The organism is Stutzerimonas marianensis (genome assembly GCF_022810315.1).
In the GTDB taxonomy this organism is placed as follows: Bacteria; Pseudomonadota; Gammaproteobacteria; order Pseudomonadales; family Pseudomonadaceae; genus Stutzerimonas; species Stutzerimonas marianensis.
In genome coordinates this window covers 286,791-401,772 of record NZ_JALGRD010000001.1, presented here as the reverse complement: position 1 = coordinate 401,772, position 114,982 = coordinate 286,791, and the positions used below count along the sequence as shown (strand labels likewise).

Below are 114,982 nucleotides of genomic sequence, written 5' to 3'. Positions count from 1 at the left end.
GCAAGGACGGCGCCCACGAGCACGGCACCTTCATGGATGGCGTCGTCGATCTGCGCGAAGGCCTGATTGCCGGTGCGCGCAACATGATCGGCATCGGCATCGCCACTGCGGCGGCGGGCATCATCGTCGGCGCGGTGTCGCAGACCGGCGTCGGGCTGGTGCTGGCTGATCTGGTCGAGCTGCTGTCGATGGGCAACCTGCTGCTGATGCTGCTGCTCACCGCCTTCCTCAGCCTGATCCTGGGCATGGGCCTGCCGACCACCGCCAACTACATCGTGGTGTCCAGCCTGCTGGCGCCGGTGATCGTGGCGCTGGGTCAGCAGAACGGCCTGATCGTGCCCCTGATCGCGGTGCACCTGTTCGTCTTCTACTTCGGCATCATGGCCGACGTGACGCCGCCGGTGGGTCTGGCCTCGTTCGCCGCCGCCGCGGTGTCCAAGGGCGACCCGATCAAGACTGGTGTCACGGCCTTCTACTACAGCCTGCGTACCGCGGCGCTGCCGTTCCTGTTCATCTTCAACACCGATCTTCTGCTGATCGACGTGGACTTCTGGCACGGCCTGGTGATCTTCGTGGTGGCGACCATCGCCATGCTGATCTTCGCCGCCGGCACCCAGGGTTACTTCCTGGTGCGCAGCCGGTGGTACGAGAACGTGCTGTTGCTGCTGGTGGCCTTCACGCTGTTCCGTCCCGGCTTCTTGATGGACATGATCCACGATCCCTACCGCGACATCGAGCCGACCCAACTGGTCCAGGCGCTGGGCGACGTGGAGGAGGACAGCCAGCTGCGCCTGCGTGTGCTGGGTGAGGACGACGTGGGCGACCCGCGCGAGTTCGTCGTGCTGCTGGCCATCCCCGATGGCGAAAGCGGCGAGGAGAAGCTCGAGAAGATCGGCCTGATAACTTACGAAGAGGGTGGCAAGGTGCTGATCGACAGTGTCACCTTCGGCAGCCCGGCCGCCGAAGCGGGCCTGGAGTTCGACCAGGAGATCCTCCGCGTACGCGCGCCGACCGATCGCTGGCCGAAGGAATTCATGTGGATTCCGGGCTTCCTGCTGTTCGGCCTGATCGTCTGGATGCAGCGGCGGCGTGTGAAGCGCTGACGCATCGGGCGTAAAGAGCCCCGGTCATGCATGGCATGGCCGGGGCTTTTTGTTTGGGGCCGTTCAGTTCAGGTTCTGGCGGGTTTGCCTGGCAGCGGCGCAGGGGCCACCTGCGGCTTTTGCGGCGGGTCGACCGGTTGGCGGCCTCGCTGGGCCTGTTGTCCTTCCAGGGCGGCATAGGCCGCGCTGCAGAACAGCGAATTCAGTCGCTTCATGTCGGCGATCAGCTCCAGGTGGGCGGCGCTGGTTTCGATGCTCTCGACCACCTGCTGATGCAGGCGGTGGACGTGTGCGTGCGCCAGTTCGCGCTCCTTCTTGCGGAACTGTCGCTTCTGCTGAAGGAGCTGGCGTGCGCTGGCCGAGTCGCCGGAGAGAAACACCGACAAGCCCAGACTCAGGTTGGCGCAGAGCAGGGCATGCAGCTGGCTGAGCTCGGCGACGCCGCGGTCGGAAAACGAGCGACGCTTGGATGTCTTGAGGTTCTGCACCTTGCCGAGCATGTGTTCGATGATGTCGCCGGCCTGTTCCAGATTGATTGCCAGCTCGATGATCTCGGCCCAGCGTAGGCTCTCCTGCTCGGCCAGGTCATCGCGCGGCATGCGGGCGAGGTAGAGCTTGACGCCGCTGTAGAGCGCATCGACATCGTCATCCAGGCGGCGGATGTCGTCGCCGGGTTCGGGGCGGTCTTCGCGTAGCGCCTCAAGCAACCGTGCCAGCATGATTTCCACCAGATCGCCGATGCGCAGGGTTTCCCGCGTGGCATTGGCCAGCGCGAGGGTCGGTGTATCCAGTGCTGCGGGGTCCAGGTGGCGGGGTTGTGCGACGCCGTTATCCTGCGCCCGCTCTGGAAGCAGGCGTTCGCACAGGTCAGCCATGGGCCTGACCGTGGGCAGCAAGAGCAGGCATCGCAGCGAGTTGTAGACCAGGTGAAAGGCGATCACCTGGGTCTGCGGGCTGTAGCCCAGGCCGCTCATCCATTCGACGAGCATCGGCAGGAACGGCAACACCAGCAATCCGGCGAGCTTGTACAGGAGGTTGCCGAGCGCTACCCGCCGGGCGGGAACCGGTTGCGGTGTGGCGTTGAGCCACGCCAGCACACCGCTACCGACATTGGCGCCGATCACGACGCCCAGCGCCACCGGCAGGCCGATCAGCCCGGCGCTCGCCAGTGTCGCGATCAGTAGCACGGCGGCCAGGCTGGAATAGGAAATCACCGCGAACAGCGCGCCCACGACCACCGCCAGCAGGGTATCGCCGGCCAGCGAGGAGAACAGCACCTGCATACCGCGCGCTTCGGTGATCGGCTCGGCAGCGGCGACGATCAGCTGCAATGCCAGGATGATCAGGCCCAGGCCGATCAGTACGCGACCGAGCTGACCGGCGCGCGTCTGCTTACGCGACAGGAACAGGCAAACGCCGACCAGGGTGAACAGGGGCGACAGCCAGGACAGGTCCAGCGTCAGCACCCGCGCCATCAATGCCGTGCCGACGTCGGCGCCGAGCATGACCGCCAGTGCCGTGGGCAGGGTCATCAGGCTCTGCGCGACGAAGGAGATCGCGAGCAGCGCGGTGGCGTTGCTGCTCTGCACCAGGGCGGTTACGCCAATGCCTGCAGTGAAGGCCATCGGTGCGTTGGCCATGCTGTGCCCGAGCAGCCGCCGCAGATGCGAGCCATACACCCGCATGATCCCGGTACGCACTATATGCGTACCCCAGACCAGTAACGCGATGGAGGACAGCAGGTGCAACAGCGTCAGCATCAGGCGCGACCCCCTGGAGATTCGACGATCCACGACCACAGCCGCTGCGCCTGGGCAGGCCAATCGCTGTGGGGTATGGAAAGTTGACCCTCGTCCGGAGTCGGCCGTTCATGTCTTTGTCATGAATGGCAGCGCGGTCTCGGTTCGCCGAGCAGTAGCCGATGCCCAGCAAGACGTCGTCGATCCGGCGAATCTTTTCCACAGCGTTGGTCGCCGGGTTGCGCCCATGTACTCGACGGTGCCGGTGTTCTTGGGTAGCGCGATCATCTGCTTGAACGGGTGCGTTGCGGGGCTTGCTACTGGACATGCAGCAGCGGTGTGGCGCACAGGGTGGCGGAAAGGACGAGCAGCGTCTTGCGGTTCATGAACGACTCCCGAGCCCATGCTAGGCCGCCGCGGCGCGATTGATATTGGTCGAGAGAAGCAAAAGGGCAGGGCGAAAGGAGGAGAAATACCGCGACACGACCTGTCGCATCCAGAATGCAGACTCAAGCGCACGGCTCGCTCCCCTGCGGAGCGGCCTGTAACCTAGCGACTTCTGTTCACGCGGTGCGCCCATGCTCAGCCTCTATCACGCCCCTGATCTCGAAACCCTCGGCGAACTGGCCACCACGCTGCTCGCCCAGCCGCTGGCCGACCCCTTCGCGCCGGCGCGAGTGGTGGTGCCGAGCCAGGGCATGGGCCGCTGGCTGACCCTGGAGCTGGCGCGCCGGCAGGGCATCGCCATGCAGCTGGAGTTGCAGCTGCCGGCGGCGTTCGTCTGGGACCTGAGCCGCACGGTACTGGGCAGCCTGCCCGAGCAGTCGGCGTTCTCCCCGACCACGCTGACCTGGCGCCTCTACGGCTGGCTGTGCGAGCCGGCCAATCTCGAGCTGGCGCCGCGTCTGGCGCAGTACCTCGATGGCGGCGATGAGCGCCGGCGGCTGTCATTGGCGGCCAAGATCGCCGACGTCTTCGACCAGTACCTGCTCTATCGCGACGACTGGCTGGCGGCCTGGGAGCGTGGCGAAACCCTCGACCTCGGTCCCGACGAAGCCTGGCAGGCGCTGCTCTGGCGCGAACTGACCAAGGACGGCCACCCGCACCGCGCGCGCCTGCTCGGCGACCTGCTGCAGCGCCTGTACCGCGACGAGCCGTTGCCGGACCTCCCCGAGCGCCTGCTGGTGTTTGGCATCAGCAGCCTGCCGCCGCACCACCTGCGCGTCCTCGACGGCCTGGCGCGGCATATCGACGTGGTAGTCTGCGCGCTCAACCCGAGCCGCGAGGCCTGGGGCGAGATTCGCGATATCCGCGAGCTGGCACGGCAGCTTCCTTCTTCCGGGCGGCTGGGGAGCGTCGCGAGCGAAGAGCAGGCGAGGCAGAACCCGGCGAGGGAGCGGAGTGTACAGGCCGTACATGAGCATCCGACCGGGCTGGCGCTCCAGTTGGGTTCTAACGAAGCCTCCTCGAGCGCAGTAGCTCCCCAGCCGTCCGGCGCCGATGACTGGTATCTGGACGTGGGCCATCCGCTGCTGGCGAGTCTCGGCAAGCAGGGCCGCGACTTTTTCGACTCGCTGTTCAGCCTGACCGCCAGCGAAGGCAGTCAGGAATTCGGCCTGTATTCCGAAGACGAGGACCTGCACGACGACAGCCTGCTGCATGCCTTGCAGAACGACATCCTACGCCTGCGCACCCGCCTGCCCGATGAGCGGATCACTCTGGCCGAGAACGACCGTTCGCTGGAGGTGCATATCGCTCACTCGCCGCTGCGCGAGGTGGAAATCCTTCACGACCAGCTGCTGGCGCGCTTCGCCGCCGACCCGGCGCTGACGCCGGATCAGGTGGTGGTGCTGACCCCCGACATCGAACGTTATGCGCCCTTCATCGAGGCGGTGTTCGCCTTGCGCGAGGGCAGCCCGCGGATTCCCTACAGCCTCGCTGACCGTAGCCTGCGCGCCGAGGTGCCGTTGATCGAGGCCTTCCTCGAACTGCTGTTGCTGGCGCAGAGCCGTTTCGCCGCCGAGGAAATCCTCGCCTGGCTTGAACAGCCGGCCATCGCCCGCCGCGCCGGCATCGAAAGCGAAGACCTGCCGCTGCTGCGTGACTGGCTGCGCGAGGCCGGCGTGCGCTGGGGCCGCGATGGCGAGCAGCGCGCCCGGCTGGGCCTGCCGGCCGAACCGGCCTTTACTTGGCGCCAGGGGCTGGACCGCCTGCTGCTGGGCTTCGCTGCACCGCCGCAGCTGGCCGGCGACCGCGCGCCCTTGCTTGGCGAGCACTGGCCGCTGGATGCGCTGGAAGGCGCGCGCGGGCAGTTGCTCGGACGGTTGGTGGACTTCGTCGAGCGGCTCGGCAGCCTGGCCGATCAATTGGCTCGGCCGCGCCCGCTGGCCGAGTGGGCGGATGACCTGCAAGTGCTGATCGATGCGCTGTTCGACGAGCGCGAGGCCGGCGAGACGCTGCTGCTGCTCTCCCAGGCCTGCGCCGCCCTGCGCGATCAGGCCCAGACCGCCGACCTCACCCGGCCCATCGAGCTGGAACTGGTGCACCAGCAGCTCAGCGCCGCGTTGCAGCAGGGCGGCGGCGCCTCGGGCTTTCTCACCGGTGCGGTGACCTTCTGCACCATGGTGCCGATGCGCAGCCTGCCGTTCCGCGTGGTCTGTCTGCTCGGCCTGGACGATGGCGCCTTCCCGCGGCGCACGCCGCCGTCGGGCTTCGATTTGATCGGCCGGCATCCGCGCCGTGGCGACCGGGCGCGGCGCCTCGACGACCGCTACCTGCTGCTGGAGACGCTGCTCTCGGCGCGCCAGGCGCTGTACCTTTCCTATGTCGGCCGCGACCCGCGCGACAACGCGGTGCTGCCGCCCTCGGTGTTGCTCAGCGAGGTACTGGAGGCGGTGGACATGACCGCCGTGCTGGCCGACGGGGCGCGGCCGGTCAGCCAAAAGATCCTCATCGCGCATCCGCTGCAGCCGTTCTCACCGCGTAATTTCGGCGAAGCACCCTGTGCCGGCTATTCGCTGCCCTGGTTCCGCGCCGCCCAGCGCCTGGCCGAGCCAGCACAGGCGCAGGCGCAACCCTTCGCCAGCCTGCTCGCCGAACCTGATGAGGCCTGGCTGACCATCGAGCCGTCGCAGCTGCTGCAGTGCTTCCGCCACCCGGCGCGCTTCCTGCTCGAACAGCGCCTCGGTCTGCGCCTGGCCGATGATCAGGAATCGCTTGCCAGCGACGAACCGTTCGACCTGGAAATGCCGGCCTGGAACGGCCTGCGCCGCCTGTCGCTGCAAGCGATGGAGCAGGGCTGGAGCGACGAGGAGGAGCGGCGCATGGCCTGCGCGGCGGGCTGGCTGCCCACCGGCGAGCTGGGCCAGGCGCTGTGGGGCAAACTGCGCGGACCGGTGCGTGCCTTTGCGCCGCGGCTGTTCGAACTGCGCCCGGACGCCGTGCCCGAGCCGCTGCCGGTGGATATCACCCTGGCCGGCGTGCGCGTGCATGGCTGGCTCGATGGCGTGACGCCGGGCGGGCTGTTCGGCTGGAAGCTCGGCCGCCTCGGCGAATGGGACCTGCCGCCGTTCTGGCTGCGCCACCTGCTGCTCAACCTGTGCGCCACGCCCGGCATCGAGCGCCACAGCCTGATGCTTTCGCCGGCCGGTGACTGGCAGCTGGGGCCGCTGGTCAATGCCGCCGCGCTGCTGGAGCCCTGGCTAGTGGCCTACCGCAGCGCGATCCGCGAGCCGCTGCCGCTGTTGCCGCGCAGCAGCCAGGCGTTCGCCCGCGGCTACCGCAAGCCGAGCCGCGGCAGCGAGCCGCTGGACTGCGCCCGCAAGCGCGCCCGCGAAGCCTGGCTCGGCGCCGAGTTCAGCCCCATTGCCGCCGAAGCCGAAGACCCCTGGAACGCCTTGGCCTTCCGCGACCGCGATCCGCTGGACGAGCGTTTCGAAACCCTGGCCGAACAGCTGATCGGCCCAGCCCTGGATGCCCTGGCCGATGAGGAGCAGGAAGAATGAAGCTCGACCTCCTCGACTCGCCCTTCGACGGCCGCTCGCTGATCGAAGCCAGCGCCGGTACCGGCAAGACCTGGACGCTCACCGCGCTCTATGCGCGTCTGCTGCTGGAGCGCCAGCTTTCGGTGGGGCAGATTCTGGTGGTTACCTACACCACCGCCGCCACCGCCGAGCTGCGCGAGCGCATCCGCGCGCGGCTGGCCGATCTGCTGGCGGTTTATGAGGGCACGCCGAGCAGCGATGACTTTCTCAATCGCCTGCACGCCCGCTACCCGGACGACGCCTCGCGGCGGCGCCTGTTGCTGGCGGTGCACGGCTTCGACGAGGCGGCGATCTTCACCATCCACGGCTTCTGCCAGCGCGCCCTGCAGGATGCCGCCTTCGAGGCCGGCGGCGATTTCGACAGCGAGCTGACTGCCGACGACCGCGAGATCATCGACGCGCTGCTCGCCGACGCCTGGCGTAGCGAGCTGGCCGATGCCGACCCGGCCTGGGCACGCTTCCTGGCCAAGAGCCGGATCACTCCGCAGTGGTTGCGCCAGCGTCTGCGCAGTCATCTGGGCAAGCCCTATCTGCGGGTCGAGCCGCAGGGCGTGCCGGTCGCGGCCGATCTGCGCCCGGTCGAGGCGGCCTGGCAGCGGGCTGCCGAGTTGTGGAAGCAGGCGGGCAGCGCCTGGGTCGCCGAATTGCTGGCGCATGGCGGGCTCAGCCAGAGCACGCACAAGAACGTCAAGTTTGCGCCATGGCAGGCGGAACTGGACGCCTATTTCGCTGATCCGGCGGTGATGTTCGACCTGCCCGAGGGCGCGGCGAAGTTCGGCGTGCGGGCGCTGAGCAAGGCCTGCAAGAAGGGCTTCGACGCGCCGGTGTGCGAGCTGGCCCAGGCCCTGGACGAGCTGGCCGATCAGGTGGCCGACGCATTGCCGGCCGGCAAGCAGCGGCTGATCGCCCTGCAGGTGGCGCTGCTCGAGCGGCTCAACCGCGAGTTGCCTGAACGCAAGGCGGCGCAGCGGCTGCTGGCCTTCGACGACCTGCTGAATCGTCTGGATCAGGCACTGCAAGGCCCGGTCGGCGAGGACCTGGCGGCCTCGCTGCGTGCGACCTATCCGCTGGCGCTGATCGACGAGTTCCAGGACACCGACCCGATCCAGTACGCCATCTTCGACCGCATCTATGCCAAGGGCCGTGATGCCTCGCTGTGCTTCGTCGGCGACCCCAAGCAGGCGATCTACGCCTTCCGCGGCGCGGACCTGGCCACTTACATGAAGGCCAAGCAACAGGCCGATCGCGAGCCCTTCAACCTGCCGACCAACTACCGCTCGACGCCCGAGCTGATCGCCGCGCTCAACCAGCTGTTCGACCATCCGCAGCCGTTCGCCCAACCCGACCTGCGTTATCCAGCGGTGGGTGCCGCCGACAAGCCGCGTGCGAGCCTGCGTCTGGCAGAGGAGGGCGAGGCGGCGCCGCTGTCGCTGGTCTGGCTCGGCGACGATCCGCTGGGCAAGGGTGACGCCGCGCAGCTGGCGGCCAGTGACACCGCGCGACGGATCGCCGTGCAGCTGGCCGCCGCCGCCGAGGGACGCGCAGGTTTCGCGCAGGGCGACCGGTTCACCCCACTCAAGGGCGGCGATATCGCCGTGCTGGTGGCCAATCACCGCCAGGCCGGGATGATCGCCGACGAGCTGGCCGCGCGTGGCGTGCCCAGCGTGCGCCGCGGGCGCGACAGCGTCTGGCGCAGCGAGGAGGCCGCCGAACTGGCCGCGGTGCTTGCCGCCTATGCCGAGCCAGGACGCGAGGGTCTGCTGCGGCATGCCCTGGCCACGCGCCTGCTGGGCCGCAGCGCCGCCGATCTCGCCCGCTGCCAGGATGACCAGCATGAATGGGACGCCGAGCGCGAAGCCGCCGAGCGCTACCACCAGCTCTGGCAGCAGCAGGGCTTCATGCGGGTGTTCCGCGCCTGGCTCGACGAGCAGGCGGTGGCCGAACGGCTGTTGACTCGGGTCGACGGCGAGCGCCGGCTGACCAACCTCTTGCACCTCGGTGAATTGCTGCAGGCCGAGAGCCTGCTGCGGCCCGGGCTCGAGCCGCTGCTCGCCTGGTTCAACGCCCAGCGCGGCAGCGAAGGCGCCGGTGAGGAAGCGCTGCTGCGCCTGGAAAGCGATGCAGAACGGGTGCAGATCGTCACCATCCACACCAGCAAGGGGCTGGAATACCCGCTGGTGTTCTGCCCGTTTCTCTGGGACGGCAAGCTGCTCGGCAAGAACCAGGACAGTGCCCGTTGTCACGATGCCGATGGCCAGCCGCTGCTGGACCTGGGCAGCGGCGAACTGGAGGACAACCTCGAACGCGCCCGTCAGGAGGTGTTCGCCGAACAGCTGCGGCTGGCCTACGTCGCCCTGACCCGCGCGCGTGACCGGCTCTGGCTGCACTGGGGGCCAGTGAGCCTGCCCAAGGCGAAGAAGGATGGCAGTCTGCCCGACGAAGGCTTGCACAGCAGCGCCCTGGCCTGGCTGCTGCACGGCCGCGAACTGCCGGGCGAGCAGCCACTGACGGAGCTGGGCAATCACCTGGCTGGCCTCAACGGCGGTAGCCTGCGTCTGGCCATCGAGCGGCTGGTCGCCGCGAGCGACAGGCGCATGGCCTGCCTGCCGCTCGAGTCGCGTGAGGCCAGCACCCAGGGCAGCAGCCGCGCAGCGCCGCCCGAGCAGCTGGCCCAGCTCAACCGCAGCCTCTACAGCGCCTGGCGCATCGGCAGCTTCTCCGGGCTGGCCGCCGGCATGCACATGGAAGCGCCGGACCGCGACGCCCTGGCGATGCCCGATGCCGGCGAGCCGGGCAGCGGCTTCTTCGCCTTCCCACGCGGCGCTCGGGCCGGTACCTGTCTGCATGCCATCCTCGAGGACTGGGCGCGGGGCAAGGGCGAACTAGAGGCGCTGGTCGAGCCGGCGCTGCAGGCCTATGGCTTGCCGCTGGAGTGGAAGGAGATCGCCACGGCGCATCTGCAAAAGGTGCTCGACACCGATATGGATGGCGCCGGCCTGACCCTCGCCGCGCTGCAATCGGCCAGACGCCTGCCGGAACTCGGTTTTACCTTCCCGGTGCGCGAGCTGGACGTGGTGCGGCTGCGCGGCCTGTTGGTCGATCCGGTCAACGGCCTCGCCGAACCCTTGCGCGAGGCCGCAGCGCGGCTTGAATTCGACAGCCTCAAGGGCTTTCTCAAAGGCTTCATCGACCTGACCTTCGAGCACGGCGGCCGCTGGTACATCGCCGACTACAAGTCCAACTGGCTCGGCCCGGACGCCAGCTACTACGGAGGCGAGCGGCTGCTGCAGGCGCTGGCGGGCGAGCACTACTACCTGCAGTACCTGATCTATCTGGTGGCGCTGCGCCGCTTCCTGCGCCAGCGTCTGGCAGATTTTCGCGACGAGCAGCTGGGCGGCGCCTTCTACCTGTTCCTGCGCGGCATGCCCGAGGCCGGCGTCTACTTCGCGCGGCCGGACGATGCGCTGCTCGATGCGCTGGATCGACTGTTCGAGGAGGGCAAATGATGCGCCTCATATCCGCAGAAGCCCTATCTCGCGAAGGGCGATTGCCCGCTGTTGTAGGAGCCAGCTTGCTGGCGATCCACAGCGCCGGACTAAGTACTGCCAGCAAGCGGGTTTCTGCTGAATCGAGGTCGCCACGATGACGAATCCATTCGAGCTTCCGTTGGGCCCACTGGAGCGCGCCTTCATCGCAAGCCTGCAGCGCCTTGAGCCCGATACCCCTGAAACGGTGCTGCTCGCCGCCGCACTCTGCTGTGAAGCCCTGGCGTCCGGAGACGTCTGCCTGCCGCTCCAACGCTTCGCCGGCAAGCGCCCCTGGCCTGAGGTCGACCTCAGCCTGCCGGCGCTCGCAACCTGGCGCGCGCAACTTGAAGTCTCGCCTCTGATCGGCACATCTGATGAGTACGCGCCGCTGACCCTGGTCGGCGACCGGCTCTACCTGGCCCGCTACCAGGCCTACGAACAGCAGCTGGCCGAACAGCTGCTGGCGCGCACCGGCGATGCGCCCGAGGTGGACGAAGCACGGCTCGCCGACAGCCTCTCGCGGTTGTTCGCCTTCAACCAGCAGCGCCCTGACTGGCAGCGCCTGGCCGCAGCTCAGGCAGTTCGGCGTCGGCTGGCCGTCATCTCCGGCGGTCCCGGCACCGGCAAGACCACCACCGTGGTGCGGCTGCTCGCGGCCCTGCTCGAACAGCCCGGCGGAGAGCGCCTGGCCATAGGCCTCGCGGCGCCCACCGGCAAGGCGGCGGCGCGTATGGCCGAGGCGATCCGCAACGCCAAGGCCGATCTGCCTGTCAGCGATGCGGTGAAGGAGGCCCTGCCGGACGAGGCGCGCACCCTGCATCGCCTGCTCGGCAGTCGCGGCGACAGCCCCCGTGTGCGCCACGATGCGGCCAATCCGCTGGCACTGGACGTGCTGGTGGTGGACGAGGCGTCGATGGTCGACCTGGCGCTGATGGCCAAACTGGTCGTCGCGCTGCCACCGAAGGCGCGCTTGATCCTGCTCGGCGACAAGGATCAGCTGGCCGCCGTGGAGGCCGGCGCGGTGTTCGCCGAACTCTGCGAAGGCCGCGGCTTCGATGCCCGGGCGGCAAGCGAGCTGGAGCGCATCACCGGCCAGCCCGTGCCGGTCGAGACGCCGCGCTCGCGCCTCGGCGATGCGGTGGTGCTGCTCACCCACAGCCACCGCTTCGCCGGCGACAGCGGCATCGGCGAGCTGGCGCGGCGTATCAACGCCGGCGATGCCAAAGGCACCGTTGCGCTGCTGCAGGATGGTCGACCGGATCTCGCCTGGAACGCGACGCCCAGCCCGGCCGCCTTGATCGAGCGGCTGGAGCAGGGCTATGCGCCCTATCTGCAGGCCGCACGGCAGGGCGATCCAGGCGCGGCGTTCGAGGCCTTTAACGGTTTCCGGGCGCTGACTGCGCAACGCGAGGGCCCGTTCGGCGTGACCGGTATCAACGAGGCGCTGGAAACACGCTTCAGGCGTCGCCTCGGCGTGCCGGCCCGCGAACGCTGGTATCCCGGCCGTGCGGTGATGGTCCGGCAGAACGACTACGCGCTGGGGCTGTTCAACGGCGATATCGGCCTGTGCCTGAAAACTGAGCAGGGCCTGCGGGTGTTCTTCGAGGGTGACGACGGTTACCGCGGCTTCGTGCCGGCACGGCTGCCGAGCCACGACAGCGCCTTCGCCATGACCGTGCACAAGAGCCAGGGCTCGGAATTCACCGAGGTGCTGCTGGCATTGCCGGATCAGCCGAGCCCGCTGCTGACCCGTGCGCTGTTCTACACCGGCATTACCCGCGCCAAGCGCCGGGTCGATATCTGGGCGCTGCCGGCACGTCTGGCTGAAGCCGTCAGCACCCGCGCCGAGCGCGCCGCCGGACTGGCCGAGCGGCTGACCGCGGCACCACGACGGGTCGAAACCGCACCATCCACTGGCGATTCGTCGTTACCACCACCGCTGGCAGAGCCGCGCGGCGATCAACTCAGTTTGTTTTAATGTGATCAAGTGCCACGAACGGCGCCTGTTCGGCGCCAATGGCCACGCGTTTCGTGATGCAGGTTTGCGTATGGGGGAAGGTTTTCTGGTCCGATGGCCGCTTGCGTCCCATTCGATCGCCAGGATACGCAATGAAAACCTTCATCTATCTGCTCTGGGGGCTGCTCAGTGTTTCGCTCGCCGCGGCCGCCCTGGGTTTGTTTGTGCTCGAGCCGTCCCTGGTTAGGGGGTTCGTGCTGCTGTTGCTCGCATACTACGTGTTTTGCTTCTTCCAGCTGATTCGTACCGCGTTCCTGCCCTGGGGCCTACTGGGGCCACGGCGGCGTTGCGGCTACTGGATCTGTCTGCTGCTGCTTCCGCTTGCGCTCTGGCCCATGACGCTGGCCTACGATATCTGGAAGGCCGGTGGCTATCGGGTCGACACGAACGGTGAGGGCGTTCGTACCAGCGTACTGATGTTCCGCCAGGTGCTCGTCTGGCTGCAGGAGCTGGTCGGCTATGTCGGTCCCATGCTGGTGCTGGTCGCCATGGGTCTGGGCATGGCGCTGCTGCTGTTGCGCCTGTCGCGCAGCCAGGTGGTGCGCTGACCTGCCGCGGCGGCCGCCATGCTGACCTGTCACGATGAATCGCGTAGATTTCGCCCCGGCCGTTCTACGCACGTCGGGGCTTGAGCGATGAAAGGGCGCGCGCGCAGCGGATGGTTCTTGCTGAGTCTGGCAATCAGCCTTGGGGCTCACGCCGGCAACGTGCGGCTGGTGACCGGGGACGACTATGCGCCCCTCACCGGTCGATCGCTCGAGGGCGACGGCATGTTGTCGGCAGTGGTTCAGGCGGCTTTCTCCCGCAGCGGGCTGGAGACCTCTCTGGCCTGGCAACCCTGGAAGCGCGGTTATCTGATGACCCTGCGGGGCGAATACGACGCCACCTTCCCTTACATTCGGGCGGCCCAGCGCGAGCGTGATTTCCTCTATTCGGCGCCACTGTATGTGTCCGAGCAGCATTTGTTCAGTCGCGCGGCAGACTCGGTCGAGTATGACGATCTGGATGGCGTGACAGGTAGACGCCTTTGTCATCCGCTGGGATGGCAGTTGCCCGAGCCCATCCAGCGGCTGGTCGATCAGGGTGTGCTGGTGCGGCATTCGCCGACCGGGCTGAACGCTTGCGCGCAACTGCTGCTGCTCGGTCGTGACGACGTTTTCCTCGCCGACCTGCAGCTGGGCACTTTCGCGCTGCGATCGACCGAGGCGCCCCGTTTGCGTTTTCATGTCTCGAATTCGATCGTCGGCCGCCAGACGATGCATCTCATCGTGCCCCGCAACCGTGCCGGAGCCGAAGAGCTGATCGAGCGGTTCGACCGGGGCCTGCAGGCCATACGCGCCAGTGGCGAATACCAGCGCCTGCTGGATCGCCCACCGGCGCGCCTGCACGACGGGGCTCGTTGAGGCAAGAGCGGTTGGATTCGCCGTGCCAGTGCCGCGTACCTGCGCGATACGAGAAGCGGCGGGTTCCAGGGGGAACGCCGGTCAGAGCGACGCGATGCAACGGCACGCCGCCGTCGGGGAACGGCGTCAGCCGTTGAGCAGGGTGAGCAACAGCGGCAGGCTGGCTGCGGCCAGGAGCGTCTGCAGGGTGATGATGCCGGCCATCAGATGGCTGTCGCCGCCAAGCTGGCGGGTCAGCACGTAGGCGGTCGGCGCGGTGGGCAGGGCGAAGAACAGCACGAGGATGGTCGTCTCCATCGCCGGCAAGCCGAGCACGACCGCGACGCCGTAGGCCAGCAAGGGCACGGCCAGTAGCCGCACCGCGCAGTTCCAGCCCAGCGCCGGGATCTCCCCGCCCAGTTCCTGTGGTTTGAGCGCCGCGCCAACACAGAGCAGGCCCAGCGGCAGGCTCGCGGCGGCGAGCAGGGAGAGCAGGCGATCGATCCCACCACCCAGGCCCAGGCCGGCGAGGTTGAACAGCGCGCCGGCCAGGCAGGCGAGGATCAGCGGGTTCTTCATGATGGGCAGCAGCAGGCCGCGCAGGCTGACGCCGCGCTCGGCCGTCAGGGCCCAGACCGACATCACGTTCACGGTTGGCACCATCAGGGCGAGCATCAGCGCAGCCAGCGCCAGGCCTTCCTTTCCGAACAGGCTGCCGACGGCCGCCAGGCCCAGGTAGGTGTTGAAGCGCAGCACCCCTTGGGTGATGGCGCCGAAGCGCGCAGCGGACCAGCCACGCACCCGCTTGGTGATCAGCAGTGCGATCCAGGCCACGCCCAGGCCGAGCATGACTGCACCGGCCAGCTGCGGCAGGGCGGGGTTGTCCAACGGCGCTGTGGCCAGGCTGCTGAACAGCAGGGCGGGGAAAAGGATGAAGTAGTTGATGCGCTCGGCGCCGGGCCAGAATGCTTCGCTGGGAAAGGCGCGCAGCCTGAGGGCATAACCGGCAACGATCAGGGCGAACAGAGGCCAGAGGGCGAGGAGGAGGGTGGTCACGCGTATACATCCAACAGTGCAGGTTCCCCGATAGTGGAGCGCCGCGCTTGTTACCGCAACCCGCTCGGCGCGGTGCGTATGCCGAGGGACGCGCGTTCATCGGGAAAGCAAGCGATATGATGTCCAAGTGATATCATCGTCACGCCTGTACTCGAGCGACGCTGCATGCTGACCCTGGAACACCAGTCCGCCGAAGATTTTCGGGACACCCCCTATGGCCGGCAGCTGTTGAGTGGCTTCCGCTGCCTGCTGTTTGCACCTGGCCTGGAGCGGGAGTTCCGCCGTTACCTTGACCGCCAGGCGCGCCTGGCACAGTGCCTGGGTGCCTGCCTGTTGCTTGCGGTGGTCGGCGGCTACCTCTATGTGGAGCGCACCCTCTTCGCCTACTCGGACCCGCGATGGCTGTTGGAACTGACGGTGTTGCGCCTGCTGCAGATGGTCCCCGGCGTCGCGGTGCTGGTCATCACCGTGCTGCACAGCCGTGTGCGGGTGATTGCCAATCAGCTATTCCCGTTGCTGCTCGTCATGGTCGGCGCCATCGCCGCGCGGATCGACATCCAGTATGAGGTGGTGCAGCCAGAGATGGCCTTTCGCTACGGTGCCGGGCTGCTGATCGTCTGTTCCTTCTTCTTTCTGGGCATCACCTTCTGGCGCGCCCTGGCCAGCGCGGCGGCCATCATTCTGCTCGACCTGATCATCGCCTCGATGATCCTGTCCTCGGCCGACATGCGTGTGCACTGGATATCGGTCAGCTACTACGTGCTCTTGCTCGTCATCGGGGCGGTCAGCCGCTACGTGCATGAATACTCGCAGCGCGAGCAATTTCTCGTGCGCAAGCTGTTGGGGTGGGTTGCCGAGCACGATGCCATGAGCGGTCTGGCCAACCGGCGCAGCTTCGACACGGCACTGAAGCAGACGCTGCTGCAGGCGCGGCGCGACCGCCAGCCTGTGGCGCTGCTGTTGCTCGACCTGGACAACTTCAAGGCCTACAACGACAACCTGGGGCATCCCGCCGGCGATGCGCTGATCCGGCAGTTCAGCGAGGTGCTGGCGAGTTTCTCCCGGCGGCCGATGGACCTGGCGGCGCGGGTCGGCGGCGAGGAGTTCGCGCTGCTGTTGCTCAACTGCGATGCCCAGGCAGCTCAGGTGATCGCCGGGCAGGTGCTGGCGGCGCTTGCCGAGCGCGCCATCGCGCACCCGGCCTCGGCCCAGGGGCCGCACGTCACTGCCAGCATCGGCGTGGCGGCCTGGCGGCACGGCCAGAGCGCCGAGCAGCTCTATCAGGCGGCCGATGCCGCGCTCTATCACGCCAAGCAGGCCGGCAAGAACTGTTACGCCGCGGCCTGAACCGCGGCTGAGTCAGATGCGAAGGGCGCGCCAGGGTCAGCGGCGCGGAGCAACCGGGCGCGTGCGGCCGCTGCCGTCGATGGCCACGAAGACGAACACGGCCTCGGTGACCTTGCGCCATTCGCTCGACAATGGATCATCGCTCCACACCTCCACCAGCATGCGAATCGAGCTGCGCCCGACTTCCAGCGTCTGGGTATAGAACGACAGCTGCGCGCCAACCGGCACTGGCACCATGAAGGCCATGCGGTCGATGGACACCGTTGCCACGCGGCCGGCCGCGACGCGACTGGCCATCGCGGTGCCGGCCAGATCCATCTGCGACACCAGCCAGCCGCCGTAGATGTCACCGAAACCGTTGGTTTCACGCGGCAGTGCGGTCAGCTGGAGAGCCAGGTCGCCCTGAGGGATCGGATCTTCCTGTTCGTATTCGTTCATCGGTCGGACTCGCGGCGCGTTTGTTGTTCTGGCGCGAAACGCCCGCGGTAGTGCGGGCCGGGGCGAGTATAGCGGCTGCGTGCGTCCCCAGCGACCAGCTTGGGACAAGTCTGCAGTCGTAACCAGATTGTCATATTCCATTCATAGAGTGGTCACACGGCCTGCAGACAATGGCCCCCGTTCCAACACACTCGAGCACACCCCTGCTAGGAGCAAGGTATGAAACTGAATCGTTTGATGGCGGCCCTGACGTTTGTAGCTGCTGGTGTAGGCGCTGCAAGTGCGGTCGCTGCGGTTGACCCGTCGCTGCCGGCCTATGAGAAGACCTCCGGTGTTTCCGGCAACCTCTCCAGCGTCGGTTCCGACTCGCTGGCCAACCTGATGACGCTGTGGGCCGAAGACTTCAAGCGCTTCTACCCGAACGTCAACATCCAGATCCAGGCTGCCGGTTCCTCCACCGCACCGCCGGCTCTGACCGAAGGCACCTCCAACATCGGCCCCATGAGCCGTCCGATGAAGGACAACGAAATCCAGGCCTTCGAAGAAAAGTACGGCTACAAGCCGACCGAAGTACCGGTCGCCATCGACGCCCTGGCTGTCTTCGTACACAAGGACAACCCGATCAAGAGCCTGGACATCGAGCAGGTTGACGCCATCTTCTCCAGCACCCGTCTGTGTGGTGGTGAACAAGACATCAAGACCTGGGGAGACGTTGGTCTGACGGGCGAATGGGCCAGCAAGCCGATTCAGCTGTTCGGCCGTAACTCGGTATCCGGCACCTACGGTTACTTCAAGGAAGAAGCCCTGTGCAAGGGTGACTTCAAGTCCAACGTGAACGAGCAGCCGGGCTCCGCGTCGGTCGTGCAGTCGATCTCCAGCACCCTGAACGCCATCGGTTACTCGGGCATCGGCTACAAGACCTCCAGCGTCCGTGCCGTTCCGCTGTCCAAGGGCGGTGAAGCCTTCGAAGCCAACGAAGAGAACGCCCTGGCTGGCAAGTTCCCGCTGGCACGCTTCTTCTACGTCTACGTCAACAAGGCGCCGAACAAGCCGCTGAGCCCGCTGGACGCCGAGTTCCTGAAGCTCGTTCTGTCCAAGCAGGGTCAGGAAGTCGTAGTCAAGGATGGCTACATCCCGCTGCCGAAGAAAGTTGTCGACAAGACGCTGAGCGACCTGGGCCTCAACTAAGGCCTGCTGCACGGCTCGCGGCCTCGGCCGCAGGCTGAGCAAACGCCCGCCACGCCAAGCGCGTTGGCGGGCGTTGTCGTGTCATTGGTCTGTAATTTTTCTGTCACACGACTGCATTAAATTAGGCGCCCGACCGGCCCCAAGCCCGGAAACTGGCTTGCGCCAACGCGGCGCGGCGGACAAAACGGCCCGAGGGGCCAGGACCTTCGCATGAACGATATCGAGACCATGAGCGCGAATTCCGATCTGCAACGGCTGGACTTCAACACCCCGGCCCTGCAACGCAAGCGCCGCATACGTGCGCTGAAAGACAACCTGGCGCGCTGGTACGTCTCCATTGGCGGCCTCGCCGTGCTTGGCGCCATCTGCCTGATCTTCTTCTACCTCGCGCAGGTCGTGACGCCCATGTTCCAGGGCGCCGAGATGGAAGCGCGTGATGCCCAGCAGCCGGCCTGGCTGGCCGAGGCTGGCGAACCGCTGCTGCTGGCGATGGAAGAGCAGAATCAGGTGGCCCTGCGCCTGGGCGATGATGGTGTGGTTCGTTTCTTCAGCGTGCCTCGGGGTGAGCTGATTCGTACCGTCGACCTGCCGCTGCCGACCGGTACTCGGGTCGTCTCGGTCGGGCAGGATACGCCTGGCAACCGCCGCATGGTGCTGGGCCTGGACAACGGCCAGGTGCTGGTGGCCGAGCACAACTACAAGCTGACCTATCCCGAGGGCAAGAAGACGATCACCCCCCAGGTGGACTTCCCCTTTGGTGAAGCACCGCTGAACCTGGACCCCGAGGGGCGTCCGATCGAACACGCGGCGATCAGCCTGAACGGCAAGACGCTGATGGTGGCGGGGGCGACCGATGGCGTTCTGCATGCCCTGCGCATCGCCGCGACCGAGAACATGCTGACTGGCGAAACCACGCTGGAAGAAGAACGGCTGCAGCTGCCGCAGCTGTCCGAGCCGATCAAGGCGCTGCGAATCGACCCGCGTCAGACTTGGCTGTTCGCCGTCAGCGGCCGGGCCAGCGTCGATGTGTTCGACCTGCGGCGCAAACAGCTCAACGGTCGTTACAAGCTGCTCGAAGGCAAGGGTGAGATCACGACGGTCGCCCCGCTGCTCGGTGGCATCTCGTTGATGGTCGGCAACTCCACCGGCGGCATCGGGCAGTGGTTCATGGTGCGCGGCGCCGAAGGGCAGTCCGAGCTCAAGCGCGTCCGCAGCTTCCAGCTGGGTGAACAGCCTATCGTCCAGATCATCCCCGAAGAGCGCCGCAAGGGCTTTCTTGCCCTCGACAGCGCCGGCGAGCTCGGCATCTTTCACAGCACTGCACACCGCACCCTGCTGACCGAACAGGTCGCGAAGGGCGCCGCCATGGCCGCGCTGTCGCCGCGGGCGACGCGTCTGCTGGTCGAATCCGATGGCCAACTGCAGCGCTTCGTGATCGACAATCCGCACCCGGAGATTTCCTGGAGCGCCCTGTGGGGCAAGGTCTGGTACGAAAGCTATCCCGAGCCTGATTACATCTGGCAGTCGACGTCCGCCACCGGTGACTTCGAGCCCAAGCTGAGCCTCTCCCCGCTGGCGTTCGGCACCCTCAAGGCCGCCTTCTACGCGATGTTGCTGGCTGCGCCCCTGGCGATCTGCGCCGCCTTCTACACCGCCTATTTCATGGCGCCGTCGCTGCGCCGCAAGGTCAAGCCGGTCATCGAACTGATGGAAGCGCTGCCGACGGTCATCCTCGGTTTCTTCGCCGGTCTGTTTCTCGCGCCGTTCCTGGAAAATCATCTGCCGGGCATTTTCAGCCTGCTGATGCTGACGCCCATCGGCATCCTGCTCGCCGCCTGGGCCTGGAGCCGCCTGCCCGAGCGCGTACGCCTGAGCGTGCCGGATGGCTGGGAAGCGGTGCTGCTCATTCCGGTGATCCTGGCCGTGGGCTGGGGTTCGATCGCCGCCAGCGGCTACCTGGAGAACTGGCTGTTCAACGGTGACATGCGCCACTGGCTGTCCCACGAGATGGGCATTCCGTTCGATCAGCGCAACGCGTTGGTCATCGGCCTGGCCATGGGTTTCGCGGTGATCCCGACCATCTATTCGATCGCCGAGGATGCCGTGTTCAGCGTACCGAAGAGCCTGACCCTGGGATCGCTGGCGCTGGGCGCGACGCCTTGGCAGACGCTCACCCGCGTGGTCCTGCTGACGGCGAGCCCGGGCATCTTCTCCGCCTTGATGATCGGCATGGGTCGCGCCGTCGGCGAGACCATGATCGTGCTGATGGCGACCGGCAACACACCGATCATGGAGATGAACATCTTCGAGGGCATGCGCACCCTGGCGGCGAACGTCGCGGTGGAAATGCCCGAGTCGGAGGTCGGGAGTACGCACTATCGCGTGCTGTTCCTCGCCGCGATGGTGCTGCTGATGTTCACCTTCGTGATGAACACCCTGGCCGAGCTGATCCGTCAGCGCCTGCGTCGCAAGTACGCCAGCCTGTAACAACCAACCGTGCCTGCGGGCGCAACAGCAGCCAGCCATGGCTGCGACGAGATTTCGACAAAGGTATCGATCCGTGAAAAAGGATTCGCTGAAAACCTGGATCAAGAGCGGCACCCCCTGGGTCTGGATGAATGCCGGCGCCGTGTCCATCGCCGTGATCATGACACTGGGCCTGCTGGCGGTAATCGCCGTGCGTGGTCTGGAACATTTCTGGCCCGCGGACGTGATCGTCGCCGACTACCAGATACCCGGCGGCGAGCCGAAGATCATGGCCGGCGAGGTGGTGCAGGCCGAGCAGGTGCCGCGTGCGCGCCTGGCCGCCAGCGGTTTGCCGGTCAACGTCGAAGGCGGCGAGTTCATGACCCGCGAGCTGCTCAAGGTTGGTAACCGTGAGGTCTACGGCGCGGATTTCTCCTGGGTCGTGGGCGAGTGGCTGAGCGACCAGCGCAAGCCTACCGATCTCGTCGTCCTGGAGCGCCGCGAGTGGGGCAACTTCTATGGTGAGCTGCTGGCGGTCAAGGAAGAGGGCACCCTGGTCGCCGAAGGCGAGGCAGCCTGGGGTGAACTGCAGCAGCGCATCGAGCGCATCGACGAGCTGCATCAGCAGATCGCTCGCCTGGAGGCGGTCGACATCGGGCGAATCAACTACGGGCTGGAGCGCCTGCGCCTGAAGACCCGCAAGCTCGAACTCGATGGGCAGCTCGACGCCGCGGCCCAGGCCGAGCTGGACGCCGAGCGCGCCCAGTGGGATGCCGAATACAAGGCGCTGGAGAACGAGCTGGTCGCGCTGCACAGGGCGTTCAACCGCGACAGCATCACCATGCGAACCATGGATGGCCAGGAAAAGGAACTCAGCCTGGGCAAGGTGGTGCGCGCCTACCGGCCCAACGCCATGTCGCTGCCGGACAAGCTGGGTTTCTACTTCGCCAAGATATGGGAGTTCGTCAGCGACGAGCCGCGCGAGGCGAACACCGAGGGCGGTATCTTCCCGGCCATCTTCGGCACCGTGCTGATGACCATCATCATGGCGGTCATCGTCACCCCGTTCGGCGTGATCGCGGCGGTCTACCTGCGCGAATACGCCAAGCAGGGCGTGCTGACCCGGATCATCCGCATTGCCGTCAACAACCTTGCCGGCGTGCCCTCGATCGTCTACGGCGTGTTCGGTCTGGGCTTCTTCGTCTATGTGCTGGGCGGCTCGCTCGACCGCATCTTCTACCCGGAAGCGGCACCGGCGCCGGTGTTCGGCACGCCCGGCCTGATGTGGGCCTCGCTGACCCTGGCGATCCTGACGCTGCCGGTGGTGATCGTCGCCACCGAGGAAGGCCTGGCGCGGATTCCGCGGATCCTCCGTGAAGGTTCGCTGGCACTGGGTGCGACCAAGTCCGAGACGCTCTGGAAGGTGGTACTGCCGATGGCCAGCCCGGCGATGATGACCGGCCTGATCCTCGCCGTGGCGCGCGCCGCTGGCGAAGTGGCGCCGCTGATGCTGGTGGGCGTGGTCAAGCTGGCCCCGAGCCTGCCGCTCAACGGCAACTACCCCTACCTGCACCTGGACCAGAAGATCATGCACCTGGGCTTCCACATCTACGATGTCGGCTTCCAGAGCCCCAACGTGGAGGCGGCTCGGCCCCTGGTCTATGCGACTGCGCTGCTGCTGGTACTGGTCATCGCCATCCTCAACCTGACTGCGGTCGTGATTCGTAACCATCTGCGCGAAAAATACAAAGCGCTCGACCATTAACCGCCGATAAAAGCGCTGGAGGCCAGACGCTGGACGAACACACGGCACCGACCGCGTCCAGCCTCGAGCCTCTGGCCTCCAGCGACTACGGAGACATTCATGTCACAAGCAAAGACGCATTCCATCGACATTTCGGCGCTGGGTCGTGACAAGCGCGCCCTGAACCTGGCCAGCGAGCAGGTGGCCCTCGAAGTGCCGGATCTGAGCCTTTACTACGGCGAAAAGCAGGCGCTTTACAACATCAGCATGAACATCCCGCGCCAGCGCGTGACCGCCTTCATCGGCCCGTCCGGTTGCGGCAAATCGACCCTGCTGCGTTGCTTCAACCGCATGAACGACCTGGTCGACGGCTGCCGCATCGAGGGCGAGATTCGTCTGGACGGCACCAACATTTACCGCAAGGGCGAGGATGTCGCCGATCTGCGGCGTCGTGTCGGCATGGTGTTCCAGAAGCCCAACCCGTTCCCCAAGAGCATTTACGAGAACGTGATCTACGGCCTGCGCATCCAGGGCATCAAGCAGAAGCGCGTGCTGGACGAGACGGTCGAATGGGCGCTCAAGGGCGCCGCGCTCTGGGATGAAGTGAAGGACCGCCTGCACGAATCGGCGCTCGGCCTCTCTGGCGGCCAGCAGCAGCGCCTGGTCATCGCCCGTACCATCGCCGTGCAGCCCGAAGTGCTGCTGCTCGACGAGCCGAGCTCGGCGCTCGATCCGATCTCCTCGCTGAAGGTCGAGGAGCTCATCTACGAGCTGAAGGCCAAGTACACCATCGTCATCGTCACCCACAACATGCAACAGGCCGCGCGCGTCTCCGACTACACGGCATTCATGTACATGGGCAAGCTGATCGAGTACGGCGACACCGATACGCTGTTCACCAACCCGGAAAAGAAGCAGACAGAGGATTACATCACTGGCCGCTACGGTTGAGGCCATGTGAAACCGCCCTGGCGTCGTCGGGCGCGCTTGCCGTACTCGTAGGTACTGTCTGCGCCCGAGCCAAGACCCGCCCACGATTTGCCAAAGGCCGGCCCGTCCGGCGAAAGAACAACAGTTTCGCAAGGGTTCGCACATGATCAGCAAAGACAGTCACACCCAACATATTTCCCAGCAGTTCAACGCCGAGCTCGAAGAGGTGCGCAGCCATCTCCTGGCCATGGGCGGACTGGTGGAGAAGCAGGTCAACGATGCCGTCACCGCACTGATCGAGGCCGATTCAGGGCTGGCGCAGCAGGTGCGTGACGTCGACGACCAGATCAACCACATGGAGCGCGACATCGACGAGGAATGCATTCGCATCCTCGCCCGTCGTCAGCCGGCGGCCTCCGACCTGCGCCTGATCATCAGCATCTCCAAGTCGGTGATCGATCTCGAACGCATCGGTGACGAAGCGACCAAGATCGCTCGTCGCGCCATCGAACTCTGCGAGGACGGCGAGTCGCCTCGCGGCTACGTCGAGGTCCGCCATATCGGCGACCAGGTGCGCCGGATGGTGCAGGAAGCGCTCGATGCCTTCGCCCGCTTCGATGCCGACCTCGCGCTGTCGGTGGCGCAGTACGACAAGACGGTCGATCGCGAGTACAAGACCGCCCTGCGCGAGCTGGTCACCTACATGATGGAAGACCCGCGCTCGATCTCCCGCGTGCTCAGCGTCATCTGGGTACTGCGCTCGCTGGAGCGGATCGGCGACCACGCACGCAACATCGCCGAGATGGTGATTTACCTGGTCCGCGGCACCGACGTCCGTCACCTCGGCCTGACCCGCATGGCCGAAGAGGTCGCCAAGCGCGATTGATCGGCCGAGCGGGGCAGCTCAGCCCTGAGCCAAGGCCTCGCTCAGATAGTCGATGAGTACCCGCTGTTTCGGTGGCAGATGCAAGTTCTGCCGCCACAGCAGCCAGGCAGCGCCCTGGTACGAGCCGGTGTAGCGCCAGGGCGCCAGGACTTCGACCAGACGCCCCTCGGCCAGCGCCCGCTCGGCCGTGAAATGCGGTAGTACCGTGATGCCGAGGTCGGCCAGTGCCGCCTCCAGCCGCGCCTCGCTGTGGTTGCTGATGTAGCGGCCCCTTACCGTCACCGCCTCCTGTTGCGCCCCGTTGCTGAAATGCCAGCGGTCGTCGCCGGGCCGCTCGCCCAGGAACAGGCAGCTGTGTCTGAGCAGTGCCTGGGGATGCTGCGGCGTGCCGTGCTCGCGCAGGTAGGTCGGGCTGGCGCAGAGCAACTGGCGCACGGCGGCCAGGGGCTTGCCGGCGAGTCCTCCGGGCGGCTGGTCGGTTACCTTGATCAAGAGGTCGAAGCCATCTTCGACCAGGCTCGGGCTCTGGTCGCTGATCTGCAGCTGCACATCCACTTCCGGATAACGGTGCAGGAAACCGGGCATCAACGGGCTGATGACGAACTTGCCGTAGGCCTTGGGGACGCTCATGCGCACCAGGCCGCGCGGACGCCGCATCAGGCGGTCGCCGACTGCCAGCGCCTCGTCGGCCGCGTCCAGCATTGACCGGCAATGGGCGTAGAACTCGTGGCCGGCCTCGTTGAGCCGTAACTGGCGCGTGGTGCGCTCCAGCAACCGCAGGGACAGCGCCTGTTCCAGGCGTGCCACCTGACGGCTCACGGCCGACGCGGTGGTGCCCAGCTGCCGCGCCGCGGCGGAAAAACTCCCGGCTTCGACCACGCGGGCAAAGACGGCCATGCCCGGTAAAAGCGCAGTCCTGTCATTTGTGCTCATGGTGAACAAGTCCTGTTCCGTTTCGATGGATTATCAAGCGGTCGGTAGCAATGAACAATTCATGCTTCCGGTCGAGAGGAGAGGACATATGCAGGGGCACGCTACGACGCATCGCACTATCGGGCTGGCAGACGCCATGCTTCTGCTCGTAGCCATCATCTGGGGCAGCAGTTACGCAGTGGCCAAGCAGGCCCTGTGGTTCTACCCGGTGCTCGGTTTCCTGGCGATACGCTTCGGGCTGACCTTCGTTCTGCTCCTGCCGCAGCTACGCGGCGACGGGCGGCGGGCGGTTCGCCCCGGAGTGCCGCTGGGCCTGGTGATGCTGGGCATCTTTCTCTGCGAAACCTGGGGCGTGATGCTGACCACCGCCAGCAACGCGGCATTCCTCATCAGCCTCTGCGTGGTATTCACGCCTTTCGTGGAGTGGATGATGCTGCGCCAGCGCCCAAGCGGTTTGCTGTTTGCGGCCAGCGTCCTGTCCGTGGTTGGTGTCTGGCTGCTGACGGGGGGAGTGGGGATGACGCTCAATCTGGGTGACGGCCTGATGCTCGCGGCCGCGCTGCTGCGCGCCGTGCTCGTCTGCCTGACCAGGCGCCTGACGGCCAGTGAGCAGGTGCCGCCGCTCGCCCTGACGGCGGTGCAGAGCGGCGTGGTGGCCTCGGGCTGCCTGCTGCTGGGGGTGTCGCTGCCCGGTGGTTTGCCGGCCTTGCCGACGAGCCCCGTTTTCTGGAGCGCGGCCCTGTACCTGGTGGGGTTCGCCACCCTGTTTGCGCTCTATGTGCAGAACCGCGCGCTGGGGCGGACCAGCGCGACGCGGGTGTCGCTGCTGATGGGTTCCGAGCCGCTGTTCGGCGCCCTGATTGCCGGGCTCTGGCTGGGCGAGCGGCTAGGCTTGCAAGGCTGGCTCGGCGGGCTGCTGATCCTCGCCGCCACCTTCTGTGCCCTGCGCTCAGCGGCGCGCCCGACATCGTCGCAGCCCGGGCACGCGGCGTCGGCGCCTGCCTAGCTGTCCTGCAGGCTGTTTTGCAGCGCGGCCAGCTGTTGCTGGCGTTCGGCTTGCTCCAGGCGCGCGCCGGGGTTCAGCGACGACCAGTCCGGATGCGCACGGCAACGGTGCAGCGCCTCGGGCAGTCTGCCTTCACGCCAGGCCTTGTCATCCGGCTGATCCAGGCGGATCGCCTCCATCGCGGCATGCCCTCGCGCGGTCAGGGCGCTCAGCAACTGACGCTGGCGCAGGGCGAGCAGGCGCAGCACGGCATCGTCGACGGTCAGCTCGCGCTCGCCCTTGAGCTTGCCAAGCAGCCGGTTGCCGTAATGCCGCGCGGTCTGCGCGCCACCGCCGGCAATCGCACCGAGCAAGGCTGCCGCGCCCAGGGTGATTCCGCCGACCATCAGATCGACCCCGGCGCCGGCTGCCGCGCCCGCGGCCATGCCGCCGCCGATCTTCACGCCGAGTTGTTTGAGGGTTTCCGGATTGAACAGATCGTCGCCCCAGCGGCCGTCGAGCAGGGGCAGATCCGCGGCGGCAGCATCCTGCGGGCGGAACGCGTAGAGGCGCAGCAGCGCGTCGACGCAGCGTTGTTCTCGCGCGCGCACCGCGTCGTGCAATTCGCGTATGGCGCCGCGCTCGAGTTCAGGCTGGGCCGCCACACGGCGCCGGCAGGCGGCGACGTCGATCAGCAGTTCGGCAATCAGCCGATTGCCCTCGCTCAGCCGGGCGATGGCCTGGGCTTCGTGATCGTCGATCAACCGCTGCAACTTGGGACGCGACTGCTCCAGCAGCAGCGCCAGGCTTTCGTAGAGACGCCGCTCGCCGTCGAGCGGTGGTGCGACGCTGTCGAACCGCACCAGCGCATGCAGGCCCAGCCGTGCCAGGGCTTCGCGCCATTGCTCCTCGCGATGCCCGGGCTGGGCGACGAAGTTGAGGACCGGCAGCAAAGGCTTGCCGCAGCCGGCCAGCACCGCCAGCTCGTCCTTGTACTTGGCCAGCACCGGCTCGCGTGCATCGATGACGTAGAGCCCCGCGTCGCTGGCCAAAAGCTGGCGCAGCACCTTGGCCTCCTGTTCGAAGCGCTGGCGCGCCTCGCTGCCTTCGAGAAAACGCGCGGTGCGCGCCGGGCCGTCGAGGCGTTCGCCGGGGCGCTCGATCCGTTCCAGATGGTCGAGCAAGGCGATGGCATCTTCCAGGCCGGGCGTGTCGTACAGCTCCAGCAGCGGTTCGCCATCCACCGATAACCGTGCGCCTTCGACGTGGCGGGTTGTACTGGGCCGATGCGAGACCTCGCCAAAGCCGACGTCCCGGGTCAGGGTGCGCAGCAGTGAGGTCTTGCCGACGTTGGTATGGCCGACCAGGGCAAGGCGCAGAGGTGCGGTCATGATGAAGGCTCCGCTTCATGGGGCTGGCGTGGGAGCGCACGGGCGACCACCCGGCCCCCTCCGAGCGTGTCAGTCATGTCCATGCTCCAGCCAGGTCAATGGTGCGCTGCTGGAATGCGGCAAGGTCAGGCCGTCCAGCGCCCGCTTCCAATCCTGCAGGCGATCACAGTCGAGTGCCTCGCCTGCGGGTGGCTGCATGAGCCAGACGCGGCTTTGGGCGGCGCAACGGCTCAGTTCGCCGATCAGCGCCAGGGTACCCCGGTCCGGCGAACGGCGAGGGTCACAGGCGATGGCCAGGCGCTGCGGGGGGAAGCGGGTCAGTTGGTCGAGCAGTCGGCGGCGCTGCTCGCGATCGTCAAGCACGCCGGCGTCGGCGACGGTGCCGGGCAGCTTGGGCGGCCAGGGCTGGCTCTGATCCAGCTCGATCGCGACCAGCACGGCACCCTCGCTGCCGTCCAGACGGGCACCGGCGGTAGAAATGGGTAAGCGGTCGGGTGCGGCATCGCTGATGCCCAGGCGCTCGCTGGGTGGCTGCAAGCGTTCGCGCAGCAGGCGGTAGGCGGGCAACTGGAGGTCCAGACCCAGCGCGGCGCGCCCGCGCCGCCAATGCCAGTGGCAGAACAGCGCGAGCAGCAAGCGTGGCAACAATCCATAGATCAGCACCACACCGATCAGCCAACCGGCCCAGCTCTGACGAGCGCCCTCGGCGCCGCTCTGCAGCGCGCCGCTTGCCCGGATCTGTTCGATGTCCGGCACGCTGAAGCCGAGCAGCGCGGGCAACGTGCCGAGCGACTGGGTCAGGTTGATGAAAGTGCTTTCGCCAAGGATGGTGGTTTCCCAGACGAAGCCATAGCGCCGCGTGGCGAGCAGCGCGAGCAGGGTCAGGACGGCGCTGGCCATTGCCGTCAACCACAGGCCGTGCACGCCGAGCCCCAGCAACCACCGGCCCAGACGCCGCTGCTCAAGCACCACCAGCAAGGCCGGCGCCAGTTGCGCGGCGCGTGCATCGCGGGCGAGTTTTTCGCTGAGCCAGAGCCACAGGCGGCCCAGTGCACCGCCGGCGTCGCCCGCCAGCAGAAAACCCAGCAGCCAGCCCAGCAGCGTCAAGAGATTCAGCCCGAGCAGGCTACCCAGTGCCCAGAACACGTTGACCGGCCGCACGCCGTCGCCCAGCGCCGCCAGGGCGAGCCCCGCGCCGGTGATCAGCGCCAGCAGAACGAGCACGATGCCGGCCAGCTTCGCCCCTTGGCGCCAATGACGCAGCGCCTCGATCAGGCCGTCACGGCGCGCCAGCCACAGCGCGCGGTATTGGATCAATTCCGACAACGCGCCGCCCTGCGCACGGGCCAGACGATTGGCCTCGGCATCATCGAGCGGCCCGGCATGCTCTTCGCGCAGGCGGATGGCTTCGGTCAGCCAGAGGCGGTCGAGTGGAGGGATTGGCTCAGCAGCGGGTGATGAGGGAGCGGGCACGCGGCTTCTCGTGGAGGGGCTTGGTTCTGAGAATAACGTTGCTCGCCGGAAGAGTGAAATCGGTCAAGTCGCCAGGGCGGAGGGTGCTGCACCGCCATCCGCCAGTGATTGGCCGGGGCGGCTTCCCTGCCGCCATTCTTTCTTTGTTCTCCTGACCGTCATTCGGCCTGAGCGCGAACCTTCACTGCGATGTCCGGCTGGTCGATGAACAGGCCGTCGATGCCGGCGTCGAGGTACGCCCGGATGTCGGCTTCGATGTCGCCGCGTTCGGACGGTTCGTCGCCGTTGCGAAGGTTGGTCGGCAGGAAGGTGTTTTCCGCGCGGAAGGTGTAGGGGTGCACTTTCAGGCCAGCGGCGTGGGCATTCGGCACGAAGTCGGTGGGCTCGCCGAGGTTGCCATTGGCGTCGCGCGGGATGATGTAGCTTTTCTCCGGGCCGACGCCCGCGGCATATCGGGCGATCGCCTTGAGGCCGTCGGCTGTCGCCATCTTCGCGTAGGTCAGGTCGCTGCCGCGCACCTGCTGGTCATACGGCTGACCGCCGCCGAACAGTTGCACCAGGCGTAGCTGGGTCAGGCGGCTCAGCGTTTTGAGGTTATCGACTTCGAACGACTGGATATAGACCGGCGCGTTGCGCCCAGCGTAGCCGTTGCGGTGCAGGGTGCGTACAAGCGGCCGCTCCATGGCCAGACCGAGCTGCTGGAAGTGCGTCGAGTGCTTGGTCTCGATATACAGGCCGATGCGGCGGCGCTCGCTGAGCTGCATGGTTTTCACCAAATCGATGATTTCCTGCAGGGTCGGGATCTCCAGGCTGCCATCCATGCGGGCGTTTCCGGGCCGGATGTCAGGGATGCGTTCGATGGCGCGCAGGGTTTTAAGCTCGGCCAGGGTGAAGTCTTCGCTGAACCAGCCGGTCAGGCTGACACCGTCGACCTCCTGGGTACGCTTGCGATCAGCGAATTCGGGATGATCGGCGACATCCGTGGTCAGGCCCAGCTCGTTGTCGTGACGAGCGACCAGCTGGCCATCACGGGTCATTACCAGGTCCGGTTCGATGTAGTCGGCGCCTTGCAGAATGGCCAGTGCATAGGAGGCCAGGGTGTGCTCCGGTACGTAGCCGCTGGCGCCACGGTGGGCGATGACCAGCGGGGTGGGCTCGTCTCGGGCGTTCGATTTGGCGGCATTCGACGAATCGGGCGAGGCGGCGAACGCGGCGGCGGGCAGCAGGAGGCTGCAGGCAGCGAGCAGGTGGCGCAGGGTGATGCGGCTGTGGCGGACCATGCGGGACGTCTCCGTCGGAAGGGGGAGCGGTCAGCCTGCAGGCTATCAGTGACGAGCGTTTGACGCTCAGGTGGCCGCCGAGTGACCGTTTCGTGATGCTGACGTGTCGCTGGCGCCGCTGACGGTCGCAAGGGCCTCTGCTATCCTCGCCGCCATGACCCAGACCCCATTCCCCCTCGCGATGATCGCGGCGCTCGCGGACAACCGCGTCATCGGCCGCGATAACCGGATGCCCTGGCATCTGTCCGCCGATCTCAAGCATTTCAAGGCGATGACCCTTGGCAAGCCCATCGTCATGGGCCGCAAGACCTGGGATTCGCTCGGCCGCCCGCTGCCGGGCCGGCTCAACCTGGTCGTCAGCCGCCAGCCGGGCCTGCAGCTCGAGGGTGCCGAGACCTTCACCTCGCTCGATGCCGCGCTGGTCCGCGCCGAGCAATGGGCGCGCGGGCAGGGCGTGGACGAGGTGATGCTGATCGGTGGCGCGCAGCTCTATGCGCAGGCACTGCAGCGGGCACAGCGCCTGTACCTGACGCGCATCCACGCAACCCCAGAAGGTGACGCCTTCTTCCCGGCCTTCGACGAGACGCAGTGGCAGCGGGTCGACAGCCAGGCCCATCCGGCTGAAGGCGATGCGCCCGCCTACCGCTTCGAGACCTGGCAGCGCAGCTGATCGATCCGTTCTGATTGATCGACGCCAATTCCGATGTTGGCGTCAGGCGATAGGCTTGCCCGACAGCCGCCGACGAGAATTCACATGCCACATCACCCGCCCGATACCGCCCCGGCCGAGGCCGTCGCGCCGCTCTTCGTCCGTCACCCGCTCTGGGAAGACGCGCTGGCCATTGTGCTCGGCACGGCAATGGTCGCGCTGGGCATCGCCTTCTATGCCCATGCCGGCTTGCTCACCGGTGGCACCGTCGGGCTCGCATTCCTGGCGACATACCTGGCTGGCTGGCCCTTCGGCCTGGTGTTCTTCCTGCTCAACGTGCCGTTTTACCTGTTGGCGATCTGGCGCATGGGTTGGCGTTTCACCGTGCGTACCATGGGGGCGGTTGGGCTGGTGGCGTTGCTGGCGGAGCTGACGCCCGGCTGGATTCGCTTTGCCGAGCTGAATGTCTACTACGCCGCCCTGTTCGGTGGCTTCGCCATGGGCGTCGGCCTGCTGATGCTGTTCCGTCACCGCGCCAGCCTCGGCGGGGTGAACATCCTTGCGCTCTATCTGCAGGAGCGGTTCGGGCTGCGTGCCGGGGCGTTCCAGATGGGCGTCGACGCAGCCATCGTGCTGACCGCGGTGTTCGTCGTGCCGTTGGACAAGGTCGCGCTCTCGGTATTGGGCGCAGTGGCGCTGAACCTGGTGCTGGCGATCAACCATCGCGCCGATCGCTACATGGGCGTCAGCTGAGGCGTGCAAGGGCCTTCGCCTCGTTGAGCGGTGGATACCGTTGATGCGCCCCGTGGGAGCGGAGGTCGTTCGCCCCGCGGTGCAACTCAACCCAGGGTCACCAGTTGCGCCCGGGGCTGGCCGTCTTCGATGTCCAGCAAGGCCAGGCTGATCGGCAGTTTGAAGCGTCGGCGACCGGCGCTGCCGGGATTCAGGTAGAGCACGCCGCCGATTTCCTCGATCTTCGGTTGATGGGAATGCCCGCTGATTACCACGTCGAAGCCTTCGATGGCCGGATCGAGGGTCATCGCCTTCAGGTCGTGCGTGACATGGATGCGCACGCCGCCCACCTGAAGGTCGAGGTGTTCGGGAAGGCCTTCGGCCCAGCTATCGCTGTCGACGTTTCCGCGGATCGCATCCAGCGGGGCGAGGGCTCGAAGAGCGGACAGGACGTCCGGTTTGCCGATGTCTCCCGCGTGGATGAGGCGGTCGCAATCCTGCAGCAGTGCCGTGGCCTCAGGCCGCAGCAGGCCGTGGGTGTCGGAAATGACGCCAATACGCATGATGGTCGCGTTCTCCTGTGTGCCTGAGGATTGGGCAATTGAAGCTTGGCCGCGGTTCGATCTTGCGGCAGTCTGGCGCTCGCCTGGCACAAGGGGAAGAAAATGGAGCGGGTCGATTGCGTGGTCATCGGGGCGGGCGTGGTAGGGCTTGCCGTGGCGCGGGCGCTGGCGCAGGCCGGTCGCGAGGTGCTGATACTGGAGGCGGAGGGTGCCATCGGCACCGGCACGAGTTCACGCAACAGTGAAGTCATTCATGCCGGTATCTACTATCCGCAGGGTTCGTTGAAGGCGCGTTTGTGCGTGGCCGGGCGGGATGCGTTGTATGCGTTCTGTGACAGCCATGGCGTGCCCTATCGGCGCTGCGGCAAGCTCATCGTTGCGACTGACACCACGCAGCTGGCCGGCCTCGACCAACTGCAGGCACACGCGGCGGCCAACGGCGTGGCCGATCTGCAGCGGCTCGGCGCGGCGGAAATCCTGGGGCTGGAGCCGCAGCTGGCCGCCGTCGCCGGGCTGCTTTCACCCAGCACCGGCATCGTCGATAGCCACGCCCTGATGTTGGCGCTGCAGGGCGATGCCGAGGCGGCTGGTGCGCTGCTCGCGCTGCACGCTCCGGTTGCCCGCCTGGAGGTATTGGCGACGGGTTTGCGCGTCGAGGTCGGCGGCGAAACGCCAATGAGCCTGCACGCGGCCAGCGTGGTCAACTGCGCCGGCCATGGCGCGCCGCTCATCGCCGCACAGACCGTCGGCCTGGCACCCGAGTCGGTGCCGCCGCGCTATTTCGCCAAGGGCAGTTATTTCAGCCTGGCAACCGCGACGCCTTTCCGTCACCTCGTCTATCCGCTGCCCGAACCGGGCGGGCTCGGCGTCCACCTGACCCTGGATATGGGCGGTCAGGCCCGTTTCGGCCCGGATGTGGAATGGATCGACGGCCTCGATTATCAGCTTGACGAGCATCGGGCCGAGGGCTTCTACGCCGCCATCCGGCGCTACTGGCCCGGTCTGCCGGATGGCGCACTGCAACCGGCCTATACCGGTATCCGACCAAAGATCAGCGGGCCCGGCGAGCCGGCAGCGGATTTTCGCATCGATGGCCCGACACGGCATGGCGTGCCCGGTCTGGTGAATCTGTTCGGCATCGAGTCGCCCGGCCTGACTTCGGCATTGGCGATTGGCGACCACGTGCGCGATCTGCTGACGAGCTGATCACGCCCCGCGCGCGTCGCGTTGCGGCGCGACCTTGTCCGGCGGCACACTGCGGCGCCGCCTCGCATCGGGCGGCCGGTCAGGGAGGTGTGCATGCAAGCGTCGACTGAAAATCGCCCATTGGGGATCTACCTGCTGATCGGGCTCGTGCAGGGCCTGGCGCTCTGGATCGCAAGCGAGGGCTGGCCACAGGGCGTCGCCTGGCGCGCGCTCTGCTCGGCGCTGCTGGTATTCACGGTGATCGGCGGCTGGCAGCTGCAGTTGATGTGGGGCGCGCTGCGCGAAGCCGGTCGCGGCCCGCGGATACTGCTCGCGGCACTGTTGCCGGCCTTGCTGGCCGCCGCCCTGGCGGTGCAGTTCGACCAGCCACGCTGGTACTACCTGGACGAGACCAGTGGCACCCTGCTGTTGTGGAGCAACTTGCTGCTGGCCTTCCTGCTGACGCCCTTCATCCAGGCCCTCGAGCCGGAGCGGCGGGGGCGCGCTGAGTACGCCACGCTCTACCGCCATGCGGTGAACAATGGGCTGCTGCTGTTCATCGCGCAGCTGTTGCTGCTGGTGTTCTGGCTGCTGATCCTGCTTTGGGCCGGGCTGTTCAAGCTGGTCGGCATCGAGGCCTTCGAGACCTTCTTCGAATCGGCCGGCTTTGTCTGGATCGCCAGCGCCACCGTCTTCGCCCTCGGCCTGTGGATCGGCCTGGAGCGCGGTCAGATGGTCGATGCACTGCGCAACGGTGTGCAGGCCATGTGCCGGTTTCTGCTGCCGCTGACGACCCTGATCCTGCTGCTGTTCCTCCTGTTTCTGCCATTCACTGGCGTCGGCCCGCTCTGGGCGACGCGGCATGCGACGCCGATCCTGCTGACCCTGGCCTTCGCGCACCTCGTGTTGCTCAACGGTGTGGTGCAGGACGGCCGGCAGCCCAGCCCCTATCCACGCCCGCTGCGCCTGCTGATCGAGGCCAGCGCGCATGGCCTGCCGATCCTGACGGGCCTGGCAGCCTATGCGCTCTGGCTGCGTATCGACCAGTACGGGCTGACCCCCGAGCGGGTGTTCGCCGCCGTCGCCACGCTGATGGCCGTGCTTCATGCGCTGGCGTTGGCCACGGCCGTATGGCGGCGCGGCGGCGGCTGGCTTTGCGGGCTGCGCACGAGCAACCCGGCCTTGGCGTTGTTCGCCGCACTGCTGCTGGTCGGGTTGCACGTTCCGCCGCTGAGCCCGTTGCAGCTCAGTGCGGCCAGTCAGTACGGGCGCCTGCTCGATGCCGGCGTGCCGCTCGAACGCACCGATCTGGGCGCCTTGAGGTTTCAGCTCGGCGAACCGGGGCGCACACAGCTGGCGCGGCTTCGTCAACGGCTTGCCGGTCCCGACTTGGAACCGGCGCGGGTGGAAGCGCTGCAGATCGAGCTGCAACGCCTCGACGAGGCGGACAGCTACTGGGGCTGGCGCCGTGAGCAGACGGTCGCCCTGGCGCCGCCGGTCAGCTGGATCGGCGAGGCGCTGGCCGACGAGGGTGGCTCGCTCGCGCGCGCCGTGGCGCCGCAGGACTGCGCGGATGACTGCCGATTGTTCGCGATCGATCTCGACGGCGACGGCCAGTCCGAAGCGCTGCTGTTGCGGGGCGAGCGCCTGCGCATCGTTCCGGTGCTGCAGCGCAATGCGGCCGGCGATTGGCGCTGGATCGGCCAGTTGCGCGTCGCCGGAGGCCAGGCCCTGGATGGCGACACGCTGGCCGAGCAGTTGCGCGCCGGCGAGGTGGAGCGGGTCGTGCCGCGCTACCAGGCGCTGCGGATCGGCGACCTGCGTCTGGAACCATCGATCTCCGAGTAGAACGAAAAAGCCCGACACGAGGTCGGGCTTTTTTGATCCGCGAACCCGCCGATCAGTCGTCCAGCATCGCCTTGTTGCGCACCGCGCCCTTGTCGGCACTGGTCGCCAGCAGGGCGTAGGCCTTGAGTGCGGTGGTCACCTTCCGCGTGCGCGGCTTGGCCGGCTTCCAGCCGAGCTTGTCCTGCTCGATGCGGCGGTGGGCGAGCTCTTCGTCCGACACCAGCAGGTTGATGCTGCGATTGGGGATGTCGATCAGCACCTTGTCACCGTCGCGCACCAGGCCGATGGCGCCACCCGACGCGGCTTCCGGCGAGGCATGGCCGATCGACAGGCCCGAGGTGCCGCCGGAGAAGCGGCCGTCGGTGAGCAGGGCGCATTCCTTGCCGAGTCCCTTGGACTTCAGATAGGAGGTCGGGTAGAGCATTTCCTGCATCCCCGGGCCACCCTTCGGACCTTCGTAGCGGATGATGACGATGTCACCGGCCTTCACCTCGTCGCCGAGGATGCCCTTGACCGCGGCGTCCTGGCTTTCGAAGACCTTGGCCGTGCCTTCGAACACGTGGATGGATTCGTCCACGCCGGCGGTCTTCACCACGCAGCCATCCAGCGCGATGTTGCCGTAGAGCACCGCCAGGCCGCCTTCCTGCGAATAGGCATGTTCGACGCTGCGAATGCAGCCATTGGCGCGGTCATCGTCGAGGCTGTCCCAGCGCGTTGACTGGCTGAAGGCGGTCTGCGTCGGGATACCGGCCGGACCCGCGCGGAAGAAGGTATGCACGGCTTCGTCCTGCGTCTGGGTGATGTCCCAGCGGGCAATCGCTTCTTCCATGCTCGGGCTGTGCACGGTAGGCACGTCGGTATGCAGCAGGCCGCCGCGGGCGAGTTCGCCGAGGATGGAGAAGATGCCGCCGGCGCGGTGCACGTCTTCCATGTGGTACTTCTGGATGTTCGGCGCCACCTTGCACAATTGCGGCACCTTGCGCGACAACGCGTCGATGGCGCGCAGGTCGAAGTCGACCTCGGCCTCCTGGGCGGCGGCCAGCAGGTGCAGGATGGTATTGGTCGAGCCACCCATGGCGATGTCCAGGGTCATGGCGTTCTCGAAGGCGCGGATATTGGCGATGTTGCGCGGCAGTACCGATTCGTCGCCTTCACCGTAGTAACGCTGGCACAGCTCGACGGCCAGGCGTCCGGCGCGCAGGAACAGCTGTTCACGGTCGGAGTGGGTGGCGAGCGTCGAGCCGTTGCCCGGCAGGGCCAGGCCCAGGGCTTCGGTCAGACAGTTCATCGAGTTGGCCGTGAACATGCCCGAGCAGCTGCCGCAGGTCGGGCAGGCGCTGCGCTCGTATTCAGCGACCTTCTCGTCGGACGCCGAGCTGTCGGCGGCGATGACCATGGCGTCGACCAAGTCCAGGCCGTGGCTGGCGAGCTTGGTCTTGCCGGCTTCCATCGGGCCACCGGAGACGAACACCACCGGGATGTTCAGGCGCAGGGCGGCCATCAGCATGCCGGGGGTGATCTTGTCGCAGTTGGAGATGCAGACGATGGCGTCGGCGCAGTGCGCGTTGACCATGTATTCGACCGAGTCGGCGATGATCTCGCGCGAAGGCAGCGAATAAAGCATGCCGTCGTGTCCCATGGCGATGCCGTCGTCGACCGCGATGGTGTTGAACTCCTTGGCCACGCCACCGGCCTTTTCGATCTCGCGGGCGACCAGCTGGCCCAGATCCTTCAGGTGGACGTGACCGGGCACGAACTGGGTGAAGGAGTTGGCGATGGCGATGATCGGCTTCTTGAAGTCTTCATCCTTCATGCCGGTGGCGCGCCACAGGGCACGGGCGCCGGCCATGTTGCGGCCGTGGGTGGAGGTTTTCGAACGATAGTCAGGCATGACGGTTCCTGCGGCTAATCAACGGGTCGAATGGTGCTTATGGTGAGCTGCGTGCAACGGAAGGTGACCGTGCGTGCGGATGGGCCGGGACGAGGCGGGTAGGGCTCGTGCGGCCGGGGCTCACTGGCCCGCCGGCGGATGGTGGCGAGGAATGCACCTGATTCTACGCGCGTTCCCGCGAGCGGGCCAGGCGACGTGATCACCGGCGCCCCGTCATCAACACTGCAATTGATGACGCGTCATTCAGGCGCCCTGATTGTGCCCGTTCGTCCTGCCATCCAGCCCATTCGGTGGCCTCCCCGCTCCGGCTGGCTAGGGTTGTCTCGGCCGCCTGGGCCTGCGCAGTACCCGACGGCGAAGGGCAGGCGCGACATGCCGGCTCGGGTGCCGATCCCGCGTGAGCGTCCGCATGACAATCAGAACAACAAAGAGGAAATGCACCATGCTGAACTTCAGCCTCAGCAGGCCAGCCGTAGCGCTGGGCGCGGCGCTTTGCGGGACTGCCATCGCCGCGCCATTGCCGGATACGCCCGGTACGCCGTTCCCCGGGGTATCTAGCTTCGAGCGCGCCGGGCCCTATGCCACCACCAGCCGCAGCGAAGGCCCCAACTGTCGAATCTACCGCCCGGCCACGCTCGGCCAGAACGGCGTGCGGCATCCCGTGCTGCTCTGGGGAAACGGCACCGGGACGGGGCCGACCGCCTATTCCGGGCTGTTGTCGCACTGGGCGAGCCACGGGTTCGTGGTCGCCGCGGCGGAGACCTCAAACGCCGGAACGGGTCAGCAGATGCTGGCCTGCCTCGATTACCTGGTGCAGGAGAGCAACCGGACCTTCGGCACCTACGTCGGCGTGCTCAATACCGGGCGGGTGGGCACCTCAGGCCATTCCCAGGGTGGCGGTGGATCGATCATGGCGGGGCAGGACGATCGCGTCAGCGTGACCGCACCCATCCAGCCATACACCATAGGCCTGGGGCACGATTCATCATCGCAACGCAATCAGAACGGCCCGATGTTTCTCATGTCCGGCGGTGGCGACACTATTGCCTTCCCCTATCTGAATGCGCAGCCGGTCTACAGCCGGGCGAACGTTCCGGTGTTCTGGGGTGAACGGCGTTATGTGAGTCATTTCGAACCGGTCGGCGACGGTGGCGCCTACCGCGAACCGTCCACGGCCTGGTTCCGTTATCACCTGATGGAGGATGAAACGGCTCGGGATACCTTCTACGGCCGGTTCTGCAGCCTGTGTACGAGCCTGCTGTGGACGGAGCAGCGCAAGGGCATCGAGTAGTCGCCGTGCGGCCCTCGCGTACCGCTCCGGGGGCGAGGGCCGCCGCTGCAGCGATCAGCTGTTGGGGAGGATGCGGCAGGTCAGGCTCTTGATGTAGCGCGTCTCCGGAATGGCCGGATGGACAGGGTGGTCCGGGCCCTGGGCGCCGCGTTCGAGCAGCAGGATGTTGCGGTCCAGGTGCCGTGCGCTGCCGAGCAGGATGTTCTGCAGGTCGTCTTCGGGCAGGTGCATCGAGCAGCTGGCGCTGACCAGGATGCCGTCCTTGTTCAGCAGGCGCATGGCCTGCTCGTTGAGCCGGCGATAGGCCGCCTCGCCGTTCTTCAGGTCCTTTTTGCGCTTGATAAAGGCGGGCGGGTCGGTGATCACCACGTCGAACCGTTCCTCGGCGTTTTTCAGTTCTTTCATCGCTTCGAACGCATCGCCCTCAACGCAGGTCATCTTCTCGGCGACACCATTGAGCGCGGCGTTGCGCTCCACGCCATCCAGGGCGAAGGCCGAAGCATCGACGCAGAAGACTTCGCTGGCACCGAAGGCCGCCGCCTGCACGCCCCATCCGCCGATGTAACTGAACAGATCGAGCACGCGCTTGCCTTTGACGTAGGGCGCCAGGCGCGCACGGTTCATGCGGTGGTCGTAGAACCAGCCGGTCTTTTGGCCTTGCAGCACCGGCGCTTCGAACTTCACGCCGTTCTCTTCCAGCGCCACCCATTCCGGTATCACGCCGAACGCAGTATCGACGTAGCGCTCAAGGCCTTCGGCCTCGCGGGCGCTGGAGTCGTTCTTCCACAGCACGCCGCGCGGCTTCAGCACTTGCACCAGAGCTTCGAGCACGGCGTCGCGGTTACGCTCCATGGTCGCCGAGGCCAACTGCACCACCAGGTGGTCGTGGAAACGGTCCACCACCAGGCCTGGCAGCAGGTCGGAATCACCGTAGATCAGGCGGTAGCAGGGCTGATCGAACAGCCGATCTCGCAGCGACAGCGCGACCTGGATGCGATGCACCAGCAGCGACTTGTCCAGGCTGTGCTTGAGGTCACGTGACAGCAGCCGCGCGCAGATCAGGTTGTTGGGGGAGACGCCGACGATGCCCAATGGCTTGCCGCCGGCCGCCTCGAGAATGGCCTGGTCACCCGGCTGAAAACTGTTCAATGGCGTTGCAGTGGTGTCCACCTCGTTGCTGTACACCCACAGGTGGCCCGCGCGCAGGCGGCGATCGGCATTGGCTTTGAGGCGCAGGCTGGGCAGGGTCATCGGGGCGGCTCCGGGAAAAGGGCGCGATTATAGGGGTAAAAGCCGATTAACGCGCCGGGGAAGAAGGGCGCCGAACGATGCTCGGCGCTGGGCGGAAGGGGCGGTCGAAGCATCCCGCCCCGAAAATACCGAAGCAGCGCTAGGTGAACGTTTCGGCGGACGCGGTGACGCCCGATGCCCCGCGTTCAACCGCAGGCCGCATTCGGCTTCCGGCTTCGTTCCGTCAGGCGGCGAGCGCCTTGATCAAGGCGTCGCTGAAGGCGGGGATGTCGTCCGGTTTGCGGCTGCTGATCAGGTGGCCGTCGACGACCACCTGCTGATCGACCCACTCGGCACCGGCGTTCTTCAGGTCATCGGTCAGCGACGGCCAGCTGGTCATCTTCTTGCCCTTGACCAGGTCGGCCGAGGCCAGCAGCCAGGCGCCATGGCAGATCACCGCGATGGTCTTGTTCGCCCGCGCGGCGTCGCGGACCAGCTCTAGCGCCATCTCGTCGGTGCGGATGGTGTCGGAGTTGACCACGCCGCCCGGTAGCAGCACGGCGTCGTAGTCTTCCATGTGGATGGTGTCGAAGGTCTTGTCGACGTGGAACTTGCTGGCTGGCGTGGTGTGGTTCCAGCCAGTGACTTCGCCATTGGACGCCGAGATGATCTCGGCGACCGCGCCGGCATTTTCCAGCGCTTCCTTCGGGCCGGTCAGCTCGACCTGCTCGAAACCGTCGGTGACCAGGATCGCCACGCGTTTGCCTTTCAGGGTATCGGCCATTTCGTTTCCTCCTCGTCGGATTGCAAATCGGTCTACTTGAAATCCGACCATGAACTCGGCCAAAGTTCGCACTCCTTCCCTAGTGGCCTTGTGCTAGTTGCCGGGCCGAGTCAAACCATGTCCATCGAACTCACCGACGAGCAGATCCGCAGCGTGCTGCAGGGCATCAGCGTTCCCCCGCAGCCGCAGATCATGGTCGACCTGCAGATGGAGCAGGTCATGCCCGACCCGGATCTGCGGGCCATTGCTCGGCTGATCAGTCAGGACCCGGGTCTCTCCGGCGCCCTGCTCAAGACCGTCAACTCGCCGTTCTTCGGCCTTGCCAACCGCATCGCCTCGATCCAGCAGGCGGTCAACCTGCTCGGCTGCCACTCGGTGATCAACCTGATCAACGCCCAGTCGATCCGCGGCGAGCTGACCGATGCGGCCATCGTCACCCTCAACCGCTTCTGGGATTCGGCGCAGGATGTCGCCAGCACCTGTCTGACCCTGGCCAAGCGCATCGGCCATCCTTCGCCCGATGAGGCCTACACCCTCGGGTTGTTCCACAACTGCGGCATTCCGCTGATGCTCGAACGCTTCCCCGGCTACATGGGCATCCTCGAGGAGGCCTACGCCAGCGTGGGGCCGGAGACGCGCATCACCGACGTCGAGAATCGCGTCCTGAACACCAACCATGCGGTGGTCGGCTATTTCGTTGCACGGTCCTGGAAATTGCCGCAGCACCTGTGCGAAGCCATTGCCAACCACCACAACGCGCTGGCGCTGTTCAGCGACGAATGGGGCGATCCGCAGGTAAGGACGCTGCTCGCCATCCTGAAGATGGCCGAGCACATCTGCGCCAGCCATCGCGTGCTCGGCGAGCAGGCGCAAGACCATGAGTGGGAGGCGGTGGCGCAGCGGGTGCTCGAGTACGTCGGGCTGTCGGAGTATGATTTCGAATGCCAGCGCGACAGCATCCGCGAACTGGGGCTGAGCTGACCCGGCCTGGCATGAACTGCTAAGGTCGCCTTCCGTCTGCTTTTGATCCGTCTATGCCTGAATTACCCGAAGTCGAAACCACCCGCCGCGGGATCGCACCGCACCTGGTCGGCCAACGTGTCAGCCGTGTCGTCGTTCGTGATCGGCGGCTGCGCTGGCCGATCCCTGATGACCTCGATGTGCGGCTGTCCGGCCAGCGCATCGAAGCGGTGGAACGCCGCGCCAAATACCTGCTGATCCAGGCGGAAGTCGGCACCCTGATCGCGCACCTGGGCATGTCCGGCAGCTTGCGTCTGGTGCCGGCCGAGCTGCCGCCTGCCAAGCACGAACATGTCGACATCGTTCTCGAGTCGGGCATGGCCCTGCGCTACACGGACCCGCGGCGCTTCGGCGCGCTGTTGTGGAGCGAGGCTCCGCTGAGCCACGTGCTGCTCGCCAGCCTCGGCCCCGAGCCGCTGGACGAAGCCTTCGACGGCGAGCGGCTCTACCAGCTCTCACGCGGGCGTAGCATGGCGGTCAAGCCGTTCATCATGGACAACGCCGTGGTCGTGGGTGTCGGCAACATTTACGCCAGCGAAGCGCTGTTCGCGGCGGGCATCGATCCCCGTCGGGCCGCCGGTGCCATTTCCCGGGCGCGCTATCTGAAACTGGCCGAGGAGATCAAGCGCATCCTGGCCTATGCCATCGAGCGTGGCGGCACGACGCTGCGCGACTTCGTCGGTGGGGATGGCAAGCCGGGCTACTTTCAACAGGAGCTGTTCGTCTATGGACGTGGTGGCGAGTTCTGCAAGAGTTGCGGCTCGACCCTTCGCGAAGTTCGGCTGGGGCAGCGGGCCAGCGTCTATTGCGGCCGTTGCCAGCGATGAGTCCGTACGACTGCCCAGGCATTGACGGCGTTCACGATCAAGCACCCGTGGGCGCTGCTATAGTTGACTGCCACTACAAACACCTGCCTCGTTTCGCCCAGCTGAAGGACCACACCATGAAACTGTTTCGCTCCACTGCTGTTGTCTTGGCCCTGACCACCGGCCTGCTGGCGATGCCGGCCCAGGCGCAATCGACGCATCAGAATGCCAGTGGCGATCCCCTGTACACCGTCGAGGCGCCCAAGGCCTTTTCCATCGTGGGTGATCTGCTGGTCGCGCGCCCGTTGCTGATCGCGGCCACTGCCATCGGGGCGGGTTTGTTTGTCGTCAGTCTGCCGTTCAGCGCCTTGGGTGGCGGCATCAAGGAAACCGGTCAGGCCTTGGTGGTCGAGCCCGGCGCCGCCGCTTTCGCACGCTGCCTGGGTTGCACCCGCGTCGGCTACAACCGCCAGGACTGATCACAAGTCCAGCCTCGGGTCGGCGCCCTGGTCTATCGGCTCCGCCGCTTCAGCGCGTGCGGAGCCGATTCGTTTTGACTGAATGACCGTCGTGCTGCGGCACGCCAGCCGGCAAGAGAAAGCGGTGACATGCGCCCTGGCCGGGCAAACGGAGCGAAAGGGGCGGTCCGGCAGACCGCCGTCTGGCCGTGATCAGGCCTTGCCGGTAATGATGAGATATTTCTGCATCAGTTCGTCCTTGCTCTCGACATTGTTCTCGTCGAGCGGGATGCAATCCACCGGACAGACCTGCTGGCACTGCGGCTCGTCGTAATGGCCGACGCACTCGGTGCAGAGGTTGGGATCGATGACATAGATTTCCTCGCCCTGGGAAATCGCGCTGTTCGGGCACTCGGGCTCGCACACGTCGCAGTTGATGCAGTCATCGGTGATTATCAGGGACATCCAGCAAACTCCAGCTGCGGCACGGGCCGTAGCGCAGGTAATGACGAGCTGCCAATTTTGCCGCATTGGCTCGCCCGGTGCACGCGGCCGATCGCCCTGCTGTCGCCTGCGCCTGTTGCCTCAGCGCGACGCGTAGCGTTCCGACAGGGCTTTCATCACCGAGGGGTGGACGAACTTGCTGACGTCACCACCCAGGCGTGCGATCTCACGCACCAGCGTGGATGAAATGTAGGAGAACTTCTCCGATGGCGTCAGGAACAGGCTCTCCACGTCCGGCACCAGCTGGCGGTTCATATTGGCGAGCTGGAATTCGTACTCGAAGTCGGACACCGCACGCAGGCCGCGCAGCAAAACGTTGGCCTGCTGCTCGATGACGAAGTGGGCCAGCAGCTTGGAAAATCCCAGGACCTTGACGTTCGGCAGGTGCGCTGTCACTTCCTGCGCCAGCGCGACGCGCTGCTCGAGGGGGAACAGCGGGTTCTTGTTCGGGCTGGCCGCAACCGCAATGATCACTTCGTCGAACAGACGCGAGGCGCGTTCGACCAGATCGGTATGGCCCATGGTGATCGGGTCGAAGGTACCCGGATACAACACTCGATTCATCGCGGCGTCCTGACGCATGCGTGGGGGGTGGATGGTAGCGGCTGGGCGTCGGCAGCGTAAAGTATCAATGCCAATGCCGTCCCGATGCCCGCACAATGCCGCTTCATACCTTTTTCTGACTTTTGCACGGTCGACCGGGTTGCACGGGCACACCCAGGGCGGTCGCGGCGATCATCGAACGAATAGTCGCGTGATCAGGCGCTGCAGAGGGCGGCCGTAAGGCGGGTAGATCAGACGGGTTGCGTTGAAGCGCTGCCTGGCGAGCACGCCCTTGGCCTTGCTGAACGTCTGGAAGCCCTCGCGACCATGATACTGGCCCATGCCCGACGGGCCGATACCGCCGAATGGCAGGTCGTGTTGGGCGACGTGCAGCAGGGTATCGTTGAGGCAGACGCCGCCAGCGTGGGTTTCGTACAGCACGCGTCGCTGTTCGGCCTTGTCGTAGCCGAAGTAATACAGCGCCAGCGGGCGGGGGCGCCCATTGACGTAGGCGAGCGCGTCATCGAGTGTGTCGTAGGGCACCACCGGCAGTAGCGGGCCGAAGATCTCGTCCTGCATGAGCGTCATCTGCTCGTTCACGTCCAGCACCAGACAGTGCGGCATGCGCCGTCCCTGCGCGTCGTCATGCAGCGGCAGCACGCGGGCGCCTTTGGCCCGCGCATCGTCCAGATAGCCTTGCAGCCGGGCGAAATGGTGCGGGTTGATGATGCTGGTGTAGTCGGGGTTGCCGGTCAGCGTCGGGTAGAAGCGGCGGACCGCCTGTCGGTAGGCCTCGACGAATTCATCCCGGTGCTGGCGTGGCACCAGGACGTAGTCCGGGGCGACACAGGTCTGTCCGGCATTGAGCGTCTTGCCGAAGGCGATGCGTTCGGCGGCGTGGGCGATGGGAACCTTGGCGGAGACGATGGCCGGAGACTTGCCACCCAGCTCCAGCGTGACGGGGGTCAGGTTGTCCGCTGCGGCACGCATCACCTGGCGGCCGACATGGGTGCTGCCGGTGAAGAGCAGGTGGTCGAATGGCAATCTGGAAAACGCGATGGCGACGTCCGCCTCGCCGAGAACCACGGCGACCTGGTCCTCGGCAAATATCTGTCCCAGCAGTTGTTTAAGGAGCTGCCCGGTCGCCGGTGTGGCCTCGCTCATTTTCAGCATCACCCGGTTACCGGCGGCCAGCGCGCCGATCAGGGGGCCGATGGCGAGGTACAACGGGTAATTCCAGGGGACGATGATCCCGACCACCCCCAGCGGCTGGTAAATCACTCGCGCGCGGGCAGGCTGGAACGCGAGGCCGACAGCGCGCGATGAAGACTTCATCCAGCGGCGCAGATGGCGCTGCGCATGACGGATGCCGTGCAGACTCGGCATGATTTCGGCCAGACGGGTTTCATCGGCGGAACGATGGCCAAAGTCCTGGCTGATCGCGTCGATCACCGCCTGCTGATGCGTCGCGAGCAGATCATGCAGGGCCTCGAGCCATTGCAGCCGCGCTTCGCTGTCCGGATACGGATTCGCGGTAAACGCCCTGCGCTGGCGCTCGAGGATCGATGGCAGCCGCTCGATGACGAGATGCGTCTGGTCCAGGTAGGCGATGTCGACGAGCACGGGGCGAGCTCCGGGGTGGCGTCGAATCTGTTTAGAGTGATTGCTCTAACCTGTCAATCGGGCTGTGCCGTGAGCTGCTTCCAGGTTACCGTTGCGCCTTGCCCAGCCGACACCGCCTCCCTGCATGCCGCCCAGACCCGATACGCGCGAACGCATCCTGCAAGCCGCCCTGGCACTGTTCAACCAGGCGGGCGTTCCGGCTGTCACGACCAACCACATCGCGGCGCATCTGCAGATCTCGCCGGGCAACCTCTACTACCACTTCCGCAACAGGCGAATGATCGTCGCTGAACTCTTCGATCGCTACGAGGCCGCTGTGGCCGGGTTCCTGCAGCTTCCCAGGGACCGGGGTGTAACCCTGGACGACAAGGCCGGTTACCTCGAGGCGCTGCTTGGTTCGATCTGGCAGTACCGTTTCGTGCAGCGCAATCTCGAGCAGTTGCTGGACGACGACCCGGAGCTGGCCGAACGCTACTGTCGTTTTGTCGAGCGCCACCTGCTTTCGGCGCGTGCCGTCTACCAGGGGTTCGTCGACGCCGGCCTGCTGCAGATGACGCCCAGCCAGGTACAGGACATCGCCCTCAATGCCTGGATCGTCATTACCTCCTGGGTGCGCTTTCTCTACACCAGCGGGATCCGTTCGGACCGGTTGAGCGAAGCATTGCTGCGCCGGGGCGTGTACCAGGTGTTGGTGCTCGAGGAGGGATTCGTCGCTGACGCAGCGCGAGCGGGCTATGCAGAACTGTGCCAGCGCTTCCGCGCTCCTTTGGCGGAACCGTTCGGCTGAGTGGCGTTCAGCCGTTCGTCGAGATTGACGGATAATTGACGGCTGCCCTCGCGAGGGTCAACCTTTCATCGCCAATGATGGCATTTTGCTTGTACCCCTTCGATCGCTATGGATTAATACCGGCGTGCGGCAGGTCGTTTCCCGGTGAGATCCATGTGGGTTGTCAAAGTATTTGTCCGTAGGCTCCTGGCTACGGTCGTTCTCGTTCTCGCTTCTCCGGGGCCACGCCACATCCTGGCGGGTATCGCCGTGCTTCTCGGGTTGTTGCCGCTCGCGCCTGCTGTCCATGCCGACACGAGTCCGGCGGCAGCGCCCGGCAGTGTCGCTTTCTGGTACGCCGCCTCTCCGCCGCTGGCAGAACTGGCGCAGTTCGAGTGGGCGGTTCTTGAACCTGGCCATCTCTCACCCCGAGACGTGGCCTTTCTTCGCGCTCAAGGCAGTTCGCCCTTTGCCTATCTTTCCGTTGGCGAGTACGACGGCGACCTCGCCGCGGGTGGCGACCAGATCGTCCGGAGCGCAAGCGAGGTCCGTAACCAGGCCTGGAACAGTCAGGTCATGCGGTTGAGTGCCCCGGCGTGGCGCGAACATCTGCTGGCTCAGGCCCGAGCCCTCGAGCAGCAGGGCTACGTCGGTCTTTTCCTCGATACGCTGGACAGCTTCTTGCTTTTGCCCGAGGGCAGCCGCGAAGCCGAGCGCGTCGCGCTGCGCGATTTTCTTCGGCAACTGCACCGGGAGCTGCCGGAGCTCAAGCTGATTTTCAATCGCGGGTTCGAAGTGCTTCCCGAATTGCCGGGCGTGGCGAGCGCGGTGGCGGTCGAGTCGATTCACGCCGGCTGGGATGCCGGTCGCAGCCGTTACCGCGCCGTTCCGCAGGCCGACCGGGACTGGCTCGACATCCACCTCGATCCATTGCGTGCCCAGGGCGTGCCGTTGATCGCGATCGACTACCTGCCATCCACGCAGCGCGAGGAGGCGCGCGCGCTGGCCGAGCGTCTGCGGGGTGAGGGATTCATTCCGTTCGTCACCATGCCTGAGCTGAATTATCTCGGGGTCAGCACGCTGGAAGTCCAGCCGCGTCGCGTTGCAGTGGTCTACGACCCGCGGGAAGGTCCGCTTTCGACCAACCGTGGGCATATGTTCCTGGGCGGGCTGATCGAGTACCTCGGCTATCGGGTCGACTACCTGCCGGTCGACCAACTGCCGGAAATCCCGCTGGGGGGTCTCTATGCCGGTGTTGTGACCTGGATGACCAGCGGCCCGCCGGACGATTCGGCCGCTTTCGACGCCTGGCTTGCGGCCCGGCTCGACGAAGGCGTTCCGCTGGCCATCATGGCAGGGCTTCCTGTGGTCGACCGGACGCTACTCGGGCGGCTGGGCCTGCGCCGAGTCAGCAAGCCAGCCAAACCTGGCGTCACCATCCTCACGCAGGATGCCAGCCTGGTGGGTGGTTTCGAAGCGCCGGTTACGGTGCGGGTTCGCGAGCTGGTAGCGCTCGACATGATCGATGGCGAGGCGCAGGCAGGCCTGAGCCTGGTCGATAGCGAGCAGCGCCGTTACACGCCGGTGGCGACCGGGCCGGCCGGCGGCATTGCGCTGACGCCCTACATCATTGAAGAGGGGCCCGACTACCAGCGCTGGATTCTCGACCCGTTCGCCTTCTTGCAGCGTGCCCTTCGGTTGCCGCCGTTGCCCCGTCCGGATGCGACCACCGAAAACGGGCGGCGTATCGCGACGGTGCATATCGACGGCGATGGCTTTCTGTCTCGTGCCGAGGTGGCCGGCTCCCCTTATGCCGGTCGCGAGGTGCTCGAGGCGTTCATCGAACCGCATGAGTTGCTGACGTCGGTATCGGTGATCGAAGGGGAAATCGGGCCCAAAGGCCGCTATCCCCATCTCGCCCGAGAACTGGAGCCAATCGCGCGCGAAATATTCGCCAATCGTAAGGTCGAGGTGGCCAGCCACAGTTTCAGCCATCCGTTTTATTGGCAGCCGGAGCGCGCCCAGCTTCGAGAAGGCTTTACCGCCGAGTACGGCATGACGATGGCCATACCCGGCTATGACAGGCTGGATTTCACACGTGAGGTGGTGGGTTCGACGGCCTACATAAACGAGCGGCTGACCACCGCCGACAAACCCGTGAAGATGATCTTCTGGACCGGCGACGCCCTGCCGGATGCCGCGACTATCAAGCTCGCTTACGACGCCGGCCTGGAGAACGTCAACGGCGGAACGACCATCCTGACCCGCGCCCATCCTTCATTGACCGGGCTGTCGCCGCTGATCCGGCCGACGGCCGGCGGCATCCAGTACTACGCGCCGATCATCAACGAGAACCTCTATACCAATCTCTGGCAGGGACCCTACTACGGTTTCCGGGGCGTGCTCGAGACCTTCGCGTTGACCGATGCGCCCCGCCGTCTGCGCGGCTTGCATCTGTATTACCACTTCTACTCCGCGACCAAGCAGGCGTCGATACGGGTCATGCAGGACATCTACCGATCGATGCAGGCCGAACAGCCGATTTCGCTCTGGATGAGCCAGTACATCCGACGGATGCATGGTTTGCACCAGGCGAGCCTGGCCCGGCTCGCCGATGGCCGCTGGCAGATTCGTGGCCTGGATGGGCTCCGCACCTTGCGCCTGGATCCGGCGCTCGGTTGGCCGGACCTGCGCCGCTCGCAGGGCGTCGCCGGGGTCCGCGAATTGCCGCAGGGTCGCTATGTGCATCTGAGCGATGCGCACGCGGTGCTCGCGCTGCGTCCCGAGCGCGACCCCCGGCCCGCGCTGGAGCAGGCGAACCTGCCGCTGCTGGGCTGGGACTACCTGGATGACGACCGCGTGAAGCTGTCCTTCGCCGGGGAAATGCCGCTGCGGTTTTCCGTTCGCGCCAGCGGGCGCTGCTCGCTGGAGGTTGCGGGCAGGCATCATGCGGGCGTGAAGGTACAGGGCTTGTGGCAGTTCGAGCTGGCAGAGACGCGGGTGAGCGATGCGCAACTCCTCTGCCACTGAGCCCGTTCGGCTTCTCAGCCCCTGGGCCCTGCTGCTCATCGGCGGACTGGTTAGCACCCTGCTGGTCGTCACCTACAACGGCGATGAGGTGTTCATGCCGAGCGAGGGGCAACCTGATGCCGTCTCGATCAGCTACGCCGAGCTGCTGCTGGAAGCCCATCCGGATGACGCCAGCTTGCGGCTCAAGCTCATCGAGCAGCTCATCGCCCTCGGCGACCATGTCCGCGCGCGGTCACACGTCTTCAAGCTGGATGAGGCAGCGTCCGGCGATGTCCGTTTTTTCCTGGCGGAGCTTGCCGTACTCGAGGCTCAGGCGAATGAAAAAGCGGTTTCCGCCCAGACGCTCGCGGCGTTGAGCGCCCAGCTGCGCGGCGTGACGCGTGAAGGGCTTAGCCTCGAGCAACTGGCCCGGCTTGCCCGCCGTGCCTTGGCCGTGAACGACCCGAGCCTGGCCGCCCAGACCTACCTGGACCTGGCCGAGCGAGACGAGGCCAGGCGACAGCAGTGGTTTGGCGAAGCGGTAACGGCCCACCTCGCCGCTGGCGAAACCGGAGCAGCTGCACGCTTGCTGAACGAAATGATCGCCCGTGCTGACGGTGCCGATGACCGGCAGCGCTATGTCAGCGAGGCGTTTTCGGCTTACCTTGCCGCGGACCAGGGCGATCGGGCGGCTACCGTGGTGCATGCCAATCTGGACGTCCTGGACGCAGCCGATGGTGCGCTGCTCGAAGCGGCGGTCAAGGCGGGTATCGGCAGCCAGCGACACGACCTGGCCGCTGACATCCTGGCGCGCTGGCGGCTGCTCGATCCGGAAAACGTGACCGCGCTGCGCAGCGAAATGCAGCTGCGCCTTGCGTCGGGTCAGCTCGAGCAGGCCTGGGCGGTCGGTCAGCAGCTGGCGAACGTCGCACCGCAGCCCCCCGAGACGCTCGAGACCATGGCCAAGCTCGGCGAATGGACAGGGCGGCCCAGCGAGGCCCTGGGGTACTGGCTGAAGTTGCTCCAGCAGCAGGATGGGCCGCAGGTGCGAGAGCACGCCTGGCGTCTGGCGGCCCAGCTGTTCGATTTCGATAACACCATCCGGTTGCTGGCCGGCGCGGGCCAGAGCCGACAACTGTCCGATGCCGAGCTCGACGCCCTGGTCTACAGCCACGGCCAGCGCGGTACGCCGGAGCAGGCCGAACGCTGGCTGCGGCGGTATCTCAGCGCCCATCCGGATCACAGCCTGGCCTGGGAACGCCTCCAGCAGCTGCTGGAACAGACGCAGCAACTCGAGGCGCAGGTCGCGCTCTGGGCCGAGCGCGACCGCCAGTTCGGCGTGAGCCTGGAGCAACGATTGACCTGGGCGCACGTGCATTGGGAATTGTTCGATGTCCAGGCCGCCTGGGTCGTGCTCGACGCAGTCGACCGGCAGCAGGTCAGCGAGCCCGCCTACTGGCTCTTGCGCGCCGAGCTGGCGTGGGAGTTGGAGCGGGATGAGGATGCACTGGAGGGCTATCAGCGGCTCCAGGCGCTTGGGGTTGCCAACGGCGATACTGTCGACGAGCGGCTCATCACCCTTTACGAGCGTCACGCTCCGGCGCGGGCGCTGGACGTCATGATGGCCAGCTGGGAGCGCAAGCGGACCCCGGCGAATCTGACCCGCGCCTTGCAATGGGCGATGCAGCTGGATGACCTGCCACGGTTGCGCCTACTGGTCGAGCAGGGCCTGCAGATGCCTGAAAGCGAACGAGTCGGCGCGCTCTGGAGTGCCCGCGCCAGGCTCGCGGTGCAGGCGGGTGAGCAGGCCGAGGCCGAGCGATTGCTGGTCGAGGCCGTTGCGCGCTTGCCGCACGCCGACGCGGTCAAGGAGCAGTTGCTCTGGCATTACATCGACACGGGCAACAAGGCAGCCCTGACCCCGCTGCTGCAGCGCTGGGAGCCGCTCGCGCACAAGCGCAGCAGCCTGTGGCTGCCCTATGCGAGTGGTTACCTGCTGCTCAATCGCAACGAACTTGCGCTGCAGTGGTTCGACCGCTTCCTGCGACGCAACCCCGAGGATCTGCTGGTGCAGGCCGCTTACGCCGATGCATTGGACAACGCCGGCTATTTCGACCGAGCGCTGCGGTTGCGACGCCATCTGGCCGGGCTCTTCGATGGCCGGCCTGCGACGGCGGAGCCGGATACCTATCGGACCTACCTGCGCCTGCTCAGCGCGGGTGGCGCCGGCATCGAGATGCTGCTGCGCCTGGAGCGGCCCGATGGCCGCCCCATGCTGCAGATCTGGTTCGACCAGTTCAGCGAGCAGCTCGAGCGGCTCAACCAGCCGGCATTGAAGGACGAATGGCTAGGCTGGGCGCGTCGCAATGGCCTGCGCATCGATCGGTATGCCGAGCTGCAACAAGCATTGCGCGCCCACAATGCCAGCGAGTTGGAGCGCCTGCTCGCCAGCGGCGGGCTCGATCCGGCGCAACGTGTCGAAGCCTTGCAACAGCTCGGTGCGTCCCAGCGGGCGCTGAGCGAAAGTCTGGCGGCGCTTTCGCCGGACCAACCGGACGCGTTGCAACAGCAGTTGCGGGGCCAGGCGCTGGCTCTCCAGGCGCGCCACCCGCAAGGCCTGCAGATCGGACTGCGCCGGCAGGATTTCGGCACGCTGGAGCTGCGTGGTCAGACGGTGGAGATCGCCCGCCAGTTCGGGCGCGACTGGCATGCCAGCGCCCACTTCAGCCGGCAGCGGTATTCGGGGCCGGGCCTTTCTGACGCCAGCCCCGGTGTGGAGCGGTCCGCTGAACTCCAGCTGACCCGCGAGCTCGGGCCGGCCTGGTTCGGCGCGGCGCTCGAGATCAGCGACCATGATGAAGGCGATCGCCAGGGCACTGGTGTTTTTGGCGGCCTTCAACTCACCGATACCGATTCGCTTGAATTTCACGCCGACTGGCATCGCCAGGCTGAGGAGAGCGGCCTGGCTCGCGCGCTCGCCCGTCGCGACTCGGTGGGCGTCAGCGCAACGCATGGCCTTACGGCCCGTGACCAGTTCACCTGGTCGCTCGCGCAGCAGCGGTTCAGCACGTTGGACGGCGAAGCGCTTGGCCACGGGCGTCAGCTGAATCTGGAATTCAGTCATGCACTGTTCTTCGAAGGGCCCAGCTGGACACTGCGCGGCGGCCTGACCCATGCCGCCTATCGGCTGGCGGATGGCCCCTTGCATTCAGTCCCGCAAGAGCCGGCCGATTACCTGCAGGAGCGCTTCGGTCAGGTCTATGTCGCCAGCACCTGGCGCCGTGGCTTTCCCGGCGCGTTGAACCGCGAAACCCCCCAATACAGCTGGTTGGTCGACGTGCTGGCCGGTTGGCAGTGGACCGAGCAGCAGGTCGGTTACGCGATCAACGCGGGCGTCGGGACGCGCCTGCTCGGTGACGACGAACTGGCGTTCACCCTGGGGTATCAGTCGGCGCCGCGCAACGGCGACGGCGAGCCAGGGGGCACGCTGAGCCTGACCTACAGCACCCGGTTCGGGCGCTGATTTCTCACAGGGAGACCCATCCATGTCATTCATCCGTTATCTGGCCGTGCTCGCCGTGGCCATGCTGGCGACCGGCTGCAGCACCTTCACCGACCACCATACGGCGACCCTGCCGCGTGAGGCGGCGTGGGGACTGGTGCCGGTCGTCAATTTCTCGCAGGCCCCACAGGCGGGCGAGCGGGTCGAGCAGATCCTGCTCAGCGTGCTGGCCGAGCAGGGCCTGCAGCCGCGGCATTATCCGGCCGCACCTCGGTCGGACCTGCCCATGCTCGACGACCGCAGTCGGCTGGCCGATGCGCTGGCCTGGGCAGCATCGGAGCGGCTCGACTATGTCATCAGCGGCAGTGTCGAGGAGTGGCAGTACAAAAGCGGCCTGGACGGCGAGCCTGCGGTCGGTATCAGCCTGCAGGTGATCGAGCCGGCGACGGGGCGGGTCGTCTGGAGCAAGAGCGGTGCACGTGCCGGCTGGTCACGCGAGAGCCTCGCCGGCACCGGGCAGAAGGTGTTGCGCGAGCTGGCCGGCGCGTTGCGGCTCGAATGATGTCCGCCGGATCGGCACACAAGGACTTCACGCTGGCGCCGCGCGCCGGCGCGGCTGTGTCTTGGCTGGAGACCTGGGCGATCACCGGCCTGGCGATCGGCCTGGGTTACTGGTTGTCCCCCGAAGACCCGCTGATGGTGCAGGCTTCGTTTCCCTGGCCGCTGATGGCGCCCCTGTTGCTCGGCATGCGCTACGGCTTCATGCGGGGCATGGTCAGCGCGGTGCTGCTGATCCTCGCGCTTATCGCCTATCACCGCTACGGCGACGGGCTGTACCCGCAGATGCCGGCGTCCTTCATCGTTGGTGTGCTCGTCAGCGGTATGCTGGTAGGGGAGTTTCGCGACATCTGGGAGCGGCGCCTGGAACGGCTCGACCTGGCCAACGACTATCGCCAGTTGCGGCTCGACGAGTTCACCCGGGCCCATTACATCCTTCGCATCTCTCATGACCGTCTGGAGCAGCGGGTCGCGGGCAACGATCAGAGCCTGCGCAGCTCGCTGCTTGGCTTGCGCAACCAGCTGCGCGACCTGCCTCGTGGCGACGATGCGCTGCGGGCCCTGGCGGAACCGGTGCTGGGTCTGCTGGCCCAGTACGGTGCCTTCCGCGCCGCGGCGCTCTATCGGGTGCGCGACGGCGTTGCGCTGCCCGGCGCGCTGAGTGCCATTGGCGATGTCGCCCCGCTCGACCCCGACGACTTGCTCATGCGCATGTGCCTGCAGCGCAGCGAGCTTGTCAGCATCCGCGAGCAACTGATCGAGCGAGGCGAGCATCGGCAACATTCGCGTTACCAGCTGTGCGTCCCGCTGATCGACACCGAAGGACGCTTTCTGGCAGTGCTTGCCATTGAGCAGATGCCGTTCTTCTCGTTCAACGACCGGGTATTCGGCCTGCTCGCCATCCTGGCCGGGCATATCGCGGACTTGATCCTGAGCGATCCGGAGCTGCTCCATCTGCAGGACATGGACAGCCAGCACTTCAGCCAGAACCTCAAGCGCTCGGCCAGCGATGCGCGGCTTCACGGGCTCGATGCCAGCCTGTTCGCACTGCAGGTGAAGGCGTCGGCCAACAGCGACAGGCTGTTGCGCCTGATCGAGGACAGCCGTCGCGGGTTGGATCTGCAGCTCAGGCTGACCGACCAGGGTGGCGACACCTGCGTGCTGGTGTTACTGCCCTTGACCTCCGCCGAAGGCGCTCAGGGCTATCTGTTACGCCTCAATACGCTGCTGGGCGAGCGGTTTGGCCAGGAACAGACGCTGGACAGCCTGCAGGTGCGGGTGCTGGCGCATGACATCGGCGCGGAATATGGGCAGGAAGCCTTGCGTCATTTCCTCTACAGCGAGTGTGGCTTGAATGATCAGCAAGTGGCTGTTTAGCGGCGCGCTGCTGTTCGAGCTGAGCAGCTGGGCGGCGTTCCACGAGCGTTTGAGCGTTGCGCAGGCGACATCGCTGTATCTAGGGGCGCATGCCGCGAGCAGCGCCTTGCTGGCGGCCGGAATCTGGCTGCTCCTACCGCGTCGCTACAAGCTTCCGCTGCCTTGGAGCCCGCTGTTCATCTTCTGTCTGGCGTTCTTCGTTCCGGTGTTGGGCGCGGTTGGGGTGGCGGCGGCGCTCTTTCCGGCGCTGTACCTGCCCCGGCGCCGGCAGGAGAAGAGCTGGGACTCGATGGGGCTTCCGGAATTGCCTTTCCGACCGCAGGAGCGCGGCAAGGAACTGATGTTCAACGACGGCGGCTTGCAGGACGTGCTGCGTCATGCTCCGGACACGGAGAAGCGGATGGCCGCGCTGTTCGCCACGCGTCGCATGCCGCCCCGCGAAGCCATCCCCATTCTCAAGCTGGCGTTGCGTGATCCGGCCGATGATGTCCGGTTGCTGGCCTATTCGATGCTCGACAAACAGGAAAGCGAGATCAACCTGCGGATCGAGGCGGCTCTGCGACAGCTTGCGGTGGCCGAGGGCGCCCACCGTACGGCATTGCACGACGCCCTGGCGCGCTGGTATTGGGAGCTGGCCTATCTCGGGCTGGCCCAGGGGAGCGTCCTGGACCATGTTCTGGAGCAGGCACGCGAGCATGCGCAGCGCACGCTCGACGTCCCCGGTAATCCTTATGCGCATGTCCTGGCGGGGCGGATCGCCCTGGAGCAGGGACGGCTCGAAACCGCGGCCAACCACTTCTCTCACGCAGAAGCGGCTGGCGTCGGGGCGCCGACCCTGGCTCCCTTCCGTGCAGAAATCGCCTTTCTTCAGGGGCGTTATGCCGAGGTTCGCCAGCAGTTGGCTGCGCTTCCATCCGAAACCCTGCAGCGTCCGCCCTTCGCGGCCCTTGCGAAGTACTGGTTGTGACCCTCATGCGATCCGAAACGCCTATCGCCGATATCTGCCTGCTGCTCGAGGGCACCTGGCCCTATGTGCGGGGTGGTGTGTCCAGCTGGGTGAACCAGCTGATCCTGGGGCTGCCGGACTTTACCTTCTCGGTGGTTTTCATCGGCGGGCAGCGTGAGGCTTACGGGGAACGGCAGTACCGGATCCCGGCCAACGTCGTGCATATCGAAGAACACTTCCTGGAAAGCGCCTGGCGTCCAGTCGAGGCGCTCGGCCGGGCCGGGCACGAAGGCGCGGGAGAGACCTTGCGGCAGATGCATCGCTATCTGCACGACCCGGGCATCCCGGACGAAGGGCTTGGCGAAGGCCTGCTCGACACGCTGGCTTCCGGTCGGTTGTGTCTTGAGGATGTGCTGCGCAGCCGATCGAGCTGGGAGGCGATCACCGAGGGTTACACCCGGCATTGCAGCGACCCCTCGTTCGTCAATTACTTCTGGACACTGCGCACCATGCACGCGCCGCTCGTCATGCTTTCGCAGGTCGCGGCCCGGCTACCCAGGGCGCGGGCCCTGCATTCGATCTCGACCGGATATGCGGGGCTGCTGGGGGCCGTGCTGCAGCGTCGCTGGCAGTGTGCGTACCTGCTCAGCGAACACGGTATCTACACCAAGGAACGCAAGATCGACCTGGCCCAGGCCAGCTGGATATCCGAAGGCCCGGACGAGGCCTTGCGTACCGGCCTGGACACCGAATTCAGCTATATCCGCAACCTGTGGATCCGCTTTTTCGAGCGCATCGGCCTGCTGACCTACCGCGCGGCAGACCCGATCATCTCGCTCTACGCAGGCAACCGGCAGCGCCAGATCGCGGATGGCGCGCACCCCTCGCGTACCCGCGTGATCCCGAACGGCATCGCCATGGCCGCCTGGGCCGATGCCCTCCAGCGCCGCCCAGCGGGGATTGCGCCAGTGGTCGGGCTCGTCGGTCGCGTGGTCCCGATCAAGGACGTGAAGACCTTCATCCGGGCGATGCGGGGCGTGGTCAGTGCCATACCGGAGGCCGAGGGTTGGGTGGTCGGGCCCGAGGAAGAGGACCGCGCCTATGCGGCCGAATGCCGAAGTCTGGTCGCCAGCCTCGGATTGGAAGGCAAGGTGAAGTTCCTCGGGTTCCGGCAGATCCACGAGCTGTTGCCCAACCTCGGCCTCATGGTGCTGACCTCGATCAGCGAGGCCCAGCCCTTGGTGATCCTCGAAGCCTGGGCAGCGGGAACACCTGTGGTCAGCAGCGATGTCGGTTCCTGCCGGGAGCTGATCGAAGGGGCAGCGGACGAGTCGCCACCGCTGGGTTGCGCGGGGGAGGTGGTCGCCATTGCCGACCCCCAGGCGACGGCCAGAGCGATCATCGGCCTGCTCGGCAACCCCGAGCGCTGGCGGGCGGCCCAGGCGGTGGGGCTCGAACGGGTGAATCGCTATTACACCGAGGCCCTGATGCTCGATCGTTATCGCAATCTCTATCGCAACGCCACGGGGAGACTCTGACATGGCCGGTATCGGTTTCGAGCTGCGCAAAATCCTGTCGCGTGATTCCTATACGGCTACGCTCCGCGCCTATGTCTATGCCGGCTTGATCAGTTCGGGCCCGTGGGTGCTGTCGATCATCAGCGTGATGCTGATCGGGGTGATGAGTCTTGGAGTGGTCGTGCCGGAGCTGCTGGTGCGCCAGTTCCTGGTCAGCGTGACCTACCTGATGGCCGCTTCGCTGATCCTTACCGGTGGCGCTCAGCTGTTCTTCACACGGTTCATTTCGGATCGGCTGTTCGAGAAGCGACAGGACTGCATCCTGCCGAATCTGGTGGGCATCCTGCTGATGGTCACGGTTGCTTCGGGCGTGCTGGGATTCGCCTTGCTGAGCCTGGTGTTCAATCAACCGTTCGGATACCGGCTGCTGATGCTGGCCAACTTCGTCGTGCTGTGCAACCTGTGGCTGACCATCATCTTCCTGTCGGGCATGAAAGCCTACAACCGCATCCTGCTGATCATGGTCATCGGCTATTCGCTGATGGTGCTGTGCGCCTATCTGCTGCGGTTCATGAAGCTCGAAGGGCTGCTGCTCGGCCTGCTGATCGGGCATGCGAGCCTGTTCTTCATGTTCCTGTTCGACATCCTCCGCGAATACCCGGCCCGGCGGCTGGTGGCGTTCGATTTCCTCGAACGCCGGCAGGTTTTCCTGAGCCTGCTGGTCACAGGCCTGTGCTACAACCTGGGAATCTGGATCGACAAGATCCTGTTCTGGTTCAACCCCAGCACGTCGAGCCAGGTGATCGGCCCGTTGCGCGCCTCGATGCTCTACGACCTGCCGATCTTTCTGGCCTACCTGGCGATCATCCCAGGCATGGCGGTGTTCCTCGTGCGTATCGAAACGGACTTCGCGGAATGGTACGAGCGCCTCTACTCGGCCATTCGCGGGGGCGAGACGCTGCAGCACATCGGCCAGCTCAAGCAGCAGATGATCCTGGCGGTGCGTCAGGGACTGCTGGAAATCTGCAAAGTCCAGGGCCTGACCGTCGTCCTGCTGTTTCTCGTGGCGCCGGACCTGCTCGCCTGGTTGGGGATTTCCGCGTATTACCTGCCGCTGTTCTACGTCGACCTGATCGGCGTGAGCATTCAGGTCGTGTTCATGGCGCTGCTCAACGTCTTTTTCTACCTGGACAAGCGCCGGATCGTGCTGGAGCTGTGCCTGATCTTCGTGCTGCTCAACGCGCTGCTGACGGTCATCAGCCAGCACATGGGCCCGAGCTTCTTCGGCTATGGCTTTACGCTGTCGGTGCTGGCGTGCGTTCTGCTGGGGCTGGTTCGCCTGTCCAGCAGTCTCGAGGATCTGGAATACGAAACCTTCATGCTGGGCCGCTGAAGCTAGGCGCCCAACCACTGCGGAATACGCCGCTCCAGGTAGTAGCCGGGCTTGAGTGGAGAGCCCTCGACAAAGCCGACATGGCCCCCGTTGGCGTGCAGTTCCAGGGTCGTGGTCGCGGACAGCTCGCCTGGTTCCGGCAGGCTGTGGCGGAACACGAAGGGGTCGTCCTCGGCCTGGATGAGCAGCGTCGGGACGCGGATGTCCGGCAGGAAATAGCGGCTCGACGCGCGGCGGTAATAGTCGTTGGCGTCGACATAGCCGTGCAGCGGCGCGGTGAAGCGACCGTCGAAATCCCAGAAGGTACGCATCCCGCTCAGTGAGCCCAGGCGTTGCAGCGCACCCAGGTGTTCGGTCAGGCCTTCGTGCTGGAAACGCTGCTGCTTGTCCTTCACATAGGCCACCATCGCTTTCATGAAGTGCGCCTGGTAGACCCGCGAAAAGCCGAGCCCGATGCGATCGGCGCACTGGTCCAGGCGATAGGGCACGGACACCGCCACGGCCTTCTGTAACGGCGCCTTGGCGCCCGTTTCGCCCAGGTACTTGAGCAGCACGTTGCCGCCCAGCGAGTAGCCCACCGCATGCAGCGGCGCCAGTGGGCGCGTGGCCTGCAGATGGGCGATCACCTCCGCCAGGTCATCGCTGGCGCCCGAGTGATAGGCGCGCGGCAGCAGGTTCGGCTCGCCCGAGCAGCCACGCCAGTTGGCCGCGACGCTTGCCCAGCCGCGTTCGGCCAGGCGTTGCTGCAGGCCGATGACATAGTGCGAGTTCGACGAGCCGGTCAGCCCGTGCAGGACCAGCACCAGCGGCACTTCGGCCTCGTGTGGCCCGTGCCAGTCCAGATCGAGGAAATCACCGTCGGCGAGCCAGAGCCGCTCGCGGCGTCGCGGCAGGGCAGGCATTCGGCGGAAGAATGGATTCCACAAGGTCTGCAGATGACCACCCGGCAACCAGCGCGACGGCTCGAAGCTAGGCGCGGCCTCGTTGGTTTGGGAATGACTGATGGACACCCGTGGCTCCGCTTCTTTCTCAATGGCGTGTGGGTTCGCTGATGTCGTCACGCCTCGCCGGTGCGTTCCCATAGCGCGTAATGCACCTTGCCGGCCGTCTTCTCTCGATGCAGTCGCCAGTTGCCCGGCAGACCAAGCGTCGAAGGAGCGGCTTCACTTTCGGTATAGATCCAGGCATGCCTGGCCAGCCAGCCTTTGTGCTCCAGCAATTCACAGACGGGCTGGAGCAGCTGCTTGTTGAAGGGAGGGTCGAGAAATACCAGATCGAAGGCGGTCGGCGCCTGGGTGTCGAGATAGCGCAGAGCGTCGCTTTGCAGCAACTGCCCCTGGCCGCACTTGAGGGTGTCGAGGTGCTTGCGCAGGGTGGCGATGGCGTTGGCGTTCACGTCCAGGGCCAGCGCCATGCTGGCACCGCGCGAGAGCGCCTCGAGATAGAGCGCGCCGCTGCCGGTGAAGGCGTCGAGCACGCGCGCGCCGGACAGGTAGGGCGCCAGCCAGTTGAACAGCGTTTCACGAACCCGGTCAGGGGTGGGTCGCAGCCCTTCGGCATCGGGGAAGGCAAAGCGACGGCTGCGCCATTCTCCGCCGATGATGCGCAGTTGCCCCTGGCCACCGTGGGTGGAGGGGCGTACAGGAGGCTTGGCCATCAATGCTCCGGGACGCCGCTGGGTTGTTCGATGGGCGTTTCGCTGGGTGCCGGCAGCGGCTTCTGCTCGACCTCGGGGCCCGCGCTGACGATGACGAACCCGCCGGCGTCGAGGTGCTTGCTCATTGCGGCTTTCACCTCTTCGACCGACAGCGCCTGGACCTGTTGCATGAAGTCTTCGAGGTAGGTCAGCGGCAGGTTGTAAAAGCCGATGCTGCCCAGCTGGCCGACGATATCGCTGTTGCTCGCCGTGGACAGGGGAAAGCTGCCGGCGATCTCGCGCTTGCTGCGTTCGAGCTCGGCTTTGGTCGGACCCTGCTCGACAAAGTCCGCCACCAGTTTCTGAACCAGGGCGAGTGTCGCTTCGGACAGTTCGGCCCGGGTCTGCAGGTTGATCATGAAGGGCCCGACCGTCTGCATCGGGCTGAAACCAGAGTACACACCGTACGTCAGGCCACGTTTTTCGCGTACCTCTTCCATCAGGCGGGTGCCGAAACCGCCACCGCCGAGCACCTGATTGCCCAGGTACAGCGCGGCATAGTCCGGGTCGCCCCGCGCGACGCCGAGCTGGGCCAGCATCAGGTGCGTCTGATTGGAGGGGAAGTCGATGTGCTCGTGTACGGCGGCCGGCTCCTGTGGCGCCGGCGGTGGAGGCAGGGCACCTCCTTGCGGCAGGGCGGCGGAAACCTCGCCGGCGATCGCCTCAGCCTCCTCTCGGCTGAGGTCGCCCACCAGGGCGATCACCACATTGCCGGCGGCGTAAGCCTTGGCATGAAACGCACGCAGCTGGTCGACCGTGATGCCCGGAATGGACTCGGCCGTGCCTTCGCTGGGGTGTGCGTAGGGATGGTTCTGATAGAGCTGCGCGAACAATTCCAGGCTGGCGAGCTTGCCCGGGTTCTGCTTCTGGTACTCGAAGCCGGCCATCACCTGGTTCTTGATGCGTTGCAGCGAGTCCTCCGGGAAGGTCGGCCGCCCGACCACCTCATTGAACAGCTGCAGCGCCGGCTCGCGCTTGTCCGCCGCGCTGAGGCTGCGCAGGCTGGCGATCGCCATGTCGCGGTAGGAGCCGTTGCCGAACTCCGCACCGAGGCTCTCGAACCCCGAGGCGATCGCAGTGACGTCCCGGCCGGCGATGCCTTCGTTGAGCATGGCGTTGGTCAGCATGGCCAGGCCCGGCACGCCATTGTCCTGGCTGCTGCCGGCAGCAAAGGTCAGGCGCAGGTCGAACATGGGCAGCTCGTGGGCTTCGACGAAAAGCACGCGGGCGCCGCCTTCGGTCTGCCAGCTCTGGATGTCGAGCTGACGCCGGGCGAGCGGCTGATCGCCCAGTTCGTCCAGGGACTGGATGCGCTTTTGTTCTGCCTCGGCTTCGCGGGCGATGGCCTGACCGGACTCTGCTGGCGTGGCGACAGTCTGGGTCGCCGGCGTCGGCAGGTTGGCGGCCGTCTCGCTGGCTTGTTCATTGCAGCCGACCAGTGCCAGGCCGGCCCCCAGCGCCAGGGCGAACAGCCCGCGACGCCACAGGTTGCGATCATTCATCGCGGCTCTCCTCCGGCAGAACATGGGCGACGCTCATGCGCGAGCGGGTGAAATAGGTACGGGCTGCTTGCTGGATGTCGTCCGGCGTCACCGCCTCCAGTGCGGCAAGTTCTTCGTCCATCAGGCGCCAGGACAAACCGACCGTCTCCAGTTGCCCGATCGTGGTGGCCTGCTGGGTGATCGAATCGCGCTCGTAGACCAGGCCAGCGATGACCTGCGCGCGGACCCGCTCCAGCTCTTCGGCCGAGGGCGCGCTCTGTTTCAACGCTTCGAGCTGCCGCCAGATACCGGCCTCGACGTCTTCCAGCGTACGGCCCTTCTGCACGTTGGGCGAGGCGCTGACGATGAACAGGCTGTCGCCGCGAGGGTAGGCGTTGTACCAGGCCGATGCACTGGTCACCAGTTCCTCGCCGCGCTCCAGCTGCTCGGGCAGACGCGCGCTGTAGCCACCGTCGAGCAGGGCGCTGATCAGGCGCAGGGCATGGATCTGCCTCGGGTTTTCCTCCGCCGTGGCCAGGCCGGGCACGTTGAAGGCCATGATCAGGCTCGGCAGTTGCGTCTTGACGTGCAGGGTCAGACGGCGCTCGCCGGGCTCGTCCAGCTCGAGCGGACGCTTGGCGGCGGGCAGCGGACGCTGTTCGATGGGGCCGAAATAGCGCTCGGCCAGCGTGCGTACTTCCTCGGGCGTGACATCGCCCACCACCACCAGGGTGGCATTGTTGGGGGTGTACCAGGTCTGGTACCAGGCGCGCAGTTCCTCGACGGTCATGCGCTCCAGGTCCGCCATCCAGCCGATGGTCGGGGTGTGGTAGCCACTGGCCGGGTAGGCCATTGCCTTGAAGCGCTCGTAGGCCAGTGCGCTGGGTTTGTCGTCGGTGCGCAGGCGACGCTCTTCCTTGATGACTTCGATCTCGCGGGCGAATTCGTCCGCAGGCAGCTTCAGGCTGGCCAGGCGATCAGCTTCGAGCTCGAAGGCGACGGCCAGCCGGTCGCGCGCCAGCACCTGGTAATAGGCGGTGTAGTCGTCGCTGGTGAAGGCGTTTTCCTCGGCACCGAGCTCGCGCAGGATGCGCGAGGCTTCGCCGGCATCGAGCTTGCGGCTGCCCTTGAACATCATGTGTTCGAGCGCATGCGAGAGGCCGGTCTGGCCGGGCGATTCATAGCTCGAGCCGACCTTGTACCAGAGCTGCGAGACCACCACCGGGGCGCGGTGGTCCTCGCGCACGATCACCTTGAGGCCGTTGTCGAGAAAGAATTCATGGGTGGGTTGGCCGTCGGCGGCGATGACCAGCGGCAGGTACAGGGCGCCGAATAGCAGCAGGGCGGCGCGGCGTAGCGTCAGGGGCATAGTCGAGGCTCGTTGAAAGGTCGGCCTGCCGACGGCGTGGGCAGGCGATAACCTGAGGCATGTTAATGGCACGTTGGGGTCAGAGCAAAGGCGACCGCCACGTCTGGCGCCGCGGTGTTCTGGCGTAGGGCCACGCTTAGCGTGGGGGATGATGCAGTGCTAGGATAGCCCCCGTCTGGCCGGTGGCGTGGCCGCCGGCGTTTGCCCTCTTGAGAAAATCTTCTCCATGTTTGGTTCCAACGACGATAAGAAGGCGCCGGCCGAAGCTGGCGAGAAGAAAGGCCTGTTCGGCTGGTTGCGCAAGAAGCCCCAGGCGCCCGCCGAGCCACCACCGGCTGCCGAACCGCTGGAAGAGAGCCAGCCGTTCGCCGACGAGCCCGACGAAGCCGTCCGCGACGAAGCCGTAACGCCCGGCGAAGCGCCGCGCGAGGAGCAGCCCGTCCCGTCGCTGCAGGCCGAATCCGAGCCGGCGCATGAAATCATCCAGCCCGAGACGATGCCGGAAGAGCCCGCCCTGGCGGAGGTCGCCGTCGAGCCGCCGCCGGCTTCGACACCCGAAGCGCCAACCCGGCTGGGCTTCTTCGCGCGGCTCAAACAGGGTTTGTCGAAGACCAGCGCCAGCATCGGCGAAGGCATGGCCAGCCTGTTCCTGGGCAAGAAGGCCATCGATGACGACCTGCTCGACGAGCTCGAGACGCGGCTCTTGACCGCCGATGTCGGCGTCGAGGCAACCACCGCGATCATGCAGAACCTTACCCGCCGCGTCTCGCGCAAGGAGCTGGCCGACAGCGGCGCCCTCTACAAGGCGCTGCAGGAGGAACTTGCCGGGCTGCTGCGGCCGGTCGAGCAACCCCTGCAGATCGACGGCAGCCGTACGCCCTTCGTGATTCTCGTGGTGGGTGTCAACGGGGTCGGCAAGACCACCACCATCGGCAAGCTCGCCAAAAAACTCCAGCTCGAGGGCAAGAAGGTCATGCTCGCCGCGGGCGATACCTTCCGCGCTGCGGCGGTGGAGCAATTGCAGGTCTGGGGTGAGCGCAACAGCATCCCGGTGGTGGCGCAACACACCGGAGCCGATTCGGCGTCGGTGATTTTCGATGCGGTGCAGGCCGCCAAGGCTCGAGGCATCGACGTGCTGATCGCCGACACCGCCGGCCGTCTGCACACCAAGGACAACCTAATGGAAGAATTGAAGAAGGTCCGTCGGGTGATGGGCAAGCTGGATGAAACCGCGCCGCACGAAGTGTTGCTGGTACTCGATGCCGGGACAGGGCAGAACGCGATCAACCAGACCAAGCTATTCAACCAGGCCGTGGAGCTCAGCGGCCTGGTGCTGACCAAACTCGACGGCACCGCCAAGGGCGGCGTGATCTTCGCGCTCGCCAAGCAGTTCGGTACCCCGATTCGCTACATCGGCGTAGGCGAGGGCATCGATGATCTGCGGACCTTCGAAGCGGACGCCTTCGTCGAGGCGCTGTTTGCCGAGAAGGGCGCCGGTGCAGGTGCCGCCTCGTCATGATTCGCTTCGAACAGGTCGGCAAACGTTATCCCAACGGTCACATCGGTTTGCACGAGCTGTCCTTTCACGTGCAGCGCGGCGAATTCCTGTTCGTGACCGGTCACTCCGGTGCTGGCAAGAGCACCCTTCTGCGCTTGCTGCTGGCCATGGAGCGCCCGACCAGCGGCAAATTGCTGCTGGCCGGACAGGACCTCTCCCGCATCAGCAATGCGCAGATTCCTTTTCTGCGCCGGCAGATCGGTGTGGTGTTCCAGAACCACCAACTGCTGTTCGACCGCACCGTGTTCGACAACGCCGCACTGCCGCTGCAGATCCTCGGCTTGAGCAAGCGAGAGATCGGCCAGCGGGTGATGACGGCACTCGATCGCGTCAGTCTCAAGGACAAGGCACTGCAGTACCCGTCTGACCTCTCGACGGGGCAGCAGCAGCGGGTCGGCATCGCTCGCGCAGTGGTGCACCGCCCGGCGTTGCTGCTGGCCGATGAGCCCACCGGCAATCTCGACCCGCGCCTGGCCGCGGAAATCATGGGCGTGTTCGAAGACATCAACCGCCTCGGCACCACCGTGCTCATCGCCAGCCATGATCTGGCGTTGATCGCGCGCATGCGCCATCGCATGCTGACCCTGCAGCGTGGTCGCCTGATCGGCGACGGGGAGGCGGCCCGATGAGTACGCACAAACAAGGCTCGACACCGGCCGAACGCGTTGGCGGTCTGCCCAACAAGCCCGAGCAGCCGGTCAACGACGAACCGGATTTCAAGGCCCTGTTCCACGCCTGGCTGGAAAGCCATCGGGCCAGTTTCGTCGACAGCGTCGGGCGCCTGGTCAAACAGCCGATCGGGAGCTTCTTTACCTGCCTGGTGATGGCTGTCGCCCTGAGCCTGCCCATGGGGCTGGCGCTGCTGCTGGATAATGTCGAGCGGCTGGGCGGTTCCTGGCAACGGGCAGCGCAGATTTCGCTGTTCATGGAGCTGAGCGTGGAGGCGAGCGAAGGAGAAGCCCTGCGCGAACGGATACTCGAGATACCGGACGTGACCGACGCCGAGTGGATCAGTCGCGAACAGGCGCTCGAAGAATTCCAGCAGCTATCCGGCCTGGGCGAAGCCTTGCGGGAATTGCCCGAGAACCCGTTGCCTGGGGTCATCCTGGTCACGCCCCGCGAAGTCGACCGGGACAATCTCGAGGCCCTGCGCCAGCAGCTCGCCGAGCTACCGGGTGTCGCCCAGGCGCAACTCGACCTGCTCTGGGTCGAGCGGCTCGGGGCCATTCTCAAACTGGGCGATCGCTTCGTGTTCGGTCTCAGCCTGCTGCTCATCGCGACGCTGCTCCTGGTGATCGGCAACACCATCCGGTTGCACATCGAGAACCGTCGCACCGAGATCGAGGTGGTCAAGCTGGTCGGCGGAACCGACGGCTACGTACGGCGTCCCTTCCTCTATATGGGAGCGCTCTACGGGCTGGGTGCCGGGCTCATCGCCTGGGCGCTGCTTGCCTACGGGCTGGGCTGGCTGAACGAGGCGGTGACCGGTCTGGCCGGGCTGTACGGCAGCGATTTCGGCCTGGCCGGCGTGCCGGTCGAGGACGGCTTCTCGCTCGTGCTGGGTGCGTTGCTGTTGGGCTACATCGGCGCGTGGCTAGCTGTCGCACGGCATCTGAGCGAACTCGCGCCAAGGTGATAACTTGCTGTTTTTTAAGGAATAATCGAGCCTGTGTCGGAACTTTTCCACAGGCTTGAAGTCTGATCCGGCAATGCTAAACTGCTGCAGCTTCACTATTGGAGGAACTGCATGACGACTAATCTGCAACCTGTTCAAGCACTGGTTCCGGGAGCCAATCTCGAAGCCTACGTGCAGACGGTAAACAGCATCCCGCTGCTTTCGGTCGAGCAGGAACGCGACCTGGCAGAGCGCCTGTACTACAAGCAGGATCTCGAGGCCGCTCGCCAGATGGTGCTTGCTCACCTGCGGTTCGTGGTTCACATCGCCCGCAGTTATTCGGGCTACGGCCTGGCGCAAGCCGACCTGATCCAGGAAGGCAATGTCGGCCTGATGAAGGCGGTCAAGCGCTTCAATCCTGAAATGGGCGTGCGCCTGGTGTCTTTCGCGGTCCACTGGATCAAGGCGGAGATTCACGAGTTCATCCTGCGCAACTGGCGCATCGTCAAGGTCGCCACGACCAAGGCGCAGCGCAAGCTGTTCTTCAACCTGCGCAGCCAGAAGAAGCGCCTGGCCTGGTTGAGCAACGACGAGGTCGAGCGGGTGGCCGATAGCCTGGGTGTCGAGGCGCGCGAGGTGCGCGAGATGGAAAGCCGCCTGACAGGCCATGACATGGCGTTCGACCCATCAGCCGATGCGGACGACGACAGTGCCTATCAGTCGCCCGCGCATTATCTGGAAGACCACCGCTACGATCCGGCGCGTCAGCTCGAGGACGCGGACTGGAGCGACAACTCCAACTCCAATCTGCATGAGGCGTTGGACTCGCTGGACGAGCGTAGCCGCGACATCCTCCAGCAGCGTTGGTTGAGTGACAACAAGGCGACCCTGCATGATCTGGCGGCCAAGTACGGCGTCTCCGCCGAACGAATCCGGCAGCTTGAGAAGAATGCGATGAACAAGCTGAAAGGCTCGATCCAGGCCTGATCGGCAGAAACACATGGAGGCGCTGCAGATTCATTCTGCAGCGCCTTTTTTGTTGCTCCGCTCAGCCGTGAGGGCGGGTCTGCTCCAGGCTTTCGCTCAGGGCGATCAGCAACTGCGCCGCACTGATCGGCTTGTGCAGCCAGGTCACCCCGGCGTACTCGGTTTTCTGGTCGAAATGGGTCGCAGCGGATACCACGATGATCGGCAGGTCTCGGGTCTTGGGATCGGCACGTACTTCCTCGATGAGATCACTGCCGCTGCCGTCGGGCAGATGCAAGTCCAGCGTCATGGCCTCGTAGCGGGTCTCGGCCAGCTTGCTGCGTGCCGCATGCAGGCTTTGCGCGCGGTCGACCGAGTAGCCGGCGTCGCGAAGCATCAGGTGCAGCAGGCGCCCGGTATCCGGCTCGTCTTCCACGACCAGGAGGCGCAACTGGCCCTGATCCGCACTGGGTGCGCTGGATTCGACGACCGGCAGCTCGCACCAGAAGGTGGTGCCGGCACCCTCGGTGGTGTCGAAGCCGACACGCCCGCCCATGCGCTCGATGAATTCCTTGGTAATAGCCAGACCAAGCCCGGTTCCACCCTTTTGCCTGCTGTCCGACGCGTCGGCCTGGGCGAATTTTTCGAAGATTCGGCTCTGAAACCCCTTGGGGATGCCCGGGCCCTGGTCAGTGACGTTGATGCGGACGTGCCCGGTGTCGGTTCGACTGCAGTGCAAGGTCACCTGGCCGCCTTCCGGCGTGTACTTGATGGCGTTGGACAGGAAGTTGCTGAGCACCTGCTGCAGACGCAGCCCATCGACCCACACACGCACGTCTGCCGGATTCTTGAGGACGCAATTGACGCCCAGGTGCGTGGCAAAGGCCTGGTTGCTGGCCAGTGCCTCGTCCAGCAGGCGGCGCAGCGAATGTTCGCGCAGGTCGAATGTCATCTTGCCGGCGGCGATCTTTTCCATGTCCAGCAGATCGTTGATCAGATGGCCCAGACGCAGGCTGTTGCGGTGCGCGATGTCTAGCATCTGCTGCATCGCTGTCGGGACCTCGCCCATGGCTCCGCCAGTGATCAGGCCCAGTGCGCCACTGATCGAAGTCAGTGGCGTGCGCAGCTCGTGGCTGACGGTGGAGACGAATTCATCCTTCATCTGCTCGATGCGCTTGTGCTCGGTCAGGTCCATGCTGGTCCCGCTGATGCGCAGCGCTCGGCCGTCCTGGTCGCGCTGAATGTAGCCGCGCACCAACACCGGCAGGACATGCCCGTCCTTGTGCCGGAAACGCAGTTCGGTGGTGAAGTGATCGACGTTCGAGAGCATGGTCTGGGCCAGCTGCGCCCGGGCCCGGGGGAGATCCTCCGGCATCATCAGGCGTTCCCAGAGCTTGAGGTCCGCCTGCAGCTCGCCCGGGCGATAGCCCAACATGTGCCAGGCGCGTGGGGAGGCGTAGAAGCTGCCGGCGGCGAGATGCAGATCCCAGACGCCATCATTGCTGCCTTTCAAGGCGAGGCTGAGGCGTTCCTCGCTCAGCTGCAGGGCGCGCTTGTTCTCGCGGATGTGCTCGGTCATTTCCTGCGCCATGGCCTCGGCCCGGCTGCGGCCGAGCGCCAGCGAGGAGGTCAGGAAGAACAACAGCAGGCTCAGACCGAGGCAGCCGACCAGTACCAGGGTGTCGTTGGAATGATAGTAGGCTTCGAATTCCGGCAGACTTTCGAACTGCAGCGTCCAGGTCTGGCCATACAGTTCGAGTTGCACCAGCTGTCGGTATTCGGCCGGCTGGGCGTGTGAGCGCTCGGCGCTGGCAAACAACCGCTGCTCGGGTATTTCCGCGTCGCCGGCATAGATTTGCAGGCTCAGGTTGGCATCGGCCGCGCCAAGGATGCCGTGCATCAGGTCATCCATCCGGTACGGGCTGTAGACGAAGCCACGCAACGCTTGCAGTCGAGCCTCGGGGGTATCGGTTTCCAAGCCTGCCCGGTAGATCGGGATGTACATCAGCACGCCGGCCTGGACCTTTCCGTGGGTTTCCTGGCGCAGCGTGACCTTGCCGGTCAGGCGGGGTTGCCCTGTCTCGGCGGCCTTGCGCATGGCTTGGCGACGCACCGGTTCGGAAAACATGTCGTAGCCGAAAGCCGCCAGGTTGCGTGCACCGAATGGCTCGATATAGAGCACGGGCGTGAGGAGGACGCTGCCGTCCTGGACCGGGTGGACCCGGTAATCAGGATACCCCTCGGCACGGACGCGTTGCTCATGCGCGGCGATGTCTTCAGGCCTTACCGCCTCGGCAAACCCGACGCCCTGGATGCCCGGATAGCGCTCGGCCAGGTTGAGCCGCTTGTGGTAGATGCGCCATTGTGTGCGGCTCACTTCACCGGTGGCGTCGAACAAGCCGGCCGCGCCGAGCAGTATCTGTTCATGATCGACGAGGCGCTTGCTGATTGCTTCGCTGGTCTTCTCCACCAAGAGCCCGAACTGGCGCTCGGCCGCGCGCTCCTCGTCGATTTGCAGATGGTTGAAGATCGCCAGCTGCACCAGCAGCGTCACGACCAGTACCAGCCAGGCGATGCTGTTACGCCACTGGAAGAACTGGCGCACCTTGCTGCCTCTTGTACGGGTGTGTGTCGCGGTATCGCTCATAGGTTGCTGCCGTGCATGGGTAGCGAATGCGTGGCGCTGCGGGTGCGTCTTTTCATTGAGTCGACGATTCAGGAACAGTCGCCACGCAAATCGCAATCGGTCGGTCGAGCTTACTCGTTGAGATGGCTAACTGCCACACTGGCCCGTCAGGCCCTCCTCGGGCAGGTGCCTCCTCGTTTAGAACAGGCCGGGCCTCATGTCGTTCAGGTAATGGCTGCCACCGAGCTGGCTGATCTGGCGTCTGATCCAGGCGGCGCGGTTGCGCACATGTGGGCCGGGGCGGCCAGCGCTCCACGCTCGCGGGTTTGGCAATACGGCGGCCAGCTGGCTGGCCTGCTGGACGGAGAGATAGGGAGCGCCCACGCCGAAATGGTGGCGGGCCGCAGCCTCCGCGCCAAAGACGCCGCTGCCCCATTCGACACTATTGAGGTAGACCTCCAGAATGCGTTGTTTCGGCCAGAGCAACTCGATCAGGCCGGTGAACCAGACCTCCAGCCCTTTGCGTACCCAGCTGCGGCCGGACCAGAGGAAGAGGTTCTTGGCCACCTGCTGGCTGAGCGTGCTGGCGCCGCGCAGCGAGCCGCCGCGCTCGTTGTGCGCGAACGCGGCACGAATGGCTTCAAGGTCGAAACCCCAGTGCGAGGCGAATTTCTGATCTTCAGCAGCGATGACCGCCATCTTGAGATGGTCCGGCAGCTCCTTCCAGGGTCGCCAGGTGCGTTGCAGGTCGATGCTGTCGTCCTGCACCCAGGACTCGATCTTGCGCTCGACCATGAGCGCCGTGAACGGCGGCGGCACCCAGCGGAACACCAGCACCAGCAGCACCGACAGGGCGATCAGCCACAACAGCAGTTTGGTCAGGCGGCGCATCAGTGCTTGAAACATGAGTCGTGGTCGCGGCCGGGAAGAGCCGGCATTATAGCGGCCTCGACGCGCCAGACTGGAAACCTGCCCATGATTCGTCTTTTCCTCCTGCTCGCCGGTGTATTCGGTTTGACCGGCGTCGCCCTTGGCGCCTTTGCGGCTCACGGCCTGAAAAACCGCCTGGCACCCGAGATGCTGGCGGTCTTTCAGACGGGCGTGCAGTACCAGGTGTACCACGCACTGGCGCTGCTGGCCGTCGCGCTGTTGTCCCTGCACATGCCTGGCCGGCTGCTCAGTGCCGCTGGCGGACTGTTCGCCGTAGGCATCCTGCTCTTTTCCGGTAGCCTCTACCTGCTCACGCTGACCGGTGTCGGCAAGCTGGGCATCATCACGCCGTTCGGTGGCGTGGCGTTCCTGGCCGGTTGGCTGTGCCTGGTCTTCGCGGCCTGGAATCTCCGCGGCTGATGGCCGGGACGAATGGCCGCGCGCCGCGCCTTGGTGGGGCGGGGGGATCGGGCTAGAATGCTGGCCCCTTTGCAATGGTGGCAATCATTATGCTCATCGAGTTGAACGGCGAGCGTTACGAGCTTCCCGACGGCCAGTCGGTGGCCGACCTGCTGCAACGGCTGGACCTGGCTGGGCGGCGCCTGGCGGTTGAGCTCAACCGGGATATCGTTCCGCGCAGCCAGCATGCGCACACCCTGCTGAGCGAAGGCGACAAGGTCGAAGTCGTCCACGCCATCGGCGGCGGTTGAGCGGCCACCCTTCGCCTGATTTCCGGCGCCGCCGTGCCGTGCGCCTCATCGCTGCATCACGCCTGAACAGGAGGGCGCCATGAGCCCACTTCCCCATGACAAACCTTTCGCCCTGGCCGGCCGCACCTATCAATCGCGTCTGTTGGTCGGCACCGGCAAATACAAGGACCTCGAAGAAACCCGCGCGGCCATCGAGGCCTCGGGTGCCGAGATCGTCACAGTGGCCGTGCGCCGCACCAACATCGGCCAGAATCCGGGCGAGCCCAACCTGCTCGATGTCATTTCCCCGGACCGCTATACCATCCTGCCGAACACCGCCGGTTGTTACGACGCCGAGGATGCGGTGCGCACCTGCCGCCTGGCACGTGAACTGCTCGATGGCCATAAGCTGGTCAAACTGGAAGTGCTCGCCGACCAGAAGACGCTGTTCCCGAACGTCATCGAAACCCTCAAAGCCGCCGAGGTGCTGGTCAAGGACGGTTTCGATGTCATGGTGTACACCAGCGACGACCCGATCATCGCGCGCCAGCTGGCCGAGATGGGCTGCATCGCGGTGATGCCGCTGGCCGGCCTGATCGGCACGGGCCTGGGTATCTGCAACCCCTACAACCTGCGCATCATCCTCGAAGAAGCGAAGGTTCCGGTGCTGGTCGACGCCGGCGTTGGCACCGCTTCCGATGCCACCATCGCCATGGAACTGGGGTGCGAAGCCGTCCTGATGAACAGCGCCATCGCGCATGCTCAGCAACCGGTGTTGATGGCGCAGGCCATGAAGCATGCGATCGAGGCCGGGCGTCTGGCCTATCTGGCTGGTCGCATGCCGAAGAAACTCTACGCCAGCGCCTCCTCGCCCATGGAAGGCCTGATTCGCTGAGTCTCGTCACCCCGCCCGCGTCATTGCCGCGTGGGCGGTTCAGCCCCTTTGCAGGTTTCACTCGATGATCGATACCCCCTCACCGGCCGACGGCCAGCGGCGCATGCGCACCATCAAAAGCTTCGTGATGCGAGCCGGCCGCATGACCGAAGGCCAGCAACGCGGCCTCGACCAGGGCTGGCCGCGCTTTGGCCTGGAACTGGCCGACGGCCTGCGCGACTTTGACCAGGTGTTTGGCCGGCAAGCGCCTCGGACTTTCGAGATCGGCTTTGGCATGGGTCACTCCACGCTGGAAATGGCCGCGGCGGCGCCGGAGCAGGATTTCATTGGCGTCGAGGTGCACAAACCGGGCGTTGGCGCCCTGCTAAGCGGACTTCTGTCACAAAATCTGAATAATGTCCGGGTCTACAGTTGCGACGCACTTGAAGTGCTGCGTGAATGCATCCCCGATGCGAGCCTGGATCGGGTCCTGCTGTTTTTCCCCGACCCCTGGCACAAGAGTCGCCACCACAAGCGGCGTATCGTTCAGCCGGCCTTTGCCGAGCTGGTTCGGCAGAAGCTCAAGATTGGCGGTGTGCTGCACATGGCGACCGACTGGGGCCCCTATGCCGAGTTCATGCTCGACGTCATGAGCGTCGCGCCTGGCTATCGCAATCAAGCAACCGATGGACAATACGTCGAGCGGCCACCGGAGCGCCCGGTGACCAAGTTCGAGCGCCGAGGCGAGCGCCTGGGCCACGGCGTCTGGGACCTGAAATTCGAACGCATCGGTTGAAGCGCGCAAGATGAAATGCGGGCGCCATCATGCGCCCGACAGAGCCGTGCCCAGCGGCCCATGGACGACCAAGACGATCAGCTAACCCGCCAGGATGGCGACACCCAACACACGACCACAACGATGAGCCGCCCTGCCTCTGGCCGGGACGGTGACCTGCAGCCTGCCGATACAGCTGCAAAGGAGCAAAAGATGTTCAGAAAGTTTGGAATTCTGCTACTGGCCGCCTGCGCCAGCCAGGCGCAGGCCAAGGTGGATGAAAGCGAGGCCGCACGACTGGGCCGGGACCTGACCCCTCTGGGCGGTGAGCGCGCCGGTAATGCCGCCGGGACCATTCCGGCCTGGACAGGCGGCGTACAGCCACCGGCCGGCTACAGCGTCGGGATGCACCATCCGGACCCTTTCGCCAGCGACGCCATGCTCTATCGCGTCGACAAGAGCAACGTCGGCGAATACGCCGCCCTGTTGCCGGAAGGCCTGCGTGCGCTGATTGAACGTCATCCCGACTTTTTCCTGCGGGTCTTCCCGACGCGTCGCAGCGCCGCGAATCCGCAACGCATCTATGACGCGACCCGTCTGAACGCCGTCAATGCCGAGCTCATCGCGAATGGCAACGGCATCCGGGGCGCTTCGGCCGGCATTCCGTTCCCGATTCCACAGGACGGTATGGAAGTCATCTGGAACCACGTCCTGCACTACAAGGGCGAGCAGACCCACTTCGTCAACAACCAGGCGGTGGTGATCAACGGCAAGCCTGCCTACATTCGTCGCGATCGACACATCTATTACGTCTACAACCGTGATGGCATCAGCCAGGCGGACCTGGACAACACTTCGCTGTACTACAAGTACCGGGTAACGGCCCCGGCCAAGCTGGCAGGCACATCGCTGGTCGTGCAGGATCCGCTCGACCAGGTGCTGGCCGTGCGCAAGGCCTGGCGCTACAGCCCCTCGGACCGTCGCGTGCGGCGCTTGCCCTCGCTGGCCTACGATTCGCTGCAGCCGGACACCAGCGGGCTGGCTACCGCCGATGTCGTGGATTCGTTCAACGGCGCGCCGGATCGCTACGAGTGGAAGCTGGTCGCTAAGCGCGAGATGCTGGTCCCCTATAACAGCTACGCGGTCCATCAGAAGGGCATCCCCTACGACGAGATCGTCCGTCCTCGCACGCTAAATCCGGAGTTGCTGCGCTACGAGCTGCACCGTGTGTGGGTGGTTGACGCCGCCCTGCGCAAGGGCTTCAGCCATCCGTATGACAAACGACGCTTCTACATCGACGAAGACAGCTGGTCGATCCTCGCGGTGGATCTGTTCGACGAGAACGGCGAGCTCATCGGCCTGCAGGAAAGCCATCCGATCAGCTATTACGACGTGCCCATGTTCAACAGTACGGTCGAGACGCTCTACCACCTCAAGGACGGCAACTATTTCGTCGACGGGCTGGACAACAACGAGCAGATGTACGACTTCGATGTGCGGCTTAGCCCACGGGACTTCTCGCCGGCCGCGCTGAGGCGCGGCAACTGATCGACCCCCACGAAAAACCGCCTGCTTCAGGCGGTTTTTCTTTTCCGGCCCTGGCCCGCTAATGCAGGCCCGTCGCCGCCAGGCTGATGCGTGTCCCGGCCTCGCCTTGAACGATGGCTTCGATGTCCGCGAGTGAGCCGATCACGGCGGTACGCCCGGTGTGGCGGGCAAACTCGCAGGCCGCCTGGACCTTCGGCCCCATCGAGCCCGCGGCGAACCCGAGGCGCTCCAGCTCGTCTGGATGGGCTTCGGTGATGCGCCGCTGCCGTGCTGTTCCCCAGTCCAGGTACGCCCCGTCCACGTCGGTTGCAATGATCAGCAGATCCGCCTCGAGCTGTTCGGCCAGCAAGGCCGAACACAGGTCCTTGTCGATCACTGCCTCGATGCCCGTCAGGCGCCCGCTCTGGTCATAGACGGTGGGGATGCCGCCGCCACCGGCGCAAATCACCACGCTGCCTTTTTCCAACAGCCATTTGATGGGTCGGATCTCGAAAATCCGCTTCGGCCTTGGGCTTGGGACAACACGGCGGAACCGGTCGCCGTCGGCGGCAATGCACCAGCCCTTTTCCCGCGCCAGCCGCTCGGCCTCCTCTTGGCTATAGACCGGGCCGATCGGCTTGCTCGGGTTTCCGAACGCAGGGTCGGCTGGATCCACCTCGACCTGCGTCAGCAGGGTCGCGAAGGGCACCTCGAAGGGCAGCAGATTGCCCAGCTCCTGCTCGATGATGTAACCGATCATGCCCTCCGTTTCGGCGCCGAGTACGTCCAGTGGATAGGCCGGCACTACTTGATAGGCCGCCCCTTGCAGGGCAAGCAGCCCGACCTGGGGACCGTTGCCGTGGGCTATGACCAGCTCGTTGCCGGGCTCGATACGCGCGATCTGCGAGCAGGCGAGCCGGACGTTCTCGCGCTGGTTATCTGCGGTCAACGGCTCGCCTCTGCGAAGCAAGGCATTGCCCCCCAATGCGACGACGATACGCATGTGCTTCTCCTGCGTGCATCCATGTGAGGCCGTTGGTTCAGATGTCGGCCAGCGTTGAAACGAGGATCGCCTTGATCGTGTGCATGCGATTTTCCGCCTGCTCGAATGCGATGCAGGCGGGCGATTCGAAGACGTCTTCGGTCACCTCGATGCCGTTGGATAGATGCGGGTATCGGGCCGCGATCTCCTTGCCAACTTTGGTCTCGCTGTTGTGAAACGCTGGCAGGCAATGCATGAATTTCGTGCGCGGATTGCCAGTTTTCTGCATCAGAGCGGGATTGACCTGATACGGCAGCAGCAGCGCGATGCGTTCGCTCCAGGCCTCGACCGGCTCGCCCATCGATACCCAGACGTCGGTATGGACGAAGTCGACGCCCGCCACCGCGGCTTGCGGGTCCTCGGTGAGCAGCAAGCGCGCGCCGCTCTCCTTGGCAAAGGCTTCGCAGGCCTTGACGTGCTGCTCGCTCGGCCAGAGCGCGCGAGGCGCAGCGATGCGCACATCCATACCCAGCTTGGCGCCGATCAGGAGCAACGAATTGCCCATGTTGTTGCGCGCGTCCCCTAGGTAGGCGTAGCTGATCTGGTGCAGGGGCTTGTCGCTGTGCTCGCGCATCGTCAGCACGTCGGCAATCATCTGGGTGGGGTGGTATTCGTCGGTCAGGCCGTTATAGACCGGCACCCCGGCATAGCGCGCGAGCTCCTCGACGACCTCCTGCTTGAAGCCGCGATATTCGATGGCGTCATACAGGCGGCCCAGCACGCGGGCCGTGTCCTTCATGCTCTCCTTGCGGCCGATTTGCGACGAGTTCGGGTCGATGTAGGTGACATTGGCCCCCTGGTCGTAGGCTGCCACTTCGAAGGCGCAGCGGGTACGGGTCGAGGTCTTCTCGAAGATCAGCGCGATGTTCCTTCCTTTCAGGTGCTGCCGCTCGGTGCCTGTGTACTTGGCGCGTTTCAGGTCACGCGACAGGTCGAGCAGGTAAAGCAGCTCACGCTCGCTGTGGTGCATGAGGCTCAGCAGACTGCGGTTGTGGATATTGAATGCCATGGTGGATGCCCTCTGGATATGGGTAGCGCAGCAGCGCCGGGTGCGAATCAGTAATCGAGCGGGTCGCGAACGATCGGGCAGGTCATGCAGTGCCCGCCGCCGCGCCCTCGTCCCAGCTCGCTGGCGCTGATGGTGATGACCTCGACGCCGGCCTTGCGCAGCTGGGTATTGGTATAGGTGTTGCGGTCGTAACCGATCACGACGCCTGGCTCGAGGGCGACCACATTGTTGCCGTCATCCCATTGCTCACGTTCGACTTCGTAGCTGTCCCCGCCCGTTTCCACCACGCGCAACCTGGGCAGGCCCAAGGCCTCGGCCACGACGTCGAGAAAGCTCGCCTTTTCGCGCCGCAGGTCGATGCCGCCCGGTTTGCGCTCGTCGGGCCGCAGGCTGAATGCGACGATGCCATTGACCACCTCGGGGTAGACGGTGACCAGGTCCCGGTCGCAGAAGCTGAACACGGTATCCAGGTGCATAGCCGAGCGCGAGCGCGGCAGACCGGCGACGATCACCCGTTCGGCCGCACCGTGCCGGAAGAGCGATTGCGCTAGCTGGCCGATGGCCTGGCGTGAGGTCCGTTCGCCCATGCCGATGAGCACCACGCCCTTGCCGATCGGCATGACGTCACCGCCTTCGAGCGTGGCCAGACCGTGGTCCAGCTCGGGATCCCCATACCAGACCTTGAAGTCCTGCCCGGCGAACGCGGGGTGGAAACGGTAGATGGCCGCCGTCAACAAGGTTTCCTGACGTCGGGCTGTCCAGTGCATCGGATTGAGCGAGACACCGCCGTAGATCCAGCAACTCGTGTCGCGAGTGAACAGGGTGTTGGGTAACGGCGGCAGGATGAAGCTCGAATGGCCCAGATAGTCCCGGAACATGCTGACGATCTCACCGCTTTGCGTACCGGGCAGGTCCGCGCCCGATACGCCACCGACCAGGTATTCGGCGAGCGCCCGCGGCTGCTGTTGCTCGAGCCAGCCGCGAACCTCGTCGCGCAGGCCGACGCCGACCTGATTGGCCGTGATCTTGCGATCCAGTATCCACTTCAAGGCCTCTGGGTTGCTCACCGTTTCGGTCAGCAGGTTGTGCATCTCCAGGACTTCAACGCCACGTTCGCGCATCTTGGTGATGAAGTCGAAATGGTCACGCTTGGCCTGGTTGACCCACAGCACGTCGTCGAACAGCAACTCGTCGCAGTTGGTCGGGGTGAGCCGCTGATGCGCGAGGCCTGGCGAGCAGACCATCACCTTGTGCAGCTTTCCCGCTTCGGAATGCACGCCTGGTTTGAGAGGTTGCGAGGTCATGGCAGTACTCCTTGCAGTCTTCGCACCGGTAGGTGCTCAGGGACTCGCCCATGCTTCTGGCGTGGGTCGAGCGGTTTTCACGATCCGCTCCTGTCGTCACAGCGAGAGGAATCCGTCGTACAGTCCGTAGGCGGCGATGGCGGCACCGACCAGGACGGCAGCGAAGATCAGTTTCTCCACCGCGGTGAACACCGGCTCGCCGCGCTCATGCTTGGCCATGGCAAAGAACACGGCGCCCGGTGCATAGAGCAGGGCGGAGAGCAACAGGTACTGCACCCCGCCGGCATACACGAGCCAGAGCGCGTAGAGCGTAGCGATCGCCGCGATGGCGAGGTCCTTGCGCCGCTCGGCGGTGGCGTGCTCGTACCCTTCGCCGCGCATGCCGAGCAGCAGGGCGTAGGCGGCCGACCAGAAATAGGGCACCAGGATCATCGAGGTGGCCAGATAAAGCAGGTTGAGGTAGGTCGAGGCGCTGAACAGGGTGATGACCAGGAAGAGCTGGATCAGCCCGTTGGACAGCCAGAGCGCGTTGGCTGGGACGTGATTGGCGTTTTCCTTGCGCAGGAAGCGGGGCATGGTGTTGTCGCGGGCGCCGGCGAACAGGATCTCCGCGCACAACAGGGTCCAGGAGAGCAGGGCGCCTGCCAGCGACACCACCAGCCCGACGCTGATCAGCACCGCGCCCCAGCGCCCGACGACCTCCTCGAGCACGCCGGCCATGGACGGGTTCTTGAGACCGGCCAGTTCTGGCTGGCTCATGATGCCCATCGACAGGACGTTGACCAGGACGAGCAAGGCAAGGACGCTGATGAAACCGATCACGGTTGCCTTGCCCACGTCACTTCGCCGCTCGGCGCGAGCCGAATAGACGCTGGCGCCCTCTATGCCGATGAACACCCAGACGGTGACCAGCATCATGTTGCGCACCTGCTGCATCACCGAGCCGAGGTCAGGATTGCCGCGCCCCCAGAAATCCCCCGTGAACACATCCAGGCGAAAGGCCACGGCGGCAATGACGATGAACAGCAGCAGCGGCACTATCTTGGCCACCGTGCTGATCAGGTTGATGAAGGCTGCCTGCTGGATGCCGCGTAACACCAGGAAATGGACGCCCCAGAGCACCAGCGAGGCGCCAACCACCGCAGGCAAGGTGTTGCCCTCGCCAAACAGGGGAAAGAAGTAGCCGAGCGTGCTGAACAGCAGCACGAAGTAGCTGACATTGCCGATCCAGGCACTGATCCAGTAGCCCCAGGCGGACGAGAAGCCCATATAGTCGCCAAAGCCCGCCTTGGCATAGGCATAGACGCCAGCGTCGAGTTCCGGCTTGCGGTTGGCGAGCGTCTGGAACACGAAGGCGAGGCTGAGCATGCCGATGGCGGTAATGGCCCAACCGAGCAGGATGGCGCCGGCGCTGGCGCTGGCTGCCATGTTCTGCGGCAGGGAGAAGATCCCCCCGCCGATCATCGAGCCGACGACCAGGGCCACCAGTGCGCTGAGTTTCAATTGCTTCGATGCAGTAGCCATGATCCGTCTCCTTGAAGATCCGAGCAGCTGCGACCATTCAATGCCTACGCGCACAAGGCCGTGATGATCGGCGTCAAGAAAATTCGGGAGTGCGAGTGCAACGATGATGCAGGCCGGTCAGCTCTGACCAGGCGCAAAGAGCGGGCCGGTGCTCGCGGCCTATGAAAAGAGGAGGGGACGCATGTTCAGGCCCGGTCATGCGGAGGTCAGTCGACCCGCGACGCAGGGGTATCCCGGCTACCACCTGGTTCTGGACTACCACGTCGAAGGCGAGGGCGAAAAACCGGAGTGGGCCTGCTTTCATCTGCATGGAGAGGTCGACCGGCAGCCGATCGACGAACAGTTCTCGATGCATCGCGATGTCGCGTTCAATTTCCTGCAGCGCATCCGACGCTGCCTGCGTCGGCGTGGCGTGCGCTTGCATGCCGACGTGGTGTTCGGCTTTCACGCGGTGTACGACCCACTGTTCGAGGATCTCCGGCAGCAGCTGCATGGCATGCCGGGTGAGCCGGTGAACCTCGAGCGTTTCCTGCGCGAGCCCTGAGACCGTCAGTTTCGGTCGGCGACGACACCGATGATGAACAGCACCAGCAGGAGTACCGGCGCGAGGGTGTAGTTGTTGAACTGCGCCAGGCCCTTGGCGAGCCAGGGGGTCAGGTAAATGATGCCGAGGCCATAGACCAGGGCGCAGAACACCACGAACGCCAGGGTACGCAGGACGAAGTTGAGCCCGCCGATGTTCTTCTGCACCCAGGCGTTGAGCGCCGGACCGAACAGGACGAACAGGGTCGCCATGATCGCCAGCGAAATATCGAACAGATGGTTTCGGCTCCAGCGCGACAGGGTAGCGATGAGGTCGAGTACGAGATCCATGCGGGGTCCTTAGGGCAAGAAAAACTGCAGCAGGTCGTTGAGAAACAGCTGGCCTTTGCGGGTGGCGACCAGGCGTTGCGGATCGCATTCCAGCAGGCCGCGGGCTTCGGCTTCGTGCCGTGCGTCGTTCAGCACCGCAAGCGGCAATCCGGTGCGCTGAGTGAACAGCGTGGCGGGCACGCCGTCGGTGAGCCGCAGCACATTCATCAAAAACTCGAAGGGCAATTCGCTCGCCTCCAACGCTCGCTCGCCGGCACGAAACGGCTTGTCGGGGTTGAGGTAATCCTGCGGTCCGCGCGTCTTCCAGTTGCGGTGAACCTGTCCAGCGGGTGTCGTCCACTTGCCATGTGCGCCGGCCCCGATCCCGAGGAAGTCGCCAAAGGTCCAGTAGTTCAGGTTGTGTCGCGCCTGGCGGTCCGGCTGGGCGTAGGCGGAGGTTTCGTACTGGCGATAGCCATGCGACGCGAGCAGTGCCTGACCGGCTTCCTGGATGTCCCAGAGCGTTTCGTCTTCCGGCAGTGTCGGCGGGCGGGTCCAGAATTCGGTATTCGGCTCGACCGTCAGTTGGTACCAGGACAGGTGTGTCGGCTGCTGGGCGATGGCGGTCCTCAGGTCCTGCAGCGCCTCGTCGAGGGTCTGTCCGGGCAGGCCGTGCATGAGGTCCAGGTTGAAGTTGTCGAAGCCCGCCGCCCTTGCCATGTCGGCGGCGCGTATCGCCTCGTCGCCGTCGTGGATGCGCCCCAGCGCCTTGAGCTTGCTTGCCTGGAAACTTTGGACACCGATCGACAGGCGATTGATGCCCAGCTGGCGATAGTCGCGGAACTTGGCCTGTTCGAAGGTGCCGGGGTTGGCTTCGAGGGTGATCTCGATGTCATCGACGAAGCCTACGCGACGCTCCAGCGCTTGCAGTATCCGACCCAGCGCGGCGGCGGAAAACAGGCTCGGCGTGCCGCCGCCAAAGAAGATCGAGGACAGCGGCCGGCCCTGTACGTGCTCGGACTCGCATGCGAGGTCGTCGATCAGTGCCGCCACGTAGGCGTCCTCGGGCAGCTCAGGCCCGGCGGCGTGCGAGTTGAAGTCGCAGTAGGGGCACTTGCGCACGCACCAGGGGATATGAACGTAGGCCGCCAGGGGCGGTAGCTCCAAGCCTGAATCTGAGGGCTTCGGGTCATCCCTGGGTGTTTTAGTTGCGGCTTCCGGCTGCAGGCTTCCGGCTCGGCTCATGCGAGCCCCAACCTCGCCCTGAGCTGTGCCATGGCGCGGGCGCGGTGACTGAGCCGGTTCTTGTCCGCTGGCGCCAGTTCGGCGCTGGAGCAATGCTGCTCGGGTACCCAGAACAGCGGGTCGTAGCCGAAGCCGTGTTCGCCGCGTGGCGCGTGAAGGATGCGGCCGTGCCAGAGTCCTTCGCAAACGATCGGCAGCGGATCATCGGCATGCCGAACCAGGGCCAGCGCACAGACGAACTGGGCGCCACGCTCGGCATCCGGCACGTCGCGCAGCGCCTCGAGCAGCTTGGCGTTGTTCGCCGCGTCGCCCTGGCCGTCGGCGTACCGTGCCGAATAGATGCCAGGCGCGCCACCCAGGTGATCCACCGCCAGGCCGGAATCGTCGGCGAGGGCCGGTAGGCCGGACACACGGGCGGCGTTGCGGGCCTTGAGGATGGCGTTCTCGATGAAGGAAAGGCCGGTTTCTTCCGGCTCCACGTCGCTGAACTCGCCTACCGAGCGCACGCGTACGGCGTCGCCCAGCATGGCTTGGAGTTCCTTGAGCTTGCCGGCGTTGTGGCTGGCCAGCACCAGTTCGTCGAAGGTCATCATTCGTCCGGAAAGAATTCTTGAGTGAAATCGAAGTTGATCGGCGCGGCGCCGGCAGGCCGCACATCGAGGTTGAAGCGCAGTGTCTCGCGCGACTCGAAGGGGAACTGTGCGAGGTAATAGATGGCCGCGTCGCCCTCCTTCAGCTGCTTGAACGTCAGCGGGTAGTCCTGGCCGAGCAGGTTCTTGACCGTCCCGCTGACCTGTGCGGCGACCGGCTTGCCGGCCTTGAGCACCGAAACGTTCACCACGCCCTGGGCGCGGCTGCGCACCAGCCCGGCAGCGGAGGCGATTTCGGGCTGCAGGAAGCTTGAATTGAAGGCGATGTAGTGCACGTCATAGTCGCCAACGCTGTGCTTGCGCTCGGCCAGCGCCGGCAGGGCGAACATCAGGGCTAGAAGACAGATCAGGCTGCGTTTCACGATGGCTCCTCCATTGATGTCGCGAGTCAACGGCCGAGGCCGGTGACCCGATAGATGCCGATTTCGCCAATCAGGTTGGGCCAGATTCGGCTGGCCAGCCCATGTTTGTGGTGGCGATCCACGGCCAGGCGTTCGAGCACACGTGCGCCAAGCTCGTGGCACAGTCGCTCGAAATCCTCGAACGTGCAGAAGTGGATGTTTGGTGTGTTGTACCACGTGTACGGCAGAAACTCCGAGACTGGCATGCGTCCCTTGCTGGCCAGGTACCAGCGGCAGCGCCAGTGGCCGAAGTTGGGAAAGGTGATGATGCACTCGCGCCCGACGCGCAGCATTTCCCGGAGCAGTTCGTCCGGGTAGTGGACGGCTTGCAGGGCCTGCGTCATGACCACCATGTCGAAGCTGTCGCTGGCGAAGTTGCCGAGGCCTTTGTCCAGGTCCTGCTCGATGACGTTCACGCCTTTGTCGATGCAGGCGGCAATGTTGTCGGGGTCGATCTCCAAGCCATAGCCGCTGACCTGCTTGTGCTGCTGAAGCCAGGCCAGCAGGTCACCATTGCCGCAGCCGAGGTCCAGCACCCGGCTGCCCACGGGTATCCAGTCTTGGATGATGTCCAGATCGGCACGCATGTCGGTTCCTTATACGGCGATGCGGTTCATGTACCCGCGAAAGGCCTGCAGATAGCGGGGATTGGGGATCAGGAAAGCATCGTGTCCCTGCGGCGCGTCGATTTCCAGGTAGCAGACGTTCTTGCGAGCGGCCATCAGCGCATCGACGATTTCGCGCGAGCGCTCCGGCGAGAAGCGCCAGTCGGTGGTGAACGACATGATGCAGAAGTCGGACTGGGCCACGGCAAGCGCCCGTGACAGGTCATCGTCGTGGGCCGCAGCCGGGTCGAAGTAGTCGAGCGCCTTGGTCATGAGCAGGTAGGTGTTGGCGTCGAAGCGCGTGGAGAACTCCTCGCCCTGATAGCGCAGGTAGCTTTCAACCTGGAACTCGACGCTGTTGAAGTCATAGTTGAGCTTTTCACTCTTCAGGCCGCGGCCAAACTTGGTCCCCATGGCGTCGTCGGACAGGTAAGTGATATGCCCCACCATGCGCGCCAGCATCAGGCCGCGTCTGGGGATCACGCCCTGTTCCTGGAAGTGCCCACCGTGGAATTCCGGATCGGACAGGATCGCCTGGCGCGCCACCTCGTTGAAGGCGATGTTCTGTGCCGACAACTTCGGCGCCGAGGCGATCGCGACGCAGTGGCGAACACGCTCGGGATAGCTCATGGTCCACTGCAGGGCTTGCATGCCGCCCAGGCTGCCGCCAACCACCGCAGCCCATTGCTCGATACCCAGCACGTCGGCCAGGCGCGCCTGGCTGTTGACCCAGTCCTCGACGGTGACCACCGGAAAGTCGGCGCCATAGGGGTTGCCCGTAAGCGGATTGACGCTGCAGGGGCCCGTCGAGCCATTGCAGCCGCCGAGGTTGTTCAGGCTGACGACATAGAACCGATTGGTGTCGATGGCCTTGCCCGGGCCGATGCAGCTGTCCCACCAGCCGGGCTTGCGGTCTTCCGGATCATGAAAACCAGCGGCGTGATGATGCCCGGACAACGCGTGACAAATCAGCACGGCGTTGCTGCGTGCATCGTTCAGCTGGCCGTAGGTTTCGTAGATAAGTTGGTAGTCGTGCAGCGAGCGGCCACTGGCCAACGGCAAGGGCTCGCGAAAGTGTTCGATCCTGGGAGTCACCAGGCCAACGGAATCGGCTGGAATAGCTGTGGGCATCGACCCTGGCTCGTAGTGGAACAAAGGCGGCAAAGTCTAATGCCAAGCGCGCCCCAATTCACGCTCAATCGCAGCCTGGTGCTCAGCCGATAGCAACCACCTTTCCCTGGCGGCGAATCGGAGCCGGGCGGCGCAACACGCGCAGCATCTCGCCGGCCTGGGCCAGTTGCTGTTCGAGCTCGACGCTGTAGCGGGCCAGCAGACGGCCGCGCTGGCTGCTCTGCTGGTTGTCCTGCGCCAGGCCCTTGAGGCGCAGCATGTGTGCCTCGAGCTGTTGCTTGTGTTCCAGCGAATGCTGCATCAAGGGCAACAGGGCCTCGCTGGCCCAGTGCTCGGCCTCTTGCCGCAGGCGTTGGTGCATCGCGACGACTTCCTGGACCAGCGTGGCAAAGAATCGGCGCGTGAGGGTGCGCTGCTCGGTAAGCAGCGTCTTGAGCTGCAAGCGGAACTGGTCAGCCTTGACCTGCAGTCCCTTGAGCTCGCGCTGGTAAGGCGCAAGCTGGAACAGCGGCGCATCGGCGCCGTGCAGCGGGTTCTCTTCGTTGTGCCTTCGATAGATGGCCGAGACCATCTTGTTGGCCAGCGCGGCCTCTTGCTCGAGTGCGCCCAGATCCTGCTCCACGGAACGAAAGAAGTGCAGGATGCTGAGGTTGATGCCGAGCGTGGTCAGGCTGCCGGTCAGGCTGCGGCGCAGGCGCGTCAGGTGCTCGTCGAGCCGTTCGGCGCGGATGGTCGCCCGCAGCAGTTCGCCCTGACGTTGCAGCAGACGCTGGTTGGTCTTGAGTTGCAGCAGTCGTTTGTGGTGCTGGTTGTGGTCGTGCCGGGTCCGTGCCGTCAGTTCCAGCAGCATCTGGCCGTTGTCCTGGCGGTGGCCGTCGAGCAGCTCGCACTGCTCGCGGACCTTGCCTAGCCGCTGGGTCAGGATCTGCTGGCTGCCCTGCAGCAGGGCAATGACCTGGCGGACGACCTGCTGTTCGAGCAGCTGTTCCTTCTGCGCCAGGATGCGTTCGCAGAGCAATTGCTCAAGCGAGGTCAGCCGGCTGCGTTCAAGCAAGGCCTGATCACCGCGGATCTTGCCCAGCAAGGCCTGCTTGGCCGACAGCGGCAGCACGCCATCGACGGGGATGCCCAGTTGTTTGGCGGTGCTGGCCTGCATGCGGTCGATCGCCGTCTGCACGTAGCTCTCGCCGGCGACGTCGTCCCAGAGCACGTCGATCTTGTTCAGCACGGCGAACAGGCGATTGCGGTTGCCATCATCGAGCTGCTGGATGTGCTGCTGCCAGATCTCCATGTCGCTGGCGGTCACACCGGCATCCGCCGATAGCAGGAAGATCACTGCTTGCGCGTTCGGCAACATCGACAGGGTGAGTTCCGGTTCGCTGCCCAGGGCGTTCAGGCCCGGTGTGTCGAGCACACGAAGGCCTTGCCGCAACAGCGGATGGTCGAAGTTGACCAGCGCATGGCGCCACGCCGGGACCAGAACTTCCCCTTCCACGCCCGACGCTTCCAGTGCGTCTGCCTGAAAGCCGAGCTGCAACGCCTGGTGGACGGGCATGGATTTGGTCGAAGCGACCTGGGCGAATGCTTCGACCAGCCGTTGCGGATCATCGGCGTGCAGGGGAATGTTCAGCCACGCCTGCGGGGTGCGCTTGAACTGCGCGATGCTAGTTTCCTCAAGGCGCGATTCGATCGGCAACAGGCGGATGTAGGCCTGTGTCGCGCGCGGATCGAAGAACAGCTCGGTCGGGCACATGGTGGTGCGGCCCGCGCGTGAAGGAAGGATGCGCTGACCATATTCGGAGAAGAACAGGCTGTTGATCAGCTCGGTTTTTCCGCGTGAGAACTCGCCGACGAAGGCCAGGGTGATGTGGTCGGTGCGTAGCAGCTTGAGCGCCCGGTCGAGCCTGGCATCGACACCGTCGGAATTGAGACGGTTGTGAGACAACCAGCTCCGGTAGCGGGTGATCTCGCGAATGAGGTCGCGCTTCCAGGAGACATAGGCGTCCACTTGCCGGTCGAGTCGTTCCATGAGGGGTTCCTGAAAGGCTGGGTCGGGCGATTATCCCAGTCGCCAGGTGGGCGTCAATCGAGTGGCTGTGAACTGCCGCCCAAAGGCTCGATGAAGCGAATGGGCGGTCGCGGGTCAGATCAGCGTGCGGAGAATATTCGGCATGTGCGTGCTCATCGCCAGGTTGTTGATGACCAGCATGTCCAGAAGTTTGATGGCAAGAAACGCGAAGATCGGTGAGATGTCCAGGCCGCCGAGGTTCGGCAGCAGCCGTCGGAAGGGGGCGAGTACGGGCTCGCAGACCTGGCTCACCAGTTGTGCGCCCGGGTTGTGGCTGCCAGGGGCGACCCAGGAGAGGATCACGCTGATGATGAGGGCGTAGAAAAAGATGTTCAGGAACAGACCAGTCACACCGATGATGGCCCAGACCAGAAGTTGCAGCACGTTACCGGTGGTGCCGTAGGCGATCATCAGCACGGCTGCCATCAGCAGCATCTGCACGATGACGGCCAGCACCAGTGAGGAAAGATCCAGGCCACCGATGCTGGGTATCACCCGGCGCAACGGCTTGAGCAGCGGGTGCGTGGCGCGAACGATGAACTGGCTCAACGGATTGTAGAAGTCGGCCCGGACCAACTGCAGGATGAAACGCAACAGCACGATCAGCAGGTACAAACTGCCAAGCGTCTGAACGATCAGGATCAGGGCTTGCGAAAGTTGCGACATGTAGGCTCCTTAGGCTCTATGGATGTGGTGTCGCGAGCCGCGTTGCTGCGCCAGACGGCGCAAGGCAAGGCGCGGGGCGCCGGTAATGGTTGGGCTTGCCAAGTCCCGCAGCGCCGCGTGGCGCCACGGCCGCGCAACCCGAAGGGCCGGGCCCGTTTCGCGCGGTGCCGCGTGTTTCGCCGTTCATTTGGAGCGGCCAAATTTCTCTCCTCATGCCGTACTCCGCGCGCGAACTGTCGCCGGTGCGGCCGCGACGAAACGTCAACAGCCCCTGTCGCCCAGTTGTTCGGCCAGTTCTGCCGAGCGGCGTGCAGCGGCGTTCAATGCCTGGTCCACCAGGGATTCGAAGCCGCCCGCTTGGAAAGCTTTGATCGCCGCTTCGGTGGTTCCGTTCGGTGAAGTGACGCGACGCCGCAGCTCCGCGGCGTTCACATCGCTTTCGCAGGCCATGCGTGCAGCGCCCAGTGCCGTGTGCATGGTCAGCTGCGCAGCCGTATCGCGAGGCAGGCCCAGGCGTTCGCCGGCGGCCGTCATGGCTTCCATCAGCAGGAAGTAGTAGGCCGGACCACTGCCTGAGACAGCGGTAACGGCGTCGATCAGGCGCTCTTCTTCCAACCATAGCGCCAGGCCCACCGCCGACAGCAATTGCTCTGCCTGCTGCCGTTGCGTGTCGCTGACCTGGGCGTTGGCGAACAGTCCACTGACGCCCTGGCGGAGCAGCGAAGGGGTGTTCGGCATGCAGCGCACGATGGCACGTGGCGGCTGCTCGCCCAGCCAGGCCTGCAGACTGGCGCAGGTGATGCCGGCGGCAATCGAGACGATCAATTGGCCGGGTTGCAGCGAGGTGGCCAGGTCTCGGCAGACGTCCTGCATCACCTGCGGCTTGACCGCCAGCACAACCATGTCTGCCTCGGCGACGGCCTCGGCGTTATCGGAAAACGTGGCAATGCCGTATTCGGCCGTCAGCGCCTGACGCTTTTGCGTGCCGGGATCGCTGGCGCGGATGGCCTCAGCGGGAACGCCTTGGGCGCGCAATCCGCCAATCAGGCTGGCAGCCATGTTGCCGCCGCCGATAAAGGCGATACGGGGGGTGTTCATGAGGGAATTTCCTTTATTCATGCGGAGGGCGTGCCATAGTCCCGGGCACCGAAGAGCGCCGTGCCGATACGAACCCAAGTTGCCCCTTCGGCGATGGCGGCTTCCAGGTCTTGGCTCATGCCCATCGAAAGCGTATCGAGGTTCAACGCGAGATCGGCTTGCAACTGGCGTAGGCGGGCGAACGCGGCATGCTGCTCGGCGAGGTCATCGGTCGGCGCGGGGATGGTCATCAGTCCGCGTAGACGCAGGCGTGGCAGTTCGGCAATGCGGCGGGCCAGTTCGGCCACTTCGTGCGGCTCGCAACCGGATTTGCTGGCCTCGCCGCTGACGTTGACCTGCAGGCAGATGTCGAGCGGTGGCTTGTCTACCGGGCGCTGGTCGGACAGACGCTGGGCAATCTTCAGACGGTCCACCGAGTGCACCCAATCGAAGTGCTCGGCGATCGATTTGGTCTTGTTCGACTGGATCGGCCCGATGAAATGCCAGGCCAACGGCAGATCGGCAAGCGCGGTCTGCTTCTCCAGAGCTTCCTGCACATAGTTCTCGCCGAAGTCGCGAAGGCCCGCAGCGTGCGCCTGGCGAATTGCCTCGGCGGACTGGGTCTTGCTCACGGCCAGCAGGTGCACCTCGTCAGGATTGCGACCCACAGCTTGCGCCGCCTCACGGATGCGCGCTGCGACCTTTGCAATATTGTTCGCTATCGTGGACATTACCTGCGCCTGCCAGCCTAGGGTCTGCGCGGCATTCTACCTGCTTGCTTGTAATTGGGGAGTCCCATGGATATCACAGAGCTGCTGGCCTTCAGTGCCAAGCAGGGTGCCTCGGATTTGCACCTGTCTTCCGGCCTTCCGCCGATGATCCGCGTCGATGGCGACGTGCGCCGGATCAACCTCCCCGCGATGGACCACAAGCAGGTGCACGCGCTGATCTACGACATCATGAACGACAAGCAGCGCAAGGACTTCGAGGAATTCCTCGAAACCGACTTCTCGTTCGAAGTCCCCGGCGTGGCCCGCTTCCGCGTTAACGCGTTCAACCAGAACCGGGGTGCGGGCGCCGTATTCCGGACCATTCCATCGAAGGTCCTGACCATGGAGGATCTCGGCATGGGCGAGGTCTTCCGCAAGATCACCGATGTGCCGCGCGGGCTGGTGCTGGTGACCGGTCCGACCGGCTCGGGCAAGTCGACCACTCTGGCGGCGATGCTCGATTACCTGAACAGCACCAAATACCACCACATCCTCACCATCGAGGACCCGATCGAATTCGTTCACGAGTCCAAGAAGTGTCTGGTCAACCAGCGTGAGGTGCACCGCGACACCCTGGGATTCTCCGAGGCCCTGCGCTCGGCCCTGCGTGAAGACCCGGACATCATCCTCGTGGGTGAGATGCGGGACCTTGAAACCATCCGCCTCGCACTGACCGCTGCGGAAACCGGCCACCTGGTCTTCGGCACGCTGCACACCACTTCCGCGGCCAAGACCATCGACCGTGTTGTCGACGTTTTCCCTGCCGAGGAAAAGTCCATGGTGCGCTCGATGCTCTCCGAGTCGCTGCAGGCCGTCATTTCCCAGACCTTGTTGAAGAAGGTCGGCGGTGGCCGGGTGGCGGCGCACGAAATCATGATCGGCACGCCGGCAATCCGAAACCTGATTCGCGAGGACAAGGTCGCCCAGATGTACTCGGCGATCCAGACTGGCGGCTCACTGGGCATGCAGACGCTGGACTCGTGCCTCAAGGGTCTGCTGTCAAGGGGCGTGATCTCTCGCGACAGCGCGCGGGAAAAAGCCAAGCAGCCGGAAAACTTCTGACCCTGGGCGGAGCGGCCCGCGCGGGCCGGCTCGCCGATTTGCCTGATCGCGGTTTCGCCCGACGAATACGAGAACGACGATGGAATTCGAGAAACTGTTGCGCCTGATGGTGGAAAAGGGTGGCTCCGACCTCTTCATTACGGCGGGCGTGCCACCGTCCATGAAGGTGAACGGGAAGATCATGCCCGTCAGCAAGACGCCGATGTCGCCTGAGATGACCCGCGAAACCGTGCATGCCGTGATGAACGAGCAGCAGCGGCGAGAGTTCGCCGAGAATCACGAGTGCAACTTCGCGATCAGTGCCCGTGGCATCGGTCGTTTCCGGGTCAGTGCCTTCTACCAGCGCAACCTGGCCGGTATGGTGCTGCGCCGTATCGAAACCAATATTCCGACCATCGAAGACCTCAAGCTTCCGGAAATCCTCAAGAAGCTGGCGATGACCAAGCGTGGGCTGGTGCTCTTTGTCGGCGCGACCGGTACCGGCAAGTCGACATCCCTCGCGGCGATGATCGGCTATCGCAACAAGAATTCCAGTGGTCACATCATTTCCATCGAGGACCCGATCGAGTTCATCCACCAGCATCAGAGCTGCATCGTTACGCAGCGCGAGGTGGGGATCGACACCGATTCGTTCGACGTGGCGCTGAAGAACACCCTGCGCCAGGCGCCGGACGTGATCCTCATCGGCGAGGTGCGGACCCGCGAAACCATGGACTACGCGGTCGCCTTCGCTGAAACCGGTCACCTCTGCCTGGCAACCCTGCACGCCAACAACGCCAACCAGGCGCTGGACCGAATCATCAACTTCTTTCCCGCCGATCGGCAGCAACAGGTCTGGATGGACCTGTCGCTGAACCTCAAGGCGATCGTCGCCCAGCAGCTGATTCCCACGCCCGACGGCAAGGGTCGCCGTGCAGTCATCGAAGTGCTGATCAACACCCCGCTGGCGGCCGACCTGATTCGCAAGGGCGAGGTGCATGAGCTCAAAGGGCTGATGAAACGCTCCACCGACCTGGGTATGCAGACCTTCGACCAGGCCTTGTACAACCTCTATGTGCAGGGCGAAATCACCTATGAAGACGCCCTGGCGCATGCGGATTCGTCCAACGACCTGCGTCTGATGATCAAGCTCGGCTCGGAAACCGATGGCGAGCACCTGACCAGCGTTTCCCAGGGGCTGACGCTTGAGGTCAGCGATGACGACCCGGGACGCAGCTTCCGCTAACCACTTCCTTCCCGCGCCCGCCCGATGCGCTTGCCAGCTTTTTCGGCAACGCGCTCGGCCTGTCCGTCACGCTGGGCGCCGGCTTGCGCTCGGCTCATCAGCTCGGGTATCAGGGCACCTTCTGGCAGATTCTTCCAGAATCGAACAGGCAGATTGTTTTCCATCACGCTACGGTTCAGTCGCGCCGGGTTGAAGGTGCTCTCGTAATACGCCTTCCATAGCGCCCCGCCCGGGTCGACTGTATTCATCGCCCGTTGCTGCCACGCGGGCGGGCAAGGACGTGCGTAGACCAGATCGTTCCCGTTCCAGCAGACCCCGTCGTCCGGTGTGGCAATCATCCAGCTGTTCTCGCCCATGCGTTCAGCGAAATGCTCGGCTGCCCAGGGCAGCACGTCGTGCACCGGCTCGAACCAGGCGACATGCTGTATTCCGTCGTCGTTGGCAAGCGGGCTGAAGCGCAGGAAGGCATGCAGGTGGTGGGCTTCCCGACGCACCGCCTTGATGCGGGCATGCAGTTCGCTGCCGTCTGCATCGCCAGGCAATCGAGCGGCCAAGTCCCCCTGCGCGACTCGCCAGAGCACGCGATAGAGCAGGCTCCAGCGCTTCTCGACGCGAAAGCGCGCCGCCATTTCCAGCTCGTCCAGCAATTGTCTAGGCACTCGGATGGGCTTTTTCGCTCGGGTCGCGGGCGCTGGCAAGTCGTTATCGAACAGGCCGGCCGTTTCGTTGCTGGTTGTCCAGCTCACCTCGTGTGGCGCGATACTGTCCTGCAACAGCGTTCTTGCGCAGTTTCTCCAATCCTCGAAGCTGCCATCGAAGCGCACCGTGATCATCACCAGAGCGCCATCTGTGCGGGTGTGTCACGCAATTGCTGGCGCAGCGCGGCGGATTCCTGGGTCGCCAGGCGCGGGCGATAGTCTTGAGTGACGACGAAAGGCTTGGCCTTCTCCAGCGCGCAGCGCAGACGCGTGAGATCCTCGAAGCGAATGCGCTTCTGCCGGCGCAGGGCGATCAGTCGTCTGGCACTGAGCATGCCGATGCCCGGGACACGGGCAATCATCGTCTCGTCCGCCGTGTTCAGGTCTACCGGGAACTGCTCCCGGTGCGCCAGCGCCCAGGCGAGTTTCGGATCGATGTCGAGCGCCAGATTGCCGGGCCCGCCGAGCAGCTCGTCGGCCTGGAAGCCGTAGCCGCGCATCAGGAAGTCAGCCTGGTAGAGTCGGTGCTCCCTGAGCAGCGGCGGCGCCTCGAAGGGCACGGTGCTGGGGCTGTGGGGAATCGGGCTGAAGGCCGAATAGTAGACCCTGCGCAGTCTGTAGCTGCCGTACAGCGTCTGTGCGGTATGCAGGATGGTGCTGTCGTCGGTGCTGTCGGCGCCAACGATCATTTGCGTGCTCTGTCCGGCGGGTGCGAAGCGGGGCGCGCGTCGTTCCGCGCTGGCTTCCGTTTCGCCGTCATGGATGGTCTGCATTGCCTGTTTGATGGTGACTACCTGTTTCTCCGGTGCCAGACGGATCAGGCTGCTTTCGGTCGGCAGCTCGATGTTCACGCTGAGCCGATCGGCATGGCGCCCGGCCTCGGCAATCAGCTGCGGGTCGGCGTCGGGGATCGTCTTCAGGTGGATGTAGCCGCGGAACTCGTGTTCCTCGCGAAGCAGCCGGGCCACCCGCACCAGCTGCTCCATGGTGTAGTCGGCCGAGCGGATGATGCCGGAGCTGAGAAAAAGACCGCTGATGCAGTTGCGGCGGTAGAAGTCCAGCGTAAGGCTGACCACTTCTTCCGGCGTGAAGCGCGCCCGCGGCACGTCGCTGGAGCGCCGGTTGACGCAGTACTGGCAATCGTAAAGGCAGAAGTTGGTCAGCAAAATCTTGAGCAGCGCCACGCAGCGACCATCCGGTGTGAAGCTGTGGCAAATCCCCATGCCGTCGGTCGCGCCAAGCCCGCTCTTGCCTCTTGAGCTTCGCTTTGGCGCGCCGCTGCTGGCGCAGGACACATCATATTTGGCGGCGTCCGCAAGCACGCTGAGTTTGTCGATCAGTTGCATGTCGAAGGTCTTCTATACTGTTTGTCCATACAGTATCACGGGCTTGCCGGCCGGCGGTGCCCGTCCGGCGCCACGAGCGGGCCGCGATTTCGGATAAGCTGTCGACTGACCAACAGAGCAACGAGGTTCGGATGCGGCAGAACACTCACAGCACCTTGATCGGCTATCTCCTCTGGATATTCGGGTTTCTTGGCTCCCACCGTTTCTATTACGGCAAGCCGATCACCGGGACGATCTGGTTCTTTACCCTGGGCCTGTTCTTCGTTGGCTGGATCATCGACCTGTTCCTGATCCCATCGATGGACCGCCAGGCCGACATGCGCTTTCAGCCCGGGCCGATCGACTACACCGTCGCCTGGATACTCCTGACCTTTCTTGGCGTGTTTGGCGTGCACCGCATGTATCAGGGCAAATGGATCACGGGCCTGATCTACCTGTGCACGGGTGGGCTCTTTTTCGTCGGTATCCTGTATGACTTCTGGACGCTGAACAGTCAGGTTTCCGAGCGCAACCTGCAAGCGCGCTGATGCCAGTCAGGCGGCCCGCCGTCGGACAGCAGGCCGCTGTGTCGCCTGTCTCAGCGCTGGAAGGCGACTCGGCCGTCCACCAGCGTATAGCGCACGGCGCCGGGCAAGCAGTGGCCGAGGAAGGGGCAATTGCGGCCTTTCGAATACCAGGTCTCGCCGGCCAGTGTCGAGCTGGCCGGATCGAACAAAACCAGATCCGCGGGGGCGCCGGTGGCGAGGCGACCCGCTGGCAGTCGCAATGCCGTGGCGGGCCCGCTGGTCAGGCGGGCCAGCAGCGTCGGCAGGTCCAGCAGGCCGTCATGTACCAGGGTCATGGCCAGCGGCAAGAGGATGTCCACGCTACTGATGCCTGGTTCCGTCTCGCCGAACGGCGCATCCTTCGCGTCGGCCTCGTGGGGCTGATGATGGCTCGAGATCGCACTGATGACGCCCGAGCGAACCGCATCTCGCAGCCCTTCGCGGTCGGCCACGCTGCGCAGGGGCGGCTGCACGTGGTAAAGGCTGGAGAAACCGTGTAGCGCCTCGTCGGTGAGGATCAGCTGGTACATCGCCACATCGGCCGTGACGGGCAGGCCGCGGGCCTGGGCTTCGGCAATCATGCGGGCGCCGCGTGCAGTGGTCAGCTGGGTGAAATGCGCGCGGACACCGGCTTGCTCGACAAGGAGCAGGTTGCGCGCGAGCGCGACGGTTTCGGCGGTCTCGGGAATCCCCGCCAATCCCAGGAAGGCCGCGGGTGGGCCCTCATGGGCGAGGCCGCCGGCTGCGAGGTCAGCGTCCTGCGAATGCATGACCACCGTCAGGTCGAAAGTGGCTGCGTATTCCAGTGCGCGGCTGAGATTGCGCTGGTTGGTGAAGTTGGCCAGGCCGTTGCCGAAGGCCACGCAACCGGCGTCGCGCAGCGCGACCAATTCGGCCAGCTGCTCACCGGCCAGGTCACGGGTCAAAGCGCCGATTGGGTAAACCTTCGCATGCCCGGACAGGCGGGCGCGGTCGAGGATCAGTTCAGCGACGGCAGCGGTGTCCAGCACCGGGCGGGTCTGTGGCGGGCAGCACAAGCTCGTGACGCCCCCGGCGGTCGCGGCAAGCGTCTCACTGGCGATGTTGCCCTTGCGGCTGTATCCGGGTTCGCGCAATGCAACCGACAGGTCGACCAGGCCGGGGGCGGCGACCAGCCCGGTGGCGTCGAGCGTATGGACGGGGCGGAACCCGGCCGGGGCGGCGCCGATGGCGAGCACCTTGCCGTCCTGGCAATGGATGTCGGTGACTTCGTCGCGGCCGCTGGCCGGGTCGATCAGGCGGGCACCGAGGATGGTCGTCGGCATCAGTTCAGCTCCTGGGCAGCTTGTTCATTGTCCCGTTGACGCTGTGCGGTCTGGCCGCTCATGGTCATCGACAGCACGGCCATGCGGATCGCGATGCCATAGGTGACCTGGTTGAGAATCACCGATTGCGTACCGTCGGCCACGGCCGATTCGATTTCGACGCCCCGGTTGATCGGGCCGGGGTGCATGACGATGGCATCGGGCTTGGCCAGCGCCATGCGTGCCGTGGTCAGGCCGTACAGGCGGTAGAACTCACCTTCACTCGGCAGCAGGCCGCCCTGCATGCGCTCGCGTTGCAGCCGCAGCATGATCACCACGTCGACGTCTCTCAGCCCTTCGTTCATGTCGTTGAAGACGCGCACGCCATACTGTTCCAGGCCGATCGGCAACAGCGTCTTGGGGCCGATGACGCGGATATCCGGACAGCCAAGCGTCTTGAGCGCCAGCATGTTGGAGCGGGCCACACGTGAATGCAGGATGTCGCCGACGATGGCCACCGACAGCTTTTCGAAGTCGCCCTTGTGGCGGCGGATGGTCAGCATGTCGAGCATGCCCTGCGTAGGGTGCGCGTGCCGCCCGTCGCCACCGTTGATCACCGCGACGTCGGGGCAGACGTGCTCGGCGATGAAGTGCGCCGCGCCGGATGCGGCATGGCGCACCACGAACATGTCGGAGGCCATGGCCTCCAGATTGCGCAGCGTATCGGTGAGCGTCTCGCCCTTGCTGGTCGAGGAAGTCGATACGTTCAGCGTGATGACGTCCGCGGACAAGCGCTTGGCGGCCAGTTCGAAGGTGGTGCGGGTGCGCGTCGAATTCTCGAAGAACACGTTGCACACCGTCTTGCCGCGCAGTAGCGGGACTTTCTTGACGGCGCGGGCGCCTACTTCGAGAAAGGAGTCGGCGGTGTCGAGGATTTCGGTAAGCAGTTCGCGGGGCAGCCCGTCCAGGGACAGGAAATGGCGCAGCTGGCCATGGTCGTTCAGTTGCAGCGGCCGATTGGCGTCGGTAGGCGTCATCGCGAGGGTCTCAATTGGCAGGAACAAGGGTCTGGTACTCGAGCGCGAGCGGCGCGGGGCCCAGCAGCTTGACGCGCTGCTCCGCGGCCAGCGAGAGGGTCGCGCCCACCACGTCGGGGCGGATCGGCAACTCGCGGGCGTTCAGATCGAGCAGGCAGACCAGGCTGACACTTGCGGGGCGACCATAGTCGAACAGCTCGTTCAGCGCGGCGCGAATGGTCCGGCCACTCATCAACACGTCGTCGATCAGTACCAGATGCTGCCCTTCGATCTCGAACGGTAGCTCCGACGGTCGAACTTGTGGATGCAGGCCGTTCTGGGTGAAGTCGTCACGGTAGAAGGAGACATCTAGGATACCGAGTGCCTCCTGCCGATCGCGCAACTGCAGCAGCGCCTGGGCGATCCAGACACCGCCGGTCCGTATTCCGACGAAGCGCGGCTCGGTGATGCCCCTGCTGTCGAGGTGCCGAGAAAGGGCAGCGGTCATTTCGGGAAGCAGGTGTTGAGGGTTGGGCAGGGTCATGGTTACTCCTGGGCCGCATCAGTCGGTCTGCTGGGCATTCAGCCAGCCTTCTAGTAGGAGCGCGGCCGCCAGCGCGTCGACCGGGCGTTCACGGTAGCCTCCGTTCTGCCCTTGGCGAAGTCGCTCGCCCTTGGCTTCGTAGGTAGTCAGTCGTTCGTCGTGGGTGTGAACCGGAAGGTTGAAACGGCCGTTGAGGCGGCGCGCGAACTTTTCAGCACGCGCGCTCATTTCGCTGGGGCTGCCGTCCATGTTCAGTGGCAAGCCGACGACAAGCGCGTCGGGCTGCCATTCGCGGATCAGAGCTTCGATCTGCGACCAGTCGGGCACGCCATTTTGCGCCTTGAGTACACACAACTCTCTTGCCTGACGAGTGAATCCCTGGCCGACCGCCACGCCGATCTGCCGGGTGCCGTAGTCGAAGCCCAGCAGAAGCCGTAGCGCACTCATGCGTGACCGACCTGGCTACTGAGCAGGTTGAGGTCGACACCCAGCGAGGCGGCAGCGGCGGACAGGCGCAGTTCGAAAGGCAGATCGAAAAGGATGTCCAGCTGGGCCGGGCAGCTCAACCAGACGTTGCCGACGAGCTCGGCCTCCAGCTGGCCGGCTTCCCAGCCTGCATAGCCCAGGGCTACGAGGTGCTGTTTGGGGCCGTGGCCATCGGCGATCGCAAACAGGACGTCCTGGGAGGTCGTCATGCCGAGCGAGCCCAGATCGAGCGTGGCCTGAAACTGGGACCCGGGTGGATGCAGCACGAACCCTCGGTCGGTCTGCACCGGACCGCCGGTCAGAATATCCAGTTGCTGGCTGATGCCGGTAATCGGGTCGTCCGGACGCAACTGCTCGAGCACGTCCGTCAATGTCAGCCCACTCGGGCGATTGACGATCAGACCCATGGCCCCTTCGGGCGTGTGGTCGACGACGTAGATGAGTGCTTGGGCGAAATTGGGATCGACCATGTGGGGCATGGCGATCAGGAAGTGATGTTTGAGATAGCTCGGCGAGGTCGCGTTCATGCTCGCTAGCTTAAGCGTTGCCGGGACGGGCGTGAAGCCGCAAGCAGGGCAGGCAGGTGCCGAGGTCGGTCAGCGGCTGGACAACCGGTCGCCGCGCTCGAAACGCCAGGTCCTGATGATTTCGACCTGATCGAAATTTTTCGCGAGCTCGCCGGAAAAGGGCGCAAAGGGTGCGGCCAGCCTGACGATACGCATCGCGGCCTCGTCGAGTACCGCCTGGCCGGACGACTCCAGGACGCGGAGTTCCTGTACCGCGCCATTGCGGTCGACGACCACCAGCATGCGCAGGCTGCCATAGATGCGTTGCCGTCGTGCCTCGTCGGGGTAGTTCAGATTGCCGATACGCTCGACTTTCTTGCGCCACTCATCGCGGTACCAGGCGCTGATGTCGCGCATGGTGGCCGCGCTGTTCTGGCGGCTGACGCGAGGTCGCTTGGCATACTGCTGCCGCTCATGGGCCAGCTCCGCCTCGAGGCTGGCGATCTCCTCGCTCAGCTGTGAGCTGTCGAAGACAGGTGCTGGCTGCGATTCGGGTTGCGGCTTGTTCTCCTGGGGCTTGTCGGGCGTCTTGTCCCTTTGCGGCGACCGAGTCGCAATCGCGGTTTTCGCCGATTCGCTGCGGGTGCTTGGCGGCGGCGATGCAGCCGGGGTCACCTTGCGGATTTGCGTGTCCTGAAACGGTGCCTGTTCGTCGGTCTTCGGCGTCGCCTTGTGCTCCAGCGTGCCACTGCCCTGTTGGTTGTCCTGGGCGAGGAAGTCCGCTTCCTTGGGCTTCTCCTCGCTTTTAAAGGTGGAAATCGTGATTTCCAGCGACTTGCTCACCTGGGTAGGGTCGGCCAGGCTGAATCCGAGCCCGAGGATCAGTGCCGCATGGAGCACCGCTGCCAGGAACAGTGTAAAGCCAAGGCGATCCGCGGGGCGGACCACCGGAGTGGCTGGGGACGGTTGGCGTGTCGCTGCGTTCATCGCATTTCAGTCGGCTCGAAGTGCGCGCAGTCTGCCGAGCGAGACTGCAAAAGTCTATGAACCAGCCGGCAGCTTTGCGGTGTCAGCAGCCCGTTGGCTGCTTCCTGCGATGAGCGGGTCGTTGATCTCGCTCAGCGATCGCCAGGGGTTACCGTTTGGTCGCGCGCGTTCAGCTGGGCGGCGATGGCGTCCATGAGCCGCTCGCCAATGCGCGTGTCGAACGCGTTGTCGATTTCGCGGATGCAGGTCGGGCTGGTGATATTGATTTCGGTGAGGTAATCACCGATGACATCGAGGCCAACGAACAGCAGGCCGCGCTTGCGCAGTTCCGGTCCGACCAGCGAGGCGATCTCGCGGTCACGGTCCGACAGTGGCTGCGCCACGCCACGACCGCCAGCGGCCAGGTTGCCGCGGGTCTCGCCAGCGGCGGGAATCCGTGCCAGGCAGAACGGAACCGGCTCGCCGTCGATCATGAGGATGCGCTTGTCGCCATCCTTGATTGCCGGTATGTAACGCTGCGCCATGATCTGCTGAGTGCCGTGCTTGGTCAGGACCTCTAGAATGACGGACAGGTTGGGGTCCCCCTCGCGGTGACGGAAGATCGAGGCTCCACCCATCTCATCCAGCGGTTTGAGAATGATGTCACGCTGTTCACGAGCGAACTCCCGCAGAATGTCCGGCCGGCGACTGACTATCGTGGGCGGGCTGCACTGCGGAAACAGGGTGGCAAAGAATTTCTCGTTGCAATCGCGAAGACTCTGCGGACGATTGACTACCAGCGCGCCGGCCTGTTCGGCGAGTTCCAGCAGGTAGGTCGAGTAGATGTACTCGCTGTTGAACGGCGGGTCCTTGCGCATGAGGATGACGTCGAGCTCGCCCAAGGCGCTGTCGACTTCATCTCCGGTTTCGAACCAGTGCTCCGGGTCGTTGAAGACGGTCAGCGGTCGCATGCGGGCACGTGCCTGACCGGTGGTCTGGTAAAGGTCGCGCTGCTCCATGTAGAACAGTGTCCAGTTGCGCGCCTGAGCGGCCAGCAGCATGGCGAGCGAACTGTCCTTCTTGAAGGTGATCTGCGCGATTGGGTCCATGATGATCCCGACGCGAACAGTCATGTGGTGGTCTCCGCAAAATGGCAGCCAGGGCTGCCGAAGGCTTGAAATGTGGGGGCAGATTGGCCGCGGATGTGCGTTGGGTCAAGGAAAATCCCGACGCTCCGGCGGCAGATAGCTTGCGCATGAGGGAGTGTGCTAAAAAGGTCCGGCGATTGGGTGCAGCCCATCGATGACAGGGCCTCTGGCGCACTGGCATAACGATAAACTACGACTCACCGAGGCGATGGTAGGGCGAAATGGAACAGCACTCCGAGGGCTTGAAGGTCATGGTGATCGACGACTCTAAAACGATTCGTCGCACGGCCGAAACGCTGCTGAAGAAAGTAGGTTGTGACGTGATCACAGCGGTGGATGGCTTCGATGCGCTCGCCAAGATCGCAGATACGCACCCGCGCATAATTTTCGTCGATATCATGATGCCCCGGCTCGACGGCTATCAGACCTGTGCTTTGATCAAGAACAACAGTTCTTTCAAATCGACACCGGTGATCATGCTGTCGTCCAAGGATGGCCTGTTCGACAAGGCCAAGGGGCGGATCGTGGGGTCTGATCAGTACCTCACCAAGCCCTTCAGCAAAGAAGAGTTGCTCGGTGCAATCAAGGCGCATGTCCCTGATTTCGCACCATTGGAGCAAGTATCCTGAAGTTCGGCCTGTGTGCCGCTGAAGCCTTTCTTACGGAGAAATCATGGCTCGCGTTCTGATTGTTGATGACTCGCCGACCGAGATGTACAAGCTGACGGCCATGCTGGAAAAGCATGGCCATGTCGTTCTGAAAGCCGAGAACGGTGCCGATGGCGTCGCGCTGGCTCGCCAGGAGAAGCCGGATGCCGTGCTCATGGATATCGTTATGCCCGGCCTCAATGGCTTTCAGGCCACTCGCCAGCTGACCAAAGATGCGGAAACAAGTCACATCCCGGTGATCATTGTGACCACCAAGGATCAGGAAACCGATAAGGTCTGGGGCAAGCGGCAGGGTGCCAAGGATTACCTGACCAAGCCGGTCGACGAAGCCACACTGCTGAAGACCCTTAACGCCGTACTCGCCGGTTGATCCCGGCGGCTCTGTCAATCGGACAAAGGGACCTGGTCAGCATGTCTGATGCGCCATCACCGTTTCAGCGTCTTCTCGAAATCGACGCGCGTTGTCGCGCTCTGGCGGCTGGCCTGCCTTCGCAGCAAGAGGCTATCCAGACCTGGGCGGGGATTGGGTTCCGAATGGGTGGTCGCTTGTTCGTGGCGCCCATGGGCGAGGTTGGCGAAATTCTCCATGAGCCCCGGTATACCTTGCTTCCGGGTGTGAAAGGGTGGGTCAAGGGCGTAGCGAACGTTCGTGGTCGCCTGCTGCCGATCATGGATCTGTGCGGCTATTTCGGAATGGAACTCTCTCCGTTGCGCAAACAGCGGCGGGTGCTGGTCGTCGAGCATCAGGAAGTATTCGCCGGGCTCACGGTCGACGAGGTATTCGGCATGCAGCACTTTCCGGTAGATGCGTTCTCGGAGCAGTTGCCGCCGGTTGAGGCGTCGATACAGCCGTTCATTCACGGTGTTTTTCAGCGCGAGCAGCCCTGGCTGGTCTTCAGCCCGCACGCGCTGGCCGCGCATCAGGCTTTCCTGGACGTGGCGTACTGAATATAGGCGGGTCGGCAGATGCCGGCCTTTTAGTTGTTGGAAGGAACAAACGGTGGGGGTCCAGGCGGGGGCCGGAACAATGAAAAAATTCAACGCGAATGCATTGCTGGCAGGGGTACGTAGCAATACCTTGATCGCCGGTCTGTTTGGTCTTCTGATCGTGTCGATGGTGCTGTTGTTCGCCAACTTCGCCTATATCAATACCCAAGCTGATTACGACAACGAATACCTTGGACACGCCGGTGAGCTGCGAGTTCTGTCTCAGCGCATCGCGAAGAACGCCGTGGAGGCGGCTTCCGGTACTGCCGAGGCGTTCGAGTCCTTGAAAGACGCGCGCAACGACTTCAGCCAGCGCTGGGGTTATCTGTCCCAGGGTGATGAGCAGATCGGATTGCCAGCCGTTCCGGATGCATTGCAGGCGGAACTGGCGGCGGTCCAGCAGGACTGGGATACCCTGCGTCAGAACACCGATGCGATCCTTGCCAGCGAGCAGACCGTCCTGTCCCTGCACCAGGTAGCGACCACGCTCGCTGAAACCATTCCGCAGCTGCAGGTTGAGTACGAAGAGGTTGTGGACATTCTCCTGGAAAGTGGCGCGCCCGCTGCCCAGGTATCGGTTGCCCAGCGGCAGTCGCTGCTGGCCGAGCGTATCCTCGGTTCCGTGAACAAGGTTCTTTCCGGTGATCAGGACTCGGTTCAAGCGGCCGACATGTTCGGACGTGACGCCAGTCTGTTCGGTCGTGTATTGACCGCCATGCTCGAGGGCAACGAGGCCATGGGTATCACCCGGGTGGGCGATGCCGAAGCGCTGGATCGCCTGGCCGAGATTTCCGAACTCTTCCAGTTCGTTTCCGGTTCGGTAGACGAAATTCTCGAAACCTCCCCTGAACTGTTCCAGGTACGCGAATCCTCCAACAACATCTTCGAGGTCTCGCAAACCCTGCTCGACAAGACCTCCGCTCTGACCTTAGGGCTGCAGGGTCTCGCCGATGCCCGTTACGTCTACACCCTGGCGGGCTATGTGCTGGCTGTGTTGGCGCTTGCCTCGATTCTGCTGATCGGTCTGGTCATGGTCGTCGAGACCCGTCGCCGCCTGGCTGAAACGGCCGAGAAGAACGAGCGTAACCAGACCGCGATTCTGCGTCTGCTCGACGAAATCGGCGACCTTGCCGACGGTGACCTCACCGTGGCCGCAACCGTTACCGAAGACTTCACCGGTGCGATCGCTGACTCCATCAACTACTCCATCGACCAACTGCGTGATCTCGTTGAGACCATCAACCAGACCGCCGTACAGGTGTCTGGCGCGGCCCAGGAAACCCAGGCGACCGCCATGCATCTGGCGGAAGCGTCGGAGCATCAGGCCCAGGAGATCGCCGGTGCATCGGCGGCGATCAACGAGATGGCGGTATCGATTGACCAGGTATCGGCCAACGCCGCCGAATCCTCGGCGGTAGCGGAACGCTCGGTAGCCATCGCCAACAAGGGTAACGAGGTGGTGCACAACACCATCACCGGCATGGACAATATTCGCGAGCAGATTCAGGACACCTCCAAGCGAATCAAGCGTCTCGGTGAGTCGTCGCAAGAGATCGGTGACATCGTGAGCCTGATTAACGATATTGCCGACCAGACCAACATCCTCGCGCTCAACGCCGCAATCCAGGCCTCGATGGCCGGTGATGCGGGACGCGGCTTCGCAGTCGTTGCGGACGAAGTTCAGCGCCTGGCAGAACGTTCCTCGGCGGCGACCAAGCAGATCGAGGCGCTGGTCAAGACGATTCAGACCGACACCAACGAGGCGGTAATTTCGATGGAACAGACCACGTCCGAAGTGGTTCGAGGCGCTCGCCTCGCACAGGACGCCGGTGTCGCACTCGAGGAAATCGAAAAGGTATCCAAGAGTCTGGCAGCGCTCATTCAGAACATTTCGAACGCAGCGCGCCAGCAAGCCTCCTCGGCAGGTCACATCTCGAACACCATGAACGTGATTCAGGAAATCACCTCACAGACCTCTTCTGGTACCACCGCCACGGCGAAGAGCATTGGTAATCTGGCGAAGATGGCCAATGAGATGCGCCAGTCGGTGTCCGGTTTCACCCTGCCCGAAACGCAGGACCAGGCCTGAACGAAGTGCACGGCAGTTGGCCGCAGCTGCCGTGAAAGTTCATGAGTAAGGGGCGGGACATGCAGCCAAGCGTTGACTGGTCACTGAGACCCTTGGCCGATATGTCGCCAGCAGAGTTTCATGACTGGCAGGCATTGCTCGAAGCGCGTTCCGGGCTGGTTGTCTCGGAGCAGCGCCGCGCGTTCCTGCAGGTCAATCTCAGCAGCCGCATGCGTGAAGTTGGTGCGACCGATTACGCCAGCTACTACCAGCAGGTCGTGTCCGGCCCGCGCGGTGCGGTCGAGTGGTCCGCGTTGATGGATCGCTTGACTGTGCAGGAGACTCGATTCTTTCGGCATCCCCCATCGTTTGCGTTCTTGTCGACCTACATCCGGGAGCGTTGTGAGCAGCGAGAGGCGGCGCGTCCCTGGTCATTGTGGAGTGTGGGTTGCTCCAGCGGCGAAGAGACCTATTCGTTGGCAATCACGGCGGCCGAAGCCCTGACGGGGGCTGGTGAGGTGCCGATTGGTGTAATCGGAACCGATATCAGCCTGAGCGCACTGGCGCGCTCCCGTGAGGGCATTTACGCCCGCCGTCGCCTTGAACACGTCGGTGATGAGTTGCGAGAGCAGTATTTCCAGCCGCTGGAAGCTGATCGGTTTCAAGTGGTACCCAGCCTGGCGGCACGCGTGTGCTTTGCCAGGCTCAACGTGCTGGAGCTGGCCGATGCGCCAATGTCCAACATGGACGTCATTTTTTGTCAGAACCTGCTGATCTATTTTCGTCGCTGGCGTCGCCGCGAAATCCTCAACCGCCTGGCCGAGCGCCTGGCGCCAGGAGGCTTGCTGGTGATCGGCGTGGGCGAGGTGGTCGACTGGCAGCATCCGGACCTGGAGCCGGTCGCTGACAATCAGGTTCTGGCCTTTACCCGGAAAAGTTTATGAGCGGAGTCGCTATGGGTGATCGGCACGATTATGTCGCCCTGGAGTGGGTGAAAGGCGAAATTGCCGAGACGCTTAAACAGGCGCGGCAAGCACTGGAGGCGTTCGTCGAAAACCCGCAGGACTCGACGCGGATGCAGTTCTGCCTGACCTATGTCCATCAGGTCCATGGCACCTTGCAGATGGTGGAATTCTTCGGTGCCGCGCTGCTTGCCGAAGAGATGGAGCAGCTCGCGCGGGCGCTGATGGAAGGCCGGGTTGCCAGCCAGACCGAAGCCCTGGAAGTGCTGATGCAGGCGATCCTGCAGATGCCGGTATATCTGGATCGCATCCAGACGGCACGCCGTGACCTGCCGATGGTCGTACTGCCGCTGCTCAACGATCTGCGCGCGGCCCGCGGCGAAAAGCTACTCTCCGAAACGAGCCTGTTCTCACCGAACATGTCGGTTCGGCCTGAAGCCCTGTCTAGCGAGTTTCTGGCGCAGCGGCAGACCGCCGATCTGCCTGCCCTGCTGCGCAAGCTGCGGCAGATGCTTCAGGTCGCGCTGGTGGGAATCATCCGCAACCAGGACCTGCCGACCAATCTCGGTTACATGGCGCGGGTGTTCGCTCGCCTGGAAATGCTCTGCAAGGACGCTCCGCTCGAGGCCCTCTGGCAAATCGCCTCCGGTGTCGTCGAGGGGCTCGCCAGTGGTGGCGTGGCCAACGGCACCTCAATCAAGACGCTGCTGCGTCAGGTAGACAAGGAGCTCAAGCGGCTGGTCGAGCAGGGTGCCAGTGGCATCAACCAGCCGGCACCGGATGAGTTGGTCAAGAACCTCTTGTTCTATGTCGCCAAGGCGCCAGCGAAATCGCCACGTATCCAGTCCCTCAAGGCTCAGTACAGCCTCGACGAAGCGCTGCCCGACAGCAGCGTAGTGGACGAGGAGCGGGCTCAGTTGGCCGGCCCCGACCGCAGCGCGATGCGCTCGGTCGTGGCCGCACTCTGCGAGGAGCTGGTTCGGGTCAAGGATAGTCTCGACCTCTTCGTACGCAGCGACCGCCTCGGCCTGGCGGAACTCGGGGCGATGCAGGCACCGCTCAAGCAGATTGCCGATACGCTGGCTGTGCTGGGGTTCGGACAGCCACGCAAGATCATCCTGGACCAGATCGGTGTCATCGAGTCCCTTACCAGCGGAACCCGTGAGCCCAGCGACGCGGCGTTGATGGATGTTGCCGGCGCGTTGCTATATGTCGAGGCCACGCTCGCCGGTATGGTGGGCGGCACGGATGATGACCGCAGTGAAGACAGCCACCTGCCGACCACCGATGTCGCGCAGATTCATCAGCTTGTCATCCGCGAGGCGCGTACGGGTCTTGAGCAGGCGAAGGACGCCATCATCGAATTCATCGCGTCTCAATGGAATCATCAGCATCTGGCCCGAGTGCCCGACCTGCTGACGCAGTCCCGCGGTGGACTGGCGATGATCCCGTTGACGCGCGCCGCGGCACTGCTCGATGCGTGCAATCGCTACATCCAAGAGCAGTTGCTGGCACTGCAGGCCATCCCCGACTGGCAGAGCCTGGACACGCTCGCCGATGCGATCACCAGCGTCGAGTACTACCTTGAGCGGCTGAGCGAAGATTGCGGCACGCAGGGTGATTTGATCCTGGACGTGGCTGAGGAAAGTCTCCAGGCACTTGGCTACCCCCTTGTCGATAAAGCATCGGTGCTCGACCAGCCGCTGCTCGAGGAGCCGGACACCCTCATCCTGGGGGATCCGCTGGAAGAAATCGAAGTGCTTCCTGCCGAGCCGGTGGAGGGGAATATCCATGGCCAGCAGCCAGAACCGGGGGAGCAGATCCTCCCTCCGCAAGCGGTCGAGGCGTTCGACCCTGACCAAGCGTTCGAGACCATCGAGCCTCAGTCGGTCGAAGGGCAGCAGGTCGCGTTCGACACTCTGCCCGAACCTGACGAAGAAGACCCAACGGAATGGCTGATCGAATCCGAGCCGACCGCTGTGGAGCAGGACGACGAGCCGCTGTTCGAGGCAGAGCCTTCGGCTGCCGATCTACCGGCGCAGGGCGCTGACGCCCCGGGCTGGACCGAAGCGGAAATGATCGAACTGGGCATGCCGGAGGTCGAGCTGCCCGAGCGCCAGGAGCAGCCCGCCGGGCCGGTGCCAGCGCTCAACATCGAAGACGTGATGGCAGCCCCTGTGGTGGCGATCAACCCGCCCGCGCGCGATGTGCCGCCGAGCCTGTTGCCACCACCAGCCGACGAGGACCCGGTCGACGACGACCTGCTTGAGGTTTTCATCGAAGAAGCCGCCGAGGTGCTCGAAACCATCGGGGAATACCTGCCCAAGTGGATCGCTGATTCGAGTGACAAGGATTCACTGGGGGAAGTCCGGCGGGCCTTCCATACCCTGAAGGGCAGTGGTCGGATGGTGCGTGCGCTGATCATCGGCGAGCTGGCCTGGTCGGTCGAAAATCTGCTGAACCGGGTGATCGATCGAAGCATCGAGGCGAGCGCTCCGGTCAAGAAACTCGTCGGCGACGTCGTGGCGCTGATGCCAGCGCTGGTCGAAGAGTTCGCGGCCAAGGCGCAGCGTCAACGCGATGATGTCGACCGCCTCGCGGCAGATGCCCATGCGTTGGCGAAAGGACAGCCGCTCGACCCGGATCCTCAGGGCGAGCCAAGCAAGCCGCTCGAGACGACAGGCGAGCAACCGAGTGACGCCGAGCTGTCGGATGCCCTTGATCCGCAGTTGCTCGAGATATTCCGCAACGAGGCCGAATCTCACCTGACCACGCTGGTGGATTTCCTGGCCGACTGCGCGCAGCGGTTGCCGCAACCGGTCACCGACGCACTGCAGCGTGCGCTGCATACGCTCAAAGGCAGCGCCCACATGGCGGGCATACTGCCGGTCGCTGAAATCGCGACGCCACTGGAAAAGATGGTCAAGGAGTTCAAGGCCAATCTGATATCGATGGACCTGGCCGAAGCCGAGTTGCTGCACTCGGCCGAGCAGCTTCTGCGGCTTGGCCTGGACAATCTCGATCAGGATCCGTTGGCGCCCATCGAGGGATCCGACGCCTTTATCGCCCGCGTTCACGAGCTCCATCAGTCGCGTCTGGCCGAGGCCAATGCCAAGGGTGAGAACGAGCAGGGCGAAGCGCGCGACCCGGGCATGATCGCGTTGTTCCTTTCCGAAGGCATGAACATTCTGCTCGATGCCGAAGACCTGCTGCACAGTTGGCGCGAGCACCCGGCCGAGCGGCAGGAGCTGACTGCACTGCTTGAAGAGCTGACTGCTTTGGGGCGTGGCGCCCAGATGGCCGATCTGCCACAGATCAATGCCATTTGCCGGGTCTTGCTGGACCTATACGCGGTCGTCCAGGAAGGCCGTCTGGCGGTGAGCGGTCGATTCTTCGACGACGTCGAAGAGGGGCACGAGGCGCTGGTGGGCATGATGGACCAGGTTGCCGCGGGTTTGCAGGTCTCGGCCCAGCCCGAGCTTGTGGCACGCCTGGAAGCGTTGCTGGCCGAGGCGGTCGATCCTGCAGCTCTGGGTCTGGCAATACCTTCGCCGGATGCTCAAGGTGTCGGCACCGAGCAGAGCCTCGACATCGAAGCCATGCCTGTGGACACTTTCGAAGCCGAAGCCGAAGCCGAAGCCGAAGCCGAAGCCGAAGCCGAAGCCGAAGCCGAAGCCTGGCTGGCGGCGGTGCCGTCGGAAGATGCCGTCATGGCGGTACGCGACGAGCAGGACCAGGAAATGGTCGAGATATTTCTCGACGAAGCTGTCGACCTGCTGGAAAGTGCGGGCGGCGCGCTGGAGCGATGGCTGGCAGAGCCGAGCAATCAGCTGGCGCTGTCGGCGCTTCTGCGTGACCTGCATACCCTCAAAGGTGGCGCGAGGATGGCTGAGATCCGTCCGATCGGCGACCTCGCCCATGAACTCGAAACGCTTTACGAAGGGCTTTCCGATGGGCGCTACGTGCACTCGCCGGAGCTCGCCTCGCTGCTTCATCGCAGCCACGACCAACTCGCCGTGCAGCTCGAGCAGTTGCAGGCGAACGCCCCGATGAACCCGGCTACCGCGTTGATCACAAGCATTCAGTCGTTTCGCCAAGGCGGGTCCCTGAGCTTCGACGAGCCAACCGGCAGCGATGACGCAAAGGGTACGCCCGCACACGGCGAGGAGGCCGAGGACCCTGAGCCCGGCGAGAACGATCCCTTTGCCGAGGAGCTCGATGCAACGCTAGCGCTGCCCGGCGAGGCGGTGCCCGAGTTGCCGGAAGTCAGTCTCTCCGACGAGAACACCTGGCTTGTTACCGATGCGTTGGATGATGCGGCACCGGCGTTCGACAACGACACGGACGAGGCATCGCTGGATGCGGTCGAGCACGTTCTTCCAGAGGAAGAAAGTGTCGAGCAGCAAGCCGATACCGACGTGGAATCTGAAACGCCGCAGTCGGATTCTCCAAGTGCTGCAGAGGTCGTCGATAGCGACGATGTACCTCCTGCCGAAGCTCTGAGCGACTCGTCTTCCTGGAGCGACCGAGATCCTGAGCTCGTCGAAATTTTCCTCGAGGAGGGATTCGACATCATCGAGCGCGCCGGGCACTCGCTGCAGCGCTGGATGGAGAATGTCGACAACAGCCTCGAGATCGAAGCCCTGCAGCGCGATCTGCATACCCTCAAGGGCGGCGCGCGGATGGCTGATATCCGTGAGATCGGCGATCTTGCCCATGAACTCGAGTATCTGTACGAAGGCCTGTGCGCCGGTAGTTACCGGGCCAGTCCGACCCTCTTCGCACTGCTACAAAGCTGTCACGATCGGCTCGCGACCATGCTCGATGCGGTGCGCTCGAACCATTCGCTTCCGACCGGACTGGACCTGATCGACACCATCCGACGGTTCCGGGCCAACCCGGACGAGCAGCTCGCCATGCCCAGCAGCGTCGCGCTGAAGGCGGCCGACGAGGTTCGGCACGATTCAGCGGCCGAGGCCGAGATTCTGGACATCTTCATCGAAGAGGCTGATGACCTGCTGGAAGAGATGGAGGCGGCGCTGAGTCGTTGGGACGCCTCGTCCGATGCCAGCGACCCGCTGGCCGATATCATGCGGATCCTTCATACCCTGAAGGGCGGTGCTCGGTTGGCTGGCCAGGTCGCGCTGGGTGATATGGCGCATGATCTCGAGCAACGGCTTAGCGAAGCGCAGCTTCACGGGGCGCCCTGGCCGGAGAGTCTCTATCTCGATACGCAGAGTGGCTACGATGCGCTCCTGAAGGATGTCGAGGCGATGCGCCTTCGCCTGGACAGCGATACGGACGAACCGGTGGCTGTCGCGATCGAAGAGAGTTCGCAACCCGAGCCGAGCCCTGTCATTTCGCTGCAGACGCCGATTGTCGCAGCCAGCACCCAGGCGCCGAGCACTCAGGCACCGGCCAAGGTCCTTCCGTTCATACGCCGGGCCGAGCAGGCCGCGGCAGAGGCGGCGTCACGCCGCGCACCCCAGGAGCTGGTCAAGGTGCCGGCCGACCTGCTCGAGGGGCTTGTCAACCTTGCAGGAGAGACTTCGATCTTCCGGGGGCGGGTCGAGCAGCAGGTCAGCGACGTCGGCTTCACGCTGGGCGAAATGGAAGCGACCATCGAGCGTGTGCGAGACCAGCTGCGCCGTCTGGACACCGAAACCCAGGCGCAGATTCTCAGTCGTTACCAGGCCGAGGCCGAGCGTGCCGGCTACGACGATTTCGATCCGCTGGAGATGGACCGTCATTCCCAGTTGCAGCAGTTGTCACGCGCGCTCTTCGAATCCGCATCTGACCTGCTCGATCTCAAGGAAACCCTGGCCGCGCGAAACCGTGATGCCGAGACACTCCTGCTTCAGCAGGCACGGGTCAACACGGAACTGCAGGAAGGCCTCATGCGTACGCGCATGGTGCCCTTCGACCGACTGGTGCCGCGTTTGCGCCGTATCGTGCGTCAGGTGGCTGGCGAGCTCGGCAAACAGGTCGAATTCCACGTCGGCAATGCCACCGGCGAAATGGACCGGAGCGTGCTGGAGCGCATCGTCGCGCCGCTCGAACACATGTTGCGCAATGCCGTCGATCACGGAATAGAACCGGTTGCCAAGCGTTTGGCCGCTGGCAAGCCGGAGCAGGGCAATATTCGTCTGGACCTGACCCGCGAGGGCGGCGACATCGTGCTGACGCTCAGCGACGACGGCGCCGGAATCAACCTCGAGGCGGTGCGCCGCAAGGCGGTCGAGCGCGGATTGATGGTGCCGGGCAGCGAGCTGTCCGACCATGAGGTGCTGCAGTTCATCCTGGAGGCGGGCTTCTCCACTGCCGAGAAGGTCACGCAGATTTCCGGACGTGGTGTTGGCATGGACGTGGTGCATTCGGAGGTCAAGCAGCTCGGTGGTTCGATGAGCATCGAGTCGACGCTTGGTCAGGGCACTCGCTTCCTGATTCGCCTGCCATTCACGGTGTCGGTGAACCGCGCACTCATGGTCTATTCCGGCGAAGACCTCTACGCGATTCCGCTGAACACCATCGAGGGCATCGTACGGGTGTCGCCTTACGAGCTGGAAGCCTATTACCAGCCAGGCGCTTCGCGGTTCGAATATGCAGGGCAGACCTATGAATTGCGCTACCTCGGCGAGCTGCTGAACAACGGTCAGCGGCCGAAGCTGGTCGGGCAGAGCCTGCCTCTTCCGGTCATCCTGGTCCGCTCGAATGAGCATAGCGTTGCCGTGCAGGTAGACAGCCTGGCGGGTTCACGCGAAATCGTGGTGAAGAGCCTGGGCCCGCAGTTCGCCACCGTGCCGGGCATTTCCGGTGCCACCATCCTCGGCGACGGTCGCGTGGTGGTCATTCTTGACCTGCTGGCGACCATTCGCGTCCTGCATGCGCAGTTGTTGACCCAGGCCCAGCCGATGCACCTGCTTGGCGCAGCCGAGGAGGTCGAGGCGGAAATCGACCGGCCGACGTTGGTCATGGTGGTCGACGATTCGGTCACGGTACGCAAGGTGACCAGCCGCCTGCTCGAGCGCAACGGGATGAACGTTCTGACCGCCAAGGATGGTGTCGATGCCATCACGCAACTGCAGGAACGCAAGCCGGACGTCATGCTGCTCGATATCGAGATGCCGCGCATGGACGGCTTCGAAGTGGCCACGCTCGTGCGGCACGACGAGCGTCTGAAGGATTTGCCGATCATCATGATCACCTCGCGTACCGGCGAGAAGCACAGGGACAGGGCCATGTCGATTGGCGTCAATGAGTATCTGGGCAAGCCATACCAGGAATCGCTGCTGCTGGAGACCATCCAGCGCTTGGTCAAGCACCATGAGTGAGACCTCGGCTGCACGCATCGGTGTCATTGCCGACACCTCTCTGCAGCGTCACGTGCTGCAGCAGGCCCTGACCGCCAATGGCTACCAGGTGGTTCTGAACAATGACCCTGAACGGTTGCAGGAAGAGGACCTGGCAGCCGTCGAGGCCGACCTGTGGCTGGTCGACCTCGCTCAGACCGAAGATTCTCCGTTGGTCAATTCATTGCTCGAGCGCGACAGTTGCCCGGTGCTTTTCGGCGAAGGGCGCGCGCCCGAGCGCCACTCCGAACACTACCCTCGGTGGGAGCGGCGGCTCTTTGGCAAGCTCAAGCGGCTGGTAGGCGATCCTTCCTGTGTGGTCGGGCCACGGCTGGAGGTCCTGCGTCGGGATGAGTCGCAGCCGAGCTGCCTGGAATTGCCGGCCTCGTTGGTCCGTGCTCGCGAGTTGGCAGGCGAGCCGGCGCGGGAAGTCTGGCTGCTCGCCGCGTCACTGGGGGGGCCAGAGGCGGTAAAGGCCTTCCTTGACGTATTGCCCGCCGGCTTGCCAGTCGGCTTCGTCTACGCCCAGCACATCGAAGCGAGCTTCGAAGCGGCGCTTTCCCAGGCGGTTGGCCGGCATAGTCAATGGCAAGTCGGGCAGAGCCGCGACAGGGACCGGATACGCTGTGGGGAGGTCGTGATCGCACCCATCGCCCAGGAGATGGGCTTCGACAAAGACGGATCGATGCTGCTCACAGGGCGGACGTGGCCGGAACCCTACAGCCCGTCGATCGACCAGATGATGCTCAACCTGGCGCAGCAGTTCGGCCAGCGCTGCGGTGTGATCGCCTTCAGCGGCATGGGCAGCGACGGCAACGCCGCCGCGGCCTACGTCTTGAGGCAAGGCGCTCGCGTGTGGACCCAGCGAGCCGATACCTGCGCCTGTTCGAGCATGCCCGACAGCCTTCGCGAAGGGGGCTACAGCACGTTCAGTGGCGATCCGCGGGAGCTCGCCCAAGCCCTTGTCAATCATCTTGCGCAACAGGCCTACGAGCCGGTTGCCGTCTCGCAAGTGGATAATCCATGAGTCAATCCGTTGCTACTCAGGACACACAGGCCAGTCTGACCGGCCTGTTGGTGCCTCTCGCCGACCGTACGCTACTGCTGCCCAACGTTGCTGTGGCTGAACTCATTGCCTATCGCGCACCGCAGGCGGTGGAGGGAATGCCGACCTGGTTTCTCGGCCAGGTGCCGTGGCGTGACCTGAGGTTGCCGCTGTTGTCGTTCGAGGCGGCTGCAGGCGGACAGGTGGAGACGGGGGCGCGGGCACGAGTCGCCGTGCTCAACGCCATTGGTGGGCGCGACCACGTCAAGTTCATCGCGCTACTGGTGCAGGGCATTCCGCGCTCAATCAAGATCGATGCAGAGTTGGCGCGTGCGGACGTTCCTCTGGAACCGCTTGAACTCGATGCCGTGAACCTGGGCGACGTTCAGGCGCGCATTCCCGACCTGGTGGCGCTCGAACAAAAGTTGGCGGATGCCGGCCTGATCTGACCGGCTCCTTTCGGTACCAAGGCGCTGTCTAAAAATCCCCCCACAGCTGCTGCGCAACGCTCAATGCAACCACCGGCGCGGTTTCGGTACGCAGGACCCGAGGACCGAGTCGCGCCGGGTGAAAACCTGCCTGCATGGCTTGCTTGACTTCATCCTCGCTGAGCCCGCCTTCAGGCCCGATCAGGAAGGCCAGGGCACCTGGTGACGGGTGTGTCGAAAGCGGTTCGGCCACGGGATGCAGGACGAGTTTCAGGTCTGCCTGCACGGGCAGCCATTGCGGAAGCGGCCGTGGCGCATGAATGACCGGAATCACCGAGCGGCCACACTGTTCGCACGCGCTGATGGCAACCTGTCGCCAATGAGCCAGTCGCTTGTCCGCGCGCTCATCGTTCAGTCTCACCTCGCAGCGTTCGCTGATGATGGGCGTGATCTGCGCAACACCAAGTTCGGTTGCCTTCTGGATTGCCCAGTCCATGCGCTCCCCCCGTGACAGGCCCTGACCCAGGTGAATCTGCAGCTGCGGTTCAGGCTGCCCGGCGAACTGTTCGTGCAGGTTTACGCTGACCTGCCGCTTTCCGACCTCGATCAACTCGCCCAGAAACTCCATGCCGCTGCCGTCGAAGAGCTGCACGGCGGCTCCCTGGTTGAGCCGAAGCACGCGGCTGATGTAGTGCGCCGACGCTTCGGGCAGCGCGACGACGCCTAGCGCGAGCGGGGCGTCGATGAAAAAGCGGGACATTCGCATCGGAAACGGCCGGGGGGGAATCGGGTGGGAGGCTAGTCTAGCGTGGTCGCCGCGGCGCCAGAAGATCGCGGCGCCCGGCATCGCTCAGCCAGGGTCGCGGAAGGTGTCGGGCGCATCCGCCGGCAGCGCGACACTGATCCGCGCCTGGGTCGCGATGTCGATGCCTTCGCTGGCCACGTCGGCCAGAAAGTCGATCTGCTCTTCGGTGATGGTGTAGGGCGGCAGGAAATACACGACGCTCCCCAGTGGCCGCAACAGGGCACCGCGCTGTAGCGCGTGCTGGTAGACCTTGAGACCCCGGCGTTCTTGCCACGGATAGGGGGTACGGCTGGTCTTGTCCTGGACCATTTCGATGGCGAGCGCCATGCCGGTCTGGCGTACCTCGGCGACGTGCGGATGATCGACGAGATGAGCCGTGGCGCTGGCCATGCGAGCGGCCAGTGCTTTGTTCGCCTCGATGACCTGGTCCTGTTCGAAGATGTCGAGCGTCGCCAGCGCCGCCGCACAGGCGAGCGGGTTGCCGGTGTAGGTGTGTGAATGCAGGAAGGCCCGCAACGTCGTGTAGTCGTCGTAGAAGGCCTGGTACAGCGCGTCCGTGGTGAGGACGGCGGCCATGGGCAGGTAGCCGCCGGTCAGGGCTTTGGAAAGGCAGAGGAAATCCGGTGTGATCCCGGCCTGCTCACAGGCGAAGAAGGTGCCGGTACGCCCGAATCCCACCGCAATTTCGTCGTGAATCAGGTGCACATCGTAGCGGTCGCATGCCTCGCGGAGCAGCGTGAGATAGATGGGGTGATACATGCGCATCCCGCCTGCGCCCTGAATCAGCGGCTCGACGATGACGGCCGCGATCTGCGAATGGTGTTCGGCAAGCGTCTGTTCCATATGGGCGAACATCTGGCGCGAATGGTCTTCCCAGCTCATGCCGTCCGGCCGCAGGAAGCAATCGGGGCTGGGCACCTTGAAGGTGTCGAGCAGAAGCGGCTTGTAGGTGTCGGTGAACAGTGCGACGTCACCGACAGACATGGCTGCGACGGTTTCGCCGTGGTAGCTGTTGGTGAGGGTGACGAAACGTTGCTTTTCCGGACGACCCGTATTGCGCCAATAATGAAAGCTCATCTTTAGCGCCACTTCGATGCCAGTCGAGCCATTATCGGTGTAGAACACCCGCTCGAGCCCTGACGGTGCGAGCGCGACCAGGCGCTCCGACAACTCCACGACTGGTTGATGGGTGAATCCGGCCAGCATCACGTGTTCGAGCTGGTCGACCTGATCCTTGATGCGCTGATTGATACGCGGGTTGGCGTGGCCGAA

95 protein-coding genes (2 of these 95 only partly in view) are annotated in these 114,982 nt (G+C 64.8%); 50 read left to right on the top strand and 45 right to left on the bottom strand.

Features of this window, described 5'->3' with window-relative positions; genetic code table 11:
* Positions 1-1,103, top strand: the 3' portion of a protein-coding gene (locus tag MST27_RS01730) for a TRAP transporter permease (protein WP_243604279.1). 1,450 nt of this gene lie to the left of the window's left edge; the window shows 1,103 of its 2,553 coding nt (coding positions 1,451-2,553); its start codon lies beyond the left edge, outside the window; it ends in the stop codon at positions 1,101-1,103.
* A gap of 68 nt (positions 1,104-1,171) precedes the next feature.
* Here the strand turns inward: MST27_RS01730 and MST27_RS01725 are convergent, their stop codons facing one another.
* Positions 1,172-2,863: a Na/Pi cotransporter family protein gene (locus MST27_RS01725; RefSeq protein ID WP_243604278.1), complete on the bottom strand. Its 1,692-nt coding sequence runs from the start codon at positions 2,861-2,863 to the stop codon at positions 1,172-1,174.
* 557 nt (positions 2,864-3,420) lie between these two features.
* On the opposite strand from MST27_RS01725, the gene recC reads away from it, so the two are divergent.
* The 5 genes from recC to MST27_RS01700 all read left to right on the top strand — a co-directional run bounded on the left by recC (position 3,421) and on the right by MST27_RS01700 (position 13,832).
* Positions 3,421-6,846, top strand: a complete 3,426-nt coding sequence (recC, locus tag MST27_RS01720; RefSeq protein WP_243604277.1) for an exodeoxyribonuclease V subunit gamma — start codon at positions 3,421-3,423, stop codon at positions 6,844-6,846.
* Complete coding sequence (gene recB / locus MST27_RS01715) at positions 6,843-10,391, top strand: exodeoxyribonuclease V subunit beta (protein WP_243604276.1); 3,549 nt, start codon at positions 6,843-6,845, stop codon at positions 10,389-10,391. The genes recC and recB overlap by 4 nt, the downstream gene beginning before the upstream one ends.
* A 136-nt stretch (positions 10,392-10,527) precedes the next feature.
* On the top strand, positions 10,528-12,390 hold the full coding sequence (gene recD, locus MST27_RS01710) for an exodeoxyribonuclease V subunit alpha (protein WP_243604275.1): 1,863 nt from the start codon (positions 10,528-10,530) through the stop codon (positions 12,388-12,390).
* 131 nt (positions 12,391-12,521) lie between these two features.
* A complete protein-coding gene (locus MST27_RS01705) occupies positions 12,522-12,977 on the top strand; it encodes a hypothetical protein (protein ID WP_243604274.1) in 456 nt (151 codons plus the stop codon).
* Positions 12,978-13,094: 117 nt separating this feature from the next.
* Positions 13,095-13,832 carry a substrate-binding periplasmic protein gene (locus tag MST27_RS01700; protein WP_243604273.1) on the top strand — a complete coding sequence of 246 codons (738 nt, stop codon included), beginning with the start codon at positions 13,095-13,097 and terminating at the stop codon, positions 13,830-13,832.
* 126 nt (positions 13,833-13,958) lie between these two features.
* On the opposite strand, the gene MST27_RS01695 is transcribed toward MST27_RS01700, so the two are convergent.
* Complete coding sequence (locus MST27_RS01695) at positions 13,959-14,867, bottom strand: AEC family transporter (protein ID WP_420864207.1); 909 nt, start codon at positions 14,865-14,867, stop codon at positions 13,959-13,961.
* A 165-nt stretch (positions 14,868-15,032) separates the two neighbouring features.
* Here MST27_RS01695 and MST27_RS01690 point away from each other — a divergent pair, with 165 nt between their 5' ends.
* Positions 15,033-16,214: a GGDEF domain-containing protein gene (locus MST27_RS01690; RefSeq protein ID WP_243604272.1), complete on the top strand. Its 1,182-nt coding sequence runs from the start codon at positions 15,033-15,035 to the stop codon at positions 16,212-16,214.
* A gap of 36 nt (positions 16,215-16,250) precedes the next feature.
* Here the strand turns inward: MST27_RS01690 and MST27_RS01685 are convergent, their stop codons facing one another.
* The gene (locus MST27_RS01685; RefSeq protein ID WP_243604271.1) at positions 16,251-16,652 is read right to left on the bottom strand and encodes an acyl-CoA thioesterase; all 402 of its coding nucleotides are present in this window, start codon (positions 16,650-16,652) and stop codon (positions 16,251-16,253) included.
* Positions 16,653-16,871: 219 nt separating this feature from the next.
* Here MST27_RS01685 and MST27_RS01680 point away from each other — a divergent pair, with 219 nt between their 5' ends.
* The 5 genes from MST27_RS01680 (at position 16,872) to phoU (ending at position 23,866) form a co-directional block, all read left to right on the top strand.
* Positions 16,872-17,840 carry a PstS family phosphate ABC transporter substrate-binding protein gene (locus MST27_RS01680; protein ID WP_243604270.1) on the top strand — a complete coding sequence of 323 codons (969 nt, stop codon included), beginning with the start codon at positions 16,872-16,874 and terminating at the stop codon, positions 17,838-17,840.
* A gap of 210 nt (positions 17,841-18,050) precedes the next feature.
* Positions 18,051-20,327: an ABC transporter permease subunit gene (locus tag MST27_RS01675; RefSeq protein ID WP_243604269.1), complete on the top strand. Its 2,277-nt coding sequence runs from the start codon at positions 18,051-18,053 to the stop codon at positions 20,325-20,327.
* A gap of 73 nt (positions 20,328-20,400) precedes the next feature.
* Entirely contained in the window at positions 20,401-22,071 is a 1,671-nt protein-coding gene (gene pstA, locus MST27_RS01670) for a phosphate ABC transporter permease PstA (protein WP_476756123.1), read from the top strand.
* A gap of 99 nt (positions 22,072-22,170) precedes the next feature.
* Positions 22,171-23,001: a phosphate ABC transporter ATP-binding protein PstB gene (gene pstB, locus MST27_RS01665; RefSeq protein WP_243604267.1), complete on the top strand. Its 831-nt coding sequence runs from the start codon at positions 22,171-22,173 to the stop codon at positions 22,999-23,001.
* 142 nt (positions 23,002-23,143) lie between these two features.
* Complete coding sequence (gene phoU, locus MST27_RS01660) at positions 23,144-23,866, top strand: phosphate signaling complex protein PhoU (RefSeq protein WP_021206099.1); 723 nt, start codon at positions 23,144-23,146, stop codon at positions 23,864-23,866.
* An 18-nt stretch (positions 23,867-23,884) separates the two neighbouring features.
* Here phoU and MST27_RS01655 read toward each other — a convergent pair whose 3' ends face one another.
* Positions 23,885-24,799 carry a LysR family transcriptional regulator gene (locus tag MST27_RS01655; protein WP_243604266.1) on the bottom strand — a complete coding sequence of 305 codons (915 nt, stop codon included), beginning with the start codon at positions 24,797-24,799 and terminating at the stop codon, positions 23,885-23,887.
* Positions 24,800-24,935: 136 nt separating this feature from the next.
* Here MST27_RS01655 and MST27_RS01650 point away from each other — a divergent pair, with 136 nt between their 5' ends.
* Positions 24,936-25,805 carry a DMT family transporter gene (locus MST27_RS01650; protein ID WP_420864206.1) on the top strand — a complete coding sequence of 290 codons (870 nt, stop codon included), beginning with the start codon at positions 24,936-24,938 and terminating at the stop codon, positions 25,803-25,805.
* Here the strand turns inward: MST27_RS01650 and MST27_RS01645 are convergent.
* From MST27_RS01645 to MST27_RS01635, 3 genes are all read right to left on the bottom strand, one after another.
* Positions 25,802-27,175 (bottom strand): GTPase/DUF3482 domain-containing protein, encoded by a 1,374-nt coding sequence (locus MST27_RS01645; RefSeq protein WP_243604264.1) that lies wholly within the window; start codon positions 27,173-27,175, stop codon positions 25,802-25,804. The two genes, MST27_RS01650 and MST27_RS01645, sit on opposite strands and share 4 nt — an antisense overlap.
* Positions 27,176-27,244: 69 nt before the next feature.
* Positions 27,245-28,648: a DUF2868 domain-containing protein gene (locus MST27_RS01640; protein ID WP_243604263.1), complete on the bottom strand. Its 1,404-nt coding sequence runs from the start codon at positions 28,646-28,648 to the stop codon at positions 27,245-27,247.
* 158 nt (positions 28,649-28,806) lie between these two features.
* Positions 28,807-29,928 carry a glycerophosphodiester phosphodiesterase gene (locus MST27_RS01635; protein ID WP_243604262.1) on the bottom strand — a complete coding sequence of 374 codons (1,122 nt, stop codon included), beginning with the start codon at positions 29,926-29,928 and terminating at the stop codon, positions 28,807-28,809.
* A 154-nt stretch (positions 29,929-30,082) separates the two neighbouring features.
* On the opposite strand from MST27_RS01635, the gene MST27_RS01630 reads away from it, so the two are divergent.
* Together MST27_RS01630 and MST27_RS01625 are read left to right on the top strand one after the other, a co-directional pair.
* Positions 30,083-30,598: a dihydrofolate reductase gene (locus tag MST27_RS01630; protein ID WP_243604261.1), complete on the top strand. Its 516-nt coding sequence runs from the start codon at positions 30,083-30,085 to the stop codon at positions 30,596-30,598.
* 84 nt (positions 30,599-30,682) lie between these two features.
* Positions 30,683-31,330, top strand: a complete 648-nt coding sequence (locus MST27_RS01625) for a YitT family protein (RefSeq protein WP_243604260.1) — start codon at positions 30,683-30,685, stop codon at positions 31,328-31,330.
* A gap of 86 nt (positions 31,331-31,416) precedes the next feature.
* Here MST27_RS01625 and MST27_RS01620 read toward each other — a convergent pair whose 3' ends face one another.
* Complete coding sequence (locus MST27_RS01620) at positions 31,417-31,872, bottom strand: metallophosphoesterase family protein (protein WP_243604259.1); 456 nt, start codon at positions 31,870-31,872, stop codon at positions 31,417-31,419.
* Between the two features lie 102 nt (positions 31,873-31,974).
* On the opposite strand from MST27_RS01620, the gene MST27_RS01615 reads away from it, so the two are divergent.
* Together MST27_RS01615 and MST27_RS01610 are read left to right on the top strand one after the other, a co-directional pair.
* Positions 31,975-33,078 (top strand): NAD(P)/FAD-dependent oxidoreductase, encoded by a 1,104-nt coding sequence (locus tag MST27_RS01615; protein ID WP_243604258.1) that lies wholly within the window; start codon positions 31,975-31,977, stop codon positions 33,076-33,078.
* Between the two features lie 93 nt (positions 33,079-33,171).
* Positions 33,172-34,905 carry a DUF4153 domain-containing protein gene (locus MST27_RS01610; RefSeq protein WP_243604257.1) on the top strand — a complete coding sequence of 578 codons (1,734 nt, stop codon included), beginning with the start codon at positions 33,172-33,174 and terminating at the stop codon, positions 34,903-34,905.
* A gap of 52 nt (positions 34,906-34,957) precedes the next feature.
* Here MST27_RS01610 and ilvD read toward each other — a convergent pair whose 3' ends face one another.
* Complete coding sequence (gene ilvD / locus MST27_RS01605) at positions 34,958-36,796, bottom strand: dihydroxy-acid dehydratase (protein ID WP_243604256.1); 1,839 nt, start codon at positions 36,794-36,796, stop codon at positions 34,958-34,960.
* A 442-nt stretch (positions 36,797-37,238) separates the two neighbouring features.
* On the opposite strand from ilvD, the gene MST27_RS01600 reads away from it, so the two are divergent.
* On the top strand, positions 37,239-38,087 hold the full coding sequence (locus tag MST27_RS01600; protein WP_243604255.1) for a poly(ethylene terephthalate) hydrolase family protein: 849 nt from the start codon (positions 37,239-37,241) through the stop codon (positions 38,085-38,087).
* Positions 38,088-38,141: 54 nt separating this feature from the next.
* Here MST27_RS01600 and MST27_RS01595 read toward each other — a convergent pair whose 3' ends face one another.
* Positions 38,142-39,338 (bottom strand): class I SAM-dependent rRNA methyltransferase, encoded by a 1,197-nt coding sequence (locus MST27_RS01595; RefSeq protein ID WP_243604254.1) that lies wholly within the window; start codon positions 39,336-39,338, stop codon positions 38,142-38,144.
* 223 nt (positions 39,339-39,561) lie between these two features.
* A complete protein-coding gene (locus tag MST27_RS01590; protein WP_243604253.1) occupies positions 39,562-40,101 on the bottom strand; it encodes a type 1 glutamine amidotransferase domain-containing protein in 540 nt (179 codons plus the stop codon).
* A 117-nt stretch (positions 40,102-40,218) separates the two neighbouring features.
* On the opposite strand from MST27_RS01590, the gene MST27_RS01585 reads away from it, so the two are divergent.
* The 3 genes from MST27_RS01585 (at position 40,219) to MST27_RS01575 (ending at position 42,406) form a co-directional block, all read left to right on the top strand.
* Positions 40,219-41,082, top strand: a complete 864-nt coding sequence (locus MST27_RS01585; RefSeq protein WP_243604252.1) for an HDOD domain-containing protein — start codon at positions 40,219-40,221, stop codon at positions 41,080-41,082.
* 53 nt (positions 41,083-41,135) lie between these two features.
* Positions 41,136-41,948 carry a bifunctional DNA-formamidopyrimidine glycosylase/DNA-(apurinic or apyrimidinic site) lyase gene (gene mutM, locus MST27_RS01580; protein ID WP_243604251.1) on the top strand — a complete coding sequence of 271 codons (813 nt, stop codon included), beginning with the start codon at positions 41,136-41,138 and terminating at the stop codon, positions 41,946-41,948.
* Between the two features lie 116 nt (positions 41,949-42,064).
* Positions 42,065-42,406, top strand: a complete 342-nt coding sequence (locus MST27_RS01575) for a multidrug transporter (RefSeq protein WP_243604250.1) — start codon at positions 42,065-42,067, stop codon at positions 42,404-42,406.
* A 192-nt stretch (positions 42,407-42,598) separates the two neighbouring features.
* Here the strand turns inward: MST27_RS01575 and MST27_RS01570 are convergent, their stop codons facing one another.
* The 3 genes from MST27_RS01570 to MST27_RS01560 form a co-directional block, all read right to left on the bottom strand.
* On the bottom strand, positions 42,599-42,850 hold the full coding sequence (locus tag MST27_RS01570; RefSeq protein ID WP_193680939.1) for a YfhL family 4Fe-4S dicluster ferredoxin: 252 nt from the start codon (positions 42,848-42,850) through the stop codon (positions 42,599-42,601).
* A 120-nt stretch (positions 42,851-42,970) separates the two neighbouring features.
* A complete protein-coding gene (coaD, locus tag MST27_RS01565; protein ID WP_243604249.1) occupies positions 42,971-43,453 on the bottom strand; it encodes a pantetheine-phosphate adenylyltransferase in 483 nt (160 codons plus the stop codon).
* Positions 43,454-43,624: 171 nt separating this feature from the next.
* A complete protein-coding gene (locus MST27_RS01560; RefSeq protein ID WP_243604248.1) occupies positions 43,625-45,055 on the bottom strand; it encodes a coniferyl aldehyde dehydrogenase in 1,431 nt (476 codons plus the stop codon).
* A gap of 124 nt (positions 45,056-45,179) precedes the next feature.
* Between MST27_RS01560 and MST27_RS01555 the strand changes: the two genes are divergently transcribed.
* The 8 genes from MST27_RS01555 to pelG all read left to right on the top strand — a co-directional run bounded on the left by MST27_RS01555 (position 45,180) and on the right by pelG (position 58,123).
* Complete coding sequence (locus MST27_RS01555) at positions 45,180-45,842, top strand: TetR/AcrR family transcriptional regulator (RefSeq protein ID WP_243604247.1); 663 nt, start codon at positions 45,180-45,182, stop codon at positions 45,840-45,842.
* A gap of 153 nt (positions 45,843-45,995) precedes the next feature.
* The gene (locus MST27_RS01550; RefSeq protein WP_243604246.1) at positions 45,996-48,851 is read left to right on the top strand and encodes a bifunctional glycoside hydrolase/polysaccharide deacetylase family protein; all 2,856 of its coding nucleotides are present in this window, start codon (positions 45,996-45,998) and stop codon (positions 48,849-48,851) included.
* Positions 48,829-52,353, top strand: a complete 3,525-nt coding sequence (locus MST27_RS01545) for a tetratricopeptide repeat protein (protein ID WP_243604245.1) — start codon at positions 48,829-48,831, stop codon at positions 52,351-52,353. Before MST27_RS01550 ends, MST27_RS01545 begins: the two co-directional genes overlap by 23 nt.
* A gap of 22 nt (positions 52,354-52,375) precedes the next feature.
* Positions 52,376-52,894 (top strand): penicillin-binding protein activator LpoB, encoded by a 519-nt coding sequence (locus MST27_RS01540; RefSeq protein WP_243604244.1) that lies wholly within the window; start codon positions 52,376-52,378, stop codon positions 52,892-52,894.
* Complete coding sequence (locus MST27_RS01535; protein ID WP_243604243.1) at positions 52,894-54,267, top strand: PelD GGDEF domain-containing protein; 1,374 nt, start codon at positions 52,894-52,896, stop codon at positions 54,265-54,267. The genes MST27_RS01540 and MST27_RS01535 overlap by 1 nt, the downstream gene beginning before the upstream one ends.
* Positions 54,245-55,234 (top strand): tetratricopeptide repeat protein, encoded by a 990-nt coding sequence (locus MST27_RS01530; protein ID WP_243604242.1) that lies wholly within the window; start codon positions 54,245-54,247, stop codon positions 55,232-55,234. The genes MST27_RS01535 and MST27_RS01530 overlap by 23 nt, the downstream gene beginning before the upstream one ends.
* 5 nt (positions 55,235-55,239) lie before the next feature.
* Complete coding sequence (gene pelF, locus MST27_RS01525; RefSeq protein WP_243604241.1) at positions 55,240-56,751, top strand: GT4 family glycosyltransferase PelF; 1,512 nt, start codon at positions 55,240-55,242, stop codon at positions 56,749-56,751.
* Between the two features lies 1 nt (position 56,752).
* Positions 56,753-58,123, top strand: a complete 1,371-nt coding sequence (gene pelG / locus MST27_RS01520; protein ID WP_243604240.1) for an exopolysaccharide Pel transporter PelG — start codon at positions 56,753-56,755, stop codon at positions 58,121-58,123.
* Positions 58,124-58,125: 2 nt separating this feature from the next.
* Here pelG and MST27_RS01515 read toward each other — a convergent pair whose 3' ends face one another.
* The 4 genes from MST27_RS01515 to MST27_RS01500 are packed head-to-tail and all read right to left on the bottom strand — an operon-like array spanning position 58,126 to position 62,669.
* Positions 58,126-59,133, bottom strand: coding sequence for a hydrolase (locus tag MST27_RS01515; protein WP_243604239.1), 1,008 nt, complete (start codon positions 59,131-59,133; stop codon positions 58,126-58,128).
* 47 nt (positions 59,134-59,180) lie between these two features.
* Positions 59,181-59,780: a 16S rRNA (guanine(966)-N(2))-methyltransferase RsmD gene (rsmD, locus tag MST27_RS01510; RefSeq protein ID WP_243604238.1), complete on the bottom strand. Its 600-nt coding sequence runs from the start codon at positions 59,778-59,780 to the stop codon at positions 59,181-59,183.
* Positions 59,780-61,321 (bottom strand): M16 family metallopeptidase, encoded by a 1,542-nt coding sequence (locus MST27_RS01505; protein ID WP_243604237.1) that lies wholly within the window; start codon positions 61,319-61,321, stop codon positions 59,780-59,782. Before MST27_RS01505 ends, rsmD begins: the two co-directional genes overlap by 1 nt.
* Positions 61,314-62,669, bottom strand: coding sequence for a M16 family metallopeptidase (locus MST27_RS01500; protein ID WP_243604236.1), 1,356 nt, complete (start codon positions 62,667-62,669; stop codon positions 61,314-61,316). Before MST27_RS01500 ends, MST27_RS01505 begins: the two co-directional genes overlap by 8 nt.
* 226 nt (positions 62,670-62,895) lie before the next feature.
* On the opposite strand from MST27_RS01500, the gene ftsY reads away from it, so the two are divergent.
* The 4 genes from ftsY to rpoH all read left to right on the top strand — a co-directional run bounded on the left by ftsY (position 62,896) and on the right by rpoH (position 66,829).
* Positions 62,896-64,188 carry a signal recognition particle-docking protein FtsY gene (gene ftsY / locus MST27_RS01495; RefSeq protein ID WP_243604235.1) on the top strand — a complete coding sequence of 431 codons (1,293 nt, stop codon included), beginning with the start codon at positions 62,896-62,898 and terminating at the stop codon, positions 64,186-64,188.
* On the top strand, positions 64,185-64,856 hold the full coding sequence (gene ftsE, locus MST27_RS01490; RefSeq protein ID WP_243604234.1) for a cell division ATP-binding protein FtsE: 672 nt from the start codon (positions 64,185-64,187) through the stop codon (positions 64,854-64,856). The genes ftsY and ftsE overlap by 4 nt, the downstream gene beginning before the upstream one ends.
* Positions 64,853-65,863: a permease-like cell division protein FtsX gene (ftsX, locus tag MST27_RS01485; RefSeq protein ID WP_243604233.1), complete on the top strand. Its 1,011-nt coding sequence runs from the start codon at positions 64,853-64,855 to the stop codon at positions 65,861-65,863. Before ftsE ends, ftsX begins: the two co-directional genes overlap by 4 nt.
* Positions 65,864-65,974: 111 nt before the next feature.
* Positions 65,975-66,829, top strand: a complete 855-nt coding sequence (gene rpoH, locus MST27_RS01480) for an RNA polymerase sigma factor RpoH (RefSeq protein ID WP_243604232.1) — start codon at positions 65,975-65,977, stop codon at positions 66,827-66,829.
* A 61-nt stretch (positions 66,830-66,890) separates the two neighbouring features.
* Here rpoH and MST27_RS01475 read toward each other — a convergent pair whose 3' ends face one another.
* Together MST27_RS01475 and mtgA are read right to left on the bottom strand one after the other, a co-directional pair.
* Positions 66,891-69,455 (bottom strand): hybrid sensor histidine kinase/response regulator, encoded by a 2,565-nt coding sequence (locus MST27_RS01475; protein WP_243604231.1) that lies wholly within the window; start codon positions 69,453-69,455, stop codon positions 66,891-66,893.
* A 177-nt stretch (positions 69,456-69,632) separates the two neighbouring features.
* Entirely contained in the window at positions 69,633-70,340 is a 708-nt protein-coding gene (gene mtgA, locus MST27_RS01470; protein WP_243604230.1) for a monofunctional biosynthetic peptidoglycan transglycosylase, read from the bottom strand.
* A gap of 69 nt (positions 70,341-70,409) precedes the next feature.
* Between mtgA and MST27_RS01465 the strand changes: the two genes are divergently transcribed.
* From MST27_RS01465 to MST27_RS01445, 5 genes are all read left to right on the top strand, one after another.
* Positions 70,410-70,784, top strand: a complete 375-nt coding sequence (locus MST27_RS01465) for a DUF423 domain-containing protein (RefSeq protein ID WP_243604229.1) — start codon at positions 70,410-70,412, stop codon at positions 70,782-70,784.
* A gap of 89 nt (positions 70,785-70,873) precedes the next feature.
* Positions 70,874-71,074, top strand: coding sequence for a sulfur carrier protein ThiS (gene thiS / locus MST27_RS01460; RefSeq protein ID WP_243604228.1), 201 nt, complete (start codon positions 70,874-70,876; stop codon positions 71,072-71,074).
* Positions 71,075-71,153: 79 nt separating this feature from the next.
* On the top strand, positions 71,154-71,948 hold the full coding sequence (locus MST27_RS01455) for a thiazole synthase (RefSeq protein WP_243604227.1): 795 nt from the start codon (positions 71,154-71,156) through the stop codon (positions 71,946-71,948).
* A gap of 64 nt (positions 71,949-72,012) precedes the next feature.
* Positions 72,013-72,723, top strand: a complete 711-nt coding sequence (gene trmB / locus MST27_RS01450) for a tRNA (guanosine(46)-N7)-methyltransferase TrmB (RefSeq protein ID WP_423705859.1) — start codon at positions 72,013-72,015, stop codon at positions 72,721-72,723.
* Between the two features lie 192 nt (positions 72,724-72,915).
* Positions 72,916-74,250 carry a DUF1329 domain-containing protein gene (locus MST27_RS01445; protein ID WP_243604226.1) on the top strand — a complete coding sequence of 445 codons (1,335 nt, stop codon included), beginning with the start codon at positions 72,916-72,918 and terminating at the stop codon, positions 74,248-74,250.
* Positions 74,251-74,308: 58 nt separating this feature from the next.
* Here MST27_RS01445 and arcC read toward each other — a convergent pair whose 3' ends face one another.
* The 4 genes from arcC to arcD form a co-directional block, all read right to left on the bottom strand.
* A complete protein-coding gene (gene arcC, locus MST27_RS01440) occupies positions 74,309-75,232 on the bottom strand; it encodes a carbamate kinase (RefSeq protein ID WP_243604225.1) in 924 nt (307 codons plus the stop codon).
* A gap of 37 nt (positions 75,233-75,269) precedes the next feature.
* Entirely contained in the window at positions 75,270-76,280 is a 1,011-nt protein-coding gene (locus MST27_RS01435) for an ornithine carbamoyltransferase (protein ID WP_243604224.1), read from the bottom strand.
* A gap of 47 nt (positions 76,281-76,327) precedes the next feature.
* Positions 76,328-77,584: an arginine deiminase gene (gene arcA, locus MST27_RS01430; RefSeq protein WP_243604223.1), complete on the bottom strand. Its 1,257-nt coding sequence runs from the start codon at positions 77,582-77,584 to the stop codon at positions 76,328-76,330.
* Positions 77,585-77,680: 96 nt separating this feature from the next.
* Positions 77,681-79,108 (bottom strand): arginine-ornithine antiporter, encoded by a 1,428-nt coding sequence (arcD, locus tag MST27_RS01425; RefSeq protein WP_243604222.1) that lies wholly within the window; start codon positions 79,106-79,108, stop codon positions 77,681-77,683.
* 181 nt (positions 79,109-79,289) lie between these two features.
* On the opposite strand from arcD, the gene MST27_RS01420 reads away from it, so the two are divergent.
* A complete protein-coding gene (locus MST27_RS01420) occupies positions 79,290-79,652 on the top strand; it encodes a DUF5064 family protein (protein WP_243604221.1) in 363 nt (120 codons plus the stop codon).
* Between the two features lie 5 nt (positions 79,653-79,657).
* Here MST27_RS01420 and MST27_RS01415 read toward each other — a convergent pair whose 3' ends face one another.
* The 10 genes from MST27_RS01415 to MST27_RS01370 all read right to left on the bottom strand — a co-directional run bounded on the left by MST27_RS01415 (position 79,658) and on the right by MST27_RS01370 (position 88,534).
* Positions 79,658-79,981, bottom strand: a complete 324-nt coding sequence (locus MST27_RS01415) for a DUF3392 domain-containing protein (RefSeq protein ID WP_243604220.1) — start codon at positions 79,979-79,981, stop codon at positions 79,658-79,660.
* A 9-nt stretch (positions 79,982-79,990) separates the two neighbouring features.
* Entirely contained in the window at positions 79,991-81,127 is a 1,137-nt protein-coding gene (gene hemW / locus MST27_RS01410) for a radical SAM family heme chaperone HemW (RefSeq protein WP_243604219.1), read from the bottom strand.
* A 74-nt stretch (positions 81,128-81,201) separates the two neighbouring features.
* Positions 81,202-81,798 (bottom strand): RdgB/HAM1 family non-canonical purine NTP pyrophosphatase, encoded by a 597-nt coding sequence (rdgB, locus tag MST27_RS01405; RefSeq protein ID WP_243604218.1) that lies wholly within the window; start codon positions 81,796-81,798, stop codon positions 81,202-81,204.
* Entirely contained in the window at positions 81,795-82,217 is a 423-nt protein-coding gene (locus tag MST27_RS01400) for a DUF4426 domain-containing protein (protein ID WP_243604217.1), read from the bottom strand. The genes rdgB and MST27_RS01400 overlap by 4 nt, the downstream gene beginning before the upstream one ends.
* Before the next feature lie 26 nt (positions 82,218-82,243).
* Positions 82,244-82,843: a methionine biosynthesis protein MetW gene (metW, locus tag MST27_RS01395; RefSeq protein WP_243604216.1), complete on the bottom strand. Its 600-nt coding sequence runs from the start codon at positions 82,841-82,843 to the stop codon at positions 82,244-82,246.
* A gap of 9 nt (positions 82,844-82,852) precedes the next feature.
* Positions 82,853-83,992, bottom strand: a complete 1,140-nt coding sequence (metX, locus tag MST27_RS01390) for a homoserine O-succinyltransferase MetX (protein WP_243604215.1) — start codon at positions 83,990-83,992, stop codon at positions 82,853-82,855.
* An 82-nt stretch (positions 83,993-84,074) separates the two neighbouring features.
* The gene (locus tag MST27_RS01385) at positions 84,075-86,021 is read right to left on the bottom strand and encodes a dynamin-like GTPase family protein (RefSeq protein ID WP_243604214.1); all 1,947 of its coding nucleotides are present in this window, start codon (positions 86,019-86,021) and stop codon (positions 84,075-84,077) included.
* 114 nt (positions 86,022-86,135) lie between these two features.
* Positions 86,136-86,726, bottom strand: a complete 591-nt coding sequence (locus MST27_RS01380) for a YggT family protein (RefSeq protein WP_243604213.1) — start codon at positions 86,724-86,726, stop codon at positions 86,136-86,138.
* Between the two features lie 261 nt (positions 86,727-86,987).
* On the bottom strand, positions 86,988-87,824 hold the full coding sequence (gene proC / locus MST27_RS01375; RefSeq protein WP_243604212.1) for a pyrroline-5-carboxylate reductase: 837 nt from the start codon (positions 87,822-87,824) through the stop codon (positions 86,988-86,990).
* Positions 87,825-87,841: 17 nt separating this feature from the next.
* The gene (locus tag MST27_RS01370; RefSeq protein ID WP_243604211.1) at positions 87,842-88,534 is read right to left on the bottom strand and encodes a YggS family pyridoxal phosphate-dependent enzyme; all 693 of its coding nucleotides are present in this window, start codon (positions 88,532-88,534) and stop codon (positions 87,842-87,844) included.
* Positions 88,535-88,600: 66 nt separating this feature from the next.
* Here MST27_RS01370 and MST27_RS01365 point away from each other — a divergent pair, with 66 nt between their 5' ends.
* A complete protein-coding gene (locus tag MST27_RS01365; protein WP_243604210.1) occupies positions 88,601-89,635 on the top strand; it encodes a type IV pilus twitching motility protein PilT in 1,035 nt (344 codons plus the stop codon).
* Between the two features lie 79 nt (positions 89,636-89,714).
* Positions 89,715-90,860, top strand: coding sequence for a PilT/PilU family type 4a pilus ATPase (locus MST27_RS01360; RefSeq protein ID WP_243604209.1), 1,146 nt, complete (start codon positions 89,715-89,717; stop codon positions 90,858-90,860).
* Here the strand turns inward: MST27_RS01360 and MST27_RS01355 are convergent.
* Complete coding sequence (locus tag MST27_RS01355; protein ID WP_243604208.1) at positions 90,857-91,693, bottom strand: TIGR03915 family putative DNA repair protein; 837 nt, start codon at positions 91,691-91,693, stop codon at positions 90,857-90,859. The two genes, MST27_RS01360 and MST27_RS01355, sit on opposite strands and share 4 nt — an antisense overlap.
* Positions 91,693-92,904 carry a putative DNA modification/repair radical SAM protein gene (locus MST27_RS01350; RefSeq protein ID WP_243604207.1) on the bottom strand — a complete coding sequence of 404 codons (1,212 nt, stop codon included), beginning with the start codon at positions 92,902-92,904 and terminating at the stop codon, positions 91,693-91,695. The genes MST27_RS01355 and MST27_RS01350 overlap by 1 nt, the downstream gene beginning before the upstream one ends.
* Positions 92,905-93,035: 131 nt before the next feature.
* Here MST27_RS01350 and MST27_RS01345 point away from each other — a divergent pair, with 131 nt between their 5' ends.
* Positions 93,036-93,431, top strand: a complete 396-nt coding sequence (locus MST27_RS01345; protein WP_243604206.1) for an NINE protein — start codon at positions 93,036-93,038, stop codon at positions 93,429-93,431.
* 50 nt (positions 93,432-93,481) lie between these two features.
* Here MST27_RS01345 and MST27_RS01340 read toward each other — a convergent pair whose 3' ends face one another.
* From MST27_RS01340 to gshB, 7 genes are all read right to left on the bottom strand, one after another.
* Entirely contained in the window at positions 93,482-94,753 is a 1,272-nt protein-coding gene (locus MST27_RS01340) for a dihydroorotase (RefSeq protein WP_243604205.1), read from the bottom strand.
* A complete protein-coding gene (locus tag MST27_RS01335; protein WP_243604204.1) occupies positions 94,753-95,769 on the bottom strand; it encodes an aspartate carbamoyltransferase catalytic subunit in 1,017 nt (338 codons plus the stop codon). The genes MST27_RS01340 and MST27_RS01335 overlap by 1 nt, the downstream gene beginning before the upstream one ends.
* A 10-nt stretch (positions 95,770-95,779) precedes the next feature.
* Positions 95,780-96,292, bottom strand: coding sequence for a bifunctional pyr operon transcriptional regulator/uracil phosphoribosyltransferase PyrR (gene pyrR, locus MST27_RS01330; RefSeq protein ID WP_243604203.1), 513 nt, complete (start codon positions 96,290-96,292; stop codon positions 95,780-95,782).
* Between the two features lie 18 nt (positions 96,293-96,310).
* A complete protein-coding gene (gene ruvX, locus MST27_RS01325; protein ID WP_243604202.1) occupies positions 96,311-96,739 on the bottom strand; it encodes a Holliday junction resolvase RuvX in 429 nt (142 codons plus the stop codon).
* A complete protein-coding gene (locus tag MST27_RS01320) occupies positions 96,736-97,305 on the bottom strand; it encodes a YqgE/AlgH family protein (RefSeq protein ID WP_243604201.1) in 570 nt (189 codons plus the stop codon). Before MST27_RS01320 ends, ruvX begins: the two co-directional genes overlap by 4 nt.
* Positions 97,306-97,374: 69 nt before the next feature.
* Positions 97,375-98,271, bottom strand: a complete 897-nt coding sequence (locus MST27_RS01315) for an energy transducer TonB (protein ID WP_243604200.1) — start codon at positions 98,269-98,271, stop codon at positions 97,375-97,377.
* Positions 98,272-98,402: 131 nt separating this feature from the next.
* Positions 98,403-99,383 (bottom strand): glutathione synthase, encoded by a 981-nt coding sequence (gene gshB / locus MST27_RS01310; RefSeq protein WP_243604199.1) that lies wholly within the window; start codon positions 99,381-99,383, stop codon positions 98,403-98,405.
* 236 nt (positions 99,384-99,619) lie between these two features.
* On the opposite strand from gshB, the gene pilG reads away from it, so the two are divergent.
* The 8 genes from pilG to MST27_RS01270 all read left to right on the top strand — a co-directional run bounded on the left by pilG (position 99,620) and on the right by MST27_RS01270 (position 112,926).
* Positions 99,620-100,027 carry a twitching motility response regulator PilG gene (gene pilG, locus MST27_RS01305; protein ID WP_243604198.1) on the top strand — a complete coding sequence of 136 codons (408 nt, stop codon included), beginning with the start codon at positions 99,620-99,622 and terminating at the stop codon, positions 100,025-100,027.
* A gap of 43 nt (positions 100,028-100,070) precedes the next feature.
* Positions 100,071-100,436: a twitching motility response regulator PilH gene (gene pilH / locus MST27_RS01300; protein ID WP_021206021.1), complete on the top strand. Its 366-nt coding sequence runs from the start codon at positions 100,071-100,073 to the stop codon at positions 100,434-100,436.
* A gap of 41 nt (positions 100,437-100,477) precedes the next feature.
* On the top strand, positions 100,478-101,014 hold the full coding sequence (locus MST27_RS01295) for a chemotaxis protein CheW (protein WP_243604197.1): 537 nt from the start codon (positions 100,478-100,480) through the stop codon (positions 101,012-101,014).
* Between the two features lie 79 nt (positions 101,015-101,093).
* A complete protein-coding gene (locus MST27_RS01290) occupies positions 101,094-103,142 on the top strand; it encodes a methyl-accepting chemotaxis protein (protein WP_243604196.1) in 2,049 nt (682 codons plus the stop codon).
* Positions 103,143-103,201: 59 nt separating this feature from the next.
* Positions 103,202-104,065 (top strand): protein-glutamate O-methyltransferase, encoded by an 864-nt coding sequence (locus MST27_RS01285; protein WP_243604195.1) that lies wholly within the window; start codon positions 103,202-103,204, stop codon positions 104,063-104,065.
* Positions 104,066-104,076: 11 nt separating this feature from the next.
* Positions 104,077-111,414 carry an Hpt domain-containing protein gene (locus MST27_RS01280; protein ID WP_243604525.1) on the top strand — a complete coding sequence of 2,446 codons (7,338 nt, stop codon included), beginning with the start codon at positions 104,077-104,079 and terminating at the stop codon, positions 111,412-111,414.
* On the top strand, positions 111,407-112,459 hold the full coding sequence (locus MST27_RS01275) for a chemotaxis protein CheB (protein WP_243604194.1): 1,053 nt from the start codon (positions 111,407-111,409) through the stop codon (positions 112,457-112,459). The genes MST27_RS01280 and MST27_RS01275 overlap by 8 nt, the downstream gene beginning before the upstream one ends.
* On the top strand, positions 112,456-112,926 hold the full coding sequence (locus tag MST27_RS01270; RefSeq protein ID WP_243604193.1) for a chemotaxis protein CheW: 471 nt from the start codon (positions 112,456-112,458) through the stop codon (positions 112,924-112,926). The genes MST27_RS01275 and MST27_RS01270 overlap by 4 nt, the downstream gene beginning before the upstream one ends.
* Before the next feature lie 28 nt (positions 112,927-112,954).
* On the opposite strand, the gene MST27_RS01265 is transcribed toward MST27_RS01270, so the two are convergent.
* On the bottom strand, positions 112,955-113,671 hold the full coding sequence (locus MST27_RS01265) for a 16S rRNA (uracil(1498)-N(3))-methyltransferase (RefSeq protein WP_243604192.1): 717 nt from the start codon (positions 113,669-113,671) through the stop codon (positions 112,955-112,957).
* 84 nt (positions 113,672-113,755) lie between these two features.
* Positions 113,756-114,982 carry the 3' portion of an adenosylmethionine--8-amino-7-oxononanoate transaminase gene (locus MST27_RS01260; protein ID WP_243604191.1) on the bottom strand. 180 nt of this gene lie beyond the right edge of the window, so the window shows 1,227 of its 1,407 coding nt (coding positions 181-1,407); the start codon falls outside the window, past its right edge; its stop codon occupies positions 113,756-113,758.

Excerpts from the sequence above, each read along its gene's own strand:
- MST27_RS01725 (WP_243604278.1), bottom strand. The coding sequence starts at position 2,863 with ATGCTGACGCTGTTGCACCTGCTGTCCTCCATCGCGTTACTGGTCTGG.
- recC (WP_243604277.1), top strand. The coding sequence starts at position 3,421 with ATGCTCAGCCTCTATCACGCCCCTGATCTCGAAACCCTCGGCGAACTG.
- recB (WP_243604276.1), top strand. The coding sequence starts at position 6,843 with ATGAAGCTCGACCTCCTCGACTCGCCCTTCGACGGCCGCTCGCTGATC.
- recD (WP_243604275.1), top strand. The coding sequence starts at position 10,528 with ATGACGAATCCATTCGAGCTTCCGTTGGGCCCACTGGAGCGCGCCTTC.
- MST27_RS01705 (WP_243604274.1), top strand. The coding sequence starts at position 12,522 with ATGAAAACCTTCATCTATCTGCTCTGGGGGCTGCTCAGTGTTTCGCTC.
- MST27_RS01690 (WP_243604272.1), top strand. The coding sequence starts at position 15,033 with ATGCTGACCCTGGAACACCAGTCCGCCGAAGATTTTCGGGACACCCCC.
- MST27_RS01685 (WP_243604271.1), bottom strand. The coding sequence starts at position 16,652 with ATGAACGAATACGAACAGGAAGATCCGATCCCTCAGGGCGACCTGGCT.
- MST27_RS01680 (WP_243604270.1), top strand. The coding sequence starts at position 16,872 with ATGAAACTGAATCGTTTGATGGCGGCCCTGACGTTTGTAGCTGCTGGT.
- MST27_RS01675 (WP_243604269.1), top strand. The coding sequence starts at position 18,051 with ATGAACGATATCGAGACCATGAGCGCGAATTCCGATCTGCAACGGCTG.
- pstB (WP_243604267.1), top strand. The coding sequence starts at position 22,171 with ATGTCACAAGCAAAGACGCATTCCATCGACATTTCGGCGCTGGGTCGT.
- phoU (WP_021206099.1), top strand. The coding sequence starts at position 23,144 with ATGATCAGCAAAGACAGTCACACCCAACATATTTCCCAGCAGTTCAAC.
- MST27_RS01655 (WP_243604266.1), bottom strand. The coding sequence starts at position 24,799 with ATGAGCACAAATGACAGGACTGCGCTTTTACCGGGCATGGCCGTCTTT.
- MST27_RS01650 (WP_420864206.1), top strand. The coding sequence starts at position 24,936 with ATGCTTCTGCTCGTAGCCATCATCTGGGGCAGCAGTTACGCAGTGGCC.
- MST27_RS01645 (WP_243604264.1), bottom strand. The coding sequence starts at position 27,175 with ATGACCGCACCTCTGCGCCTTGCCCTGGTCGGCCATACCAACGTCGGC.
- MST27_RS01635 (WP_243604262.1), bottom strand. The coding sequence starts at position 29,928 with ATGGTCCGCCACAGCCGCATCACCCTGCGCCACCTGCTCGCTGCCTGC.
- MST27_RS01630 (WP_243604261.1), top strand. The coding sequence starts at position 30,083 with ATGACCCAGACCCCATTCCCCCTCGCGATGATCGCGGCGCTCGCGGAC.
- MST27_RS01625 (WP_243604260.1), top strand. The coding sequence starts at position 30,683 with ATGCCACATCACCCGCCCGATACCGCCCCGGCCGAGGCCGTCGCGCCG.
- MST27_RS01620 (WP_243604259.1), bottom strand. The coding sequence starts at position 31,872 with ATGCGTATTGGCGTCATTTCCGACACCCACGGCCTGCTGCGGCCTGAG.
- MST27_RS01615 (WP_243604258.1), top strand. The coding sequence starts at position 31,975 with ATGGAGCGGGTCGATTGCGTGGTCATCGGGGCGGGCGTGGTAGGGCTT.
- MST27_RS01610 (WP_243604257.1), top strand. The coding sequence starts at position 33,172 with ATGCAAGCGTCGACTGAAAATCGCCCATTGGGGATCTACCTGCTGATC.
- ilvD (WP_243604256.1), bottom strand. The coding sequence starts at position 36,796 with ATGCCTGACTATCGTTCGAAAACCTCCACCCACGGCCGCAACATGGCC.
- MST27_RS01600 (WP_243604255.1), top strand. The coding sequence starts at position 37,239 with ATGCTGAACTTCAGCCTCAGCAGGCCAGCCGTAGCGCTGGGCGCGGCG.
- MST27_RS01595 (WP_243604254.1), bottom strand. The coding sequence starts at position 39,338 with ATGACCCTGCCCAGCCTGCGCCTCAAAGCCAATGCCGATCGCCGCCTG.
- MST27_RS01590 (WP_243604253.1), bottom strand. The coding sequence starts at position 40,101 with ATGGCCGATACCCTGAAAGGCAAACGCGTGGCGATCCTGGTCACCGAC.
- MST27_RS01585 (WP_243604252.1), top strand. The coding sequence starts at position 40,219 with ATGTCCATCGAACTCACCGACGAGCAGATCCGCAGCGTGCTGCAGGGC.
- mutM (WP_243604251.1), top strand. The coding sequence starts at position 41,136 with ATGCCTGAATTACCCGAAGTCGAAACCACCCGCCGCGGGATCGCACCG.
- MST27_RS01575 (WP_243604250.1), top strand. The coding sequence starts at position 42,065 with ATGAAACTGTTTCGCTCCACTGCTGTTGTCTTGGCCCTGACCACCGGC.
- MST27_RS01570 (WP_193680939.1), bottom strand. The coding sequence starts at position 42,850 with ATGTCCCTGATAATCACCGATGACTGCATCAACTGCGACGTGTGCGAG.
- coaD (WP_243604249.1), bottom strand. The coding sequence starts at position 43,453 with ATGAATCGAGTGTTGTATCCGGGTACCTTCGACCCGATCACCATGGGC.
- MST27_RS01555 (WP_243604247.1), top strand. The coding sequence starts at position 45,180 with ATGCCGCCCAGACCCGATACGCGCGAACGCATCCTGCAAGCCGCCCTG.
- MST27_RS01550 (WP_243604246.1), top strand. The coding sequence starts at position 45,996 with ATGTGGGTTGTCAAAGTATTTGTCCGTAGGCTCCTGGCTACGGTCGTT.
- MST27_RS01545 (WP_243604245.1), top strand. The coding sequence starts at position 48,829 with ATGCGCAACTCCTCTGCCACTGAGCCCGTTCGGCTTCTCAGCCCCTGG.
- MST27_RS01540 (WP_243604244.1), top strand. The coding sequence starts at position 52,376 with ATGTCATTCATCCGTTATCTGGCCGTGCTCGCCGTGGCCATGCTGGCG.
- MST27_RS01535 (WP_243604243.1), top strand. The coding sequence starts at position 52,894 with ATGTCCGCCGGATCGGCACACAAGGACTTCACGCTGGCGCCGCGCGCC.
- MST27_RS01530 (WP_243604242.1), top strand. The coding sequence starts at position 54,245 with ATGATCAGCAAGTGGCTGTTTAGCGGCGCGCTGCTGTTCGAGCTGAGC.
- pelF (WP_243604241.1), top strand. The coding sequence starts at position 55,240 with ATGCGATCCGAAACGCCTATCGCCGATATCTGCCTGCTGCTCGAGGGC.
- pelG (WP_243604240.1), top strand. The coding sequence starts at position 56,753 with ATGGCCGGTATCGGTTTCGAGCTGCGCAAAATCCTGTCGCGTGATTCC.
- rsmD (WP_243604238.1), bottom strand. The coding sequence starts at position 59,780 with ATGGCCAAGCCTCCTGTACGCCCCTCCACCCACGGTGGCCAGGGGCAA.
- MST27_RS01505 (WP_243604237.1), bottom strand. The coding sequence starts at position 61,321 with ATGAATGATCGCAACCTGTGGCGTCGCGGGCTGTTCGCCCTGGCGCTG.
- MST27_RS01500 (WP_243604236.1), bottom strand. The coding sequence starts at position 62,669 with ATGCCCCTGACGCTACGCCGCGCCGCCCTGCTGCTATTCGGCGCCCTG.
- ftsY (WP_243604235.1), top strand. The coding sequence starts at position 62,896 with ATGTTTGGTTCCAACGACGATAAGAAGGCGCCGGCCGAAGCTGGCGAG.
- ftsE (WP_243604234.1), top strand. The coding sequence starts at position 64,185 with ATGATTCGCTTCGAACAGGTCGGCAAACGTTATCCCAACGGTCACATC.
- ftsX (WP_243604233.1), top strand. The coding sequence starts at position 64,853 with ATGAGTACGCACAAACAAGGCTCGACACCGGCCGAACGCGTTGGCGGT.
- rpoH (WP_243604232.1), top strand. The coding sequence starts at position 65,975 with ATGACGACTAATCTGCAACCTGTTCAAGCACTGGTTCCGGGAGCCAAT.
- MST27_RS01475 (WP_243604231.1), bottom strand. The coding sequence starts at position 69,455 with ATGAGCGATACCGCGACACACACCCGTACAAGAGGCAGCAAGGTGCGC.
- mtgA (WP_243604230.1), bottom strand. The coding sequence starts at position 70,340 with ATGTTTCAAGCACTGATGCGCCGCCTGACCAAACTGCTGTTGTGGCTG.
- MST27_RS01465 (WP_243604229.1), top strand. The coding sequence starts at position 70,410 with ATGATTCGTCTTTTCCTCCTGCTCGCCGGTGTATTCGGTTTGACCGGC.
- thiS (WP_243604228.1), top strand. The coding sequence starts at position 70,874 with ATGCTCATCGAGTTGAACGGCGAGCGTTACGAGCTTCCCGACGGCCAG.
- MST27_RS01455 (WP_243604227.1), top strand. The coding sequence starts at position 71,154 with ATGAGCCCACTTCCCCATGACAAACCTTTCGCCCTGGCCGGCCGCACC.
- trmB (WP_423705859.1), top strand. The coding sequence starts at position 72,013 with ATGATCGATACCCCCTCACCGGCCGACGGCCAGCGGCGCATGCGCACC.
- MST27_RS01445 (WP_243604226.1), top strand. The coding sequence starts at position 72,916 with ATGTTCAGAAAGTTTGGAATTCTGCTACTGGCCGCCTGCGCCAGCCAG.
- arcC (WP_243604225.1), bottom strand. The coding sequence starts at position 75,232 with ATGCGTATCGTCGTCGCATTGGGGGGCAATGCCTTGCTTCGCAGAGGC.
- MST27_RS01435 (WP_243604224.1), bottom strand. The coding sequence starts at position 76,280 with ATGGCATTCAATATCCACAACCGCAGTCTGCTGAGCCTCATGCACCAC.
- arcA (WP_243604223.1), bottom strand. The coding sequence starts at position 77,584 with ATGACCTCGCAACCTCTCAAACCAGGCGTGCATTCCGAAGCGGGAAAG.
- arcD (WP_243604222.1), bottom strand. The coding sequence starts at position 79,108 with ATGGCTACTGCATCGAAGCAATTGAAACTCAGCGCACTGGTGGCCCTG.
- MST27_RS01420 (WP_243604221.1), top strand. The coding sequence starts at position 79,290 with ATGTTCAGGCCCGGTCATGCGGAGGTCAGTCGACCCGCGACGCAGGGG.
- MST27_RS01415 (WP_243604220.1), bottom strand. The coding sequence starts at position 79,981 with ATGGATCTCGTACTCGACCTCATCGCTACCCTGTCGCGCTGGAGCCGA.
- rdgB (WP_243604218.1), bottom strand. The coding sequence starts at position 81,798 with ATGATGACCTTCGACGAACTGGTGCTGGCCAGCCACAACGCCGGCAAG.
- metW (WP_243604216.1), bottom strand. The coding sequence starts at position 82,843 with ATGCGTGCCGATCTGGACATCATCCAAGACTGGATACCCGTGGGCAGC.
- metX (WP_243604215.1), bottom strand. The coding sequence starts at position 83,992 with ATGCCCACAGCTATTCCAGCCGATTCCGTTGGCCTGGTGACTCCCAGG.
- MST27_RS01385 (WP_243604214.1), bottom strand. The coding sequence starts at position 86,021 with ATGGAACGACTCGACCGGCAAGTGGACGCCTATGTCTCCTGGAAGCGC.
- MST27_RS01380 (WP_243604213.1), bottom strand. The coding sequence starts at position 86,726 with ATGTCGCAACTTTCGCAAGCCCTGATCCTGATCGTTCAGACGCTTGGC.
- proC (WP_243604212.1), bottom strand. The coding sequence starts at position 87,824 with ATGAACACCCCCCGTATCGCCTTTATCGGCGGCGGCAACATGGCTGCC.
- MST27_RS01370 (WP_243604211.1), bottom strand. The coding sequence starts at position 88,534 with ATGTCCACGATAGCGAACAATATTGCAAAGGTCGCAGCGCGCATCCGT.
- MST27_RS01365 (WP_243604210.1), top strand. The coding sequence starts at position 88,601 with ATGGATATCACAGAGCTGCTGGCCTTCAGTGCCAAGCAGGGTGCCTCG.
- MST27_RS01360 (WP_243604209.1), top strand. The coding sequence starts at position 89,715 with ATGGAATTCGAGAAACTGTTGCGCCTGATGGTGGAAAAGGGTGGCTCC.
- MST27_RS01355 (WP_243604208.1), bottom strand. The coding sequence starts at position 91,693 with ATGATCACGGTGCGCTTCGATGGCAGCTTCGAGGATTGGAGAAACTGC.
- MST27_RS01350 (WP_243604207.1), bottom strand. The coding sequence starts at position 92,904 with ATGCAACTGATCGACAAACTCAGCGTGCTTGCGGACGCCGCCAAATAT.
- MST27_RS01345 (WP_243604206.1), top strand. The coding sequence starts at position 93,036 with ATGCGGCAGAACACTCACAGCACCTTGATCGGCTATCTCCTCTGGATA.
- MST27_RS01340 (WP_243604205.1), bottom strand. The coding sequence starts at position 94,753 with ATGCCGACGACCATCCTCGGTGCCCGCCTGATCGACCCGGCCAGCGGC.
- MST27_RS01335 (WP_243604204.1), bottom strand. The coding sequence starts at position 95,769 with ATGACGCCTACCGACGCCAATCGGCCGCTGCAACTGAACGACCATGGC.
- pyrR (WP_243604203.1), bottom strand. The coding sequence starts at position 96,292 with ATGACCCTGCCCAACCCTCAACACCTGCTTCCCGAAATGACCGCTGCC.
- ruvX (WP_243604202.1), bottom strand. The coding sequence starts at position 96,739 with ATGAGTGCGCTACGGCTTCTGCTGGGCTTCGACTACGGCACCCGGCAG.
- MST27_RS01320 (WP_243604201.1), bottom strand. The coding sequence starts at position 97,305 with ATGAACGCGACCTCGCCGAGCTATCTCAAACATCACTTCCTGATCGCC.
- MST27_RS01315 (WP_243604200.1), bottom strand. The coding sequence starts at position 98,271 with ATGAACGCAGCGACACGCCAACCGTCCCCAGCCACTCCGGTGGTCCGC.
- gshB (WP_243604199.1), bottom strand. The coding sequence starts at position 99,383 with ATGACTGTTCGCGTCGGGATCATCATGGACCCAATCGCGCAGATCACC.
- pilG (WP_243604198.1), top strand. The coding sequence starts at position 99,620 with ATGGAACAGCACTCCGAGGGCTTGAAGGTCATGGTGATCGACGACTCT.
- pilH (WP_021206021.1), top strand. The coding sequence starts at position 100,071 with ATGGCTCGCGTTCTGATTGTTGATGACTCGCCGACCGAGATGTACAAG.
- MST27_RS01295 (WP_243604197.1), top strand. The coding sequence starts at position 100,478 with ATGTCTGATGCGCCATCACCGTTTCAGCGTCTTCTCGAAATCGACGCG.
- MST27_RS01290 (WP_243604196.1), top strand. The coding sequence starts at position 101,094 with ATGAAAAAATTCAACGCGAATGCATTGCTGGCAGGGGTACGTAGCAAT.
- MST27_RS01285 (WP_243604195.1), top strand. The coding sequence starts at position 103,202 with ATGCAGCCAAGCGTTGACTGGTCACTGAGACCCTTGGCCGATATGTCG.
- MST27_RS01280 (WP_243604525.1), top strand. The coding sequence starts at position 104,077 with ATGGGTGATCGGCACGATTATGTCGCCCTGGAGTGGGTGAAAGGCGAA.
- MST27_RS01275 (WP_243604194.1), top strand. The coding sequence starts at position 111,407 with ATGAGTGAGACCTCGGCTGCACGCATCGGTGTCATTGCCGACACCTCT.
- MST27_RS01270 (WP_243604193.1), top strand. The coding sequence starts at position 112,456 with ATGAGTCAATCCGTTGCTACTCAGGACACACAGGCCAGTCTGACCGGC.
- MST27_RS01265 (WP_243604192.1), bottom strand. The coding sequence starts at position 113,671 with ATGCGAATGTCCCGCTTTTTCATCGACGCCCCGCTCGCGCTAGGCGTC.